The 113,441-nt window shown below is 69.9% G+C and carries 101 protein-coding genes and 10 pseudogenes (2 of these 111 only partly in view); 40 read left to right on the top strand and 71 right to left on the bottom strand.

All coding sequences use genetic code 11. The annotated features are described in order from the left end of the window. The 5 genes from DRB89_RS04495 to DRB89_RS04475 all read right to left on the bottom strand — a co-directional run. A protein-coding gene (locus DRB89_RS04495) for an aldose epimerase family protein (protein WP_112447254.1) crosses the window boundary here: on the bottom strand, positions 1-167 show its 5' portion. It extends 958 nt beyond the left edge of the window; the window shows 167 of its 1,125 coding nt (coding positions 1-167); its start codon is at positions 165-167; its stop codon lies beyond the left edge, outside the window. Between the two features lie 104 nt (positions 168-271). Continuing rightward, positions 272-1,294 carry a galactofuranose ABC transporter, permease protein YjfF gene (gene yjfF / locus DRB89_RS04490; protein ID WP_204357650.1) on the bottom strand — a complete coding sequence of 341 codons (1,023 nt, stop codon included), beginning with the start codon at positions 1,292-1,294 and terminating at the stop codon, positions 272-274. After that, positions 1,291-2,391, bottom strand: coding sequence for an ABC transporter permease (locus tag DRB89_RS04485; protein ID WP_112447256.1), 1,101 nt, complete (start codon positions 2,389-2,391; stop codon positions 1,291-1,293). Before DRB89_RS04485 ends, yjfF begins: the two co-directional genes overlap by 4 nt. Then, the gene (locus DRB89_RS04480) at positions 2,388-3,947 is read right to left on the bottom strand and encodes a sugar ABC transporter ATP-binding protein (protein ID WP_112447257.1); all 1,560 of its coding nucleotides are present in this window, start codon (positions 3,945-3,947) and stop codon (positions 2,388-2,390) included. The genes DRB89_RS04485 and DRB89_RS04480 overlap by 4 nt, the downstream gene beginning before the upstream one ends. Positions 3,948-4,041: 94 nt before the next feature. Further along, positions 4,042-5,040 (bottom strand): ABC transporter substrate-binding protein, encoded by a 999-nt coding sequence (locus DRB89_RS04475; RefSeq protein ID WP_112447263.1) that lies wholly within the window; start codon positions 5,038-5,040, stop codon positions 4,042-4,044. A 494-nt stretch (positions 5,041-5,534) separates the two neighbouring features. Here DRB89_RS04475 and araB point away from each other — a divergent pair, with 494 nt between their 5' ends. From araB to DRB89_RS44220, 3 genes and pseudogenes are all read left to right on the top strand, one after another. Next, on the top strand, positions 5,535-7,229 hold the full coding sequence (araB, locus tag DRB89_RS04470; RefSeq protein WP_112447265.1) for a ribulokinase: 1,695 nt from the start codon (positions 5,535-5,537) through the stop codon (positions 7,227-7,229). An 83-nt stretch (positions 7,230-7,312) separates the two neighbouring features. Further along, positions 7,313-8,824 (top strand): L-arabinose isomerase, encoded by a 1,512-nt coding sequence (gene araA / locus DRB89_RS04465; RefSeq protein ID WP_112447267.1) that lies wholly within the window; start codon positions 7,313-7,315, stop codon positions 8,822-8,824. Between the two features lie 182 nt (positions 8,825-9,006). Then, positions 9,007-9,234 (top strand): annotated as a pseudogene (locus tag DRB89_RS44220) (sugar ABC transporter ATP-binding protein); the annotation flags it as partial. 153 nt (positions 9,235-9,387) lie between these two features. Here DRB89_RS44220 and DRB89_RS04455 read toward each other — a convergent pair. Continuing rightward, the gene (locus DRB89_RS04455) at positions 9,388-10,599 is read right to left on the bottom strand and encodes an ROK family protein (RefSeq protein WP_112447269.1); all 1,212 of its coding nucleotides are present in this window, start codon (positions 10,597-10,599) and stop codon (positions 9,388-9,390) included. A 13-nt stretch (positions 10,600-10,612) separates the two neighbouring features. Continuing rightward, entirely contained in the window at positions 10,613-12,043 is a 1,431-nt protein-coding gene (gene xylB, locus DRB89_RS04450; RefSeq protein ID WP_112447271.1) for a xylulokinase, read from the bottom strand. Positions 12,044-12,136: 93 nt separating this feature from the next. On the opposite strand from xylB, the gene xylA reads away from it, so the two are divergent. Beyond that, a complete protein-coding gene (gene xylA, locus DRB89_RS04445) occupies positions 12,137-13,309 on the top strand; it encodes a xylose isomerase (RefSeq protein WP_112447273.1) in 1,173 nt (390 codons plus the stop codon). Positions 13,310-13,522: 213 nt separating this feature from the next. Here the strand turns inward: xylA and DRB89_RS04440 are convergent, their stop codons facing one another. Then, positions 13,523-14,953, bottom strand: a complete 1,431-nt coding sequence (locus DRB89_RS04440) for a non-reducing end alpha-L-arabinofuranosidase family hydrolase (protein ID WP_112447275.1) — start codon at positions 14,951-14,953, stop codon at positions 13,523-13,525. A gap of 1,190 nt (positions 14,954-16,143) precedes the next feature. On the opposite strand from DRB89_RS04440, the gene chvE reads away from it, so the two are divergent. The 3 genes from chvE (at position 16,144) to mmsB (ending at position 20,127) form a co-directional block, all read left to right on the top strand. Next, the gene (chvE, locus tag DRB89_RS04435; protein ID WP_112447277.1) at positions 16,144-17,238 is read left to right on the top strand and encodes a multiple monosaccharide ABC transporter substrate-binding protein; all 1,095 of its coding nucleotides are present in this window, start codon (positions 16,144-16,146) and stop codon (positions 17,236-17,238) included. Between the two features lie 102 nt (positions 17,239-17,340). Continuing rightward, positions 17,341-18,888, top strand: a complete 1,548-nt coding sequence (gene mmsA / locus DRB89_RS04430; protein ID WP_112447280.1) for a multiple monosaccharide ABC transporter ATP-binding protein — start codon at positions 17,341-17,343, stop codon at positions 18,886-18,888. A 3-nt stretch (positions 18,889-18,891) separates the two neighbouring features. After that, positions 18,892-20,127, top strand: coding sequence for a multiple monosaccharide ABC transporter permease (mmsB, locus tag DRB89_RS04425; RefSeq protein WP_239516015.1), 1,236 nt, complete (start codon positions 18,892-18,894; stop codon positions 20,125-20,127). Between the two features lie 53 nt (positions 20,128-20,180). Here mmsB and DRB89_RS04420 read toward each other — a convergent pair. Continuing rightward, a pseudogene (locus DRB89_RS04420) lies at positions 20,181-20,527 on the bottom strand (hypothetical protein). A gap of 231 nt (positions 20,528-20,758) precedes the next feature. Between DRB89_RS04420 and DRB89_RS04415 the strand changes: the two are divergent. The 3 genes from DRB89_RS04415 (at position 20,759) to DRB89_RS04405 (ending at position 23,113) form a co-directional block, all read left to right on the top strand. Next, the gene (locus DRB89_RS04415) at positions 20,759-21,658 is read left to right on the top strand and encodes an expansin EXLX1 family cellulose-binding protein (protein WP_239516014.1); all 900 of its coding nucleotides are present in this window, start codon (positions 20,759-20,761) and stop codon (positions 21,656-21,658) included. A gap of 124 nt (positions 21,659-21,782) precedes the next feature. Beyond that, positions 21,783-22,316 (top strand): SigE family RNA polymerase sigma factor, encoded by a 534-nt coding sequence (locus DRB89_RS04410; RefSeq protein ID WP_112447285.1) that lies wholly within the window; start codon positions 21,783-21,785, stop codon positions 22,314-22,316. Further along, the gene (locus DRB89_RS04405; RefSeq protein WP_112447287.1) at positions 22,313-23,113 is read left to right on the top strand and encodes a hypothetical protein; all 801 of its coding nucleotides are present in this window, start codon (positions 22,313-22,315) and stop codon (positions 23,111-23,113) included. The genes DRB89_RS04410 and DRB89_RS04405 overlap by 4 nt, the downstream gene beginning before the upstream one ends. 68 nt (positions 23,114-23,181) lie before the next feature. Here DRB89_RS04405 and DRB89_RS04400 read toward each other — a convergent pair whose 3' ends face one another. The 4 genes from DRB89_RS04400 to DRB89_RS04385 all read right to left on the bottom strand — a co-directional run bounded on the left by DRB89_RS04400 (position 23,182) and on the right by DRB89_RS04385 (position 30,386). Next, positions 23,182-25,728: an RICIN domain-containing protein gene (locus DRB89_RS04400; protein ID WP_239516733.1), complete on the bottom strand. Its 2,547-nt coding sequence runs from the start codon at positions 25,726-25,728 to the stop codon at positions 23,182-23,184. A gap of 635 nt (positions 25,729-26,363) precedes the next feature. Then, positions 26,364-28,430: a SpoIIE family protein phosphatase gene (locus DRB89_RS04395; protein WP_112447291.1), complete on the bottom strand. Its 2,067-nt coding sequence runs from the start codon at positions 28,428-28,430 to the stop codon at positions 26,364-26,366. Between the two features lie 106 nt (positions 28,431-28,536). Then, positions 28,537-29,220, bottom strand: a complete 684-nt coding sequence (locus DRB89_RS04390) for a response regulator transcription factor (RefSeq protein ID WP_112463210.1) — start codon at positions 29,218-29,220, stop codon at positions 28,537-28,539. Next, positions 29,217-30,386: a histidine kinase gene (locus DRB89_RS04385; RefSeq protein WP_112451697.1), complete on the bottom strand. Its 1,170-nt coding sequence runs from the start codon at positions 30,384-30,386 to the stop codon at positions 29,217-29,219. The genes DRB89_RS04390 and DRB89_RS04385 overlap by 4 nt, the downstream gene beginning before the upstream one ends. A 132-nt stretch (positions 30,387-30,518) precedes the next feature. Here DRB89_RS04385 and DRB89_RS04380 point away from each other — a divergent pair, with 132 nt between their 5' ends. Beyond that, positions 30,519-31,430 carry an ATP-binding cassette domain-containing protein gene (locus DRB89_RS04380; RefSeq protein WP_239516013.1) on the top strand — a complete coding sequence of 304 codons (912 nt, stop codon included), beginning with the start codon at positions 30,519-30,521 and terminating at the stop codon, positions 31,428-31,430. After that, positions 31,427-32,299 carry an ABC transporter permease gene (locus DRB89_RS04375; RefSeq protein ID WP_112451696.1) on the top strand — a complete coding sequence of 291 codons (873 nt, stop codon included), beginning with the start codon at positions 31,427-31,429 and terminating at the stop codon, positions 32,297-32,299. Before DRB89_RS04380 ends, DRB89_RS04375 begins: the two co-directional genes overlap by 4 nt. Before the next feature lie 59 nt (positions 32,300-32,358). On the opposite strand, the gene DRB89_RS04370 is transcribed toward DRB89_RS04375, so the two are convergent. The 3 genes from DRB89_RS04370 to galT form a co-directional block, all read right to left on the bottom strand. After that, the gene (locus tag DRB89_RS04370; protein ID WP_112451695.1) at positions 32,359-34,269 is read right to left on the bottom strand and encodes a cellulase family glycosylhydrolase; all 1,911 of its coding nucleotides are present in this window, start codon (positions 34,267-34,269) and stop codon (positions 32,359-32,361) included. 351 nt (positions 34,270-34,620) lie between these two features. Next, complete coding sequence (galK, locus tag DRB89_RS04365) at positions 34,621-35,808, bottom strand: galactokinase (protein WP_112463209.1); 1,188 nt, start codon at positions 35,806-35,808, stop codon at positions 34,621-34,623. Then, entirely contained in the window at positions 35,805-36,854 is a 1,050-nt protein-coding gene (galT, locus tag DRB89_RS04360) for a galactose-1-phosphate uridylyltransferase (RefSeq protein ID WP_112451693.1), read from the bottom strand. Before galT ends, galK begins: the two co-directional genes overlap by 4 nt. Before the next feature lie 128 nt (positions 36,855-36,982). Here galT and DRB89_RS04355 point away from each other — a divergent pair, with 128 nt between their 5' ends. Next, positions 36,983-37,792, top strand: coding sequence for a DeoR/GlpR family DNA-binding transcription regulator (locus DRB89_RS04355; protein ID WP_112451692.1), 810 nt, complete (start codon positions 36,983-36,985; stop codon positions 37,790-37,792). Here DRB89_RS04355 and DRB89_RS04350 read toward each other — a convergent pair. The 8 genes and pseudogenes from DRB89_RS04350 to DRB89_RS45870 form a co-directional block, all read right to left on the bottom strand. After that, positions 37,789-38,832 (bottom strand): LacI family DNA-binding transcriptional regulator, encoded by a 1,044-nt coding sequence (locus DRB89_RS04350; protein ID WP_112453978.1) that lies wholly within the window; start codon positions 38,830-38,832, stop codon positions 37,789-37,791. The genes DRB89_RS04355 and DRB89_RS04350 overlap by 4 nt on opposite strands. A gap of 203 nt (positions 38,833-39,035) precedes the next feature. Further along, a pseudogene (locus DRB89_RS04345) lies at positions 39,036-39,194 on the bottom strand (aminotransferase class I/II-fold pyridoxal phosphate-dependent enzyme); the annotation flags it as partial. Positions 39,195-39,234: 40 nt separating this feature from the next. Continuing rightward, positions 39,235-40,203, bottom strand: a complete 969-nt coding sequence (locus tag DRB89_RS04340) for a hypothetical protein (RefSeq protein ID WP_204357625.1) — start codon at positions 40,201-40,203, stop codon at positions 39,235-39,237. 236 nt (positions 40,204-40,439) lie between these two features. Beyond that, positions 40,440-41,015 (bottom strand): methyltransferase, encoded by a 576-nt coding sequence (locus DRB89_RS04335; protein WP_112446676.1) that lies wholly within the window; start codon positions 41,013-41,015, stop codon positions 40,440-40,442. 167 nt (positions 41,016-41,182) lie between these two features. After that, on the bottom strand, positions 41,183-42,049 hold the full coding sequence (locus DRB89_RS04330) for an NmrA family NAD(P)-binding protein (protein WP_162688468.1): 867 nt from the start codon (positions 42,047-42,049) through the stop codon (positions 41,183-41,185). A 104-nt stretch (positions 42,050-42,153) separates the two neighbouring features. Further along, the gene (locus tag DRB89_RS04325) at positions 42,154-42,792 is read right to left on the bottom strand and encodes a DsbA family protein (RefSeq protein ID WP_112446674.1); all 639 of its coding nucleotides are present in this window, start codon (positions 42,790-42,792) and stop codon (positions 42,154-42,156) included. A gap of 24 nt (positions 42,793-42,816) precedes the next feature. Then, positions 42,817-43,062 carry a hypothetical protein gene (locus tag DRB89_RS04320; RefSeq protein WP_112446673.1) on the bottom strand — a complete coding sequence of 82 codons (246 nt, stop codon included), beginning with the start codon at positions 43,060-43,062 and terminating at the stop codon, positions 42,817-42,819. A 9-nt stretch (positions 43,063-43,071) separates the two neighbouring features. Further along, the gene (locus tag DRB89_RS45870; protein WP_275431879.1) at positions 43,072-43,206 is read right to left on the bottom strand and encodes a hypothetical protein; all 135 of its coding nucleotides are present in this window, start codon (positions 43,204-43,206) and stop codon (positions 43,072-43,074) included. Positions 43,207-43,323: 117 nt separating this feature from the next. Between DRB89_RS45870 and DRB89_RS04315 the strand changes: the two genes are divergently transcribed. Then, complete coding sequence (locus DRB89_RS04315; protein ID WP_112446672.1) at positions 43,324-43,839, top strand: MarR family transcriptional regulator; 516 nt, start codon at positions 43,324-43,326, stop codon at positions 43,837-43,839. A 326-nt stretch (positions 43,840-44,165) separates the two neighbouring features. Here DRB89_RS04315 and DRB89_RS04310 read toward each other — a convergent pair whose 3' ends face one another. The 4 genes from DRB89_RS04310 to DRB89_RS04295 all read right to left on the bottom strand — a co-directional run bounded on the left by DRB89_RS04310 (position 44,166) and on the right by DRB89_RS04295 (position 46,318). Further along, a complete protein-coding gene (locus DRB89_RS04310; RefSeq protein WP_112446671.1) occupies positions 44,166-44,378 on the bottom strand; it encodes a hypothetical protein in 213 nt (70 codons plus the stop codon). Between the two features lie 268 nt (positions 44,379-44,646). Then, entirely contained in the window at positions 44,647-44,907 is a 261-nt protein-coding gene (locus DRB89_RS04305; protein ID WP_112446670.1) for a hypothetical protein, read from the bottom strand. 79 nt (positions 44,908-44,986) lie between these two features. Continuing rightward, on the bottom strand, positions 44,987-45,604 hold the full coding sequence (locus DRB89_RS04300) for a malonic semialdehyde reductase (RefSeq protein ID WP_112446669.1): 618 nt from the start codon (positions 45,602-45,604) through the stop codon (positions 44,987-44,989). Between the two features lie 168 nt (positions 45,605-45,772). Further along, positions 45,773-46,318 carry a MarR family transcriptional regulator gene (locus DRB89_RS04295; RefSeq protein ID WP_204357624.1) on the bottom strand — a complete coding sequence of 182 codons (546 nt, stop codon included), beginning with the start codon at positions 46,316-46,318 and terminating at the stop codon, positions 45,773-45,775. A gap of 15 nt (positions 46,319-46,333) precedes the next feature. On the opposite strand from DRB89_RS04295, the gene DRB89_RS42700 reads away from it, so the two are divergent. Together DRB89_RS42700 and DRB89_RS04290 are read left to right on the top strand one after the other, a co-directional pair. Further along, positions 46,334-46,495: a hypothetical protein gene (locus DRB89_RS42700; RefSeq protein ID WP_162688467.1), complete on the top strand. Its 162-nt coding sequence runs from the start codon at positions 46,334-46,336 to the stop codon at positions 46,493-46,495. Between the two features lie 181 nt (positions 46,496-46,676). Continuing rightward, entirely contained in the window at positions 46,677-47,525 is an 849-nt protein-coding gene (locus DRB89_RS04290) for an MBL fold metallo-hydrolase (protein WP_112446668.1), read from the top strand. On the opposite strand, the gene DRB89_RS04285 is transcribed toward DRB89_RS04290, so the two are convergent. Then, a complete protein-coding gene (locus tag DRB89_RS04285; protein WP_239516012.1) occupies positions 47,504-47,791 on the bottom strand; it encodes a MarR family transcriptional regulator in 288 nt (95 codons plus the stop codon). The genes DRB89_RS04290 and DRB89_RS04285 overlap by 22 nt on opposite strands. A 45-nt stretch (positions 47,792-47,836) precedes the next feature. Beyond that, positions 47,837-47,977, bottom strand: a complete 141-nt coding sequence (locus tag DRB89_RS44215) for a hypothetical protein (protein WP_239516011.1) — start codon at positions 47,975-47,977, stop codon at positions 47,837-47,839. 41 nt (positions 47,978-48,018) lie between these two features. On the opposite strand from DRB89_RS44215, the gene ribA reads away from it, so the two are divergent. The 4 genes and pseudogenes from ribA to DRB89_RS44210 form a co-directional block, all read left to right on the top strand. Beyond that, the gene (gene ribA, locus DRB89_RS04280; protein ID WP_112446667.1) at positions 48,019-48,690 is read left to right on the top strand and encodes a GTP cyclohydrolase II; all 672 of its coding nucleotides are present in this window, start codon (positions 48,019-48,021) and stop codon (positions 48,688-48,690) included. A gap of 46 nt (positions 48,691-48,736) precedes the next feature. Continuing rightward, a complete protein-coding gene (locus DRB89_RS04275; RefSeq protein ID WP_112446666.1) occupies positions 48,737-49,519 on the top strand; it encodes a class III extradiol ring-cleavage dioxygenase in 783 nt (260 codons plus the stop codon). Positions 49,520-49,586: 67 nt separating this feature from the next. Beyond that, entirely contained in the window at positions 49,587-49,895 is a 309-nt protein-coding gene (locus DRB89_RS04270; RefSeq protein ID WP_112446665.1) for a DUF2218 domain-containing protein, read from the top strand. A gap of 71 nt (positions 49,896-49,966) precedes the next feature. Beyond that, positions 49,967-50,854 (top strand): annotated as a pseudogene (locus DRB89_RS44210) (dihydrofolate reductase family protein); the annotation flags it as partial. A gap of 950 nt (positions 50,855-51,804) precedes the next feature. On the opposite strand, the gene DRB89_RS04255 reads toward DRB89_RS44210, so the two are convergent. The 3 genes from DRB89_RS04255 to DRB89_RS44205 all read right to left on the bottom strand — a co-directional run bounded on the left by DRB89_RS04255 (position 51,805) and on the right by DRB89_RS44205 (position 53,778). Continuing rightward, on the bottom strand, positions 51,805-52,467 hold the full coding sequence (locus tag DRB89_RS04255) for a response regulator transcription factor (protein ID WP_112446663.1): 663 nt from the start codon (positions 52,465-52,467) through the stop codon (positions 51,805-51,807). 214 nt (positions 52,468-52,681) lie between these two features. Beyond that, positions 52,682-52,849, bottom strand: coding sequence for a hypothetical protein (locus DRB89_RS43620; protein WP_204357623.1), 168 nt, complete (start codon positions 52,847-52,849; stop codon positions 52,682-52,684). Positions 52,850-52,851: 2 nt separating this feature from the next. Then, entirely contained in the window at positions 52,852-53,778 is a 927-nt protein-coding gene (locus tag DRB89_RS44205) for a transposase (protein ID WP_275432064.1), read from the bottom strand. A gap of 344 nt (positions 53,779-54,122) precedes the next feature. On the opposite strand from DRB89_RS44205, the gene DRB89_RS04245 reads away from it, so the two are divergent. Then, positions 54,123-54,323, top strand: a complete 201-nt coding sequence (locus DRB89_RS04245) for a hypothetical protein (protein WP_112446662.1) — start codon at positions 54,123-54,125, stop codon at positions 54,321-54,323. A gap of 588 nt (positions 54,324-54,911) precedes the next feature. Here the strand turns inward: DRB89_RS04245 and DRB89_RS04240 are convergent. After that, positions 54,912-56,036, bottom strand: a complete 1,125-nt coding sequence (locus DRB89_RS04240; RefSeq protein WP_112446661.1) for a DUF3533 domain-containing protein — start codon at positions 56,034-56,036, stop codon at positions 54,912-54,914. A 123-nt stretch (positions 56,037-56,159) separates the two neighbouring features. Then, positions 56,160-58,202, bottom strand: coding sequence for an FUSC family protein (locus tag DRB89_RS04235; protein WP_112446660.1), 2,043 nt, complete (start codon positions 58,200-58,202; stop codon positions 56,160-56,162). Positions 58,203-58,797: 595 nt separating this feature from the next. On the opposite strand from DRB89_RS04235, the gene DRB89_RS04230 reads away from it, so the two are divergent. Then, positions 58,798-59,226 carry an ATP-binding protein gene (locus tag DRB89_RS04230; protein WP_239516009.1) on the top strand — a complete coding sequence of 143 codons (429 nt, stop codon included), beginning with the start codon at positions 58,798-58,800 and terminating at the stop codon, positions 59,224-59,226. Positions 59,227-59,692: 466 nt separating this feature from the next. Here the strand turns inward: DRB89_RS04230 and DRB89_RS44200 are convergent. Together DRB89_RS44200 and DRB89_RS04220 are read right to left on the bottom strand one after the other, a co-directional pair. Next, positions 59,693-60,171: pseudogene (locus tag DRB89_RS44200) on the bottom strand (hypothetical protein); the annotation flags it as partial. A 14-nt stretch (positions 60,172-60,185) separates the two neighbouring features. After that, positions 60,186-60,506 carry a transcriptional regulator gene (locus tag DRB89_RS04220; protein ID WP_112446659.1) on the bottom strand — a complete coding sequence of 107 codons (321 nt, stop codon included), beginning with the start codon at positions 60,504-60,506 and terminating at the stop codon, positions 60,186-60,188. Between the two features lie 238 nt (positions 60,507-60,744). Between DRB89_RS04220 and DRB89_RS04215 the strand changes: the two genes are divergently transcribed. After that, a complete protein-coding gene (locus DRB89_RS04215; RefSeq protein WP_162688466.1) occupies positions 60,745-61,017 on the top strand; it encodes a hypothetical protein in 273 nt (90 codons plus the stop codon). Positions 61,018-61,199: 182 nt separating this feature from the next. Here DRB89_RS04215 and DRB89_RS04210 read toward each other — a convergent pair whose 3' ends face one another. The 18 genes from DRB89_RS04210 to DRB89_RS04125 form a co-directional block, all read right to left on the bottom strand. Beyond that, entirely contained in the window at positions 61,200-62,501 is a 1,302-nt protein-coding gene (locus DRB89_RS04210; protein WP_239516008.1) for an MFS transporter, read from the bottom strand. Positions 62,502-63,272: 771 nt separating this feature from the next. Next, positions 63,273-64,652, bottom strand: a complete 1,380-nt coding sequence (locus tag DRB89_RS04205; protein ID WP_112446656.1) for an ammonium transporter — start codon at positions 64,650-64,652, stop codon at positions 63,273-63,275. Between the two features lie 46 nt (positions 64,653-64,698). Further along, entirely contained in the window at positions 64,699-66,051 is a 1,353-nt protein-coding gene (locus DRB89_RS04200; RefSeq protein ID WP_275431878.1) for an ammonium transporter, read from the bottom strand. A gap of 60 nt (positions 66,052-66,111) precedes the next feature. Continuing rightward, complete coding sequence (locus tag DRB89_RS04195) at positions 66,112-67,086, bottom strand: urease accessory protein UreD (protein ID WP_239516007.1); 975 nt, start codon at positions 67,084-67,086, stop codon at positions 66,112-66,114. Beyond that, positions 67,083-67,706 (bottom strand): urease accessory protein UreG, encoded by a 624-nt coding sequence (gene ureG / locus DRB89_RS04190; RefSeq protein ID WP_112453172.1) that lies wholly within the window; start codon positions 67,704-67,706, stop codon positions 67,083-67,085. Before ureG ends, DRB89_RS04195 begins: the two co-directional genes overlap by 4 nt. Before the next feature lie 95 nt (positions 67,707-67,801). Beyond that, positions 67,802-68,518 carry an urease accessory UreF family protein gene (locus tag DRB89_RS04185; protein ID WP_112446655.1) on the bottom strand — a complete coding sequence of 239 codons (717 nt, stop codon included), beginning with the start codon at positions 68,516-68,518 and terminating at the stop codon, positions 67,802-67,804. Further along, positions 68,515-70,239 carry an urease subunit alpha gene (ureC, locus tag DRB89_RS04180; RefSeq protein WP_112446654.1) on the bottom strand — a complete coding sequence of 575 codons (1,725 nt, stop codon included), beginning with the start codon at positions 70,237-70,239 and terminating at the stop codon, positions 68,515-68,517. Before ureC ends, DRB89_RS04185 begins: the two co-directional genes overlap by 4 nt. A 2-nt stretch (positions 70,240-70,241) precedes the next feature. Continuing rightward, positions 70,242-70,727: an urease subunit beta gene (locus DRB89_RS04175; protein ID WP_112446653.1), complete on the bottom strand. Its 486-nt coding sequence runs from the start codon at positions 70,725-70,727 to the stop codon at positions 70,242-70,244. Between the two features lie 45 nt (positions 70,728-70,772). After that, the gene (locus DRB89_RS04170) at positions 70,773-71,468 is read right to left on the bottom strand and encodes a hypothetical protein (RefSeq protein WP_112446652.1); all 696 of its coding nucleotides are present in this window, start codon (positions 71,466-71,468) and stop codon (positions 70,773-70,775) included. A gap of 152 nt (positions 71,469-71,620) precedes the next feature. Continuing rightward, positions 71,621-71,926 carry an urease subunit gamma gene (locus DRB89_RS04165; protein ID WP_112446651.1) on the bottom strand — a complete coding sequence of 102 codons (306 nt, stop codon included), beginning with the start codon at positions 71,924-71,926 and terminating at the stop codon, positions 71,621-71,623. A 96-nt stretch (positions 71,927-72,022) separates the two neighbouring features. Continuing rightward, positions 72,023-72,940: an urea transporter gene (locus DRB89_RS04160; protein ID WP_112446650.1), complete on the bottom strand. Its 918-nt coding sequence runs from the start codon at positions 72,938-72,940 to the stop codon at positions 72,023-72,025. A gap of 824 nt (positions 72,941-73,764) precedes the next feature. Further along, the gene (locus tag DRB89_RS04155) at positions 73,765-75,132 is read right to left on the bottom strand and encodes a phosphomannomutase/phosphoglucomutase (RefSeq protein WP_204357983.1); all 1,368 of its coding nucleotides are present in this window, start codon (positions 75,130-75,132) and stop codon (positions 73,765-73,767) included. Continuing rightward, positions 75,119-76,729 (bottom strand): glycoside hydrolase family 13 protein, encoded by a 1,611-nt coding sequence (locus DRB89_RS04150; RefSeq protein WP_112446648.1) that lies wholly within the window; start codon positions 76,727-76,729, stop codon positions 75,119-75,121. Before DRB89_RS04150 ends, DRB89_RS04155 begins: the two co-directional genes overlap by 14 nt. A 127-nt stretch (positions 76,730-76,856) precedes the next feature. Next, a complete protein-coding gene (locus tag DRB89_RS04145) occupies positions 76,857-77,930 on the bottom strand; it encodes a glycosidase (protein WP_112446647.1) in 1,074 nt (357 codons plus the stop codon). Between the two features lie 6 nt (positions 77,931-77,936). After that, positions 77,937-78,794: a carbohydrate ABC transporter permease gene (locus DRB89_RS04140; protein ID WP_112446646.1), complete on the bottom strand. Its 858-nt coding sequence runs from the start codon at positions 78,792-78,794 to the stop codon at positions 77,937-77,939. A 4-nt stretch (positions 78,795-78,798) separates the two neighbouring features. Next, positions 78,799-79,698 (bottom strand): sugar ABC transporter permease, encoded by a 900-nt coding sequence (locus DRB89_RS04135; RefSeq protein WP_112446645.1) that lies wholly within the window; start codon positions 79,696-79,698, stop codon positions 78,799-78,801. A gap of 8 nt (positions 79,699-79,706) precedes the next feature. Then, positions 79,707-80,993 (bottom strand): extracellular solute-binding protein, encoded by a 1,287-nt coding sequence (locus DRB89_RS04130; RefSeq protein WP_112446644.1) that lies wholly within the window; start codon positions 80,991-80,993, stop codon positions 79,707-79,709. Positions 80,994-81,081: 88 nt separating this feature from the next. Further along, positions 81,082-82,101, bottom strand: a complete 1,020-nt coding sequence (locus DRB89_RS04125) for a LacI family DNA-binding transcriptional regulator (RefSeq protein ID WP_112446643.1) — start codon at positions 82,099-82,101, stop codon at positions 81,082-81,084. Positions 82,102-82,410: 309 nt separating this feature from the next. On the opposite strand from DRB89_RS04125, the gene ugpC reads away from it, so the two are divergent. Continuing rightward, positions 82,411-83,502 carry a sn-glycerol-3-phosphate ABC transporter ATP-binding protein UgpC gene (ugpC, locus tag DRB89_RS04120; protein ID WP_112446642.1) on the top strand — a complete coding sequence of 364 codons (1,092 nt, stop codon included), beginning with the start codon at positions 82,411-82,413 and terminating at the stop codon, positions 83,500-83,502. A gap of 126 nt (positions 83,503-83,628) precedes the next feature. Then, positions 83,629-83,706: pseudogene (locus tag DRB89_RS04115) on the top strand (IS6 family transposase); the annotation flags it as partial. Positions 83,707-83,740: 34 nt separating this feature from the next. On the opposite strand, the gene DRB89_RS44195 reads toward DRB89_RS04115, so the two are convergent. From DRB89_RS44195 to DRB89_RS04095, 5 genes and pseudogenes are all read right to left on the bottom strand, one after another. After that, positions 83,741-83,899, bottom strand: a complete 159-nt coding sequence (locus DRB89_RS44195; protein ID WP_239516732.1) for a hypothetical protein — start codon at positions 83,897-83,899, stop codon at positions 83,741-83,743. Beyond that, a complete protein-coding gene (locus tag DRB89_RS04110; RefSeq protein WP_239516006.1) occupies positions 83,899-84,450 on the bottom strand; it encodes a hypothetical protein in 552 nt (183 codons plus the stop codon). Before DRB89_RS04110 ends, DRB89_RS44195 begins: the two co-directional genes overlap by 1 nt. A gap of 178 nt (positions 84,451-84,628) precedes the next feature. Further along, on the bottom strand, positions 84,629-85,945 hold the full coding sequence (locus DRB89_RS04105; RefSeq protein ID WP_112446641.1) for a bifunctional class I SAM-dependent methyltransferase/N-acetyltransferase: 1,317 nt from the start codon (positions 85,943-85,945) through the stop codon (positions 84,629-84,631). After that, complete coding sequence (rsgA, locus tag DRB89_RS04100) at positions 85,942-86,991, bottom strand: ribosome small subunit-dependent GTPase A (RefSeq protein WP_204357982.1); 1,050 nt, start codon at positions 86,989-86,991, stop codon at positions 85,942-85,944. The genes DRB89_RS04105 and rsgA overlap by 4 nt, the downstream gene beginning before the upstream one ends. 360 nt (positions 86,992-87,351) lie before the next feature. Next, positions 87,352-87,525: pseudogene (locus DRB89_RS04095) on the bottom strand (low temperature requirement protein A); the annotation flags it as partial. A gap of 564 nt (positions 87,526-88,089) precedes the next feature. Here DRB89_RS04095 and DRB89_RS04085 point away from each other — a divergent pair. Further along, a pseudogene (locus DRB89_RS04085) lies at positions 88,090-89,534 on the top strand (NF041680 family putative transposase). A 29-nt stretch (positions 89,535-89,563) separates the two neighbouring features. On the opposite strand, the gene DRB89_RS04080 reads toward DRB89_RS04085, so the two are convergent. Then, positions 89,564-90,595 (bottom strand): hypothetical protein, encoded by a 1,032-nt coding sequence (locus DRB89_RS04080; RefSeq protein ID WP_204357622.1) that lies wholly within the window; start codon positions 90,593-90,595, stop codon positions 89,564-89,566. Between the two features lie 197 nt (positions 90,596-90,792). On the opposite strand from DRB89_RS04080, the gene DRB89_RS04075 reads away from it, so the two are divergent. From DRB89_RS04075 to DRB89_RS42690, 6 genes are all read left to right on the top strand, one after another. Further along, on the top strand, positions 90,793-91,356 hold the full coding sequence (locus tag DRB89_RS04075; protein ID WP_204357621.1) for a hypothetical protein: 564 nt from the start codon (positions 90,793-90,795) through the stop codon (positions 91,354-91,356). 67 nt (positions 91,357-91,423) lie between these two features. Then, positions 91,424-91,837 carry a transposase gene (locus DRB89_RS04070; RefSeq protein ID WP_162688465.1) on the top strand — a complete coding sequence of 138 codons (414 nt, stop codon included), beginning with the start codon at positions 91,424-91,426 and terminating at the stop codon, positions 91,835-91,837. Between the two features lie 186 nt (positions 91,838-92,023). Then, a complete protein-coding gene (arsB, locus tag DRB89_RS04065) occupies positions 92,024-93,145 on the top strand; it encodes an ACR3 family arsenite efflux transporter (protein ID WP_112446637.1) in 1,122 nt (373 codons plus the stop codon). Between the two features lie 282 nt (positions 93,146-93,427). Further along, positions 93,428-93,784: a metalloregulator ArsR/SmtB family transcription factor gene (locus DRB89_RS04055; protein ID WP_112446635.1), complete on the top strand. Its 357-nt coding sequence runs from the start codon at positions 93,428-93,430 to the stop codon at positions 93,782-93,784. Between the two features lie 127 nt (positions 93,785-93,911). After that, positions 93,912-94,802, top strand: a complete 891-nt coding sequence (locus DRB89_RS04050) for a permease (RefSeq protein WP_112446634.1) — start codon at positions 93,912-93,914, stop codon at positions 94,800-94,802. A 51-nt stretch (positions 94,803-94,853) separates the two neighbouring features. After that, on the top strand, positions 94,854-95,003 hold the full coding sequence (locus DRB89_RS42690; protein ID WP_162688464.1) for a hypothetical protein: 150 nt from the start codon (positions 94,854-94,856) through the stop codon (positions 95,001-95,003). An 84-nt stretch (positions 95,004-95,087) separates the two neighbouring features. Here the strand turns inward: DRB89_RS42690 and DRB89_RS04045 are convergent, their stop codons facing one another. The 3 genes from DRB89_RS04045 to DRB89_RS04035 are packed head-to-tail and all read right to left on the bottom strand — an operon-like array spanning position 95,088 to position 97,286. Beyond that, entirely contained in the window at positions 95,088-96,146 is a 1,059-nt protein-coding gene (locus tag DRB89_RS04045) for an ArsO family NAD(P)H-dependent flavin-containing monooxygenase (protein WP_112446633.1), read from the bottom strand. Next, positions 96,143-96,937 (bottom strand): MIP/aquaporin family protein, encoded by a 795-nt coding sequence (locus DRB89_RS04040; protein ID WP_112446632.1) that lies wholly within the window; start codon positions 96,935-96,937, stop codon positions 96,143-96,145. The genes DRB89_RS04045 and DRB89_RS04040 overlap by 4 nt, the downstream gene beginning before the upstream one ends. A gap of 34 nt (positions 96,938-96,971) precedes the next feature. Then, positions 96,972-97,286, bottom strand: coding sequence for a metalloregulator ArsR/SmtB family transcription factor (locus DRB89_RS04035; protein WP_112446631.1), 315 nt, complete (start codon positions 97,284-97,286; stop codon positions 96,972-96,974). Between the two features lie 76 nt (positions 97,287-97,362). Between DRB89_RS04035 and DRB89_RS46250 the strand changes: the two are divergent. From DRB89_RS46250 to DRB89_RS44180, 4 genes and pseudogenes are all read left to right on the top strand, one after another. Then, positions 97,363-97,494, top strand: a pseudogene (locus tag DRB89_RS46250) (arsenate reductase ArsC); the annotation flags it as partial. A 211-nt stretch (positions 97,495-97,705) separates the two neighbouring features. Then, positions 97,706-97,972 carry an arsenate reductase ArsC gene (locus tag DRB89_RS44185; RefSeq protein WP_343234500.1) on the top strand — a complete coding sequence of 89 codons (267 nt, stop codon included), beginning with the start codon at positions 97,706-97,708 and terminating at the stop codon, positions 97,970-97,972. 49 nt (positions 97,973-98,021) lie between these two features. Next, positions 98,022-98,441, top strand: a complete 420-nt coding sequence (locus DRB89_RS04025) for an arsenate reductase ArsC (protein ID WP_112449157.1) — start codon at positions 98,022-98,024, stop codon at positions 98,439-98,441. Between the two features lie 4 nt (positions 98,442-98,445). Further along, positions 98,446-98,598, top strand: a pseudogene (locus DRB89_RS44180) (thioredoxin-disulfide reductase); the annotation flags it as partial. 241 nt (positions 98,599-98,839) lie between these two features. On the opposite strand, the gene DRB89_RS04015 reads toward DRB89_RS44180, so the two are convergent. Further along, on the bottom strand, positions 98,840-99,241 hold the full coding sequence (locus DRB89_RS04015; RefSeq protein WP_162688463.1) for a hypothetical protein: 402 nt from the start codon (positions 99,239-99,241) through the stop codon (positions 98,840-98,842). A gap of 114 nt (positions 99,242-99,355) precedes the next feature. Between DRB89_RS04015 and DRB89_RS04010 the strand changes: the two genes are divergently transcribed. Continuing rightward, positions 99,356-99,805 carry a winged helix-turn-helix transcriptional regulator gene (locus tag DRB89_RS04010; RefSeq protein WP_239516005.1) on the top strand — a complete coding sequence of 150 codons (450 nt, stop codon included), beginning with the start codon at positions 99,356-99,358 and terminating at the stop codon, positions 99,803-99,805. Here the strand turns inward: DRB89_RS04010 and DRB89_RS04005 are convergent. Together DRB89_RS04005 and DRB89_RS04000 are read right to left on the bottom strand one after the other, a co-directional pair. After that, complete coding sequence (locus tag DRB89_RS04005; protein ID WP_112449155.1) at positions 99,786-101,378, bottom strand: oleate hydratase; 1,593 nt, start codon at positions 101,376-101,378, stop codon at positions 99,786-99,788. The two genes, DRB89_RS04010 and DRB89_RS04005, sit on opposite strands and share 20 nt — an antisense overlap. Before the next feature lie 439 nt (positions 101,379-101,817). Then, positions 101,818-103,890, bottom strand: a complete 2,073-nt coding sequence (locus DRB89_RS04000; protein WP_112449154.1) for a S8 family serine peptidase — start codon at positions 103,888-103,890, stop codon at positions 101,818-101,820. A 397-nt stretch (positions 103,891-104,287) separates the two neighbouring features. Between DRB89_RS04000 and DRB89_RS03995 the strand changes: the two genes are divergently transcribed. Beyond that, positions 104,288-105,598: a helix-turn-helix transcriptional regulator gene (locus DRB89_RS03995; protein ID WP_162688462.1), complete on the top strand. Its 1,311-nt coding sequence runs from the start codon at positions 104,288-104,290 to the stop codon at positions 105,596-105,598. 316 nt (positions 105,599-105,914) lie between these two features. On the opposite strand, the gene DRB89_RS03990 is transcribed toward DRB89_RS03995, so the two are convergent. From DRB89_RS03990 to DRB89_RS44175, 3 genes are all read right to left on the bottom strand, one after another. After that, positions 105,915-106,427 (bottom strand): SMI1/KNR4 family protein, encoded by a 513-nt coding sequence (locus DRB89_RS03990; RefSeq protein ID WP_204358134.1) that lies wholly within the window; start codon positions 106,425-106,427, stop codon positions 105,915-105,917. Positions 106,428-107,382: 955 nt separating this feature from the next. Beyond that, the gene (locus DRB89_RS03985) at positions 107,383-107,952 is read right to left on the bottom strand and encodes a TerD family protein (protein WP_112448545.1); all 570 of its coding nucleotides are present in this window, start codon (positions 107,950-107,952) and stop codon (positions 107,383-107,385) included. A gap of 405 nt (positions 107,953-108,357) precedes the next feature. Next, positions 108,358-108,771 (bottom strand): GNAT family N-acetyltransferase, encoded by a 414-nt coding sequence (locus DRB89_RS44175; protein ID WP_239516004.1) that lies wholly within the window; start codon positions 108,769-108,771, stop codon positions 108,358-108,360. 446 nt (positions 108,772-109,217) lie between these two features. Between DRB89_RS44175 and DRB89_RS03970 the strand changes: the two genes are divergently transcribed. Beyond that, the gene (locus DRB89_RS03970; RefSeq protein WP_112453378.1) at positions 109,218-109,589 is read left to right on the top strand and encodes a low affinity iron permease family protein; all 372 of its coding nucleotides are present in this window, start codon (positions 109,218-109,220) and stop codon (positions 109,587-109,589) included. 123 nt (positions 109,590-109,712) lie between these two features. On the opposite strand, the gene DRB89_RS03965 is transcribed toward DRB89_RS03970, so the two are convergent. Beyond that, positions 109,713-109,916 (bottom strand): DUF1090 family protein, encoded by a 204-nt coding sequence (locus DRB89_RS03965; protein ID WP_112448546.1) that lies wholly within the window; start codon positions 109,914-109,916, stop codon positions 109,713-109,715. A 562-nt stretch (positions 109,917-110,478) separates the two neighbouring features. On the opposite strand from DRB89_RS03965, the gene DRB89_RS03960 reads away from it, so the two are divergent. Next, positions 110,479-113,441 carry the 5' portion of a S8 family serine peptidase gene (locus DRB89_RS03960; RefSeq protein WP_239516003.1) on the top strand. Its footprint extends 487 nt past the window's final position, so the window shows 2,963 of its 3,450 coding nt (coding positions 1-2,963); its start codon is at positions 110,479-110,481; the stop codon falls past the right edge of the window.

The raw sequence follows: 113,441 nt of genomic DNA, 5'->3' as shown, positions 1-113,441 counted from the left end.
CGGGCGCCGCGCGTGTGGACCTCGGCACGGGCCCGGCCGGGGAAGCCGAACCGCCACCTCTCCCCCGTTCCGCCATCGTCCAGACGCAGGGGGCGGGCCGTCCGCGGACAGGCGGCCGTCTGCCCGGGCTCGGCGGCCTGGTCGACAGATTCGTAGGCGTGTTCCATGACGGCATTCCCTGGAAGTCGGTCCACCGGATGCGCGCCGGGACCAAGCTGTGATCGCGGCACGCGAACGCGGTGGCACGGGCGGGTGGGCTGCGGAGCCGGAGTCAGTCGGCGGCGGGGCGGCGGCCGCTCATCAGGCGTTGCAGCACGATGAACACGAGCAGCAGGGCACCGATGACGATCCGGGTCCACCAGGAGCTGAGCGTGCCCTGGAAGTTGACGACCGTCTGGATCATGCCGAGGACGAGCACGCCGAGGGCGGTGCCCAGGACGAAGCCGGAACCGCCGGTCAGCAGCGTGCCGCCGATCACGGTGGCTGCGATCGCGTCGAGTTCCATGCCCATGGCGTGGAGGGCGTAGCCGGAGAGCATGTAAAAGGTCAGCAGCAGGCCGCCGAGTGCGGAGCACAGGCCGCTGACGGCGTATGCGGCGATCTTGGTGGAGCCCGTCGGAAGACCCATCAGCCGAGCGGAGGACTCGTTGCCGCCCAGCGCGTACACGTTGCGGCCGAAGCGCGTGTGGTGCAGGACGACGAAGGCGATCACCAGCACGGCCAGGGCGATGACCACCGGGATCGAGACGAACAGTCCTCCCGGGCCGTACAGCCGGGTCTGCGCGATTCCCGCCGTCGTGGGGTCGCTGATCGTGATGGATTCGGTGCTGATCGTGTAGCAGAGCCCGCGGGCGAGGAACATGCCGGCCAGGGTGACGATGAACGGCTGGATCTCGAAGGTGTGGATGATCCAGCCCATGAGCGTCCCGCTCCCGGCGCCGACGAGCAGGACCAGGGGGATGACGGTGGCCAGGGGCCAGCCGTGCGACTCGACCAGCCAGGCGGTGAGCATGGTCGACAGGGCCACCATGGAGCCGACGGACAGATCGATGCCGCCGGTGAGGATGACGAAGGTCGCCCCGACCGCGACGACCAGGAGGAATCCGTTGTCGATCAGCAGGTTCAGTACGACTTGCGCGGAGAGGAAGCCCTCGTAGCGCACCGATCCGACGCTGAACATGACGGCCAGCAGGACGGCTGTGACGATCAGTGGGATACGGGTGCGGGTGCGCGGGGACACGGTCGCGAAGGGGCGGGTGAGGTGCGCGGCGACGCTCGCGATGCCGGTACTCATGCGCGTACCTCCTGCTGCTGCGGGGCGGCGCCCGCCGGGGTGTGGGATCGGGGAGTGGCCGCCCCGCGGCGGCGCAGGACCTTGGACCGGAAGACCGGGGACTGCACGAGGCAGACGACGATGACGACGAAGGCCTTGAAGACGAGGGTGGTCTCGGGTGGGACGCCGAGGGTGTAGACGGTGGTGGAGAGGGTCTGGATGATCAGGGCGCCCAGGACGGTGCCGCCGAGGGAGAAGCGTCCTCCGGTCAGTGCGGTGCCGCCGACGACGACGGCGAGGATCGCGTCGAGTTCGATCCACAGGCCGGCGTTGTTGCCGTCGGCGCTGGAGACGTTGGAGCTGATCATCAACCCGGCGACGGCCGCGCACAGCGCGCTGAAGACGTAGACCAGGGCGAGGAGACCGCCTGCCCGGATGCCGACCAGGCGGCTCGCGGCGGGGTTGCCGCCGACGGACTCGATCAGCATGCCGAGTGCGCTGCGGCGGGTGACGAGGGCGGTGAGCGCGACGAGGGCTGCCGCAAGGAGGACGGCGAACGGGAAGGTCAGCCAGTAGCCCCCGCCGATCATTTTGTAGGGGGCGCTGGTCACCGTGACGATCTGACCGCCCGTGATCAGCTGGGCGACGCCGCGGCCCGCGACCATGAGGATCAAGGTGGCCACGATGGGCTGCACGCCCAGCCCGGACACCAGGAAGCCGTTGGCCAGGCCCAGTACGAGGGCGACGCCGAGCGCGAGGGCGACGGCCGTGAGCAGGGTGGCGACGCTGCCGGGATGCGCGGCGGTGGAGATGTGCCCGCAGGCGAGGGCGCCGGCGATGGCGACGGTGGAACCCACCGAGAGGTCGATCCCGCGGGTGGCGATGACCAGGGTCATGCCGAGCGCCACCAGGATGAGTGGCGCACCGAACTGGAGGATGTCGATGAGGCTGCCGTAGAGGTGGCCGTCGCGCACGCGGACGGAGAAGAAGTCGTGGTGGAACGCGAGGTTGCCGAGGAGCAGGGCGAGCAGGATGAGCGCGGGCCACAGCAGGCGGTGGCCGGCCAGCCGTCTCCCGATCGCGGCGGCCGCCTCGGACTTGGCGGGCTGGGTGGTCATGAGTCCGTTCCGGTGGCGATGGTCGTGAGGAGGCGTTCGGGCGTGACGGTGTCGTCGTTCGCGAGGGTGGCCACCATGCGGTGGTCGCGGAGCACGGCGATGCGGTGGCTCAGGCGCAGGACCTCTTCGAGTTCCGCCGAGATGAACAGCACGGCGGTGCCTTCGCCCGCCAGGCGGGCCACGAGTTTCTGGATCTCCGCCTTGGCCCCGATGTCGATGCCCCGGGTGGGTTCGTCGAGGATCAGGAGCCGGGGTGCGGTCAGCAGCCAGCGGGCGAGGAGGACCTTCTGCTGGTTGCCTCCGCTGAGGTGGCGCACCTGCGCTTCGGGGTCGGCGGGGCGGATGTCCAGGGCCTCTGTCCAGTGCCGCGCCAGTTCGTCCTGTTTCGCACGGGCCAGCGGCCTGGTCCAGCCGCGGGCGGCCTGCAGGGCGAGGACGATGTTCTCGCGGACCGTGAGCTCGCCCACCAGTCCCTCGGACTTGCGGTTCTCGGAACAGAACGCGATGCCCCGGGCGATGGCGTGGCGGGGGCTGCGCAGGACCACCTTCTCGCCCTCGATGCTCACTTCTCCGGCGTCCGCGCTGTCCGCGCCGAACAGGAGGCGCGCCACCTCGGTGCGGCCCGAGCCCAGGAGGCCGGCCAGTCCGATGACCTCGCCGGGATGGATGTCGAGGTCGTACGGTTCGATCGAGCCCGTACGGGTCAGCTGTCGCGCCTGGAGGAACGGCTCGCCGGCCGCCCGCTCGGCCGCTTCCTCGTGGGCACGGCCGGACAGCTGGTCGAGGGTGGCCAGTTCTCCGCCGATCATGCGCTGTACCAGCGTCACCGGCGTGAGTTCCCCGATCGGGTACTCGCCTTCCAGCCGGCCGTTGCGCAGGATGGTGACGCGGTCGCAGAGATCGAATACCTGGTCGAGGAAGTGCGTGACGAACAGGATGGCCACACCGCGGTCCCGCAGGCGCCGTACCAACGCGAAGAGCTGGGCGACCTCCTCGCGATCCAGGCTGGAGGTGGGTTCGTCCAGCACGAGCACCTTCGCCGAGACGTCCACCGCCCGGACGATGGCGACCAGTTGCTGCACCGCCAGGGAGTGCGAATCGAGCAGACTGGTGACGTCCAGATCGAGGTCGAGTTCCGTCAGCAGCTCTGCCGCCCGCTGCCGCATCGCGGACCAGTGGATGAGACCGAACCGGCGCGGTTCGCGCCCGATGAGGATGTTCTCGGCCACCGAGATGTTCGGGCAGAGGTTGACCTCCTGATAAACGGTGCTGATTCCGGCCTGTTGCGCCTGGAGGGGGTCCGTGAACGCGTGGGGCCGGCCGTCCACGAGGATGGCGCCGCCGTCGGCGGGGTGGACACCGGTGAGCACCTTGATCAAGGTGGACTTCCCGGCGCCGTTCTCGCCCATCAGGGCGTGCACCTCACCGGGGAAGAGCCGCAGGGCGACTCCGTCGAGGGCGAGCACGCCCGGGAACCGCTTGCGGATGTCGTGGGCTTCCAGGACCGGCCGCGGGCCGCCGGCGCCCGTGGCCGGCGGGGTGGACGGATGCGTCATCCGCCCTCCTCTCATGTGTGGGGTGGTGGAGCGGGCTCCGGAGGGTGAAGGAGGCACCGGAGCCGGGCCTCCTCCGGCACCAAAACCTGTCGCGTCAGTAGTTCCGGGACGGCAGGGCGGCCGCGGCCTTGTCCTGCGGGAAGACGCCCTCCTGGGTCTCGACCCGGGTCGGCACGCTCTCCCCCGCCACGACCTTCTTGGCCAGCTCCATCAGCTGGTCGCCGAGCATCGGGTTGCACTCCACCACGACGTTGATCTTGCCCTCGGTCATGGCGACGAAGGCGTCCTTGATTCCGTCCACCGAGATCACCTTGATGTCCGTACCGGGCTTCTTGCCGGACTCCTCGATGGCCTGGATGGCGCCGAGGGCCATGTCGTCGTTGTGGGCGTAGAGGACGTCGATGTCCTTCTGGGACTTCAGGAACGCCTGCATGACCTCCTTGCCCTTGGCGCGGGTGAAGTCGCCCGTCTGCGAAGCGACGATCTTGAACTTGCCGTCGGCACGGATGGCATCGGCGAAGCCGGCCTTGCGGTCGTTGGCGGGTGCTGAGCCCGTGGTGCCCTGGAGCTCGACGATGTTGACCGGGCCCTGTTCGTTCGCGTACGCGCCGGTCAGCCACTCGCCCGCGGACTTGCCCTCCTTGACGAAGTCCGAGCCCAGGAAGGTCTTGTAGAGGGAGGTGTCCTTGGTGTCCACGGCCCGGTCGGTGAGGATGACCGGGATGCCCGCGTCCTTGGCCTCCTTGAGCACCGTGTCCCAGCCGGACTCCACGACCGGCGAGAAGGCGATCACATCGACCTTCTGCTGGATGAAGGTGCGGATCGCCTTGATCTGGTTCTCCTGCTTCTGCTGCGCGTCGGAGAACTTGAGTTCGATCCCGGCCTTCTTCGCCGCCTCCTGGACGGACTTGGTGTTGGCGGTACGCCAACCGCTCTCGGCGCCGACCTGGGCGAAGCCCATGGTGATCGTGCCGCCGGAGCCCGTCTTGGCCCCGGAGGCCGGGGCGGAGGCGGGGCCCTCGGTCGAGCAGGCGGTCAGCGCCGAGGAGGCGAGAAGGGCGACGGTGAGGACGAGGGCTGCTCTGCGAGCCATGACGGGTGTCCTTTCGGGGGCTACGGATGAGGCTCCACACGGCCGGTGCCGGGCTGTGCCCGCGGTCAGGAGCGTGGCGGGGCCGGGGGCGGGGCGACAGGAGCGGGATGCCCTTGAGGGGGCGCCGTCGCATTGTGAGCGCTAACAAGCTGGGTTCTCAACCCCTTTGCACGCGTTACCTGTCCGTTACCGCGTCACGTGCGGCAACAAGGCGGACTCCGTCCGTTCGCGCGACCATCGACCCCGCTACTCGAATCGGAGACCTCAACCCGCCCCGAATCAACCAAACATCAAGGCGAGGCCCCGTATGCGAAGGCCGCCGGGCCAAGGGGGCCTCCCACATGATCCACGCAGACCTCTTGCCTATCGACATTGTTAGCGCTCACACTGCAAGCTCATCGGATCCTCCGCCGACCGCCAGGATGGTCGGGACGGCATCTCCGGCTGCCGGGCCGCGCCGCGTGCCGCCCACGGCTCCTTCGAAAGGCACTCTGTTGACGTCACCCCATCTCCTCGCGCCCACCCCTCCTTCCGAGGAATCGGAGCAGTACACGGTCGGCGTCGACTTCGGCACGCTGTCGGGCCGCGCCGTGGTGGTGCGGGTTCGCGACGGTCAGGAACTGGCCGCGGCGGTCCACGCCTACCGGCACGGCGTCATCGACCGGTACCTGCCGCACGGCGGTGCGCCGCTGCCTCCGGACTGGGCCCTGCAACACCCCCAGGACTGGCGGGACGTACTGCGTCACGCCGTCCCGCAGGCCCTGGCGGCGGCGGGGATCGATCCCGCCGCGGTGATCGGCATCGCCACCGACTTCACCGCCTGCACCGTCCTGCCCACGCTGGCCGACGGGACTCCCCTCGCCGAGACCGAGCTCGCCGGACGGCCGCACGCGTGGCCCAAGCTGTGGAAGCACCACTCCGCCCAGTCCCATGCCGACCGCATCAACGAACTCGCCCACGCCCGTGGGGAGAAGTGGATCGCCCGCTACGGCGGCCGGATCTCCGCCGAGTGGCAGTTCGCGAAGGCGCTCCAGGTCCTGGAGGAGGATCCGCTCGTCTACGAAAGCTGCGCGCGGTGGATCGAAGCCGCCGACTGGATCGTGTGGCAGCTCACCGGAACCGAGTCCCGCAACGCCTGCACCGCCGGATACAAGGGCATCCACCAGGACGGCGCCTACCCGAGCGAGGAGTACCTGGCCGCGCTGAACCCCCGGTTCGCCGACTTCGCACGCACCCGCCTCGAATTCCCCCTCTCCGCTCTGGGCTCACGAGTGGGCTCGCTCAGTACGGTGGCGGCAGCGTGGACAGGGCTGCGCCCCGGCATCGCCGTGGCCGCGGGCAACGTCGACGCCCATGTCACCGCGGCGGCGGCCCAGGCCGTCGAGGACGGACAACTGCTCGCCATCATGGGGACCTCCACCTGCCACGTCGTGAACGCCCCCGTCCTTGCCGACGTCCCCGGCATCTGCGGTGTCGTGGGCGGCGGGATCGTCGAGGGAACCTACGGCTACGAGGCCGGCCAGAGCGCGGTCGGCGACATCTTCGCCTGGGTACTGGACCAAGGCGTCCCGTCGGACTACCTCGCCGAGGCCGCCGACCGCGGCGAGGACCTGCACACCCTGCTGACCCGGAAGGCCGCCGGCCAGCCGGTCGGCGGACACGGACTGGTCGCCCTCGACTGGCTGAACGGCAACCGTTCGGTCCTCGTCGACCACCACCTCTCCGGAGTCATCGTGGGTCTCACCCTCGCGACCCGCCCCGAGGACGTCTACCGCGCACTGCTCGAAGCCACCGCGTTCGGCACCCGCGTCATCGTGGAGACCCTGGAAGCAGGCGGCGTACCGGTCCACGAGTTCATCGTCGCCGGCGGACTGGCCAAGAACGAACTGCTGATGCAGATCTACTCCGACGTGCTGCGCCGCCCCGTCTCCCTCGCGGCGTCCGACCAGGGCCCCGCCCTCGGGTCGGCCATCCACGCCGCCGTAGCCGCCGGCGCGCACAGCGACGTACGGACGGCCACCGCCGCCATGGGGCGCCGACTGCCGGCCGTCTACCTGCCCGACGCCTCCCGGGCCGACGCTTACGACGCCCTCTTCGCCGAATACCGGCTCCTGCACGACCACTTCGCCACTGATGGCCTGCTGCACCGCCTGAGGCACATCCGCGACACGACCCACACCGCGGGCTGACCCCCGCCCCCGTTTTCGTTCCCGAATCCCCACCCGCGCGCCGCCCTCGCCAGCGCTGCGGGACGTCACCTTCAGGAGTCCATGTGCCCAGCCGAACATTCCCCGCCCAGGAGATCTGGTTCCTCACCGGCAGCCAAGGCCTGTACGGGGAGGAGACACTGAAGCAGGTCGCCGAACAGTCGCGGCAGATAGCCACCGCGCTGGCCGACGCCTCCGGCATTCCCGCGCGTGTGGTGTGGAAGCCGGTACTGACCGACGCCGACGCCATCCGCCGGGTGTGCCTCGACGCGAACGCCGACGACCGGTGCATCGGGCTCATCGCCTGGATGCACACCTTCTCGCCGGCCAAGATGTGGATCGCCGGACTGGACGCGCTACGCAAGCCGTTGCTGCACCTCCACACGCAGTCGAACGTGGCCCTGCCCTGGGACACCATCGACATGGACTTCATGAACCTCAACCAAGCCGCCCACGGAGACCGCGAGTTCGGGCACATCCAGACCCGTCTCGGCGTACCCCGCAAGACCGTAGCCGGCCACGTCACCGATCCGATGACGAGCGCACGCGTCGCGGTCTGGGCGCGGGCGGCCGCCGCAAGATCCGAACTGGCCACCCTCAAGGTCGCCCGCTTCGGCGACAACATGCGCGACGTGGCCGTCACCGAGGGCGACAAGGTCGAGGCCCAGCTGCGCTTCGGCGTCTCCGTCAACACCTACGGCGTCAACGACCTGGTGGAGGTCGTCGACGGCGCGGACGAGACCGAGGTGGCTTCCCTCGTCGAGGAGTACGCCGACCTGTACGACCTGGCGCCGGAACTGCGACCGGGCGGCGAACGGCACGACGCGCTGCGTTACGCGGCCCGCATCGAAGCCGGCCTGCGCACCTTCCTCGAAACGGGCGGCTTCGGAGCCTTCACCACCAACTTCGAGGACCTGGGCGGACTGCGCCAGCTGCCCGGCCTCGCCGTGCAGCGGCTCATGGCCCAGGGGTACGGCTTCGGAGGAGAGGGCGACTGGAAGACCGCCGTCCTGCTGCGCGCCCTCAAAGTGGCTGCCGCCGGCCTCCCGGGCGGCACCTCTTTCATGGAGGACTACACCTACGACCTGACACCCGGCAACGAGCTCATCCTCGGTGCGCACATGCTGGAAGTCTGCCCCACCATCGCCGCCGCCAGGCCCAGCTGCGAGATCCACCCCCTCGGCATCGGCGGGCGGGAGGACCCGGTGCGCCTGGTGTTCGACGCGGCCCCCGGCCCGGCCGTGGTGGTCGGGCTCGCCGACCTCGGCGACCGCTTCCGCCTGATCGCCAACGACATCGACGTGGTGGCGCCCCCTCACCCGCTGCCCGCCCTGCCCGTTGCCCGCGCGGTCTGGCGGCCCCGCCCCGACCTGCGGACCTCCACCGAATCCTGGCTGACGGCCGGAGGACCGCACCACACCGTCCTCAGCACCGCCCTGACCTCCGACCACCTCGACGACCTAGCGGAAATGCTCCGCCTGGAACTCGCCCTCATCGACGAGACCACCGCCCCGAGGCAGTTCCGGCGCGATCTCCGCTGGAACCAGGCGTACTACCGGCTGGCACTGGGGCTGTGAACCGCTCGAAGCCCGGGGCCTCCCGCCGTCACCCGTAACGACGCCGCCCGGGGTTCCGGGAGAGCGGGTGACGGATGGACGCGTAGAGGCCGGGCAGGCCCTTGCGGGCTGCCCGGGTTCCACGGTGAGGGAGAAGGGCTCGACGGCGTGGGAGTCCCGGCCCGCAGCTCTTGCTGACGTCGCGCAACGCAATGGAACGACTCATAACGATCCGCCCGGAGCTGGGGTTGGCGGGGATGGGGGACGAGCCGCTTTCGAGTCTGGACTCGAAGCCGCGCGGCCATCTGCGGGCCGTGATCTCCCGGCTGACCGCCGAACTGGGCGTCACCACCGTGCATGTGACGCACGATCAACCCGAGGCCAGGTCTCTCGGCCGCGTGGCGGTCATGCGCGGCGGCGTCCTCCAGCAGCCGTGGTGCGCACCGGACCCCATGTCCGGGTGCGGGCGGGCGCCCAGATTCCACTGCTGGGTCGATCTGGGGCAGCTGTACGTGTTCGATCACGCCCGGCGCCGGGCCGGCCGGGCGTCCTGGCACGGTGAGCCTTTCCGGTCACAGCACAAGTCAGCGGATGGGCAGGCGGGTGGGGTCGGCGATGATCTGTTGGACCGTCGACCATGCCGCACCCAGGACCGGTCCGCGGCGCCCCAGGGCGGAGGGGCGTACCGCCTCCGGGTTCCAGGGCCGGACGGTGACCCTCGCCGCCAGTTCGGCGCGTACCGACGGGAGGAGCCAGTCGGCGAGTTCGGTGTAGGCGCCGCCCAGCACGAGGCCGTCCGGGTCGATCAGGTTCACCGCCGAGGTCAGGGCGAGGCCCAGGGCCCGCCCTGCGCGGTCCAGGGCGCGCAGGGTCGCGGCGTCCCCGGCGGCTGCCCGCTCGGCGAGCAGGGCCACCGGGTCGCCGACGTGTCCCAGCCCGGCCTCGCGCAGTACGGCCGCTTCGCCCGCGTACTGCTCCAGGCAGCCGCGTGCCCCGCAGGCGCAAGGGGCGCCCTCCGGGTGGACGGGCAGGTGCCCGAGTTCGCCCGCGAAGCCGCGGGCGCCCCGGAACAGCTGCCCGCCGATGACCAGTGCGGCGCCGATTCCGGCCTCGGCGGAGACGTGTACGAAGGTCTCGGCGGGGTTGCCCCGGTGCCACTGCTCGGCCAGCGCCCCGAGGTTGGCTTCGTTCTCCGGCTCGGGCGCGGTATCGGGGTCGGGCCAGTGGTCGGCGGGGCGGACGGCTTGCCAGCCGAGGTTGGGAGCGTTCGCGACCAGTCCGCCCGGCTCGTTCGGCACCACCCCCGGCACGGCCAGGACGCGTCCCTCGACGCGCAGGCCGAGGGCCGCGGCCTCGGACTCCGCTTCGGCGCCCAGCGCGGCGGCCTCCGCCAGCACCTCTCCGGCCGGCCGGCCCGCGTTGGCCCGCTCCACGCGACGCCAGACCCGGGGTTCACCGCGCAGGTCCACGACGCACGCGGCGAGATGGGTGACGCCGATCTCCAGGCCGAGGCCCGCGGGACCCCGGTCGTTCAGGGCCAGCGCCCGTCCGGGACGGCCGACCCGTCCGCTGGGCGCGGTCTCCGTCTCGGTCAGCGCTCCCCGGCCAATGAGCTCGTCGACCATGGAGGAGACGGCCGGCCTGGTCAGGCCCGTGTGCCCGGCCACGTCCGCCCGGGAGAGCGGTCCGTGCGCGGCGACCACGCCGATCACCACCGCGAGGTTCCGCCGGCGCATCCCCTGCTGCGAGGCGGGCTCGACTTCCATGCCGCCGCTCGCCCTGCCGGTCCCCGTCATCGACCCGACCCTCCTATCGTTCTCCCGGCGGGACCTCCTGCAGGGCCCGCGCCCGCCGCAGCGTACTGGTGATCCGTTCGAGCGTGTCGTCGTCACGGGGTACGGGCTCCAGTACCCGGCCCTCTGCGGTCCGCCAGCGCCGGGCGACGGCGTCGGCGGGCTCACCGGTGAGCAGTGCGGCGGCCTGGGCGGCGGCCCCGAGCGCGACCAGTTCCCGGGCTTCGGGCACCTGGACCGCTCGTCCGGACAGTCGTAGGACCGTCCTCTGCCAGGCCCTGCCGCGAGCTCCGCCGCCGATCAGCAGCAGTGGTTCGTCGGGGGCGGGGCTCTCGCCTCCGGCACGCAGCACGTCGTCCAGGGCCGCGAGCAGGGCGTGGGCGGCTCCGTCGTAGGCGGCCTGGAGCAGCCGGCCCGGGGTGGTGTCGTGGCGCAGGCCGTGGACCAGGCCGGAAGCGCCCGGGAGGTCGGGGGTGCGCTCGCCGTCCAGGTAGGGAAGCACCACCACCGTGCCGCCGCTCTCGACGTCCTCGCGGTCGCGGCCGACGAGGGCGGCGAAGCGGTCGACGGCGAGGGTGCAGTTGAGCGTGCAGGCGAGCGGCAGCCAGCCGCCGAGGGCATCGGCGAAGCCGGCGACGGTTCCGCTCGGGTCGGCGGGCCGGGTCCGGCCGACGGCATAGACGGTGCCGGAGGTACCGAGGCTCAGCACCGGACGTCCGGGGGGCAGGCCCAGGCCGAGGGCGGCGGCCATGTTGTCGCCGGTCCCGGTCGCCACCAGTGCGCCCTCGCGCAGCGGCATCCCGGCCCGGACGACGCCTGCCCGGGCTCCCGGCGCCAGGACCTGCGGCAGCAGCCCGGGGTCGAGGCCGATCCGGCCGAGGACGTCCTGGTCGTAGCCGTCCGGGCCCCACCAGCCGGTTCCCGACGCGTCCCCGCGGTCCGTCACCGCCTCACCGGTCAGCCGCTCCGTCAGGAAGTCGTGGGGAAGCCGGACGGCTGCGACGCGGTCGGCGGCGGCACGCTCGTTCGTGTGCAGCCAGGCCCACTTGGCGGCCGTGAAGGCGGCCGTGGGGACGCTTCCGGTGCGGCGGGCGAGCTCTGCCGCGCCGAACGCGGCCGCGAGTTCGGCGGCCTGCGGGGCGGAGCGGACGTCGTTCCAGAGCAGTGCCGGGCGCACCGGCCGTCCGGCCGCGTCGAGGGTGACCAGGCCGTGCTGCTGGCCGGCGATCGAGCAGGCGGCGGCGCGATCGGCCCGGCCGGTGCCCGTCATGGCCTCGCCGAGCGCCCGCCACCACTGTTCGGGGTCGCTCTCGCGTCCGGCGCCCGCGCTGACGGCGTGAGCGGCGCGGCCCTCGCCCAGGACGGCGCCGGTGTCCAGGTCGACGGCGAGGGCCTTGGTGGCCTGGGTCGAGCTGTCGACACCGATCACGACACGCTGAGCAGACATGCGTTCCTCCGGTGGGGTTCCTTCTGGCGTGTCCGCATACTAATTTGTTTTTCGCCATTACAAATAGTCCTCGGCCCAGATCCGGAGCGCCTCATGACCAGCGACCCGCTCGTCCCCACCCCCGCGCACAGGTTCACCTTCGGCCTGTGGACCGTCGGCTGGCAGGGCCGGGACCCCTTCGGCGACGCCACCCGACCCGCCCTCGACCCGGTCGAGAGCGTGGAGCGGCTGGCCGGGCTCGGCGCCTACGGCGTCACGTTCCACGACGACGACCTGATCCCCTTCGGCGCCGGCGAGGCCGCCCGCGAGCAGGCGGTCAAGCGTTTTCGCACCGCACTCGACACGGCCGGGCTGAAGGTCCCGATGGCCACCACCAACCTCTTCACCCACCCGGTGTTCAAGGACGGCGCCTTCACCGCGAACGACCGGGACGTACGCCGGTACGCGCTCCGCAAGACGATCCGCAACATCGACCTGGCCGTGGAACTCGGCGCCTCGGTCTACGTCGCCTGGGGCGGCCGCGAAGGCGCGGAGTCGGGCGCGGCCAAGGACGTGCGCTCCGCCCTCGACCGACTGAAGGAGGCCTTCGACCTGCTGGGCGAGTACGTCGAGAACCAGGGATACGACCTGCGCTTCGCGATCGAACCCAAGCCCAACGAGCCGCGCGGCGACATCCTGCTGCCCACCATCGGCCACGCCCTGGCGTTCATCAACGAGCTGGAGCGGCCCGAGCGGGTCGGCCTCAACCCGGAGGTCGGCCACGAGCAGATGGCCGGGCTGAACTTCCCGCACGGCATCGCCCAGGCCCTGTGGCACGACAAGCTGTTCCACATCGACCTCAACGGCCAGACGGGCATCAAGTACGACCAGGACCTGCGCTTCGGTGCGGGCGACCTGCGCCAGGCCTTCTGGCTGGTCGACCTGCTGGAGTCGGCCGGCTACGACGGCCCCCGTCACTTCGACTTCAAGCCGCCGCGCACCGAGGACTCCGCCGGCGTCTGGGCTTCGGCGGCCGGCTGCATGCGCAACTACCTGCTCCTGGCGGAGCGCGCCCGCGCCTTCCGGACCGATCCGGAGGTCCGGGCCGCGCTCGCCGCCTCCCGGCTGCCCGAACTGGCCCTCCCCACCGCCGCGGACGGCCTGGCCGGGCTGCTGGCCGACCCGACCGCCTTCGAAGCATTCGACGTCGACGCCGCCGCCCGCCACGGCATGGCCTTCGAGCACCTGGACCAGCTCGCCCTCGAACACCTCCTCGGTGCCCGCTGAGCCGGTGTACCCAAGAGCCGGGCCGTGGCGTTCCACGGCCCGGCTCCGCTACGCCTTGGCCGCCGGTACAGGATGAGGAACCCCAGCCGATGCGCGGCTGGGGTTCCTCGGTGCGGCGAGCATCGGTCAGCAGGTGGAGTTGCCCACGCCGTAAACCGCTCGTCTACGCGTCGACGGACCGCACCCCATCGCGATCACCGCGGTTCAGGCGGGTCAGCGCTGCAGGGTGAGCAGACCCGGCCGGTACGGCAGCTTCAGGTAGTCGGTGCCCTCCGGTGTGTTGGTGGGGAGGCCCTGGTAGAGGAACTGCAGGTTGCAGGGATCGATGGTCATGGTCTGATCGGGGTTGTTGCGGACCAGGTCACCGTGGCTGACGCCCTTGGCCCAGGTGGAACCGCTGTTGGCCTGACCCGCGAAGGGGCTGCTCTCGCTGCCGGCCTGGACGGTCCACGGACCGTTCAGGCTGGAGGCGGTGAACGAGCGGAAGTAGCGGTTCGAACCCTGCGCCTCAACGATCATGAGGTACTGGTTCCGGCCCTGGACCTTGTAGACCTCCGGCGCCTCGAACAGAAGGTCCGTCGCGTCGCTCATGACCGTCGTGTACGAGGAGCCGAAGTTGCCCGGGAAGTTCCCGATCGGCATGCTCGCCCGGTAGATCTTGCCGTTGTCGGCGGCGAAGAACAGGTACATGTTCTGGTCATCGGCGATCATGGTCGGGTCGATCGGGGCGTCCCTCCGGTCCCCGGGTCCCACGGGCAGGCTGCCGGTGAACAGCGGCTGCGCGGCGGACCAGCCGTTGGGGTTGGTGGGGTCGCTGGACGTGCGGTAGTAGAGCGGCCACTGACTCCACTGGGACACCATCACCCAGACGTTCTTGGGCGCGAAGTAGAACAGTTCGGGCGCCACCGCGGGCTCGTTCATCCCGGTCTGGGTGGCCGCCCCCATGTCCGACCAGTTCGTGAAGGGACTGAACGCCGTCGAGCCCCACGCCGTTCCGCTGGAGGTGGTCGCGTAGACCAGGTGCTTGCCGTTGTACGTGGTGGTGCTGAAGTCTTTCAGCGCGAGCTGCCCGTTCGCCGGCTGCGCCAGCGGAGCCGTCGAGGTCCACCGGTAGGTCGACGGAAGAGCACACGCGTTGCTCGCCCCGGACAGGCCGGTCCACTTCTGGTTGGTGCCAGCGTGGCACGACCAGATCTGCACCCCCGTGCCGTTGGCCGTACCCCAGCCCGAGACCTCCAGGCACAGCCCGGACCGCACGCCGACGATCGTCCCGTCGGGGTTCACCCGCCACTGCTGGTTCTCACTGCCGTCGCACGTCCAGATCTGCACCGGGGTCCCGGACGTGGTGGCGCCGCCCCGGACATCCAGGCACTTGTTGCCGTACACGGTCAGCTGGCTGCTGTCCGTCAACGTCCACTGCTGGTTGATTCCACCGTGGCAGTCCCAGATGTGCACGTTTGCGCCGTCGGACTGACTGAAGCCCGCCACATCGAGACAGCGGCCGGAAGCAACACCGCGCAAGTCGCTGGTGGTGGCCGCCTGAGCCGGGCCGGCGACGAGCAGCGCCGCCAACGCCGCCAGGGCGGCAACCGCGGCGGCGAGCACCGCGGACAGGTGTCTGCGGCTGGAACTCTGTCTGCGCATTGAGATCTCCTTTGTGACCGGATGAGCCGTCACGCGGTTCAGGCAGGGGCGACCTGTCCTCGGCACCTGCGGATCCGGCTGGATCGGGCACGGCGCGTCGGAGCGGCGGCAAGGTGTGGCCCCTGGGGTGGTGGGGGACGCCGGAGCATTGTTAGCGCTAACAATTTGCAGTTCGCACATCGGCGTTGGAGGCAGGAGACCAGGGGCCTGAGCGACTGTCAAGATCTTCTGCAAGAATCCGTCGGATCACTGAAGCAGAATCAGGACGGTCAACCGCAGGGGGATTTGCTGGAGTTGAGGCCCAGCAAGTCGGCCTCAACCCGTAGCGGCACGGCACTGCCCACCTGAAGTCAAGCGACCCTGCCCGCGCACGATTCCCTCCGCCGGCTCGTCGTCACACTGTTCCCGCAGACGACCTCGCCGAGGTTGCCTTACAAGGCGATCGAGTCGCGAATCCCCATGGGCGGTCGAGTCGTCGCGGGGCTCCGGGCGGCCAAGTTGCCTAAGCCATACCAACCGCAACAGGCAACGAGCCATACCCAGAGCCCCTGGGCTCCGGCGGTCCTACGAATGAGCGGTCCGAACCCGCAGTAAAAACGTAAGACCAGGCAACCAACCCCGGGCGCCCAGGTCGCGTACGCCGCGGCGGCCGAGACCGAGCAGCAAGTACCGTGCCTGGTAGCCGCCTCAGGCCCCGGATCTGTTCTCCACCGCAGCCATGGGACCCTCAGCCGGCTGCTGGATCCGACCGCGACGTGCGGCACGGAACCGACATGCCGGGCGGGGCGGGCCCCGCGAAACCCCGTCACACTCCCGTCCTCGAGCAGACGAACGGCCGACGGTAGGCTGGCGGGTGCCCAGAACCAAGATCCGGTCCACTCGTGGATACGCCTCACCCCAGCCGCAGAAGCCGCCGCTTGCGGTCAGCCCGCCCCGGACGTGCTCGATGGGCGGTCGCATCGCGGAGAACGGCGATCCCCCGCAACTTCGTTGCCCCAACGGCGATCCGAACAGACCCTTGACGGCACACTTGTGAGCGTTAACACTCAGGTATCGCCAGGCCGGAGCCGCCGCGAACCCGGACTTCACACAGTGCGAGGAGACGACTCCCGGCCGGCCCCGCTCGACCGCTTCCGGCTTCTCCCAACCGGGTCGCACCGTGCCGGTCGCGGAACATCACTGGAGGAACTGTGCGGAAGCTTTCAGCGGGCCTTGTCACCCTGGGTCTGACGCTGTCGCTGGCAGCCTGCGGCCAGAGCGCCAACGGAGCAGGCGAGGGTGGGGCCGGCGGGGAGGTCAAAGGCGGCCTCGTCGGCATCGCGATGCCGACCAAGTCGTCGGAGCGCTGGATCAACGACGGCAACAACATGGTCAAGGAGTTCCAGGCCAAGGGTTACAAGACCGATCTCCAGTACGGCGACAACGTCGTGGAGAACCAGGTCTCCCAGGTGGAGAACATGATCACCAAGGGCGCCAAGCTGCTGGTGATCGCCGCCATCGACGGTTCCTCGCTCACCAACGTGCTGCAGAAGGCCGCCGACGCCCACATCCCCGTCATCTCCTACGACCGGCTGATCCGCGGCACCGGGAACGTCGACTACTACGCGACCTTCGACAACCACAAGGTCGGCGTCCTCCAGGGCAGTTACATCGTCGACAAGCTCGGCCTCAAGGACGGCAAGGGCCCGTTCAACATCGAGCTGTTCGCCGGCTCGCCGGACGACAACAACGCCACGTTCTTCTTCAACGGTGCGATGAGCGTCCTCAAGCCGTACATCGACGACAAGAAGCTGGTCGTGCAGAGCGGCCAGACCTCCTTCAACCAGATCGCCACGCTGCGCTGGGACGGCGGCCTCGCCCAGTCCCGGATGGACAACCTGCTGAGCAAGTCGTACACCGCCGCCCGCGTCGACGCCGTGCTCTCGCCGTACGACGGCATCTCGATCGGCATCATCTCCTCGCTCAAGGGCGTCGGCTACGGTGCCGGCCAGCCCATTCCCGTCGTCACGGGCCAGGACGGCGAGCTGGCCTCGGTGAAGTCGATCATCGCGGGCGAGCAGACCCAGACCGTCTACAAGGACACCCGCCAACTGGCCAAGTCCGCAGTCCAGATGGGCGACGCGCTGCTGACGGGCGGCAAGCCCGAGGTCAACGACACCGGCCAGTACAACAACGGCGTCAAGACCGTACCGGCGCAGCTGCTCCAGCCGGTCAGCGTCGACAAGGAGAACTACCAGAAGGTCCTGGTGGACAGCGGCCAGTACACCGCGGACCAGCTCAAGTAGCCCACGGAGCCCGACCGACGGGTCCGGCGACGACGAAACGGCGGTGCGACGCCCACGGGACCGCCCGGCGCCGCACCGCCCCGATGATACGGATGCACAACCATGGCCCGACCCGTTCTCGAGATGCGGTCAATCAGCAAGACGTTTCCCGGTGTGAAGGCCCTCTCCGAAGTCAACCTCACCGTCACCGCGGGTGAGGTGCACGCCGTCTGCGGTGAGAACGGCGCCGGCAAGTCCACGCTGATGAAGGTACTCAGCGGGGTCCACCCCCATGGCGGCTACCAGGGCGAGATCTACTTCGAGGGCGAGCCCTGCCGCTTCAAGGACATCCGGGCCAGCGAGCAGCGCGGCATCGTGATCATCCACCAGGAACTCGCGCTGGTGCCCTACCTGTCCATCGCCGAGAACATCTTCCTCGGCAACGAGCACGCCACCCGGGGCGTCATCAGCTGGCACAAGACGCTGACCCACGCCGCCGCACTGATCCGGCAGGTCGGACTCGACGAGAGCCCGCACACCAGGATCGCCGATCTCGGCGTGGGCAAACAGCAGTTGGTCGAGATCGCCAAGGCGCTCGCCAAGAAGGTCAAACTGCTCATCCTGGACGAGCCGACGGCCGCCCTGAACGACGAGGACAGCCGCAAGCTGCTCGACCTGATCCTCGAACTCAAGGCGCAGGGCATCTCCTGCATCCTCATCTCGCACAAGCTGAACGAAATCGCCCGGGTCGCCGATGCCGTCACCATCCTGCGCGACGGGCGGACCATCGAGACGATCGCGATCGGTCCCGAGGGCATCTCCGAGGAGCGGATCATCCGCGGCATGGTCGGCCGCGACCTGGAACACCGCTACCCCGAGCGCGCCTCCGAGATCGGCGAGGTCGCCTTCGAGATCGAGGACTGGAGCGTCCAACACCCGATCGACCACCGGCGCAAGGTGGTCGACGGCGTCTCGCTCAACGTCCGTCGAGGCGAGATCGTCGGCATCGCCGGCCTCATGGGCGCCGGCCGCACCGAACTGGCCATGAGCGTCTTCGGCCGCTCGTACGGGCGATGGACCGGCGGCCGGGTGCGGCTGGACGGCCGGGAGATCCGTACCCGGACGGTGCCGGAGGCGATCGGGCACGGCATCGCATACGTGACCGAGGACCGCAAGCAGCTCGGCCTCAACCTGGGCGACGACATCAGCCGGAACATCTCTCTGAGCGCCCTCGGCAAGGTCGCCCGGCGGGGCTGGGTCGACCGGCACGAGGAGGCGAGGGTCGCCGAATCGTTCCGGCGGACCATGAACATCAAGGCCCCCTCGGTGTTCGCGGAGACCGGCAAACTCAGCGGCGGCAACCAGCAGAAGGTCGTCCTCAGCAAGTGGATCTTCGCCGAGCCGGACGTGCTGATACTCGACGAACCCACCCGGGGCATCGACATCGGCGCCAAGGCGGAGATCTACACCGTCATCGCCGAACTCGCCGCCCAGGGCAAGGCGGTGCTCGTCATCTCCTCCGAACTCCCCGAACTCCTGGGCATGTGCGACCGGATCTACACCATGGCCGCAGGCCGGATCACCGGTGAGGTCAACCGCGCGGACGCCACCCAGGAATCCCTCATGCGGCTCATGACCATGAGCGCGGCATACCCCGACAAGCAGGTGTGAGGCATGGCCCAGACCAAGACCACCCCAGACACCACGCCCCGCACACCGGAGACCGGCCGACGACCGTCGGCCGGTGCCGTACTGGCCCGAGCGCTGCGCGGCAACCTGCGCCAGTACGGGATGCTGCTCGCGCTGGCGCTGATCGTGCTGTTGTTCCAGTTCTGGACGGGCGGCATCCTGCTCCAGCCGCTCAACATCACCAATCTGATCCAGCAGAACGGCTACATCCTCATCCTGGCCATCGGCATGATGATCGTGATCATCGCCGGGCACATCGACCTGTCGGTCGGGTCGCTCGCCGCCTTCGTCGGGGCGGCCGCGGCGGTGATGATGGTCAAACACCACGCGCCGTGGCCCGTGGCGCTGGTGGCCGCGCTGCTGATCGGGGCTCTCGCCGGAGCCTGGCAAGGGTTCTGGATCGCCTATCTCGGGATCCCCTCGTTCATCGTCACGCTGGCCGGCATGCTGCTGTTCCGCGGTGGGACCCAGATCCTCCTTCAGGGCCAGTCGGTGGCGCCGTTCCCCAAGGGCTTCCAGAACATCAGCAGCGGCTTCCTCCCCGTGGTCGGCCCCCACACCAACTACCACAACCTCACCCTGCTACTGGGCTTCGTGGTGCTGGCCGTCGCGATCCTGCAGGAGGTGCGCGGACGGCGGCGGGCCGCCTCGTACGGGCTGGAACCGCTCCCGGCCGGTCTGTTCCTGGTGAAGCTCGGCGCGATCACCGCGGCCGTGGTGGCCTTCACGCTGCTGCTGGCCAGCTACCACGGGGTGCCGATCGTTCTGCTGATCCTCGGCGTCCTGCTGGTCGGCTTCGGATACGTGATGCGCAACTCGATCCTCGGCCGGCACACCTACGCCATCGGCGGAAACGAGGCGGCGGCGAGGCTGTCCGGGGTGAAGAGCAAGCGGGTCGTCTTCCTGGCCTTCGTGAACATGGGCGTCCTCGCGGCCCTGGCCGGGATGGTCTTCGCCGCGCGGCTCAACGCAGGTACGCCGCAGGCCGGCATCAACTTCGAGCTGGAGGCGATCGCCGCCGCCTTCATCGGCGGCGCCTCCGCGAGCGGCGGTGTGGGAACCGTCATCGGCGCGCTCACCGGCGGTCTGGTGCTGGGCGTACTGAACAACGGCATGTCGCTGGTCGGCGTGGGCACGGACTACCAGCAGGTGATCAAGGGCCTGGTACTGCTCGCGGCCGTCGGCTTCGACGTCTACAACAAGCGCAAGGCCGGAGGCTGACCCTGCCCCTCCTCGGCTCGGCGCCGCCGCCCGCAGGAGGAGGGACCACTCGCCTACCGGGAGCCCGCCTCCTGCGGCTCCGCTCGCGCGTCGACGATCCGCTCGAAGAAGAACTCGTGCTTGAGGAAGGAGACGTCGTACTCATGACCCGGGTACGGCGGGATCAGCTGAGCGGCTGGATCAGCCGCCAGCCCGCCCGGAGCGCCGCCACCCCCGACTCGTACGGCGGCTCGTCGCCGTCGCCCGTGGTCGGCGAGGTGCGGCCCGTGCCGTCGTACCGCGACCAGCCCACGACATGGGAGTCCGGCGCCGAGGTGGCCAAGTAGAGGACCAGCACCTGCTGCCGCAGCACCGGCGCGGCGCCTTGCGCCCGCTCGGGGAGAATCGCTCCGGTCGTCATGCCTGTGCCGTCCAGCCCATTTCCCGGACTCCCTCGCTCAGTGAGCGGACCGATACGGGACACCGCTGCCCGACCGCCCTGAACGACCCGCCGCGCGCCCGCTTCCTACCGTCGGCAACCTTTTCGCGTCCTGCGGCGACCAGGCAGTGCACCTCGACTCGGATCTTCGAACGGACGGACATGCAGACTGCACGGCAGGCCGCGCGGCAGCGCAGGCGTAGACACAGGCTGATGCTGGGGACGGCAGTGATACTGACCGTCGCGGGCGTCCTCATCTGCCTGGTGACGGCCATGCTCCCCGGCCCCAAGGCCGGGGCCGGGGCGCCGGCCGACATGGCCGCCCCCGCCGCCACCCTGGCGGGAACCACGCCCTCGGCCCCGACGAGCCCCACGCCCCCGGCGGATAGCTCGCATGCCGCGGCGACCCCGAGCACGGCCGTCGCAGCGACCACCGCGGCGACGCCACCGCCTTCGGCTAAGGAGGCCCCACCGGCGGCGTCCACCCCGGCACCGTCGGCGGGACGCATCCAGCCCGAGACCACCTACAAGGCCGTCGCCACCGCCTACGCCGCCGCCGACGGCAACGGCGCCTGCCTGTTCGGCCCGAGCGACGACCTCATGATCGCGGCGATGAACACCACCGACTACGAGTCGTCCAGGGCCTGTGGCGCGTACGTGCGCGTCCGCGCCGCGAACGGCGCCTCGATCACGGTCCGGATCACCAACGAATGCCCGCTCCCCTGCGCGCCCGGACAACTGGACCTCAGCGAACAGGCCTTCGCGAAACTGGCCGAGCTCAAGGTCGGCCGCATCCCGATCACCTGGAGCCTGGTGAGCCCCCGCACGTCCGACACCCTCTCCCTCCGGTACAAGACCGGGTCCAGCGCCCACTGGTGCGGCATCCAGGTGATCGACCACCGGAATCCGGTCGCACGGCTGGAGGTACGCACCGGCAAGGGCTGGCGGAAGCTGCCCCGTACCGACTACAACTACTTCCTCTCCGCCGACGGCGGTGGGTGCGGCGGCGCGATGAGGATCACCGACATCTACGGAGAGCAGTTGACGGTCGACGGGACCGCGCTGCTGCCGAACGTCGCACAACCGACCAGGGTCCAGTTCGCCGCGCACTGAGACTCACCGCGGCGGGGGGCGGAGCCGGGGCACGCCGCATCGGCGCGCCCCGGCCAACCGGGCACTGGTACGCTGCCGCCCGGATGTTAGCGCACACATTTTGCGGAGGGGACGACCACCGGACATGGTCCTCGATGACGCGTCCGCGGAGTTCCACGACTTCTTCGAACGCCACTACGCCGAACTCGCCCGGTTCGCCCGTCTCCTGACGGGCGAGGCGGACGGCGCCGACGATCTGGCCGCGGACGCCCTGCTCGCGCTGTGGCAGCGCTGGGACCGGCTGCGCCAGGCCGAGTACCCGCTCGCCTACGCCCGTGGCGTGGTCGCCAACCTGGCACGGTCGCGGATCCGCAGCACGGTGCGCGAGCGCCGCCGGATCGCCCTGTTCTGGTCCCGCGGTGCGGAGCCGTTGCACGGTCCGGACGTGGCCGGCGTGGTGGACGTGCGGACCGCTCTCGCCCGGTTGCCGTTCCGGAAGCGGTCGTGCGTGGTCCTGCGGCATGCCTTCGACCTGTCCGAGAAGGACACCGCTCTGGCGCTCGGAATATCGGTCGGTACGGTGAAGAGCCAGACCTCGAAGGGAATGGCCGAGCTGGAACGGATGCTGGGCAGCACAGGAGCAGCCGGGGAACTGTTGGCGGGGAGGAGGAGCCGTTGAACGAGGAACTCACCAGGCGGCTGCGCGCGGCCGCCGAGGCCCACCAGCCCGACCGTGCCCGGATCCTGGCACGCGTGGAACGCGGCATGTCCGGTGCCCCCGTCCGCCACCGCGAGTCTTCGGGCGCGAGGCCCTGGCCCAGGATCGCACTCGCTTCCCTGGCCGCGGCCGGCACTCTGGCGGTCGGCGGCTTCGCCGTCGCCGCCATCGTCCAGTCGCCGCCGGCCCGGCCGGATGTCTCGGCCACCCCCGCCGCGCCCTCCGTGCCGTCCGGGACTCCCCGGCCGACACCATCGGCGCCCGCCACCGGCCGCCCGACCACGCCGGACCGTTCGTCCCCGACGGACCCCAGCCCTTCGGCGTCAGGCGCCGCGGGCTCTGCCCGGCCTGGCAGCGCACACGTCCAGGACGGGCCTCTGTCGTCGGCCGGCTCCTTGGGCGCGAACAGCAACAGCTTCTGGGCGCAGAGCAACATCACCCTCAAGTCCACCCAGCCGCTCACCGCACTCACCGTGGAACTGCGCATCACGCAGACCGGCGCAGTGCAGAGCACCGGCAGCTGGCGGACGCTGCCCGCCGAGGATTTCACCGTCACCGTGCAGAACGAGGGCGGAGCAGTGGTCTACCGCTGGATCCTCAAGCCGGGCCGCACGGTACCGGCCGGACAGCATGTCTTCGCCGGCCAGTACAACCACGCCGCCGGCGCACGCGAGGTCGAGCACGACGGCTACCGCGTCGACGCCGGCGGTCCCCGCGGCGCCCTCTCGGTCTGGGGCGGCTTCACCCCGGCACGATGAGGCCGTGCCGCTTCCCCGGCCCGTGGGTGGCACGGCGCTGAGCGCCGTACGCCCACGGGCCGGGAGGATCAGGACAGGTCGCCGTACACCACGCCACGGCCGTAGCCGCCCAGGTAGACCCGCCCGTACACGTCGGGGTCGCCACTGATGACGCTGATGGCGCTGCCACCGAACTGGTGCTGGTCGTCGTTGATCCGGACCCAGGCCGAGCCGCCGTCGGTTGAACGGAACAGCCCGGTGACGCCCTTCACCTTCCCGCTGAGGTAGAGCGCCTGGTACCGGGCACCCGGGGCCGGCTTGCCGAAGCCGACGCCGCTCGCCTGCTCCACGCCGCCGAGCTTGCCGAAGCTCTTCCCCCCGTTGGTGGAGTGCAGGAGTCCATTGCCCCCGCCGGCGATCCACAGGTCACCTGCGATGCCCGGAACCGCCTTGAGCTGCCCGCTGCCCAGACCGGTGGCCCGGGCGGTGAAGTTCTTTCCGCCGTCGGTGCTGGCGTACAAGGTGCCGCCGCTGAGGGCGTAGAAGGTGTTCGCCGCCGAACGGTCGGCCACCACGGCCGTGTTCTCGGGCAGACCGGAGGCCGCCGTCCAGGCCGAGCCGCGGTTGGTCGAGGAGTACGGAACCTGCCCATCAGGGGCCCACACCACGGCGACGCCGTCCGCCGAGACGGCCACGGAACCGCCGCCCGCGTCGCGCACCGGCGCCGTGGCGAACGGCGCCCAGTCGGCTCCGCCGTCGGCCGAGTAGGCGCCGTGCTGCTCGCCACCGAGACCGACCCGCACCATGAACCGCGGCTTCGACTGGGCGAAGTCGATACCCGTGGTGTTGGTGAACAGCGGCCCGGACAGCGCCTTGGCGGGCACCTTGGTGAGGTCCTCGTGCCGGAAGCCGCTGACATCGCCGAGCGCACTGATCAGGGGAAGACCAGGGGGCTTGATCAGCCCGAGCGTCGCGGTCTCCTCCAACCCCTTCGCCGGGATGGTCCAGTGCGTCGCCCGCCCGCTGTCCGCCGCGGTCACGTCGTGGCTACCCCACATCCCCGATCCCGTGCCGTACAGCACGTGCCCGGAATCGAAGGGGTCGATGGCCAGGGCGCCCATCCAGTGACCGATGCCGGTGCCCACGTACGGCGCTGCGGAGCTGTCCCGGACCGAGGTCGCGCCGAGCGCCTTCCAGGAGGTGCCGCCGTCGGCCGACCGGTAGATCTCGTCCGAGGGCCACCAGCGGTCCAGCGTGGTGACCATCACCGTGGACGGGCGCTGCGGATCGACCGCCAGGCCGGCGAACCCGTAGCCGCCACTGGACGGCGAGATGTTCTTCCAGCCCCCGGTGGACGGCGTGTGCTTCCACACCGAACCGGCCGTCACGCCGTTCGGGCCCGGCGCGTTGGTGTACGTCAGGTACAGCGAGCCGTCGCCGGACAGCACACCGTGCTGCGGCAGCAGCCCCTTCGGCTGGCCGGGCACGGCCTGCCAGGTGCTGCCACCGTCGGTGGAGCGGTACAGCGAGGTGGTCTTGTCGGCCACCCCGACGTAGATCGTCCGGCTGCCGGACGGGCCGAAGGTCACGAAGGAGAGGCCGACGCCGCTGCTCGCACCGTTCTTCACGGGGAAGCTGCCGACCTGGCTCCACGTCACGCCGTAGTCGGTGCTGCGCCAGAGCCCGTTCTTGCGGGTACCCAGGTAGAGCGTGCCGTGATCGGACGGGTCCACCACCAGCCGCTCGCCCATGGACCGGCCGTCCTCGTTGCCGCCCAGTTTGAACGGCAGATCGGTGCGCTGGAACGTCCTGCCCTGGTCCCTGGAGCGCAGGATCGCGCCGTTGCCCGCCCAGTCGTTGGTGTAGGTGCCGCTCGCGAGGTACAGGCGGTTCGGGTCGACCGGGTCGGTCGCCAGACTCTCGATTCCCAGCAGGTTCCAGTCGGCTCCGCCGATCCAGTCGGTCAAGGAGGTCCACCGGGCGGCGGTCGCGTCCCAGCGGTAGGCGCCGCCGATGTCGGTCCGTGCGTACAGCAGGTCCTTGCGGGCGGGGTTGAAGACCAGCCCGGTGACGAACCCGCCACCGACGATCTGCGCGTTGTGCCAGGTGTACCTGCCCGAGCCGCCCGCCTTCACCAGCTTCCACCGCTGGTTGGTGCCCCCATGGTCCGCGTACTGGATGAGCGGCACGCCGTCGCCGCTGGAGCCGCCCCACACGTCCAGCACCATGCCGCTGCTCCGCGAGACGATCTTCACCGCCGCACCGCCGGCCTTCTCGATCTTCCACTGCTGCGCGGCCTCGCCGTGGCCGGACTGCTGCTCGATGGCGGCCGCCGACTGTATGGAGGCACCCCGCACACCGAGGACCTTCTTGCTGCTGCGGTTCTCCAGCTCGTAGTAGCCGTCCCCCGTCGGCCTCAGCCGCCAGTGCTGACTCGCGGCACCGGCCACGCGGCTCTGCTGCCGTGTCCAGGCGCCGTCCGACGTGTCCGCGCCGGGCACGTCCAGCACCTTGTCGCTGCGCACGGACACCACCTCGTAATAGGCGTCGGAATCCAACGTCGCGGCCTTCGAGTCGGCCTGCACGAACAGCAGGTAGGGGCCGAGCACACCGGGCACGCCCAGCGCCAGACCCATCGTCGTCCAGCGCCGGCGGTGGCGTCCACGCGTACGTCGCGCGCCACCGGCCGCGCGCGTGCGCCGACCGCGACCGTGCGCGGTGGGATCCGTCTCGTTCATGGGGGGCTCCTCGCTCCGAGCCTGCCTCGCACACCGGTTCTGGTCAGCGGTGCGCAGCAGCATGCGGCGGTGTGATCGGACGATCCGTGGGTGTGATCGTCTTCGGGTCGCCCGTCAGTCGCCACAGCTCCGCAAAAGGTTGCCGCCCGCCGAACCGACGGCAGGCCAGGGCGATCTTCCGCAGGGCCGGCAGCAGTGGCGTCGGCCTTCAACACGCATCTCAAAGCGGAACGGGTGGGCAGGACAGGGCAGGGGAAGGGACCACCGGACGGTGATCATCTGGATCACCTGCGGGTTCTTCGGTTCATCGGGCAGCCACGAGCAACCGGCGGACCAAGGTCGCGGGCCAGGTACGGGGCTACCGCCAGAAGCCGGGTCGCGGTGTTCGGTGCGGTGCCTCTCCCCCAGCTACCGCCGGGAGGGGCCCCCGGGCGGAGGGCCGCCGCTTGTACTGGACGTACTTCGGTGGTCCGACAACGCGGCGAGGTGCCGTGCCGGGCGCCGCGACCCGGTGAACCTTTCCGGTCACGGCACTAGCCGCCGATGCGGGCTACCAGGAGGGCTACGTCGTCGTCGGCCGCCGCCGGGACGAGGTGGGTGATCAGCGAGTCGCACACGTGGTCCAGGTGCCGCTGGGGATCTCCGAGCAGGCGCGTCAGCTCCGCGAGCCGCTCGTCGAGGTCGCTGCCGCGGGCTTCGATCAGTCCGTCGGTGTAGAGCACGAGGAGGCTGCCGGGGGGTACGTCGAACTCGGCGGGGGTGAAGGCGACGCCCCCGACGCCCAGGGGGACTCCGGGCGGGGTGTCCAGGAGCCGGACCCTGCCGTCGGGCAGGACGAGCGCGGGCGGCGGGTGGCCGGCCCGGGTGACCGTGCAGTGCCCGGTGGCCGGGTCGCAGACCACGTACAGGAACGTGGCCAGCATCGGCTCGGCGAGGTCGCCGAGGACGTCTTCCAGCTGGTGCAGCAGCCGTACGGGAGGCAGGTCGAGGCGTGCGAGGGCCCGTACGGAGGCGGCCAGCCGGCCCATGACCGCGGCCGCGGCGATGCCGTGCCCCATGACGTCGCCGATGAGCAGGGCCGCCTTGCCGCCGGCCAGGGGCAGGACGTCGTACCAGTCGCCGCCGACCTCGTTCACATCGCTCGCGGGGAGGTAGCGGTGACTGACCGCGATGCCGGGCGGCGCGGTGACGTGCTGCGGGAGCATGCTGCGCTGGAGGATGACCGCGGTCTCGTGCTCGCGGTGGTAGAGCCGGGCGTTGTCGATGCTGAGCGCGGCGCGGGCGGCGAGCTCGCCGGCGAGGGTGACGTCCTCGGCTCCGAAGGGCCCGATCGGGCGGGTGCGGTAGAAGGTGGCGACGCCGATCACCGTCTCCCGGGCCACCAGCGGTGCCATGGCGAACGAGTGCACTCCCAGCTCGACCAGTTGGCTGGGTTTGGCCGAGTGCCGGGCGGCGGAGGCGGCGGTCTCCTCGTCGAGGCGGGCGATCAGGAAGGGCTGCCGGGCGGCGAGGACCTGGGTGTAGGGGGCGTTGGCGGGGAAGACGAGCGTCCTGCCGAGGGGGGCGAGGACGTCGGTCACCGCGGATCCGGACAGCGGGGCCTTGCCGAGGCGCCGCAGGGCGGCCCCGCCGGTCAGCCCCATGCCGGGCTCGTCCCCGTTGGCCAGCACGTCCAGGACGTCCACGGTGACGGCGTCGGCGAGGCGCGGTACGGCGAGATCGGCGAGCTCCTGAGCGGTGCGCTCCAGGTCGAGGCTGGAGCCGACGCGCATGCTGGCCTCGCTGAGCAGGGCGAGCCTGCTCCGTCCCGCTTCGGCTTCGACGTGGTCGCGCTGCTGCTCGGTGATGTCGACGAGGGAGGCGATGACGCCGATGGCCATGCGGGCGGGATCCTCCACCCGGACGTAGGAGCATGACCACACCCGGTCGTGGTCCGGTTCGGCCGGTGTGCGTCCGACCCGGCGGCGGTCGAGGACCGGCCGGCCGGTCTCCAGCACCTCCAGCATGGCCTCCTCCATCTCGCGGGCGTTCACCTCCGGGAGGATCTGGGCCAGCCTGCGTCCCACGTGCGCCGATTCCGGCAGCCCGTTCATGGCTTCGAGTGCGGCGTTGACCTGCAGGAACCTCAGCTGTGTGTCGAGGATGGCGATGCCGACCGGGGAGCGGGCGAACAGGCCGTCCCACACCGCCGAGGATCCCCGGATGCGCCGGGCGGCGTGGGCGTCGGCGGCGAAGACCAGGACCGAGGCCGTGCCGTGCCGGCGGTCGGACACCGGGGAGGCCCAGATCTCCACCTCCAGCGGGTGCCCGTCGCGGTGCCAGGCGGTCACGGTGCCCATCACGCCCCGGCCGGTGGCCGCGGCTTCCCACAGGGAGCGGCCCAGGCTGCGGTCGGATCCGGGGTGGAGGAGGTCGGCGATGTTGTGGCCCAGCATCTGCGGCGGGGCGTATCCGAGCAGTTCCTGCGCGACCTGGTTCCAGCGCACGATGGTTCCGTCGGCGCCGGTGGCCATCAGCGCGACCGGCAGGGAGCCCAGCCATCCGCCGGCGGCCTGCGCGGCCCCGCTGATCAGCTCCTCTACCGGGACGTGCCCGTTCATCCGGCACCGTCCCGGAACCGTGTCTCCACGCAACCATCGTCTGCCGGTCCGCGCGGCGCCGCCTCCCCACACCACCGGCGGGGCGCTTCCCCGGGCGGGGCGGGCCTCAGCGCGGGGGTGCGACCAGGCCGGCCTCGTAGGCGAGGATGACCAGCTGGACCCGGTCGCGCGCGTCGAGCTTGGTGAAGAGGCGGGCCAGGTGGGCCTTGGCGGTGGCCACGGATATGGAGAGCCGGGCGGCGATCTCGGCGTTGGACAGGCCGCGGCCGACGAGGGTGAGGACCTCGCGCTCCCGGTCGGTGACGGCGTCGGCCACCGATCGGCGGGCGGAGGAATCCGGGCGGGCTGAGGGTCCGGCGGGTTCCGGGCGGGCGGCGAACTCCTCGATGAGGCGGCGGGTGACGCTCGGCGCGATCAGGGCGTCACCGGCGGCGACGACCCGGACACCGTCGATGATCGTCTCCAGCGGCATGTCCTTGACGAGGAAGCCGCTCGCCCCGGCGCGCAGCGCGCCGTAGACGTACTCGTCGTCGTCGAAGGTGGTGAGGACCAGGACGCGGGTCCGCGACTCCGGATCCGCGTGGATCCGGCGGGTGGCCTCGATGCCGTCCGTACCGGGCATGCGGATGTCCATGATGGCGACGTCCGGGCGCAGCCGCCGGACCAGTTCCACCGCCTCCCCGCCGTCCCCGGCCTCCCCCACCACCTCCAGGCCCGGGGTGTCGGCGATGAGGACGCGCAGGCCCGTACGGATCAGGGGCTGGTCGTCGACCAGGACGACGCGGATCACCGGGCCCCCGCTCCGGGCGCCGGCAGCCGGGCCGCCACCCGGAAGCCGCCTTCCGGGCCCGGTCCGGCGCTGAACTCCCCGCGGAGCAGGCCGACGCGTTCCCGCATGCCGGCGATGCCGTATCCGGAGCCCGCGACGGCGCCGCCGGACCCGAGGTCGACGATGTCGACGGCCAGCGCGTCCTCGCGGTAGTCGAGGGTCACGCTGCACTCCCGGGTGCCGGAATGCCGCACCACGTTGGTGACCGCTTCCTGGACGATGCGGAAGGCCGCCAGGTCGACGTCGGGGGGCAGGTCCCGCCGGTCCCCCCGCCAGCGGACGTCGACCCGGACCCCGGCCGCCCCGGTCCGGCCGACCAGTCGGCCGAGGGCGGCCAGGCCCGGCAGCGGGTCCAGCGGTGCGGGCTCCCGCTCGCCGGCGCGCAGGGTGCCGAGCATCCGGCGCAGCCCGGCGAGGGTCTCGCGGCTGGTGGCCTCGATGGCCTCGAGCGCGTTGCGGGTCTCGGCGGGCTGGGTGTCCATGACCCGGCTGCCCACGCCGGCCTGGATGGCGATGATGCCGATGTTGTGCGCGACCATGTCGTGCAGCTCCCGCGCGATCCGCAGCCGCTCGGCCGTGACCGCCTGCCGCGTGGCCTGGGCGCGCAGGGTGTCCGCGTGCGCCCGGTTCTGATGGATCGTGTTGCCGATCAGCCAGGCGATGACCACGGTCGAGGCCAGGCCGGCGGGCACGGAGGGGTTGAGGACCTGGCCGCGTACGAGCGTCCAGACCGAGTAGCCGGCCAGCACGCCGACCGGGAGCACTCCGGCGAGGACCGAGACCCGCCGCGGGCGGGTCGCCGCGGTGTAGCCCACGGCCGCGTCGGCCAGGAGGAAGAGGACGAACGGCGTCTCGCGCACCTGCATCCCGAGCGAGAACACGGTGCCGGCCAGTGCGATGCCCACGGCCGCCAGGGGCGTGCGGGTCAGCACCAGCGCCCCCAGGGTCGTGACCAGGGCGGTGACCGTGAGCGGCGCGTCCTCGATGTTGCCGTGGTAGTCGACCAGATGCCGCAGCTCGTTCGGCCGTTGGACCATGCGCAGCGCGATGAGGGCCGACCAGAAGGCCGCCACCCACAGGCCCGGCGGCACGCGTCTGAGCAGGGTCGGACGGGAAGTGGCGGTCATCGGCCGATCCTATCGACGCGCTCCCGGCCGGGCATCGGCCCACGGGCTTAATCCCCCGGGCCACAGGCGGAGTTCACAAGTGTGGGCCACGGGCCGATGCCGGCCCCCTGCCCGTCCCCGCAGTGTGGACCCGTGATCGAATCCACCGGACTGACCAAGCGGTACGGCGATGCCGTCGCCGTCGACCATCTGACCTTCACCGTGGAGCCGGGCGAAGTCACCGGCTTCCTCGGCCCGAACGGCGCCGGCAAATCCACCACCCTGCGGATGATCCTGGGCCTGAACGCCCCCACCAGCGGGTCCGTCACCGTGGACGGGGTGCCCTTCTCGCGGCGCCCGCGCGGGCTGCGCCACGTCGGCGCGCTGCTCGACGCCCAGGACGTGCACGGCGGGCGCAGCGCGCGGGCGCACCTGTCCGCCCTGGCCCGCGGCAACCGCATTCCGGCGGCCCGGGTCGGGGAGGTCCTGGCGGAGGTCGGGCTGGCGAAGGCGGCGGGACGCCGGATCGGCGGGTTCTCCCTCGGGATGAAACAGCGGCTCGGCATCGCGGGCGCCCTGCTCGGCGATCCGCCGGTGCTGCTGTTCGACGAACCGCTGAACGGGCTGGACCCCGAGGGCGTGCTGTGGCTGCGCGGGCTGCTGCGCCGGCTGGCGTCCGAGGGGCGCACCGTGCTGGTCTCCAGCCACATGATGGCCGAGATGGAGCACACCGCCGACCGGCTCCTCGTCATCGGGCGGGGCCGGCTGATCGCCCACGAGAGCCTGGCGGACTTCTCGGCCCGCGACGCCGGCCCGGGCGTCAGCATCTCGACGCCCGGCCTCGCGGCCCTGGAGCCCCTGCTGATCGCTGAGGGCGCGTCGGTGCGCCGGGAGGGCGACGGGGCGGCCCGGGTCGGCGGGCTGACCGCGGCCCGGATCGGGGACCTCGCGCACCGGAACGGCATCGTGCTGCACGAACTCGCCACCCACGCCTCGTCCTTGGAGTCGGCGTTCATGGCCCTCACCGCGGACAGCGTCGAATACCTCGCGGGAGGAGCCCGATGAGCACGGTGACGTCTCCCGGTACGGGGCGGGCGGGGCGGCCGGGGCGGGCGGCCGCATCCGCGGCCGGGTTCGGCGACCTCCTCGCCGCCGAGTGGATCAAGATGCGCTCGCTCCGGTCGACGTACTGGGTGCTCGCCCTCAGCGCCGTCGTGGCCGTCGCGGCCAATGTGAACGGCGTGCACTCCGACCTGCCGTACATAGACCGGCCGAGGTCCCCGCTGCCCGGCATGCCCGTGTACGCGTACGATCCGCTGTTCCACGGCCTGGGCTCCATCGCGATCGCCGTGATGGCACTGGCCGCGGCCTCCTTCGGAGCCATCACGGTCTTCGGCGAGTACTCCACCGGAATGATCCGCACCACGTTCGCCGCGGTCCCCGACCGGCGTGCGGTGATCACGGCCAAGGTGGCCCTCGTCGCGGGGGTGTCTCTGGTCCTCGGCGCGGTCGTCTCCGCGGCCTCGTTCTTCACCACCAACGCGATGCTGGCCTCCCGGCACGTCGGCCTCTCGATCCAGGACCCCGGCTGCTTGCGGGCCGTGGCGGCGTACGCGCTGGTCGTCCCGGTCTGCGCGCTCATCGGGATGGCGTTCGGCAGCGTCCTGCGGCACGCCACCGCCTCGATCGTCGCCGTCGTGACCACGCTGTTCATCCTGCCCATGCTCTTCGGCGGCGACCGGTACCGGTTCCTGAAGGAGATCGGGAACCACCTGCCGCTCGCCGCCCAGACCCGGCTGGCGCTGAGGCCCGGCTCCTCGACCACCCTGGGCGCCCACCCGGGCACGATCGCGGGCTCCTGGACCGCGCTGGCCGTCTGGGCGGTCGTCTCGGTGGCCGTCTGCGTGGTCGTCGTGCGGCGCCGCGACGTCTGAGACCGGCCGCCCCCGGCGGGGGGCGGCCGGTCCGTGCCGTCACGGCCGGGCGGCGGCCGTCACAGCTTGCGGCAGAGCAGGGCGTCCGGGGTCTTGCCCTTGGCCCACGCGCCGGTGAAGGCGAGACCCGCGGCGTACTCGTCCGTCGCGCACTGCCCCTTGAAGTTGCCGTACGCGAACTCTCCGCCCGGGCCGGCGGCCGGCCGGGCGTCGCCCCGGTCGAACCAGACGGTGCGGCCGCTCGTCCCGAGGGGCCTTTCGGCCTGGGCGCACAGGACCGCGGAGACCGCCTGTCCCCGCACGCTGTAGCCGGTCATGAACTGGCCCGGCCCGCACTGGTACTTGGTGTAGCCACCGGCCCAGTCGCCCTGCTGTACGTGGCGTTCGTCGCGCACGGCGGTCGGCGCCGGGCCGGCGGCGGCCGGGCCGGCGGCCCCCGCGTCGGTGCACAGCCCGCGCCCGTCGCGGTGGGCCAGGCCGACGAGCCGCTGGCCGTCGGGGCACACCCCCTTGCGGGCTCCCTGGTCCCAGTCGCCGAGGGCCCGTACGCGCGCCGACTGGACCGCGTCGGCGTGGTCAAGGTTGAGCATGTCCCAGGTGTCGGACACCTCGACCGGGCCGCTCTTCTGCGGCGCGGTGACGAGCCGGTTCCAGTGGGCGGCGCGCCAGTCGGCGCCGTCCAGGATGCCGGAACGGCGGCCGCTCTCGTCGAAGTTCAGGATCGACCAGCTGCCGTGTCCGGTCCAGCCGACCAGGGGCCAGTAGGCGAAGTCGGCGTCCGTGGCGATCAGGTGGTCCACGAAGTTGCCGAACCAGGCGCGCGCCCGCGGGTCGGCCTCGTCGCTGCCCGTGCCGAACTCGCTGATCCACAGCGGCGCCGTGAAGTGGCTGCCCGTGTCGGACGTGACGTAGAACGCCTGGCGCCCCAGGGTCGCGAACAGGTCCGCGCGGGACAGGTCCTGGTAGCGGGGGTCGTGGGTCTCGCCCATGCCGGTCGCACCGGTGTGGTTCGGGCCGGTGTAGCCGTAGAAGTGCGCCGCGTACACCAGCTTGTTCGAGGCGACGAGGGTGTGCGAGAGGGTGCGCACCGGTTCGAGCGTGGGACGGCCGTGGGGCAGTCCGTCGGCCGGGATGCCCTGCCAGTTGATGCCTTCGACGACCACCAGGAGGTCGGGGTTGGCCTCGGTGAGGAGGCGGTCGCCGAGGCGCTGGGACGCGGCCCACCAGTCGTGGTCGTTGCCCCAGTTCCAGTTGGCGTCGTCGGTGACGGTGCGGCGGACCTCGTTGTAGAGGTCGGCTCCGACGACGCGCTTGTCGTCCTTGTAGCGGCGGGCGAGGGCGATCCAGTCCTCCTCCCACCGCGCGGTGCTCTGGCTGGTGTTCCAGCGTTCGTTGCCGTCCAGGCCGCAGCAGAAGCGCGAGGTGTTGGTGTGGTTGTTGAGGATCACCGCGAAGCCCTCGGCCGTGGTGGCGGCGATGACGGCGTCGAAGACCTGGAGGGGGGTCTTGCCCCGTAGCTCCGGGTTGGCCGCGACCGAGGCGTCGGAGACGGGCCGCTGGTCGTGCAGCATCTCGTTCGAGAAGGGCAGCCGGACGCTGTTGATGCCCAGGGCGTGGAATCCGGCGAGGATCCGCGGGATCGGAGCGCGGTCCAGGCCGAGCGGCATCTGGTCGGCCTTCTCGCCGTCGTGGTGTGCGGCCGGATCGTTGATGTCACCGGATCCGCTCCACGACCCCTGGGCGCCTTGCCAGTTCGCCGACTTCAACTTGAAGCGGTTGCCGTCGGCGTCGACGACGTAGCGGCCCCGGGTGCTCAGGGGCGGCCGCCAGGAATCGGACAGGGCGGCCGTCGCGGAGCCGGGCGCGGAGCCGGGCACGGAGCCGGGCACGGACGCGGCGGCGGGAGCCGCGCCGAGTGCTCCGAGCAGCAGCGACGCGGCGAGTGCCGCGTGCGGTAAGAGTCTTCTCACAGTGTCCTCCGGAGTGTTGGGGCGGACGTGCGTGCTGAAGCGGTGGTGCGGTCGGATTCCGGCGCGGGCCGCGGTGGCCGGCCGGGCCGTCCCCTTCGGATCTCGCGGGCCCGGCAAGATCCGAAAGGGACGGCCTAACGCCGGGACGGGTCGCCGGGCTTCGGCGCGAGCACTAGTGCTGTGGCCGGAAAGGTTTGCCGGGTCGCGGTGTTCGGTGCGGTGCCTCTCCCCCAGCTACCGCCGGGAGGGGCCCCCGGGCGGAGGGCCGCCGCTCGTACTGGACGTACTTCGGTGGTCCGACAACGCGGCGAGGTGCCGTGCCGGGCGCCGCGACCCGGTGAACCTTTCCGGTCACAGCACTAGCCGGCGGGCGCCCGCGGCGGGGGTGGCTTCGAGGATGTGCGGAGGGCGGTGGCCGGCTGCCGCGAAGGCCTCCGTGACGGACCGGCCCACCGCGTCCTGGCGCCCGGCCTCCACCAGGGCGATCACCGAGCCGCCGAAGCCCCCTCCGGTCATCCGGGCGCCGGGCGCGCCGGCGGCCAGCGCCGCGGTCACCACGAGGTCGGTTTCCGGGCAGGAGACCCGGTAGTCGTCGCGCAGCGAGGCGTGGCCGGCGGTGAGGATCGGGCCCAGGGCCGCCGCGTCGCCCTCCTCCAGCCGGGAGACGGCCTCGCCGACCCGGGCGTTCTCGGTCACCACGTGGCGCACCAGGGGGGCCAGTTCCGCCGGCAGGGCCCGCAGGGCCCGCGGGAGTTCCGCGGCGGGCAGATCGCGCAGGGCGGGCAGCCCTAGCAGCGCGGCGGCCCGTTCGCAGCCCGCGCGCAGGGAGGCGTAGGCCCCGTCCCCGAGGTCGTGGGTGACCCGGGTGTCGATCACCAGCAGCCGCAGCCCCTGGCCCAGCAGGTCGAAGGGCACCTGCCGGTGGCTCTCCGGGCTGCGGGCGTCGAGGTGGAGGGCGGCCTCGGCGGTGCAGCAGACGGAGGCCATCTGGTCCATGATCCCGCAGGGGACGCCGGCGAAGCCGTTCTCCGCGCGCTGCGCGATCCGGGCCAGTTCGGGTCCGGTCAGGGCCAGGCGGTACAGCTCGTCGTAGGCCACGGCGACCGCGCACTCCAGTGCGGCGGAGGAGGAGAGGCCGGCGCCGGTGGGCACGGTGCTGTCGAAGTGGAGGTCGGCGCCGCCGATCCCGTACCCCGCTCCGGCGAGTGCCCACAGGACGCCGGCCGGGTAGGAGGTCCAGCCCGTCACGACTCCCGGGGCCAGATCGGCGACCACCAGGTCGGTGATCCGGCCGTCGCCCTGCGCGCTGTGCAGCCGCAGCCGCCCGTCCGTCCGGGCGCGTGCGGCGAGCAGGGTGGTCTGCGGGAGGGCCATCGGGAGGGCGAAGCCGTCGTTGTAGTCGGTGTGTTCGCCAATGAGGTTGACCCGGCCCGGCGCCGCCCAGACCCCGTCCGGGGAGGCGCCGTAGAGCTGGTGGAAGGCGTCCGCGGCCCGGGCGGCCCGGCTGTGCTCGTCTTCCGGCTGAGCGGTCCGGTTCACGCCAGGGCCTCCCGAAGTCTGCGCGCGGCCGCCTCGGGGGCCACGTCGTTGATGAACGCCTCCGTCCCGGACTCCGTCCCGGCGAGGAACTTGAGCTTGTCGGCGGTCCGGCGGACGGTGAACAGTTCGAGGTGCAGGGCCAGTTCCCCGCCCTGGGTGCGGGGCGCCTGGTGCCATGCGGAGATGTACGGCGTGGGGGTCGGCCCCTGCGGCTGCCCCGGTACGGGGAACAGCCGGTCGAAGCGGCGCAGCAGGTCCAGGTAGACGCCCGGGAACTCGGCGCGCTCGGCCTCGGTGAGGCAGGTCAGGTCGGGGACGCGGCGGTGCGGGTAGAGGTGGACCTCGTACGGCCAGCGGGCGGCGTACGGCACGAAGGCGGTCCAGTGATCCCCGGCGGTCACCACCCGCTCGGTGGCGGCGCGGGCTCCCGTCAGCAGGTCCTCGAAGAGGTTGCGGCCGGTGGTGGCGCGGTGGGCGGCCGCGGCGGCCGTCATCTTGGCGGTGCGCGGCGTGACGAAGGGGAAGGCGTAGATCTGGCCGTGCGGGTGGGCGAGCGTCACGCCGATCTCGGCCCCGCGGTTCTCGAAGCAGTACACCTGCTCGACGCCGGGGAGGGCGGAGAGCTCCGCGGTGCGGTCGGTCCACGCGTCCAGGACCAGGCGGGCGGCGGCGGGGGTGAGGTCGGCGAAGGCGGCCTCGTGGTCCGGGGTGAAGCAGACGACCTCGCAGCGTCCGGCCTCGCCCGCGAGGGAGGGGAAGCGGTTCTCGAAGACGGCGACCTCGTAGTCGGCGGCGGGGATCTCGCCGAGCCGGCCGTCCCGGGAGGGGCACAGCGGGCACTCGCCGGCGGGCGGGTGGTAGGTGCGGGCCTGCCGGTGGGAGGCGATCGTGATCCAGTCGCCGGTCGCCTCGTCGCGCCGCAGTTCCGGGTGACTGCTCACGCGGTCCAGCGGGCGCTGGTCGGGGGCGTCGCGCACGGCGCTCTCGTCGTGGTCGAAGTAGATCAGTTCACGGCCGTCCGCGAGTTTCGCGAGGGTCTTCTTCACACGCCAAGATTAAACAGTTCCGCAAGTAAATCAACAGTCTGGCGTGATCATTCCTTCAGAAACAAACAGCACGCCCATGCTATGTTGTTGCTTTCCGACCGGTTTTCCCCATACCCGGGAGTGATCTCGTGGCCGAGCAGGCTGCGCAGCTGGCCCACCAGCGACGCGCGTTCATCCTCGACGCGGTGCGCCGCGACGGCTCGGTGCGGGTGGCCGACCTGGTCGGACTGCTCGGCGTCTCCGACATGACGGTCCGCCGGGACCTGGACGCGCTCGCCCGCGGCGGCGCCGTGGAGAAGGTGCACGGCGGCGCCGTCGCCACCGTCCAGGCCAGCGGACACGAGCCCGGATTCGACGCCAAGTCCGATCTGGAGGGGGCCGCAAAGGCCGCCATCGCGGCGACGGCCGCGACCCTGGTGGAACCGGGCAGCGTGGTCGCGGTCTCGGGCGGCACCACCGCGTACGCCGTCGCCGCCCGGCTGCTCGGCGTTCCGCGGCTCACCATCGTCACCAACTCCCTGCCCGTCGCCGAGCTGGTGCGGGCCGCCGGCCAGGGCGGCGGGGGCGCGGCCCCCACCCTGCTGCTCACCGGCGGCTCCCCCACCCCCTCGGCCGCGCTGGTCGGCCCGCTCGCCGACCTGGTGATCGGCTCCCTCCACGTGGACCTGCTGGTCCTGGGCGCGCACGGGGTGACCGAAGAGGCCGGGCTGACCACGCCCAACCTCACGGAGGCCCAGACCAACCGGGCCCTGGTCGCCTCGGCACGGCGGATCGCCGTCGTGGCCGACCACAGCAAGTGGGGAGTGGTCGGGCTCAGCGGGTTCGCGGCGCTGGACCGCGCCGACTGGTTCGTCACGGACGCGGGCATGCCGGCCGCGGCCCGCGCCGTCCTCGCGGAGAGCGTGGGCGAACTGATGGTGGCGGGCGCGGAGGCCTAGGCCTCCGGAGCCGGTTGCGCAGGGGCAGGTTGCGCAGGAGCCGGTTGCGCCGGGGCGGGTCCGGTGGTGGCCCGGATGACCAGCTCGGGGTCGAACAGCAGCTCCCCCGTCGGCACGTCCCTGTTGCTGACCAGGGCCAGCACGCTGCGGCCCACCTCCAGCGCGAGCCGGTCGGCGGGCTGGCGCACCGTGGTCAGGGGCGGATCGGTGAACTCGGTGATGGCCGAACCGTCGTAGCCCACGACGGAGACGTCACCGGGCACCGTGCGGCCCTGGCGGCGGACGCCGCGGATCGCGCCGAGGGCCATGTAGTCGCTGGCCGCGACGATCGCGGTGGCGCCGAGCGCCAGCAGCGGGCCGACGGCGGCCTGGCCGCCCTCCACCGTGTAGGACTGGCGGACCACCCAGCGCTCCGGCTCCTCGATGCCGCGCTTGGCCATGGCCTCCAGGAAGCCCCGTACCCGGCGGTCGGCGGGCTGGTTGCCCGCCGGACCCGAGGCCATCCCGATCCGGCGGTGGCCCAGCCGGTGGAGGTGGTCGACGGCCAGTTCCGCCGCGAGCGCGTCGTCCGTGGAGAAGACCGGGGTGGGCACGCCGTCGGCGAACTCCCCGTTGATCCCCACGTAGGGGACCCTGCGCTGGCGCAGCAGTTCGTACGTCTCGGTGTCGGCGCCCTCGACGGTGTTGGACGCGGACAGGAAGACGACCGCGGCGACCCCCTTGTCGACGAGCGCGGAGATGAAGTCCCGCTCCTGCACCCCACCCGGGAAGGCGGGACACAGGACCGTCTTCAGTCCGTGCGGGGCGAGCGCCGACTCGATGCGCTCGGCCACGTCCGCGAAGAACGGGTTCGACACGAACTCGGTGATCACGGCCACCAGTTGGCCCTGCGTCTGCCGTTCGTAGCCGACCTCCGCCATGGCCTGTTCGACCGCGTCGCGGGTCTTCTTCGACACGCCCTGGCGTCGGTTGATCACCCGGCTGACGGTCGCCTCGCTGACCTGGGCTCGAGCTGCGACCTCGGTGATCCCGACCTTCATCGCGGTCCTTCCGTGATCGTGAGCGATGCCAGACCGCCGCGCGGCACCGCCAGCGAGCGAGCTCCCTCCGCCAGGAACGACGGCGGACCGTCCATGATACGGCCGTCCGGCCCGTGGACCACTCCCTCGACCCGGGCCGAGGGCTGCCGCCGGGTCCACCCCGGATGTCCCACCAGCACCCGCACGGGGGTGCCTACCCGCGTGCGCACGCCGGCGGGCGCGTACGCCTCCGGGAAGGTGCGCAGCACCGCCACGTTCGGGCGGTGGCGGGCCAGCGCGATCCCGTCCGGCACGTCGGGATCGTCGACGAACTCCCGGTACGCCTCGTCCAGTACGACCAGGACGCGGGCCGGTAGGCGGTCGGAGATGTGTATAATGGACGGGTGTGCGGGCCGCCTTCGTCTACTTGTTGATCTTGGCGAGCAGGAGGTTGGGGTCCTTCTGGGTTGTGTAGGCGGCGCTGGGCACGTAGGCGGTTCCCTTGCGCACGGCTACGGAAGTGGGGTTCGACAGGCCGTCGGCCTCGGTGAGTACGACCTTGTGCTTGCCGCCGGAGGTCACGAAGGAGACTTCGTTGGCGGGGTTGCGGGCGATGAGGAAGTCGTCGCGGTGCCCGGTGAAGGTGAAGTCGTCAAGGCCGGTGCCGAGCCCGGCTGCTTTGGTCTGGATGGGGCCGGCGGAGCCGTGCCCTCGGAGGGGAATGCGTACGACGGTTCCGCGGTCGTAGTTGCTGACCCAGACGGCGCCGTGGTGGACCTTGATGCCGTTGGCGCCGATGAATCCGGCCGGGTTCAGGTCGGTGCCCTTCGCCCACTCGGCGGGTGTTCCGCCGTGTACCGGGACGCGCCAGATGGTGCCGAGCGCGGAGTCGGCGGAGTAGAGGGTGCCGGTGTGGGGGTCGAGGGCCAGGCCGTTGGGCAGGCCGTCGGCCGGCAGGGCCGCGATCCGTTCGGGTGTGCCTCCGGGGACGAGCCGCCAGATGCCGGTCAGGTCGGCGGTGCCGGTGGCGTAGCTGACGTACAGGGTTCCGTCGTGGTCCCTGACGATGCCGCCGAGCAGCGGGGTCCCGACCGCGGGCGTGGTGGCGCCGGCGGGGCGCTCGGGGAGCGTGGCCAGGATCTGGGTGTGGCCGTCGAGGCCGATCCGGGCGATCTGCCGGCCGCCGGTGAGGGTGACGTCGGCGGAGCCGTCGGGCTCAAGGGTGATGTTCTCCGGCATCTGTCCCTTGGTGATGTCGAGGTGCACCAGGACGCGGGGGTCCGACAAAGGCGGTGCGACGGCTGCGGCCGGGACGGCGGACGCGAATAGGGCCAGGCCGACGGCGGCGGCACTGAGGGCGGCCGCGTGGGCGAGACGGGCTGAGCGGATCAAGGTGTCTCCTGTGTGTGGGTGTTCAGCGGAAGCCGGGCGCCGACCCGGGGCGTTCGGCAGGTTTTCGTCATGACAAGCACGGCCCGCCCGTGGGGTGTCCTGCCAGGAGGTCACCCGGACGGATTCCGCCCGGTCGGCGGACAGCAGCCTGGACCAGTGCCAACGGCGTCTGCGGACGGAAGGACAACCCGGGATGTGCACGGGTGGTTCGCGGCCGTGGGTCTTGATGGGGTACGTCAGAGACGGGTGTATCGGTGCCACATGGAGCGCGGTGAGGTATCGGGCGGGTCTGCCGGGCGCCAGTTGTCTGCGAGGAGTGCGGTCAGGTCGTCGCGGTTGATTCCGGCGGGCACGGCGATGCTCGCGCGCCGGGCGGGTGCGGCGCGTACGAGAAGGGTGGCGCCGGGAGCGGCGAGTGTGTCGACGGTGTGTGCCCAGCCGGGCCGGTCGGCGGCGGCGATTCCGTGCAGGCAGCCGTTGTCGAGGATGAGCCCGACCGTGGCGGCCGTCCGCCGTCCGGAAGTGATCTCCTCGGCCCGTGTGACGTCGGCGACGAGCCAGTCGACGGTGCCGTCGGGATCCAGGCGGCGTGCGGCGGTGATGGCGGCGGGAATGTAGTCGATGGCGGTGACCTGCCAGCCGTGTGCGGCCAGATAGCGGGCCTGTTCGCCGGTACCGCAGCCGAGGTCCACAGTCCGGCCCGCCGGCAAGGCCTCGGGGCCCACTACAAGATCCTGCACAGCGGTGGGAATGTCGGTGTGCTGCCAGGGGAGGGTACCGAGCCGGTACAGCAGCCGGTAGGTGCGCTTCATGACAACCGTCCAATGTTCGGTGGCTCCGTGTCCCTGACCCGCGCCGGGGTGGGCCTGGCCGCCTGCGGGGGGAAACGCCGCGGTGTGGATGAACGGCGAGCCACGGGGGCCTTTCGCGTGGCTCGCCGTCAGGACCGGGGCTGCGGCCCCGGCGGCGGGGTGCGGACTCAGCGGGGCGGCAGCAGCGGGGCGAGGACTTCGCGCGGTGTGGTGGTGCCGTGCTCGATGGCTGCGCCGTCTTCGAACGCCACGTGACCGGAGGCGATGCCGGAGTACATCTCCCCGTAGAGTTCCGCGGCCTGCTGGGGGAATCCCATCCCGATGAATGCGGCGGCCGCGTCTTCGGCCGGGGCGGGGGCAAGGGGTACCGGCTTGCCCAGGAGGTCGGACAGTGCCGAAGCAACGTCCTGGGGTGAGTACCGCTCAGGTCCGCCAACCGACCTGACCCGCAGGCCCTGGGCCGGGTGGAGGAGGGAGTCGGCGACGAAGGCGCCGATGTCGGCGGTGGCGATCGTGTCCATCGCCGTGTCGGGCGCCAGGAACGCGGGCAGCACGCCGTGCTCGAGCGCGACGGGCAGAACCGGGGCCCAGTTCTCCAGGAAGTACGCGGCCCGCACCAGCGTGAGGTTCCGTGCGACCGGCTTCAGCGCCTCCTCGGCCCAGTGGACGGTGACGATCGGGCCGGTCCCGGAGTCGTGCTGCGCGCCCATGGAGGAGAGGAGCACGGTGTGCGCCACTGCGCTGTCCTTGACCGCGGTGGCGAGGGAGGCGATGAGCTCCCGGCTCGCTTGGAGGAAGTCGGGCACGGAGAAGTTCGGCGGGACCATCAAGAACGCCCCGGCCGCGCCGGTGAGCACGTTGGTCAGGGCCGCGGTGTCGGTCAGGTCCAGCACCGCGGCCTCGGCGCCTTGATCGCGCCACTGCTGGGCCTTCTCCTGGGTGCGGACGATGACGGTGACCGGCTTGCCAGCCTTGATCAGGGCGTGAGCGGCGGCTGATCCGACGTTGCCGGTGGCTCCTGCGATGACATACATGGGGTGTTCCTCTTGTCGGTTCTGCATGTGGGGGGGTGGGGGGATGTGTCTCGGTTTGGGTCCCGCAATCCAGACGGTAGGCGGGCACCGTTGCGGCCGCCTGTTCAGTCGAAGCTGGGTGCGGCGGTGCGGGAGCGTTTGAGCTCGTAGAAGCCGGGGGTGGCTGCGACCAGCAGCGTGCCGTCCCAGAGCCTGGCCGCGGCCTCGCCCCGGGGGGCCGGGGTGACGATCGGGCCGAAGAAGGCGATCTGCTCGCCGTCCGCCCCGGGGACCGCGATGACCGGGGTGCCGACGTCCTGGCCGACCTTGTCTATGCCTGCCTTGTGGGAGGCGCGCACCTCGGCGTCGTAGGTGTCCTTGTCCGCGTAATAGATCAGGTCCGCGGGCAAGCCGACGTCGTCGAGCGCGCCCGCGATCGCCTCGATGGTCGCGCCCTCGCCCCGGTTGTGGATACGGGTTCCGAGCGCGGTGTAAAGGTCACCGACGGCCTCGGCGCCGTGCAGCTCCCTGGCCGCGGTCACCACGCGCACCGGGCGCCAGCCTGTGGGGCCGAGCAGCTCTCGGTACTGCTCGGGGAGCTCGTCGAGCTTGTCCTCGTTGAGAACGGCGAGGCTCATCACGTTCCAGCGGACCTCGATGTCGCGCACCTTCTCGACCTCGGACATCCAGCGGGACGTCATCCAAGCCCAGGGGCACAGCGGGTCGAACCAGAAGTCGACGGGGGTCTTTTCGTTCTCGGACATGTCTTTCCTTCAGCGTCGGGGGTATCAGTGCTCGGCGGGCAGCCGGCGCGGGTGGAACCACAGCAGCGCGCCGATGAAGAGCACCGGGGCGAAGGCCGCAGTGGTCACCTGGCTCAAGGTCAGGCTGCCTGCCGCCAGGTAGCCGAGGGTCGCTATCCAGTCGATGGCCTGGATGACGATCATCGTGTTGATCCAGCCGACCCGTTCGCGTGGTGCCCGCGCTGCGTGGAACATGCCGTAGGCGTAGCCGAGGAATCGGGCGGCCATCATCGCGAACAGTCAGTTCGCCCACGACGGCGCCGCCGGGCCCAGGCCCATCAGGTCGGCGGTCATACCGGGTGCCACCAGGAACGATGCCCCCAGCAGCAGCTGGAAGACTCCGGTGATGATCAGGGTGACGCGTAGCGCGCGCATGAGTGGTGTTCCGTTCGTGACGTTGGATGACGATCAGGCGTCAATGAATATACAGATAAATCATTGCCGCTCACAACGATAGTATGACATAACCGTGGGGGCTGCTAACGTTGACACGTGAACAACAAGCAGCCCGACCGGCGCATCGTCAGCACGGCCCTCTTGCTCTCCAAGCTGGGATCCGCGATGGAGCGGCGCTTGGCCGTCGCTCTGGACGCGATGGAGTTGCGTACCAAGCACATGGGCGCACTGACCGTGCTGTGCGCCCACGGCGCGATCTCACAACAGGCCCTCGCCGAGAAGCTCGGAGTCGACGCCAGCGCCGTCGTCGCCATCGTCGATGACCTTGAACGCGACCGGCTGGCTAGCCGGGAACGAGACCCGCAGGACAGGCGTCGCTACGCGGTTCACGTCACGCAGGCCGGCCGGGAGACCCTGGCCCGCGCGTCCGAACTGGTCGTCCAGGTCGACGATGCCGTGTTCGCCGGCCTCAGCAGCCGCGAGCGAGAGCAGTTGCTGGCGCTGCTCCTGCGTGTGGCGGAGTCCGACCCGGACCTCGACCGCCTGATTCGCTCGGGTGCCATGACGGAACCACCGGCCGACCAGCACGCTCACCCGTCGCGACGCAGCTGAACCGACCGGCCGGACCCGTGTTTCGCGGCGCCCACGTGACATGACGGCCGGGCCCTCAGCACACCTGCGACCAACCGCACGACGAAAACGGCCCGCCGATCCAACAGGCCGGGTCGTTTTCGGTAGGGGACCTCTACATCAACGGCAGCGGCGGGGCCTTCGACATCAACACCAAGTCGCGCACCGCCCGCGGGCGCGCCGTTCCCATCCCGGCGAACTTCGCGAGCTTCAACGGGACCGACTTCGCGAGCGACCTGAACCGGGACGGACCTGGGGATGGCGGTGAGAATCGTGGGATTCAGCCGGATGTGGGGTGCCTTGAGGATCTACTGCTCGTAGAGGGCGTCGTACGCACCCCGAGCGGTGTCGGACTGTCGGGTGTCCTGAGCCACGGCCCATTGGCGTGTCGCCCGATCGACGGCGATGGTGGTCCACAACCCGCCGCCGTCCTCGTCGCTGAGGTGGATCAGCAGCGTGTGGGCGTCGTGCTCGACGCGCAGCCGATGCCGCGGATTCGTCTGCTCGTGGAGACCTCGCACGGCACTGCCACCAGTGCTGTCCGCGGCGATGAACGAGGTCCACCGCTGCCGGCCGGAAGGCCGGACGGGTCTGGCGTCACCTGCTGGATGCCGTGCCACGGCCACACCTTTCTGGTAAGGATGCGCCGGATGATGCAACCGAGGTCTGCATCACAGGCTGACCAAGCAGCCAGGATAGGCGCCACGTATGCCTCAAAACTGGTAAATTCCGCTCGGCTGCAGACGGATCATCCCATTTGCGTCACATATCGGAAGGTCATTCGACCTCCTAGACCAACCCCGATGCCGCCCTTCCCCGTGGAGCCCGCCGGGTCGACCGCCCCGACAGCCCGGCTCCGGGCTCGTCCACGGTCACGGTCCGCGGCGGCCGGTGTCCGCGCTCGTTGAGCTGGGCGAGTTCGTGTTCGTAGTCGACGGCGATGGCGCCGTAGTAGGTGACCACCTGGCTGCGGGCCGCGGAGATGTGCGCCAGCACCTCGGCGTCGACCTCGCGGCCGGCGCCGCGCAGTTCGTCCACGGCCAGGTCCACTACTGGGACCCTCCCAGGCGAAGCCGGATGCGACCTGACGAGACAGGTCGCATCCGGTCGGCGCATGCGCTGAGTGTGGTCAGAGGGTGGTGATGACCTGGTCGGCGGTCAGGCGCGGCAGGCGCGGGAACCAGGCGTCCGGGCCGGGGTGGCCGATGTTGACGACGACCAGGGAGTGGTGGCGTCCGTCGGCGAAGAATTCCTTGTCCACGCCGGCCGCATCGAAGCCGGTCATGGGTCCCGCGGCGAGTCCTGCGGCGCGGATGCCGAGGATGACGTAACCGACCTGGATGAGCGCGTTGAACCGGGCGGAGTCGGCGCGCATCTCATCGTCGGCGAACATGTCCTTGGCTCCGGGGAAGTGGGGGAAGAGCGCCGGCAGGTGCTCGTGGAACGCTGTGTCAGCGGCAAGAATCGCGACCATCGGGGCTCCGGCGGTCTTCTTCCGGTTTCCCTCGGCGAGGTGCGGGGCGAGGCGGGCGCGGCTTTCCCGCGTCTCCAGGACGAGCATGCGCAGCGGCTGCTGGTTCATGGCGGTGGGCGCGTATTGCACCAGGTCGTAGACAGCTTCCAGCTGTGCCGCGGTGACTGGCGCGTCCGTGAAGGTGTTGGCCGTACGGGCCTCGCGGAACAGCAGGTCCTGGGCGGCCATGTCGAGGGTGAGCAGCTCGGTGCGGTCGGACGTGGCGGTGGTCATCGATGAGTTCTCCTCGGGAGGCGGCGCCTGGCCGCGCGCTTCGGCGGACAACCGCTGACTGCTCTCGCAGTATCTGCGGTTGCAGATGAATCTAGACCGCCCGGCAGGCCTCCCCGAGGGTCCTCGGACCCTGATCCTGTAGCCGACCGTCCCTTACTCCGCCGGGCCTCAGTCCCGCCCGGCGCTGTTCCACCGGTCGAGGCGGACGAGCGCAGACGTCATCACCCGGCGCTCCTCCTCGGTGAGCGGATCCAGCAGGTATCCGTGCAACCGCGGCGCATGCACGGCAAGCGCCTCCCGCAGTAGCGCCTCGCCCTTCTTGGTGACGGACACCCTCACCGCCCGGCGGTCGTCCGGATCGGGGCCGCGGACCAGCAGGCCGTCACGCTCCATCCGATCGACGAATCGGGTGAACCCCCCCGAGCTGAATGCCATCTCCTCGGCCAGCACCGTCATACGGGCCGCCCCTCCGGGATGCCGCGCCAAGCGCAGCAGCACCTCGAACTGCTCGCGGTTTACCCCTGCCTCGGCAAGGTCCCTCACCGCCCGAGACAGGACGACATGTGTCGCTCGCAGCATCTGCCCGAGCAGGATCACAGCCTCATCGTCGAGCAGCCCATCAAAACGGTCATCCATGCCCACCATGCTCACATGGCGCAAAGCCGGTGCCCGCCCCGGCCGCGTGATCGCCGGAGGGAAGGTGCTTTCGGTCACTATCGCGTTATGGGAATGAAACTCGACAGTGCGATGGGCCTCAATCTGGAGGGCATCCGCGACGGGAACATCCACGAGGCCGTTGTGCGCGGCGAGCCGGCACTTGCCGTCAACGAACTCAGCATCCCGCGGTCTGAGGAACGGGCCACACAGGGCCGTTCGGCTGCCGGCGGGTGACCAAAGACCTCTTCACCGCGGACCGGGCCGATCGTAAATTTTCCTTGCGTCCGCAGATATTGCGAGCGCAGGCATATTGTGAATCTCGGATCGCCTGACGGGCTCTGCTACTTCGGGCCTGCGCCCGCAGCAGACGGGTGCGGACGTTCGGATCACGCACACAACTCCACGGAGGACCCCCATGACGCAGTCCACTCCGTCCACGGCCGGAAAGATCACCACGCAGAACTACGGTGGCACCACCATCCACACCTACACCAGCCCCGAGGACAGCCTGCTGGCCAACACGCAGATCGTGGAGACCTCGGCGGGCCTGGTGATCTTCGACGCCAACCTGTTCACCAAGTACGCCGGCGAGATCGCCGACTACGCCCAGAGTCTGGGCAGTCCGGTCGAGCGCATCGTGCTGTCACACATCCACCCCGACCACTGGTCCGGTCTGGGAGTACTCCACGAACGCTTCCCGGACGCGCCGATCTACGCCTTCCCGGAGGTGACTTCGTACATCGCGGCCAACGGGCAGGCCATCCTGGACTCGCGTAACGAGTTCTTCCACGGGGCCGCCGCCGCGACACCCACCCTTCCGACGCATGAACTCTCCGAAGAAGCCACCGAGATCGGTGGCGTGACCTTCATCTTCGAGAAGGTGCTGGAGGGTGAGGCCGAATGGGGGACAGTCGTCAAGATGCCCGACCAGCACGTGCTGATGGCCTTCGACACGGTGGCCTCGCCGAACACCCACATGTTCACCGTGGACGGCAACTTCGAATCGTGGATCGGCCACCTGATGGACTTCCAGGAGCTGCCCGAGCAGGGCTACACCACCATCCTGGTGGGACACGGACAGACCACGGACTTCGACGTCCTGGACGACAACATCGCCTACCTGCGCAGCGCGAGCGCCACGCACCAGGCGTCGAAGACGCCGGAGGAATTCGCCACCCGGGTCAAGGCCGAATACCCGTCCTACTACACCGGTTCGTGGGTTGACTTCATCTCGCTCATGCTCTATGGAGTCATCAACCCCTGACCGGTTGCGGATGCTCGTGCCGGTCCACACCGGGCTGGCCAAGCCGATCCGGCGAGCTGCTGTGGACTCAGCACGTCGATGAGGGCGGCGTAGGCGCCCCGCGTGTCGCTGGGGCGGGTACGCCGGCGGACCAGGCCGGTCTTCTCCAGCTGCGTGATCTGGTAGGTCAGCCCGCTCTTGGCGGTGTGCAGGGCACCGGCGAGCCCGGTCGTACGTATCTCGCCGCTCTCGGCGTCGGCCAGCCGGACCAGAACCTCGAACGGCACATGACGGCCCCGCCTCGTCCTTGAGCTGCTGCTCGACGCGCCGGTTCACCAGGGCCCCCTGGTGGCCAGGAAGCTCTTCCAGGCCCGCATCTCGTCCTCATTCAGCCACGCCGCCGCAACCATGACATCCACCGTACCAACCAGTTGTTCAAATTTGAACCATCCACGCCAGTGAATGTCGTTCAAATTCGAACTAAATGCCTGGCTGACCAGAGCGGAGCCGCCCCATGAACGGGATTCCCACCACCGACCTCCCCCGCGCGGAGATACGCACGCGGGTCACCGTGCCGCTGCGCTTCGGCGACGGGTACGCGGTCGAGGCCGAGATGATGACCTTCCGCGGTCTGGTCGACGGCCGGGAGCACCTCGCCCTCGCCCTTGGCGCCCCCGCGCCCGGCAGCGCGCCGCTGGTGCGGCTGCACTCCGAGTGCCTGACCGGGGATGTCTTCGGCTCCGCCCGCTGTGACTGCGGCCCCCAGCTGCGCGAAGCCGTCGAGCGCATCGCCGCCACCGGCGGATACCTGCTCTACCTCCGCCAGGAGGGCCGCGGCATCGGCCTGTACAACAAGCTCGACGCCTACGCCCTGCAGGACCAGGGCCTGGACACCTACGAGGCGAACACCGCCCTGGGCCTGCCCGAGGACGCCCGCGACTACACCGCCGCCGCCCAGATCCTCACCGCCCTCGGCGCGCAGTCACTGGACCTGCTCTCCAACAATCCCGACAAGGCCGCCCAGCTGACCGCCCTCGGCATCCGGGTGCGAGACCGCGTGCGCACCGGTGTCCACGTCACCGGCGACAACCTGCGCTACCTGCACGCCAAGGCCGACCACACCCACCACACCATCGACCTGGACCGCCTGCCCGCACAGGTGGCTCAGGCACGCTGTGGCGCCTGAACCCGGCAGCGTCGACCGCCGCTCGCCCCGTACGAGGAGGACGCACATGACCACGCAGGCCTCCGGTCGCATGCCGAGTCTCTACCTGAGCCACGGCGGCCCCAACCTGCTGGAGGATGCCCACTGGCCCGGTCAGCTGGCAGCCTGGTCCGACCAGATGCCGCGGCCCAAGGCCATCCTCATGGTGTCCGCGCACTGGGAGGAGGCCCCGCTCGCCCTCGGCGCCACCACCACCGTCCCGCTGATCTACGACTTCTGGGGCTTCCCCGAGCACTACTACCGGCTGCGCTACCCCGCCCCCGGAGCCCCCGAGCTGGCCGACACCGTCCGCAAGCTCCTGCGCGCCCCGGGCATGCCCGTGGCGGACCTGCCTGAGCGCGGCCTGGACCACGGCGCGTACATCCCGCTGATGCACATGCACCCCGAGGCGGACGTCCCGGTACTGCAGATATCCCTGCCGAGCCTGGACACCACCAAGCTGATGGACATCGGACGCAGGCTCGCCCCGCTGCGCGACGAGGGCTACCTGATCATCAACAGCGGATCCTTCACCCACAACCTGCGCGCCCTGAACCCCGGAAACAAGGCCCCGGCCGTGATGGCCGAGTTCGACGACTGGGGCAGACGCGCCATCGACGCCGGCGACGTGGACGCCCTCCTCGACTTCCAGCACAAGGCCCCCGGCGCCACATTCACCCACCCGCGCGTAGAGCACTTCGTACCGCTCGCCGTCACGCTCGGCACCGCAGAGGACCAACTGGACTCCCGCCGTCAGGTCATCGATGGCACCTGGCTGGGCCTGTCCAAGCGGTCCGTCCAGTACGGCTGACCCCCCGCCCCGCACCGCGCGATACCACGGCCCACACCTTGCACGCCTCACAACACAGGAGTCTGCGATGCCCTCATCCATCGCCCATGTCGCAACTGACGCCGCCGCACGTTACGCCAAGCAACTGGCCTCCCACCTCGGCCGGAAGATACCGGCCGAGACACTCCCGGACGGCGCGATCAAGCTCAACTTCCCCTTCGGTCACGGCGTCCTCACCCCGCAGCCCACCGAGCTCGTCCTGCTCGCCACCGCGGACGACACCCACGCCCTGGAGCAGGTACAGGACGTACTGGGCCGTCACCTCGAACGCTTCGGGCAGCGCAACGAGCTCACCGTCACCTGGCAGAGCGAGAGCACGCCCGGGCAGGCCGGTTGACCACCAGCCCGGCGAAAGCGCCGAACGGGGGCTGCCACAGTGCGGCGCTCGCCACGACAAGGAAGACGGCCATGCCCCGCCCCCACGTTCTGCTGAGTGTCGCCACTTCACTCGACGGATACATCGACGACACGCAACCCGAGCGCCTCCTGCTGAGCAACAGGGAAGACTTCGACCGTGTCGACCAGGTCCGCGCCGAGTCCGACGCGATCCTCATCGGCGCCGGCACCATCCGAAATGACAACCCCCGCCTGCTGGTCAACAGCGAGCAGCGCCGGAAAGAACGCATCGCCCGGGGCCGCCCCGAGCACCCCCTGAAGGTCACGGTCTCCGGCAGCGGTGACCTGGACCCGCAGGCACGGTTCTGGCACCACGGCGGAGCGAAGATCGCCTACACGACCGACGAGGGAGCGGGAAGGGTGCGGGCCCGGCTCGGCGGGCTTGGCGAAGTCGTCTCCCTCGGCCCCACCGTCGACTTCGCCGCACTCCTGGACGACCTGGGGGAACGCGGCGTCGACCGGCTCATGGCCGAAGGCGGCAGCCGCATCCACGCCACCCTCCTCTCCCAGGGTCTGGCCGACGAGATCCAACTCGCCATCGCACCCCTCCTGGTCGGCGATCCGCAAGCACCGCGCTTCCTCGGCCCAGCCAGCCACCCCCACGGACAAGGCCACCGCATGACGCTCGCAGAGACCAGGACCGTCGGCGACATGGTGCTGCTGCGCTACCTGCCCCAACAGGAAGACCCCCGTTGAACCCCAATCTCCCCTGGACAGACATCGACTACCAGTGGATGCATCAGAGCCATCGAACTCTCCCACCACTGCCCGCCGTCGAAGGGAGCCTTCAGTGTCGGCGCGGTCATCGTCGATGAGGGCGGGCAGGAAATCGCCCACGGCTTCTCCCGCCAAGGCGGCGACCCGCTCGTACACGCGGAGGAAGCCGCGCCGGCACGCGTCTCAATTACCGCAACGAAAGCATCGGCGAGGACGGGAGCGGCGGTCAAGGCCCGGGATCCGCAAAGTGGGCTCCAGGCTGACCTTCCGCCATCCCGGAGCCGTCCCGGTGTCGCCGACCGGTCGGCACCTACACCGCATCTCCGCCTCCCCGGCCGGACCGCTGCCGGGGCCACCGTCGGGGCTGCCGTCCGGATCGCCGCCGGGCACCCGGGCGGGAAAGAGCATCCTCGCCACCGAGCGGTAGTGGCGGATATGACGCAGGGACACCACGACCGCGGCTTTCCAGCGGCTCAAGCGTGGCGGGGAGGAGCACGGAGAGGTGCGGAAGAGGCCGGCCGGACCCTGACTGACCGTTGGGATGAGTGGGCATTCAAGCTCGGGCTGTGGGCGACTCCCGCTGTCATGGGCATCTATGGCTTCACCTGGTATCCCACGGCGAAAGACGAACAAGGACACCAGATCCGGGTCGGGGAAAAACTGGCCCATCCTCGTCGACCCGGACACCCGGGCATGCCCGGTCGTGTAGGGGCCGAGATGGCCGCACACAGAGGCACGTCAGGCGTTCGCTGACCCTCCCCTCGTAGCGTAGAGACCATGACCGGAGGGGAGGTCAGTCCGGCGCAGCCGGAAGGGTTCGGGGTTCTTCGGGCGCTCAAGGAGGAGGACCTTGTCCTCGCGATTCCCTGCGGGCGTGTATCGGAGGGTGCGGGCGCTCCTGTCGCCGTACGCCGCGCTTCGCCCGCCTCGGTCCGCGGCTACCTCGGCGTACACGCCGAAGAGCAAGGGTGCGAGCGAGGACGACTCCACCCGCAGTCGCCCCCTGCTGAGTCTCGGGCCGCCCGCGTCCGGGGCGCCGATCGCGACGCGGCCATCCCAGCTTGCTGGTCACCCGACGCGTCCCCGACCACACTTCGGAACCGGAGTACCCAAGGCCACAACCGGCCTGGTGCTCAGGTTCGCTTCTCCGCCTGGATTCGTGCCACGTAGGCGGCGGCCTGGGAGCGACGCTCCATGCGCAGCTTGGAGAGCAGGCTGGAGACGTAGTTCTTGATGGTCTTCTCCGCCAGGTGGAGCCGCTCGCCGATCATGCGGTTCGTCAGCCCCTCGCCGATCAGGTCGAGGATCTTCCGCTCCTGCTCGGTGAGGTTGGACAGGCGGTCGTCGCCTTTGCCGCTCTTGCCTCCGCGCAGCCGCTCCAGCACCCGCGCGGTGGCCACGGGATCAAGCAGCGACTTGCCGGCCGCCACGTCCCGTACGGCCTTGAGCAGCTCATTGCCGCGGATCGCCTTCAGTACGTAACCCGAGGCGCCCGCCATGATCGCGTCGAACAGCGCCTCGTCGTCGGCGAACGAGGTCAGCATCAGACACTTGATGTCCTCGTTCTGGGAGCGCACCTCGCGGCACACCTCCACGCCGCTGCCGTCCGGCAGGCGCACGTCCAGCACCGCCACATCGGGCCGCGTCGCCGGGATCCGCACGAGCGCGTCAGCAGCCGTAGCCGCCTCACCCACGACCTCGATGTCGTCTTCACTGGTGAGCAGCTCATAGACACCTCGCCGGACCACTTCATGGTCATCCAGGAGGAATACGGAGATTTTTCCAGCTGTGCCCACAGATAAAGCTTCGCACACTCATCCTCTGCTTGAATGCCCACCGGCCATGGCGCTGCCGGCGAGGGGCCTCGGCACTGGACGAGGAGGTAGGCGTCGAACGTGCGTGCGCCAAGGACCCTACGGGTGTGCGCGAGGGTCTTGAGTATTGCTCTCGGCTTTTACGAGGCGAGGCGGCACGCACCCCGCGGGGGAGCCTCATCCTCGGTGGGCACGTTCAGGCGAGTTCGTAGAGGCTGGTCCAGTCAAGCGCTTCGACTGCCTCGCGTTGCACCCCGTCTGCGGCCGCCTGCGCGGCCGTCACCGCATCTCCTAGCGTCAGCACGAGATGGTCGTAGATCGGGTGATCGTATGAAGTGCTGGTGGTGTGGGCTGGGCTGCTCATAGCTACACGCCCCTTTGCAGTAGTAATGTCAGTCGCTGTCGGGTTCTGGACTGACGCATGCGTTGCGCTGCTCCGGTTCCGCACTGTAAGCCGGTGATCGAGGCCAATGTCAAGCGAGACAGGGATGCGGGAAGCGTCTTGGTGACATAAGCCAAGGTTGAGTTGAATCCTTCATGTGGAGGCCCAAACCTCGGCATGGCGTTTGTCACTGCAATGGTCGATGCTATCGGCGCCGATTGAACCGTGGCCAGTTTGTTGCGCTGCCCGCGCCGGGGCCGGATGCTGACCCACCCCCAGAGTGAGCTCGCCGGGCGGCTGGCCGAGCAGGCGGCGTTGCCTTCGCGCAGCCACATCGCCAGACACTCCGACGTGGTCGCGCACCACGCCGCGAGCGGATGGAACCCGAACGTCTTCTTGAACGTGGCCGATGCCCGCTCCTTCTTCGACGCGGCGGTGATGATCGTGGCGTCGAGGTCGATGACCACCCAGTTGTGCAGCCGCTTCCCGGCGATGGTCAGCCAGGGGAAACCACTCAGCCGCAGATGCAGCAGTGACCACACGTGGCGGCGCACCCGCGCCCGCACCTTGGCGATCTTCGCCAGCGCCTCGGCGTCCACCGCGGCCAGCGCGCGGTACATCGTGGAGTCGGACACCGCCGACCCGAACAGCCCCCGGTGGTGGTCCTGGACCGCCTCCGCGTCGGACAGGTTCACCGCCCCGAGCGCGATCGCGACGGCCAGCTGGACCACGGTCACCGCACGGTCACGCCAGTCGGCACCGCTGCCCACGGGCAGCACCTCAGCAAGTCCGGCGGTCAGCCCCACCCGGTCAGCGAGCCGGCGTAACAACACCGCCCCGGCGTGCCCGATCAGCCCCCGGCCGTCCGCGGCCACGGTCAGCCGACGGTCCCACCCAGTAGTCTCTCTCACCAGAAAGGTGCCCCCTGATCCCTGCAGTGATGCGAACTCGAGACTCACATCGTTGCAGCTCAGGAGGCACCTTTCGCTGTTGATCAGTCAGATCGACCTACTCCGCTGAATACCCAGGGTTAACGAGCGGCGAACCAGGTGCCGAGTAACTCGCGAGTAGGCGGTCCGGCAAGAAGCGGGCTACCGATCGCGGCGTGCGGGCACTTCACCTGTCCGGCTGACCGGCCTGGTCCCGCGCCCGTAGGCTCCGCAGGCATGACCGTAACCGTCACCGCTCTGCCTACGGAGCAGCAACTACGCGCGCTCGCCGCATTCGCCGCTGAGCGGATGGAGGAGATCACAGCGTGTTGAAGCAGCGGGTCCCGGAGCTCGCGGACGAGTCCAGGATCGCTGATGCCGAGCTGATCCTGCGTGTTCCCGAGGTTCTGATCACCGCCGTCGACTGCTTCGCTCGCGTGTTGTTGGAGATGCTGGAGGGCCCGTTCTCCGATCGGGGGGCAGTTGGAAGGGCCTGGCGGAGCCTGCTGAACACCTGCTCCATCTAGCGTGAGCATGCCGCGCTGCCCGTCGGCCTCCGCGGCGTTTTCGCCACCGCTGAGCCTGCGACGGTCTGAACGGCGTGTGGTGCCGGTTCAGATGTGCCGCTCGATTCATGCGGCCTGGGTGGTGCCCGCATAGGTCTGGCCCCGGAGAGGTACGTCGCCGGGGCCCACGCCGAGACACGTTGATCGGACTGCGTATCGAGCCGAGCGGGATCCTGGCCGTCGGGCGGGGGGATGTACCGCCGGCCAGGCCCCCTGGCCCCTCCCCGTAACGTGCCCCCCGAATTACGCGGAATGCGGGTTCTCGGGTGGGTCGGGACCTGTCTGTGGCAGGCACGATGCGGCCATCCGGTGATCTTGAAGGAATCGCCCAGTTCGGTGGTGCCTTCGATGGTGGCGCCGAGCGCGCCGGAGGCTCCCGAGTTTCACCATTCGGCTCGATTGACAGGACCGCCCGGTGGTGATGACGGTGACCACGATGAAGCCGGTGAGGCCGAGTGCGCCGAGCGGGGCCTGGGCGTTGAGCTCTATCCGCTTGCAGGAGGCGGCCTGTTCGGCCGGGTCCCTGACGGTTGAGCAGGGCAGGGGTGTTCATCGGGCGTCCGGCCCCTCGTCGTTGCCCGCGAAGCGAGCTACGGGGGGCGAGTCGTCGGGGAGCCCGCTGCCGATGGCGGCCCCGGGCTTTCCCCTGCGGAAGACCGCGCAGGCCAGCGTGACCGCCGAGCCGGCCACTGCCCAGGCGGCGAGCACCAGCATGGGTCCGGCCGCGTCGTTGCCCTTGAAGTAGGCGATGGAGCGCGCGGCGTACGTGCCCGCGCCCGGGGGCAGGGCCGGGCCGATGGCCTTCCAGAACGGTGGGAGCAGGGGGTACGGGTAGGCGCCGCCTGCGCTCGGGTTGCCGAAGACGACGACGAGCAGGATCGTCAGGCCGATGCCGATCACGCCCGCGAGGCCCTGGAAGGCCAGGGTGATCGCGCCGACGGCGAAGACGATCAGGGTGCCGAGGCCCCACAGGCCCAGGATGCTGCCGGGCAGCGCGTCCAGGATCGGGTCGGCGATGACCGCGCCGAGCAGTCCGGCGGCAATCGCGTACGCGAGCAGCGTGCCGAGCCGGATGATGGCGCGGTGGGTGTTGGCGGGGCGTGCGCCGGCGCTGATCGCGAGGATCGCGGCGCACAGGTAGCCGCCGACGCACCAGCCGACGACTAGGTAGAAGGAGCTCAGTCCGCGTCCGTCGCCGGCGGCGGCCGGGGCCACGTCGGTGACCTGGACGGTGCGTCCCTGGCTCTTCTCGACCAGGCCGACGACCTCTTCGAGGGCCTGCGACAGGGAGGCTCCGGCGCCGCTCGCGATGAGCAGTTGGTCGGTTTTGCCGGCCGGGTCGATGACCAGCGCGCCGTCCACGTCCCGGTTCTGGATCTGCTGGATCGCCGTCGCCTCGTCCTTGACGGTGCGGGGATCGAGCGGTTTGCCGGGCAGCGCGGCGAGCTGTTTCGCGGACTGCTCGGCGAGGGGTGCGAGGGGGGCGGTCACGGCGATCGGGATCTCGCTGGGTTTGGGGTGGTGGAAGGCCCCGATGTAGGAGGTGATGAAGGCGAGCTGGAGGGCCAGCACCCCCAGGACCAGCAGGGCTGCCCGGGTGGTCACGGCGTCCTTGATCTCGGAGAGGAAACCGGCTGATGGGCGGGCTGTGGGCTGTGGGGTGTGCTCTGTCATACCCTCACACTCGGCGTGTCTGGGGCGGGTCGCAGTAGGGGCGGGCCGAATGGCTGACGGGAATCCGCTCCGGTCATACCGGTGGTAGGAATAGGTCTGCTTAGACCCCGGGAAGGGATGTCTTTAGGGGCGCACTGCGTTCGACAGGTCGTCCAGGGCGTCTGCGAGGAGTGTCACGCGGCTGAAGAGGACCGCGGAGTCGGGGGTGTCACAGGGTGGGAGGGCGGCCCGTACCGGCGTCCAGTCCGGTACCTTCCGCTCGCGGATCTGCCTCGCCGCCTGCTCGGTCGCGGTGCGCAGTACGGCCGCCAGGTTGCCCGCGCCGGGGACGGGGGCCTGGCCACGCTCCGGCAAGTACGCCTCCAATAGCATCGCGTTGCGGCCCAGCAGGGCCAGAGCTTGGCCCGCGTCGTCGGCCGCGGCCCGGGACAGGCCGCGGTGGCGTACCGGTTCGCCTGAGGCCCGCTCCACCGCGTCATGCCAGGCGATGCGAGCCTCCCGTACGGCCAGCAGCGCCTCGCGCACGTCGGCTCGGCGGGCGCCCGGGGGATCTGCGTACTGGCTGAGAACGACGGCTGCGTAGCGCCCGTTCGCCGCCAGCCAGTCGGCGAGGCGAGGACGGAGCCGTGGGGTCTCCCAGGCCGGGTAGAGCGCGTACGCGGCCATGGCCAGGAGTCCGCCGATGAGGGTCAGCGCGACCCGGTCGGTCACGGTCTGGTCCCAGCGCCCTCCGGCCATGCCGAGGAGGAAGACGACGTACGCGGAGACGAAGACCTGCGAGACGGCGTAGCCGGTGCGCATCAGGACGTACACCAGGCCTGCACTGATCACCGCGAGGAACCCGGAGAGGTATGTGCCAGGCTGGGCGAGCTGCACGATGCCGGTGGCGAGGGCGACCCCGACGAGGGTGCCGCCGAAGCGGCCGACGGCGCGTGAATAGGTTTGAGTGAAGTCGGGGCGCATGACCATCACGGACGCCATGGGAGCCCAGTACGTGTGGCCGAAGGGCAGCGCGTGGCCGATGAGATAGCCGGCCGGGACGACCGCCGAGACCCGCATGGCGTGCCGGAAGACCGGTGAGGCGGGGCGCAGTTCGGCGCGGACTGCCTTCAGTGCGAGCGGGATCAGCCGGGGCAGCGTGGGCCGCAGCATCGCTTCTTCGGGAGGCGCGCTCCCTGTTCCAGGGGCGGCGGTTTCCAGCACATCGTCGAGCAGGGCGGCCAGGCGCCCGGCGGCCCGGTGCGCGGCCCCGGTCAGCAGGTCCCCGGTGTCGGACGACTTGAGCACGGCGAGGGCCGGCCCGGGGACTCCTACCGGCTGCCCGTGCCGGATCGCGTGGGCGGACGTGTCGAGCACCGTGGCGGCAGCCGCGAGGAGGTCACGCACCCGGTCGCGGGCCGGACCTTCTTCGGGGGCGCCTGCGGCGGGGTCGGCGAGCAGCGCCAACACCAGCCGGATATGTTCGGCGAGCCCGCGGGCGCCGTGCAGTTCGCCGGGGCGGCGGCGGGCCTGGCTGCGGGTGACTGCGGCCGCGGCGCGGGCGGTCATCAGCGGCTGCGGGTCGAAAGGGGCGACCGGGTCGTGGCGCAGCCGGCGGGCGTAGTCGGCCTCTGCGGCCAGGGCGTCCGCGAGGGCGTCGCGCTGCGCGCCCCATCGGCGGACCGGCAGCAGGACGATGAGGGCGGCCTGTACCACACCGCCCGCGGCGATCAGCGCGGCATGCCCGGCGGCCTGCGCGACGGAGGTCGGCAGGGTGACAGTGACCAGCAGGATCGCCACGTTGCTGGAGGCGATGATCCCAGTGGTCGGTCCGGCCACCCAGGCCATTGCGGCGGCGAAGGTCCACACCGTGAGCAGTGCGAGGACGGCCGCGGTGTGCGAGGAGCCGACGAGATAGCCGATGAACGTGCTGGCCGCGAGGGTCAGTCCGGAAGCGAGGGCAAGCACCGGGCGCGGGCGCCAGCTCTGCTGGAAGGTGGCGATGGCGGCCATGAAGGCGCCGAAGGCCGAGCTGGCGGCGGCGCCCGGGCCGAGCAGGGCCAGGCTGACACCGATGACGATCGCGAGCCCGGCGGCGCCGCGAAGTGCGATCAGCGGTTCCAGGCGGGTCCGCTCGACCTTCAATCCGGACCGGGCGGTCTCCTTCAGCGCCCTGAGCCAGCTCATATCCAGAGAGTAGTTGTGTTCAGGGATTTCTTCAGATTCCTACGGTTCGTCCGGATGGCGATTCCATGCGGTGATCAGCGCCCGCCCGCCCCCGCCTCAACGCAGAAGTGGCTCCTCGCCTCCTTCGTCGTGACCCCGACCACACTGACGCCGGGAGGTGGTGATTCACGAGTATGTACGGGGGAAGTCCGTGTCCGGCGCTCGAGCGGGAGGCACCTGGGCAGGATCCGCCTTTAGGACAGCAAGGCCGCCTTCACTGTCGAGCACGTCGAGCTGGAGTAAGTGGACACCCTGCGCCAGCGACAACGTAGCCCGCCCTCAGCCCGTACGGATTCCACGCTGCCACGGGCACTCACCACTCGCTCGGCTGGTCCTGTCTCCGCGTGGCCGCTCTCACACCGCCATTCCCGGGTGCACCACACGTGTCCGCGTCGCGTATCAGCCGAAAGGCGGAGGGTCGTCCCGAGATAAGGGGACTTTCGCATGGACTCCCATGCCGGGCCGGGGGGCAGGATCGGAGCGGGGGAGGGGCACCCTCTGAGGGCGCCCCTGCCGCGGCTGCGGCTGGCTCCTCCTCCACATCAAGGAATAGCTCATGCACCAGGGGACACCTATCCCTGCGCTGTCGCAGTCCTTTGCCGCACGCGCCCGTGACGACGTCGCCGACCTGATTCATCGGCAGGCTCCGCGCACGTCCGGTCGCGTAATCGACGATGCGCTCCTCGTCGTCTCGGAATTGGTCACCAACGCGGTTCGCCACGGGGGCGGGATCGCTGCCTTCGCTCCCATCATCCGGGGCAACCGGCTCGTGCTCCACGTAGCCGACCACAGCGAACAGCAGCCTGTCAGCCCGGATCGGACGCCGGAATGGCCAGCAGAGGGTGGGTACGGCTGGTCGATCGTCCGGAATCTCGCCGATTCGGTGAATGTCAGCCGTAGACCACAGGGCGGCAAGGACATCTGCGTCGCTCTCTCACTCCTTGGCCATGGAGGCACCAAGGCCGCAGAGATGAGCGGGCTCTGACGTGCAGTGAGCCGCCGGCGTGAGAAGGGTCGTTTGGCCGACGGCTGGAGGGCTGCGAACGGGCGCTCCGCACCCCAGGTCCTGGGCTGGAACGCTGGTCGGCGGTCCGGCGCAGCCCGAAGGGGTCGGGGTTCTTCGGGCGCTCAAGGAGGAGGACCTTGTCCTCGCGATTCCCTGGCGGCGTGTATCGGAGGGTGCGGGCGCTCCTGTCGCCGTACGCCCTCGCTTCGCCCGTCTCGGTCCGCGGCTATCTCAGGGGACACGCCGAAGAGGAAAAGCGCGAGGCCGTTTCCGCCCGCGGTCGACACCTCCTGCTGCATCTCAGGCTGCCCGCGTCCGGGGCGCTGGTCGTGACGCGGCCGGCCCAGCTTGCTGGTCACCCGACGCGTCCCCGACCAGTTCCGGAACCGGGAGTGCCCAAGGCCACAACCGGCCGGGCGCTCACGTTCCCTTCTCCGCCTGGATCCCGTGCCACGTAGGCTGCGGCCTGGGAGCGGCGCTCCATGCCCAGCTTGGAGAGCAGGCTCGAGACGTAGTTCTCACGGGCCGCGCCCCGGTCGGCCAGGGCCCGAAAACCTTGGTACCGATGACGTCCTCTTCGCCGAGGACGGGACCGTAGGCAGTGTGGGCGACCGGCCGCCAGAACACTTCCTTGAGAACATCGACTTCGCACGCGCCGCCGGTAAGTGGATCAGTTACCTGGAAACGGGCCGGCAGCGGGGCGATCTCGACCACGGCCACCTGCCAGCCCCGTCTCATGAGTCCGTCACACACGGTCGGGGTGATCTCCTCCATCGGGGTAGCGGACTCGGTGGCGACGTCCAGGTGGCTGACCCGCTCCAGGAGCTGGTGGGTCTGCACGGCGTAGCCGCCGGTAAGGACGAGAGGGAAGGGCGAGCCGAACGCGAGCACGTCGGCGAGCAGCCGGGCGTGCAGATCCGACATCTTCACGCCGCGGCCTACTCCCGCAGCTGGGGAAAGGCGTCCTCCCACACCTCCCGCACGGTGGGGCCGGTAAGGGTGCGCAGCACCGGCCACAGGCTGGAGAGCAGGTCGGCGTTCAGGAATCGGCACAGGTCCTCGTGGGTGCCCTCGGCGAGGACCGTCCGGTACAGGCCCATGCGCTGCCGCGGCTGGTCCAGGTCGAAGGCGCACAGCCCGGACCACACCACGTGCAGCGGGAGCTCGACGACCCCGTGCACGGGCCCGGTCAGCTCAGCCAGACGGGTCGGCAACCGCTGGGCGAACTTCACCCTGTACAGAGCCGCATCGTCACGCATCGGGGACAGACATGGCACCGAGCATCCCCCGACCTGACACCAAACTGCATCCCTCACCCGCAGAGATCAAGGTGTCACTACACAGCGCAGCCAGAGCGGACCGTACGTCACAAGGCTCTGTTGGTTGAGCATCGGGCCCGGCGGAGTCCGTCACCAGGGGTCGGCCTCGCTGTTGAAATACTCGTGGGCGAGGTAGCCCGGGTTGCCGGACTCGCTGAGTGCCAGCACCAGGTCCTCCTTGCTGCGGAAAATGGTGCAGCAGGCCGCCCTGGGTGATCTGGTAGTCGTCGTCGCGGCGCGCGCGGCCCGCGCCCTGGACGCCGGCTGCGACCAGTTCGCCGGCGAGCAGTGCGCGGAGGACGTGAACGAGACCCTCGCGGCCCCGTACGGCGAGGTCGTCGCCGACCCGGCCGAGGCGGACCTTAACGGTGCTGCGCCTGCGCACCCCGTACGAACCGCACGGACACGTCCTCGAGTCCTTTCTCTACTCGGGCTCGCTGGCCTTCCCTGAGCCGGAGCTCGCAGGTCCTGGTCCGGGCCTCCTGGACCGGGTCCCGACCCTGGTCTGCATCAACCTGGAGCCACTTGGTGATTCAGCGTGGGTGCGTCAAGGGCGTCAGGCGGCCGACGTGGAGGTGCTGCTCGTGCTCGACGACGTCGCGGAGGACGAAGCGACAGGAACAGCGGCAATGGTCAACATCGTGGGGCTGGCGAGATCGAGGCCGGCTCCGAGGCGCTGGGGGCCGCCGGCGAGGACGAGATCACGGTCCGGCTCGGGGACTTCGGCGCCAGCTTCGAACGCAGTGCCAGCAGGGTGACCAGGGCGAGCGCGGTGGCCGCCATGGGCACCAGGAAGCCGTACGAGGATCCGTTGGCGTCCGCCAGGCGGCCGGCCACGGTCACGGCGCCGGCCTGCCCGAAGGCGACCGCTCCGGTGAGCCAGGTGAAGGCCTCGGTCCGGGAGGCGGCCGGGACCAGTCGCTCGATCATCGTGTAGCCCGCGATCAGCGCGGGGGCGATGCACAAGCCCACCACCAGGCCGAGCGCGCCCAGCAGGATCGGGGAGTCCACGGCCCACAGCACGGACGCGGCGGCGGTGAGGCCGACGTAGCCCAGGAGCAGGCGGCGGCGCGGGCCGACCTTCCAGGCGATAGTGCCGCAGACTATGCCCGCGATCATGATGCCGCCCGCGAAGACGCCGTACAGCAGGCCGTTCGCGCCGGGGTTGCCGATCTCGTTGGAGAACGCGGCGAGCGAGATCAGCATGCCGCCGAAGACAGCGCCGATGCCGACGAAGGCCACGATCAGGACGCGCAGGCCGGGGAAGGACAGCGCGGAGGCATGCTTCTCACCGCCCGCGAGGCGGGGGACGGGCTTGGGCTGGGTGGAGCGCTGCGCGGCGAACAGCAGACCGCCGGCGAGCGTCAGGGCCGCCTCGGTGATCAGACCGGCCGAGGGATGGACCGAGGTGGACAGGAACGTCGTGAGGACCGGGCCGACGACGAAGGTGAGCTCGTCGGTGACGGACTCGAAGGCGGTGGCCGTGGGCAGCAGCGGGGAGCCCTCCAGCTTGGCGGCCCAGCGGGACCGGACCATGGGCCCGACCTGCGGGACCGAGGCACCGGCGGGAATCGCGGCCAGCGCGAGCGCCCACAGCGGCGCGCCGGCCAGGGCCAGCCAGGTCAGGGCGCTGACGGCGGCGGCGTGCGCGAAGACGACCGGGACCAGAACAGCGCTCTGGCCGCGCCGGTCGGCGAGCTTGCCGATCTGCGGGGCGCACAGGGCCATGGAGACACCGGTGACGGTGGCGACGATTCCGGCGTCACCGTACGAGCCGGTGGTGTGCTGGACGAGAAGGACGATGCCGATGGTCAGCATCGCGAAGGGCTGCCGGGCGGCGAACCCGGGGAGCAGGAAGCTGAGGGCGCCGGGCGTGCGAAGGAGCTGGCGGTAGCCGGGGCGGGCGTTCCCGTCGGTCGTGGCCGCGGTTGTCACGGGCTGGCCTTTCCGCTGCCTGGGAAAGCTCCCCGCCTGCCGGACAGTGCGCAGCCTTGTGAGCGAGTCGCACCCGTCCATGCGGGAGCCCCGAGAGCTGTCCTCTTGCGCAGAACCGAGTGCCGCCTGGGCGCCCACGTACTGGAGGGTGCCACGGCCGCTTTGCGGTCGCGCCAGCTCCGCGTCAGGCAGAGTTGGTTCGATGTGGCGTACCTTCATAATACAGGTAAATCCTTCAAGGTGTCTTGTGATTACACCCACAAACTGCACCTGCACCTGCGATTAGCTCGATTTTCACCTTCCAGGGGCCCAGAAGCAGGCCACCGGTCAACGCATAACTAGAAGTGGCTGAATATGAGCATCGATCTCAGGCGAAGCCCGTCAGGACAACCCTCCAGAAGCCCCTCCGACTTGTGATGGCCATGGTCAATCCCCGGGATTTCTGTGGAGATCTGACCGGGGTGGGTGCTTCCTTACACCAGGTGGTGGTGGCTGTTCGACGGCCGCAGACACCGTGACCCTGGTACCTGACCCCACCCCCTGGGCGGGGCCATTCCGCGTTACCGGATTCCGGGGGCGGGAGAGTGGGGCGCATACAGTCGGCACGCCCTGAGGGCAGCAGGGTCAATGTGTTCTCGACGTCGTCGACGTCGTCGACAGCGTCAGGCTGTCGGAGGCGGACGGTCCTGATGGCTGGGAAGTCCAGACCAGTGCATCCCCGTGATATCACCAGCCGGTGATCGCGCCCCCAGCCACTGATCCGACCGGGGCCTACCGTTCGCGACGGTCCGTCGGCCCTTCTTCCTGCGTCGACGTCGGCTCGTGGTGTTCGCGTTGAGTGAGGAGGTCCTGGAGCTGGGTGATGATCTGGGCGGCGCGGTCCTTGCCGGTGGGGATGTCGGAGCCGCGGAGGGCGTCGGTGACGCTTTGGAGCTGGGCCGTGACGTCTCTCTCGTAGGCCTGTTCGTCTTCGATGATGCCTCCGGGTTGGCGTAGGCCGACGGTCTTGTCGATGACTTTGCCGATGGCGGCGGTCATGACGAAGGAGAAGAGTCCGAGGACGACGACGGCGATGAGCTGTCGGCCCAGGAGGTCCCAGGATCCTCCGTAGAAGAGGCCTTTCTTGCCGGTGACGGCGCCGGTGGCGGCGAGGCCGGCCATCACCATGCCGAACAGGCCGCCCCAGCCGTGGATGCCGACGACGTCGAGGGTGTCGTCGACGCCGAGGCGGTACTTCCAGCTGATGGCGAAGGCACAGGTCAGACCGGCGAGGAAGCCGGTGATCGTGGCCCAGACGGGGGTGATGCCTGCGGCCAGCGGGGTCATGGAGACCATGCCGGTTACAGCGCCCATGCACATGTCGAGGAGGGTGACATGCCGGGTGCGCCAGAAGCTGGTGACCGCCCAGCCCGCCATCGCGGCTCCGGCGGCGAACTGGGTGTTGAGGAGCGCCATGGCAGTGGAGCCGGGCCCGGTGAGGTAGGAGCCGGCGTTGAAGCCAAACCAGCCAAACCACAGCAGGGCCAAGCCGATCACGACGAGCGGCAGGTTGTGCGGTCGGATGGTCTGGCGCTCGAAGTCCTTGCGTTTTCCGGCGACGATGGCGAGGGCGAGGCCGGCGGCGCCGGAGCTGAGTTCGACGACGGTGCCGCCGGAGAAGTCGACGGCGCCGACCTGGCGGGCGACCCAGCCTGCGGGGTCGAAGACCCAGTGCGCCATGGGGATGTAGACGAGCAGGGTCCAGACGATGACGAAGACGATCCAGCCGCCCATCTTTGCGCGCCCCGCGACCGAGCCGCTGATCAGGGCGACGGTGACGATGGCGAAACACATGTGGAACATGGAGTAGATGACAGTTGGCACGTCGCCGGTCTTGCTGGTCAGGCCGATGCCGTGCATGAAGGCGTGATCGAGGGTGCCGATGACGCCGAGGCCTCCCGCATCGGGGCCGAAGGCGAGGGTGTAGCCGACGGCCCACCAGATGAGGGTGACGAAGGCGACGCACACGAAGCACATCTTGAGCATGGCGATGATCTGACCGGTCTTGACCATGCCGCCATAGAAGAAGGCCAGTCCCGGGGCCATGAGGAGGACCATGGCACTGGCCATCATCAGCCAGGCGGTGTTGCCGGAGTCGAAGAGGGTGTTCATGACTGGACCTCACATGGGAGGGGCACGGCGGGCCGTCGGCGGGTGATCACTTCTCGCGCTCCCGTCGCTCCAGGACGTGGAGGACGTCGCTGAGGAGTCCGGTTTCGTCCCGGCGGTCCGCGACCGCGACGGTGGCGGTTGCGTGTGGAGCGTCGAGGCGGGCCTGGATCTCATCCAGCGTCGCGTTGTCGTAGGCGATCTCCTCCTCCCTCCCGGGGACGTCCTCGTACTCCTCCCGGGTACGGAAGCCGACCGTGCCGTCGATGGCCTTGGCGATGAGCCAGGTAACGACGAAGGAGTAGGTGCCGCAGGCCAGTACGGCGACGGCCTGGCGCCAGAGCAGGTCGAGGCCGCCGCCGTAGAAGAGGCCCTTCTTTCCACTCATCGCGGCCGTGGCGAAGAAGCCGATGGACAGTACGCCGACGATGCCGCCCCAGCCGTGGACGCCGACCACATCGAGGGTGTCGTCGACACCGATGCGGTACTTGAGGTTGATGGCGAAGGCGCAGACGACGCCTGCGGTGAAGCCGATACAGACGGCGCCCAGAGAGGAGACCTCACCGCAGGCCGGGGTGATGGCGACCATTCCGGCGACGGCGGCCGAGGCCACGCCCAGCATTTCGACTTTGCCGTGCTGGAACCGTTCGACGATGGGCCAGCCGATCATCGCCGCGCAGGCGGCGAGCTGGGTGTTGAGGAAGGCGGTGGGCGCTCCGCCCGCGTCCTGGAGGGCGGAGCCGGCGTTGAAGCCGAACCAGCCGAACCACAGGAGCGCCAGGCCGATCACGACGAGCGGCAGGTTGTGCGGGCGGATCGGCTGTCGCTCGAAGTCTCTTCGTTTGCGCAGGGCGATGGCCACGGCCAGGCCGGCGGCGCCGGAGTTGAGCTCGACGGGCAGGCCGCCGGCGAAGTCGAGAGCGCCCAGGTCGGCCTGGATCCAGCCGTCGGGGGCGAACACCCAATGTGCCATGGGCACGTACACGAGCAGCGCCCAGACGACGACGAAGACGAGCCAGCCCCGCATGGTGGCCCGGCCGGCGATGGAGCCACTGATCAGCGCGACGGTGATGATCGCGAAGGACATCTGGAAGCAGGCGAAGACGGTGGCCGGGATGGTGTTGTGCAGCTCGTTCATCCCGACACCGCGGAAGAAGACGTGGTCGAGGTTGCCAAGCAAGCCGGCGCCGATGTCGGGGCCGAAAGCCAGCGAGTAGCCGACCGCGAGCCACAGGAGTGTGACCAGCGCAAGGCAGGCGAAGCTCATCTTGAGCATCACCAGGACGTGCTGGGTGCGGACCATCCCGCCGTAGAAGAAGGCGAGGCCGGGGGTCATCAGCAGCACCATCGCGGTGCTGGTCATGAGCCAGGCACTGTCGCCGGTGTCGAGGGAAGCGGCCAAGAGCAAGGGGGTACTCCCGTGGAGTGCGGCGGCCCCCGGCCGCCGGCCGGGGCGGGTCGGTCAGGTCTTTCGCATGGCGGGTGCGGGCACGCCGATCAGCAGCCGCCGCACCGCGTCCCAGACCGCCGTCAGCGCCCGGGTCACCGCCTCGGTGCGGTCACCCAGGACACGGACCCAGGCTCCGCACTCCTGCGGCAGCACGCTGACGCCGTAGGCGAGTTCCGTCCCGGCCAGGGTGCCGTGGAGCAGGTTGGCCAGCTCGCGGGCGGGCGCGAGCGGGCTCACGGCGAAGAAGCAGGCCATCACGGAGTGGCCAGCCAGCACGGCGGGTCCGTCGACAGCGCAGTCGCCGGGCCCGCCGGGCTCCAGTCGCACGGTGTCCAGAGCCACCAACTCGCCGCCGGGCCTGCGCAGTTCGAGGTCGGAGGCGAAAACCTGGTAGGCGTTGCGCTCTCCGTGCGCCAGTCGGCCGGTCAGGACGGTCTCGCTCGCCAGCACGGTGGCGGTGGGGTCGGCGGTGATCACCGTGCGCTGGTAGAAGCGCGAGTCGACGTAGGGGATGACCGGGTCCGGGAGGTACTCCACGTACGCGTCCGGTCCGGCGGTCAGGAAGGTCTGCGCGACGGCGTAGTCGTGCTCCATCCGGTAGACCTTGGTGGCCGCCTGAGTGGTCACGTGCCCCGAGGTGCCCGGGCCGAAGGTCAGGTCGGTGCGCAGCCGGTCGGCCTGCACGACGCCGCCGCCGGTCGACATCAGGAAGGTGATCGGGAGATCGGGGCGGTACGGGTCGAAGTACAGCGGCCGCATGATCTGCAGCGGGGACTTCTGGTAGTGCCGCACCAGCTCGGTCCGCCCGCCGACCCGCTCGAAGCCCAGCTCCAGCAGGCCGACCTTGCCCGGTCGCCCGACGCCCAGGGTGTCCGGCGCGGAGGCGTGCCGGAGCACCTCGAGGGGGACGCGCGGGGGCTCGTAGTGGGCCCCGTCCAGCCGCGCGGGCGGGATGAGGGTGTGGGGCGGGTCGGCCACGACGCTCACGCCGGTACCCGGCGGAAGGACTCGATGAAGGTCGCGATCTCCTCCAGTCCCTGCCCGGTGAGGCAGTTGGTCAGGACGACGGGGCGCCCCTCGCGCACGTGGTGGGCGTCGCGCTCCATCACTCCGAGGTCGCAGCGCACGTACTGGGCAATGTCGATCTTGTTGATGACCAGCAGGTCGGACTCGGTGATGCCGGGGCCGCGCTTGCGGGGCATCTTCTCGCCCTCGGCGGTGTCCAGGACGAAGAGGAAGAGGTCGACCAGGACCGGGCTGAAGGTGAGGGTGAGGTTGTCGCCGCCCGACTCGTAGAGCAGGGTGTCGACATCGGGGAACCGCTCCAGCATCTCGGCGCCCGCGGCCAGGTTCATCGTCGGGTCGTCGCGCACGGCGGTGTGCGGGCACGCGCCGGTCTCCACGCCCACGACGCGCTCGGGGTCGAGCACCCCGGCCAGGGTGCGGCGTACGTGATGGGCGTCCTCCTGGGTGTAGATGTCGTTCGTGATCACGGCGGGCCGGTGGCCGCGCGCGATGAGCACCGGCACCAGGGCCTCGATCAGCGCCGTCTTGCCGGAGCCGACGGGGCCGCCGACGCCGACGCGCAGGACGTTGTCCTCGTTCATCACAAGTCACATGCCTTCTGGATTTCGGATTTCGGATTCCGGATAACAAGGGTCGAGCGGGTTGGAGTACCTGCCGGTTGGCGATCCGGCGCATCTCAGGTGGCGAACAGCCGTGCCTCTGCCCGCTCGTGACGGCCCGACATCACATCTGCCATCGGAACGCACCCGCCGAGATCTGCGAGTTCGCGGCGCAGGGCGGCCTCCGCCACCTCCTCGATGACGGGTGCGATCCCGCGCAGCACCACCTGTGCCTTGCGGTGGTCCGTGAGCCGCAGCCGCAGCGCGGCGCCGGTGAAGCTGGCCGAGTACGCGAACAGATCGCTCACGACAGCCTGTTCGGCCGGGACCCCGGCGGCCGCGTACGCGACCCCGGCGGCCACGGCCTGCGAGCCGGGAGCCCGCTTGGCGGCCACGAGCTCCGCGTACCGTTCGAGGGGCTCCCCGCCGACGCACTCACGGGCGATGTCCAGCAACTGGCGGCCGGTACGGGTGGCGGCGCGGCGCAGCCCCTCGTTCAGCTTGGCCGCGTTCAGCCGCTGGTCGGTCTCGGCCAGCGCCTCCCAGTCCCCGGCCAGCGCGGCCCGGTGGGCCAGCGCCAGCGCGGTGGCGTCGGAAGGCCCCACCGAATGCCGCAGCAGGTCGGCCAGCAGCCCCGGTACGCCCTCGGGGGTCACGGCCTTGGCCTGGGCGTAGCCCTCCAGGCCGTGGGAGAGCGTGTAGAAGCCGCTGGGAAAGGCCGAGTCGGTGAGCTGGAGGCTGACCAGCAGGGCCTGTACCGAAGCCACGGCCAGGGGTTTCACGGCATTGCTCATACCAGGTAGAACAGGTGGTTCAGGGGAAGTTCCCGAGCCGGTTCGATGGTGGCCGGCACCCCGTCGAGGGCGACCTTGTAGGTCTCCGGGTCGACAGTGATCTCCGGGAGGGCGTCGTTGCGGACCATGTGCTGCTTGCCGACCGTGCGGCAGTGCCTGACCGGCAGGACCCTGCTGTCCAGGCCGAGCTTCTGCGGAACGCCGAGGTCGATGGCGGCCTGTGACATGAAGGAGACCCGGGTGGCCTGCTTGGCCTTGCCGTACGCGCCGAACATCGGCCGGTAGTAGACCGGTTGCGGGGTCGGGAGCGAGGCGTTCGGGTCACCCATCAGCGCCCAGTTGATCAGTCCGCCCTTGATGACCATCTTCGGCTTGGCGGCGAAGGAGCCGATCGGCCACAGCACGACGTCGGCGAGCTTGCCCGCCTCCAGGGAGCCGATGTGGTCGGCCGTGCCCGAGGCGATCGCCGGGTTGATCGTGATCTTGGCGAGGTAGCGCAGTACGCGGAAGTTGTCGTTGCGCTCGGTGTCGCCGTCGAGCTTCCCGCGCTGGTCCTTGCAGTGGTGCGCGGTCTGGAAGGCCCTGGTCCAGGACTCGCCGATCCGCCCCATGGCCTGGGAGTCGGAGGAGAAGATCGAGATGACCCCCTCGTCGTGCAGCACGGTCTCGGCGGCGATCGTCTCGGCGCGCACCCGGGAGTCCGCGAAGGAGACGTCCTCCGGGATGTCGTGCGAGAGGTGGTGGCAGACCATCACCATGTCGAGCAGCTCGTCGACGGAGTTCACCGTGTACGGCAGCGTCGGGTTGGTCGAGGACGGCAGGACGTTGGGTTCGCCCGCGACCCGCATGATGTCGGGAGCGTGACCGCCGCCCGCGCCCTCGGTGTGGAAGGTGTGGATGGTGCGCCCGTCGATGGCCGAGCGGGTGTCCTCGAAGAAGCCGGACTCGTTCAGGGTGTCGGTGTGCACCGCGACCTGGACGTCGTAGGCGTCGGCCACGTCCAGGGCCTTGCTCAGGGCCGCGGGGGTGGTGCCCCAGTCCTCGTGCACCTTCAGGCCGCAGACGCCCGCCTCGACCTGCTCGATCAGCGCTTCCGGCAGCGAGCCGTTGCCCTTGCCCAGCAGGCCGACATTGACCGGCATGTCCTCGACGGCCTGGTACATCCGGCCGATGTTCCACGGTCCCGGCGTGCACGTGGTGCCGTTGGTGCCGTCGGAGGGGCCGGTGCCGCCGCCGATGAGCGTGGTGATGCCGTTGGACAGACCGTGCTCGGCCTGCTGCGGGGCGATGAAGTGGATGTGGGTGTCGATGCCGCCGGCCGTGGCGATCAGGTGCTCGCCGGAGATGACCTCGGTGCCGGGCCCGATGACCAGCTTGGGGTGGACCCCGGACTGGGTGTGCGGGTTGCCGGACTTGCCGAGACCCGCGATGAACCCGTCCTTGATGCCGAGGTCGCCCTTGACCACACCCAGGATCGCGTCCATGACCACCACGTTGGTGATGACCAGGTCGAGGGCCCCCTGCAGGTTCGTGGCCTGCGGGTCCTGGGCCATGCCGTCGCGGATGCCCTTGCCGCCGCCGTAGACGGCCTCGTCGCCGTAGTGGCCCTCGTTGTGGTCCTTCTCGACCTCGACGACCAGATTGGTGTCCGCCAGGTGGAAGCGGTCGCCGACGGTCGGACCGAACAGGTCGGTGTACTGCTTGCGGCTCAGGACAGCCATCTCTACTTGTCGCCCTTCTTGTGGGACTTGCTCTTCTTGCCGTCCTCGGCCTTGGCGTCGTGGCTGTCCCCGGCGCCGGCCGCGCGGGGCTCGGTCTCGGCGTGGACGTCCTCGATGCGGGCGCCCTTGAAGCCGAGTTCGACCGCCCGGCGCAGCGCGCGGATGCGGGTGTCGGCGGAGCCGAGACCGCCGTCGACGAGGGAGCTGAAGCCGATGAGGCGGCCGTGGCCGCTGTAGGCGGTGAGTTCGACCTCGCGGGTGTCGCCCGGCTCGAAGCGGACGCCGGTGCCGGCGGGGAGGTCGAGGTGCATGCCGTAGGCGGCGTTGCGGTCGAAATCGAGTGCTCGGTTGACCTCGAAGAAGTGGTAGTGCGAGCCGACCTGGACGGCGCGGTCACCGGTGTTGGAAACGGTGACCTTGGCCTTGCGGCGGCCGGCGTTGATCTCTACGGAGCCTTCGCCGTAAAGGTATGTGGCGCCACCTGACATGGTGGTACTTCCCTTCCGGAGGGGGACTGGGGGGTGCGTGCCGTCTCAGACGTGCGAGTGATCGTGCCCGTGCTCGGGGGTGGCTGTGGGCCCGTGGGTGTGGTGGCCGCCGGGGCCGTGGGTGTGGGCGAAGCCGTGCCCGTGTTCGGCGTCCAGGCCTGCCGCGATGCCGTCGTCGCCATGGGCCAGTCGATGGAGGGCGTCGGCGCAGCGGGCGCTGAGGATCCCGTCGACCGCTGCCCGGCTCAGCAGCGGGCCGAGGTCCGTGGTGTCCGGTGTGTCGGTGACGGCCCCGGGCGGGGGCGGCCCGAATGCCGCGCGCACGGTGGCGATACGGTCGGCGCCCAGGAGACGGCAGCGATCGATGCCTTCCGCGACGTCGGGGTCACCGCAGTCGAAGGCGACTTCCACCCATCGGTGGTGGCCGTACTGGCGCACCAGGCGGGCGACACGGAACAGGTCCGCGTCCTCGAACGGACCGGCCGCCGGCGCGGTGACCAGGACGGCCGTAGCGGCGGTGCGCGGTGCGCCGCCCGCTGCGGCCCGTAGCCAGCCCACCAGGTGGTCCATGCTGCCGAACGGATCGGACAGGACGATCCGGCCCCGGTTCGCCTCCCCGTCCTGGGCGATCCACTGGAGGGAGCGAGCAGTGTCGGCAACCAGCCTGGGGTCGCGGCCGAGGGTCATCGGCACCACACACACCCGGTCCTGGCCACTGTCGGCCAGGACGCGCCGCACCATTTCAGTGAGGGGGCGTCCGGCACCGGTCACTTCACGCCCCCCGGGAGCAGCCCACGCCGCCAGGTCCGCTCCCCCGCGGCTTTCGTGTCCGCCGACCAGGACCACGTGCCCTGTCCGGCTCGGTACCGGTGTCCAGGCGGGGAGGGTGGTCGTCACGCGCCGACCGGATCGTGGCAGGAGACCAGCTTGGTGCCGTCGACGAACGCGGCCTCGACCTGCAGCAGCGGCAGCATGCCGCGGACGCCGTTCATGACGTCCGCGCCGCTGACCACCTGCTTGCCCAGTTCCATGCACTCGGCCACGGTCTTGCCGTCTCGCGCGCCCTCCAGGATGGCCTCGCTGATCAACGCGCAGGCTTCGCTGAAGTTGAGCTTGACGCCCCGGTCCCGCCGCTTACGCGCCAGGTCGGCCACGACGTAGATCCAGAGCTTGTCCATCTCACGGGGAGCGAGATTCATCGGCCACACTCACTTTCAGGCACGTTTCGGACACTTCAGGGGCCTCCGGGCTCTGGGGAGGCCGGATCAGGAACACAGGTGCGGTTCAGAGGTGGTTCACGTGCGGCGCAGCCGGGGGATAGCCGGGACCGCAGCGAGGAAGACGATGGACGTCAGGACGAACGGCCAGGTGAAGGTGTGACCGCCGAAGGGCCCGAAGAAGGAGTTCATCGCCGAGGTCAGCGCGGTCGCCGCGCCGGCGCCCGCGACCGCGTAGGCGAAGCTGACGGCGCTGGGAGCGACGAACACCCCGCACAGCGCCATGGCAACCAGCACCGCGTTGTAGCCCATCAGTCCCTGGGCGACGCCCGCGGCCGGGGCGCCAAGCATCCAGGAGACGAGCAGACCAGTCGCACTGCCGACGCAGGCCATCGCCCCGGCCAGCCGGTTCGCCACGAAAATCCCGGCCAGGAAGAGCAGCCCGACGTACCACTGCGGCATGAAGAAGATCTGGCCGACATTCGCCAGAAAACCGTGCCAGATGTCGCTCCAGCTGAGCGAGCTGGTTCCGCTGGCGGCTTCAGGAAGGGCCGCGAGGTCTTGGCCCGCGTGCCACACATTCGCGAAGCCGGGTGCCGCGACGGTCATGACGGACGCCACCAGGCAGAAGGGCAGAGTAAAGGTGGGAAGGTTCCACGAGCTCATGAACGTCGCCACCGCTGATGTCACCACGACCACCAGACTCGAACCGGCCACGGCGAGAAGAAAGGTGGAGAGATGGCCGGCACCGAGAAAGACAGCGAAGGCCGTGGCGACCAGACAGCCGTTGAAGCCGCGCAGACCCGCGGCGACCAACTTGCGGTCGATGCCGAGCAGATAGGCGGTCGCGGTTCCCACCGCGGCGCCGAGCAGCCCGTACAGGCCGAACTGCCAACCCGACGCGAACAACGCCGCGACGAAGAACAACCCGCACAGGGCGCTCGGCATGAAGTCCACCTGGGCAACACCCCGCAGGACCTCCAGCACGAACTTCATCGGCTGCCGATCAGCCAGACCGGAGGCGGAGGGACCGGACCCCTGCGGGTCCGTCACAGCATCAGGTGTTACAGCCACCGTACGCACCCCTGGTGAATCGTTCGCCGGGCCGCCACGAACACGGCGCGCCTGGACACCAAAGCCGTCCCGGAGCGTCACAAAGTGAGGCGGCGAATCAAGACGCTAACACCACACGCAGAATATCCAAGTCCGGCATGCCGCCATTCGGCCGATCCGAAAAGGAATCAATAATTACGACTATTACCGCCCCCACTATTGCGAGACATTCGCAATACTGGGGGCATTCCAGGAAAGGTGAGTCATCGACTCGGCGGCAGGCGTTCGCCTTGTACTACAGCCGGAGATATTGAGGGCTGGCGATCGGCGAGATGGGCCGGGACCCCGGTGCCGGCCGAGCTGGTCGAAGCCGGCGGCGTGACGGGTGTCGGTGTGGGTGTCGGCCCCACCAAAGACGTACGGGCGCTGATCGGTCATGGCGGCAGTGCCGGCCCTTCCTCGCGGATTGCCCAGGGGAGCGCGCACCAGTCGAGCAGGAGGACAGAGCAGTGACGAGGGCATGGCGCCCAGGCTCCTGACTTGCTCTCAAGCGCCCGACCGGTTGTGCGCTGTGATGCCCCGGGCCGGGTCGACAAATCTCCGGAATGACAGCCTGAAAGAGCGTCAGCTTCGATGCGGGTCAGATCCGGAGCGGCACTGAGCCATACTCGGCTTCGGCGGTCAGCGACCCCACTTACCAGGCCGTCAACCCGTGAGACCCACACTCACGGATCCGACAGGAACGCCAAGAACGCAGGCCCTCGCACTCACCCTCGGATGATCTCTAGTGCCTCGTCGCGGACCTTGGCCATGGTGGCCGCGTCACGTGCTTCTGCGTTCAGCCGCAGCAGGGGCTCGGTGTTGGAGGGCCTGACGTTGAACCACCAGTCGGCGGCTGTCACGGTCAGCCCGTCGAGTTCGTCGAGGGTGATTCCCTCACGGCCCGCGTAGGCGGCCTTCAGGGCGGCCAGCCGGCCGTTCTGGTTGTCGACCGTGGAGTTGATCTCACCCGAGTCGGCGTAGCGGTCGTAGGAGGCAACCATCGCGGACAGCGGCCCGTCCTGGCTGCCCAGCGCCGCCAGCACGTGCAGCGCGGCGAGCATGCCGGTGTCGGCGTTCCAGAAGTCACGGAAGTAGTAGTGCGCGGAGTGTTCGCCGCCGAAGATCGCTCCGGCCTGGGCCATCTCCCGTTTGATGAAGGAGTGCCCCACCCTGGTGCGGAGTGGGGTGCCGCCGTGCTCACGGATCACCTCTGGCACGGACCAGGAGGTAATCAGGTTGTGGATGATGACGCCGGAGCCGCCGTTGCGGGCCAGCTCCCGGGCCGCCACGAGCGCGGTGATCGCCGAGGGTGACACCGGGTCGCCGTGTTCGTCGACCACGAAGCAGCGGTCCGCGTCCCCGTCGAAAGCGATGCCCAGGTCGGCGCTCTCTTCCCAGACCCGATTCTGCAGATCCACGATGTTGGCCGGGTCGAGCGGATTGGCCTCATGGTTGGGGAAGGTGCCGTCCAGCTCGAAATACATCGGCACCAGGTCCAGCGGCAGGCCCGCGAACACGGTCGGCACGGTGTGCCCGCCCATCCCGTTGCCCGCGTCCACGACCACCTTCAGCGGGCGGATTGACGTCAGATCCACCAGAGAGCGCAGGTAGGCGGCGTAGCCGTCGAGGGTGTCGCCCGTGATGACCGTGCCCGTCACCACGGCCGGCGTCGGGGCGCCCGATTCCTGCCAGGCCTCCACCAGTGCACGGATCTGCGAGAGGCCGGTGTCCTGGCCCACCGGGGCGGCGCCCGCCCGGCACATCTTGATCCCATTGTAGCGGGCCGGGTTGTGGGAGGCGGTGAACATCGCTCCCGGCAGATCCAGCACCCCCGACGCGTAGTACAGCTGATCCGTCGAGCACAGTCCGATCAGTGTCACGTCCGCACCCTGGCATGCCGCTCCCTGCGCGAACGCCGCCGACAGACCGGGCGAAGAGGGCCGCATGTCATGTCCGATCACGATTGCATCGGTGCCCACGACCTGTACGAACGCCGCCCCGAACAGTTCGGCCAGCGACTCGTCCCACTGATCGGGTACCACCCCCCGCACGTCGTAGGCCTTCACCAGCTGCGACAGATCAGTCACGGGAATCACCGCATTCTTGAGTGGTGCTGAGCCAGACGGCGGCGTCCGGCGGGAGGGTGCGCCCGCGCAGAGGGGCGCTGCTTATTGCAGGGCGGCCCGGCAGGCCTAGGGTGTCGAGGGGCAGCGGGTCCGGGCCGAGGTTCACCGCGCACGCCAAGTCGCCGCGTTGGAAGGCGAGAAAGGAGTCGGCGGGAGCGGAGTGCCAGCGCAGGGCGGCGCTGTGGGTGTCGGCTGGGTGGTCGCGGCGCAGGCGCAGTGCGCTGCGGTAGAGGGAGAGCGTGGAGTGCGGGTCGGCCCGCTGGGCCTCGACCGTGTGGGTGTCCCACTCTTGCGGCTGGGGCAGCCAGCAGTCGTCCGGGGAGGCCGTGGTGAAGCCGTAGGGCGGCCGGCTACCGGACCAGGGGATCGGGGCGCGAGCTCCGTCGCGCCCTCGGTCGGTGTGTCCGGAGCGTTCCCAGAGCGGGTCGCGGATGCGGTCGTCGGGGACAGAGGCCTGGGGCAGGCCGAGTTCTTCGCCCTGGTAGAGGCAGACGGCTCCGGGAAGGGCCAGCATGAGCAGGGCCGCGGAGCGGGCCCGCAGCTCGGATCCGTAGCGGGTGACGGGGCGTACCGCGTCATGGCTGGAGAGGACCCAGGCGACGGGTGCGCCGACCGAGGCGGTGGCCGCGAGGGAGTCGTCGATGACTCGGCGCAGTGCCTGTGCCTGCCAGGGGGCTTCCAGGAAGGCGAAGTTGAAGGCCTGCTGCATTTCGTCCGGGCGTACGTACCGGGCGAGGCGGTCCGGTGCGAAGACGGCGGACTCGGCCACCATGACGCGGTCCTTGGGGTCCACGGCGCCCGGCGGCGCAGGGTGGGTGTCGAGGAGGGTGCGCCACTCGCGGTAGAGGGGGTGCAGTTCCTCCTGGTCGTAGTAGGGCATGAGGTGGTTACGCAGGGGGTCCCGGTGCTGGCCGGGGCCGGCGTCCGGCAGCCCCTGAGCCTTGAATAGGGCGTGCGCCACATCGACGCGGAAGCCGTCTACGCCCCGGTCCAGCCAGAAGCGCAGCACATCGGTGAAGTCAGAACGTACCTGGGGATTGCGCCAGTTGAGGTCGGGCTGCTCGGGTGCGTGCAGATGGAGGTACCAGTGGTCCTCGGCGTCGATACGGGTCCAGGCTGGGCCGCCGAAAGCCGACTGCCAGTCGTTGGGAGGCAGGGAGCCGCCTGGTCCTTTGCCGGGTCGCAAGAGGTAGCGGTCGCGGGCCGCGGAGCCCGGCTTTGTCGCCAGTGCGTCGCGGAACCACGGGTGGGAGTCGGAGGTGTGGTTGGGGACCAGGTCGACGATGACCTTCAAGCCGAGGTCGTGGGCGCGCTCGGTGAGCGTGTCGAAGTCGTCGAGAGTGCCGAGGTCCGGGCTGATGCCGGTGTAGTCGGCGATGTCGTAGCCGCCGTCGGCGAGCGGGGACGGGTAGCAGGGGGTGATCCACACGGCGTCTGCGCCCAGGTCGCTGAGGTGGTCGAGGTGTTCGGTCACGCCCGGCAGGTCGCCGGTCCCGTCGCCGTCTGAGTCGGCGAAGGACCGGGGATAGACCTCGTAGCAGACGGAGTGCCGCCACCAGGTCATGGTGCGCCCGTTGACCGGAGGTTGGCGACCCCCGCGACTCGCAGGCCGGGCAGGCCGGCCGCGGCGTCCAGGGCATACGCCCCGCACGGTCCGCAGCCGACCGGTCCGAGGCCGAGGGCCGGCGTCGTCATGCGGTGCGCTCCAGGAGAGCGACTCCGATGTGGGCGTCGGCCATGCCGTAGAAGACATACAGCTTGCCGTCGACCTCCTCGATGGCAGTGGGGAAGACCACGTTCGGGACGGTGCCGGAACGCTCCTGCTCCGTCTCGGGTGCCATCAGCGGCCGGTCGGAGCGGGCGATCACCTGGGACGGGTCGGCCGGGTCGAGGATCATCGCGCCGGCGGCGTAGGACACCTTCTGGTTCTGCTCGAAGGGGTCGGCGATGGAGCCGGAGACGCCGTGGTGGATGAGCAGCCAGCCCTCCTCGACACGGATCGGGGCCGGACCGCTGCCGATCTTCAGGGCCTCCCAGGGGTACTCGGAGAGAGCCACCAGGCGGTGCTGGCGGGGGCGGGTGAGGGCGCTGATGTCCTGCTCGACCTCGGCGACCGGGACGTAGGAGATCCAGATGCCAGGGCGCTCGTCGGTGAGGCCTGCGGGGAGGTGGACGCCCTCGCCGGGGCGGAACCATCCGAGGTCCCACATGGGGCGGTGCAGCATCGCGTACGCCATGTCGCCGTCGGGGCCGGGTACCGGCTCGGGGAAGTGGACGACGTCCTTGTTGGGGAAGAGGTTGAGGTCGGTGTCGAGGTCCGGCTGGTAGGCGAACTGGATGGGGCCGAGCCGGGTCCAGTCCGTGAGGTTCTCGGAGACGGCGAGGGCCGGCTTGGGGCCGAGCGGGCCGTAGGCGACGTACGACATGACGTGCCGGCCGAGGGACGGAATCCATGTGATGCGGGGGTCCTCGACGCCGGCGTTGTTCTTGCCGCGCTCCCAGCCCTCGTCGGGGGCGAGGACCACGCCGCGTCGCTCCACGCCGGAGGGGACGCCGTCGGTGAAGGTGACCTCGGCGAGGCCGACGCGGGAGACATTGCCGTCGGAGACCAGGCGCGGCAGCAGGTGCAGTTTGCCGTCGGGGGTGCGTCCCGAGGCGGGGTTGAGGACGCCCTCGGCCTCATTGGCCTCGCCCGGCAGCGGCGACATGATGACGCCCTTGCGGACCAGACGGAAGGGAATGTGCGTGGGGGTGGGGGTGCTCATGCGGGTTTAGCCCTTTACTCCGGAGTCGATGTCGGTCGAGGTGAAGTGGCGCTGGAAGAGAACGAACAGTGCCACGGCGGGGGCGGCCAACGCGCAGGCGCCGGCCATCAGTGCGCCGGTCGGATTGGCGACCGTGCCCTGAAGGTTGTTGAGGAAGCTGGCCAGCGACACTGCCAGCGGCTGCATTTCCGCGTTCTTGGTGACCAGGAAGGGCCAGAGGAATTCGTTCCAGGGGCCGATGAAGGTCAGCAGCACGCCGGTGAGCAGCGCGGGCCGGGCCATCGGGATCGCGATCCGGGTGAGAATCCGCAGCTCGCCCGCCCCGTCGATGCGGGCCGCTTCGAAGAGTGAGGCGGGCATCTGGAGGAAGAACTGGCGGAAGAGGAAGACCGCCGTCGAGTTGATCGCGAACGGCAATATCATGCCGAGGTAGGTGTCGCCGAGGCCGTAGTCGCGGACCACCAGGACGTACAGCGGGAGCATCAGCAGCTGGAACGGAACCATCTGGACCAGCAGAAGCGTGGCGAAGAGGGTGCCGCGCCCGCGGAAGTGCAGCTGGGCCAGGGCGTATCCGGCGAGCAGTCCGAAGACCAGGGTGCACAGGACTACGCCGAAGGTCATGATCCCTGAGTTGAGAAGCGAACGTCCCAGCGAGATGGCGCTGTTGATCGCTGCATAATTGGCCCCGGTGAAGTCGCCGGGGACCGTGGAGGAGAGGTCGCTTGTGGTGGTCTTCCGCAGCGACCCGACCACCATGTAGTAGAAGGGGAAGAGGAAGGCGACGGCGCCGGTCAGGAGGATCAGGAGCTGGACGGCGCGGCCCAGCCGACCGCGGCGCCGCGGGGACCTGGTGGTGGTGCTCACGGTGTCAGTTGCCCCTCTCGGTGAGCTTGCGGGAGACCAGGGAAACGATGAGGACGAACGTCACCAGGACGACGCCGAGCGCGGCCGCGAAGTCGGGATGCCCCTGCTCCATGCCCTTCTGGTACATGAGCAGTACCGGGGAGACGGAGGCGTGGTCGGGACCGCCGCCTCCGGTGAGCAGGTAGGGCTCGCTGAAGAGGTTGGCGCCGGTGATGATCGCGAGGATGGCGACCAGGGTGGTGGCGTGGCGGACGCCGGGCACCGTGATGGAGAAGAACTGGCGGATGCGGCCCGCTCCGTCGACGGACGAGGCCTCGTAGAGCTCCTTGCCCACGTTCTGCAACGCGGCGAGATAGAGCATCACGAAGAAGCCGAGCTGTTTCCAGGTGACGAAGAAGGCGATCATCGGCATCGCGAGATGCGAGTTGACCAGCCAGGAAGGGTCGGGGGCGTGATCGCCGAGCAGATTGTTGATCAGCCCGTCGGTGCCGAAGAGGAACTGCCAGACCGCGACCAGGGCCACACTCGCCGTGATGTACGGCAGGTAGTAGGCGGCCCGGAAGAAGGACCGGAACGGCAGCTTGGCGTTGAGCGCCGAGGCGAGGACCATCGAGAGCCCCACGGTCAGCGGCACATTGATGACCAGGAAGATCAGGATGTTGAGGAAGGCGCGGGCGACCACCGGATCGGTGAAGACGGCCTGGTAGTTGGCGAGCCCCACCCAGGGGGTGTCGACGCCGGCGCCGGGGGCGGTGAAGTAGAAGCGGTGGAAGGAGATCCACACCGTGTAGCCGAGAGGGACCGCGAAGACTGCGAGGATGAACAGCGCGTACGGAGTGACGAACAGCGCGCCGATCCGGGAAGTACCGTGCCGTGCCGTCGCCTTGGCATGCTTTGGGTTCATAACGGGCCTCAGTTCTCCGCGAGGATCTTGGAGATCTGGTCGGCGGCATCGTGCAGGGCGGAATCGATGGGCTCACGTCCGAAGACCACCGAGCGGGTCCAGGAGTTGCGGAACGCCTGCCACACTTCGGTTGATCCGGGCACATTGGGGACCTCGACGACGCGCTCGGCCTGGTCGGCGAAGGCCTTGTACGAGGGGTTCTTCTCGAGCCAGTCGGAATAGGTGGAGGCAAGGTTCGTGCGCAGCGGCATCTGTCCGGTGGCGGCGAGGAACTTGCCGTCTTGTTCCTTCGATGTGGCGAACTTCAGTACATCCCAGGCGGTGGCCCGGTTCTCGCAGGAGCTGTACATTCCGACGGACTTCTCGTCGCTGAAGGTGTGCACCTGGTCCGCGGGCCGGCCGTCGGAGGTCGGCACCGGGACAACGCCCCAGTCCACACTGTCCTTGTAAGCGGCCACGGCCCAGGGACCGACGGTGGACATCGCGGTCCTGTGCTCGCCGAAGGCGTCGCCCGGGTAGGACTCCTGCGGGGCGAGATTCTCCGCGTACATCTGCCGCCAGAAGTCGGCGACCTTGCGGCCTGCCGCCGAGTCGAACTGCGGCTTGCCGTCCTCGACGAGCGGCTTGCCGCCGCTCTCTGCGATGAAGGCCGGATAGAAGTCGTACCAGGACTGGAAGAACTCACTGCTCGGGGCGGGCCAGATGGCGGCCTTGGCGGCGCCGCTCTTGACTATCTTCCGGGAGCTCTCCAGGAAGTCGTCGTAGGTGGCGAGCTTGGGGTGCTCCGGATCGAGGCCGGCCGTCTTGAAGATCTCCTTGTTGTAGAGGATCATCCCGGGGTTGCTCTTCCACGGCAGCTGGTAGTAGTCGCCGTCCGCTGAGCGGTACTGGTCGGCGAGCGAGCCGCTGCGCTCCTCGATGTACTCCTTGCCATCGGGGAACGTGCTCAGGGGGACCAGTCCCGCCTGTTTCTCGAACTGTGGCACGACCGACGGCGCGGTGTTGAACACCAGGCAGGCGCTGGTACCCGCGATGATCGAGGCACTGAGCGCCTCTTCCGAGGTCTTGCCCGCCGGAATGTTCTGCGCTGTGATCCGCTGATCGGGGTGCAGCTCATTCCACTCGGCGATCATCTCGTTGCCCCACTTCACCTCGTGGGCGTTGTTCGACAGCCAGACGGTGATCGGGCCACGCGATGTGGCCGCCTTGGCCGCGTCAGGCCCCGACCGGCCGCAGGCCGTAACCGTGCCCGCCAGGGCGAGCACGAGCAGCGTGTACGCCGTTCTCTTCAGCATGGTTTCTCCGAACTGTGCGCGTCCGACATCGTTGCCGGACGGATCCCCCGATCGCCCCCAGTCCCCGTTGTCACGACCCGCTCCACGCCTACACGTGGGGAGCGGGGCCGAGCGAACCGCGCGGAACAAAGCCGGCCGGCGGCAGTCGCACATCGGCGGCGCCTCCGTCGGCGATCACCGTTTCCAGTGCGCGGGCGGCCGCCGCCCCCCAGCCCTGGGCGTCCGAACGGGCGGAGGCCAGGGGCGGGTTGGTGTACTGGGCGAGCGGCGTGTCGTCGTAACCGACGACGGACAGCCGCTCGGGCACCGCGACACTGAGTTCCTGGGCGACGGCCAGGCCCGCGGTGGCGGCCAGGTCATTGCCGTAGACGATCGCCGTGGGTGGTTCGTCCAGTGCCAGCAGCTCACGGGTGGCACCGGCACCGCCCTCAGCGGTGAAGCCACCGGGGCGCAACGGCCCCTCGGGCAGGCCAAGTTCGTGAAGGGTGTGCGCCCAGGCGGCACGGCGGCTCTGCGCGTGCCGGAACTCCTGGGGGCCCTCAACGTGGGCGATCCTGCGGTGGCCCAGTGCGGCCAGTCGGCGAACCGCGGCGACGAAGGCCGGCCGGTCGTCGAGTTCTACCGCGCACAGCCCTTCGGCCCACTCAGGGCGGCCCACCACGACTGCGGGCAGACCGAGTTCGGCCACCAGAGCCGGACGCGGATCATCTTGGCGGAGGTCGGTCAGCAGGACACCGTCGACACGACGGCCCGCGGCGAGACCCTCGTACACACCCCGCTCCTCTTCGGCCGTGGTGAGGCGCAGCACCAGAGCGTCGCCGCGCTCGGCGAGGACCGACCCCACTCCGGCGATGAAGGCCGGGAAGAAAGGGTCCGCGCCGATGTGTCCGGGCTCTCGTGTCAGCACCAGGCCGAGGGCGCCCGCCTTGCCGAGGGACAGCGCCCGCGCCGCTCTGCTCGGCGTCCAGCCCAGCTCGTCGGCGGCAGCCAGGATCCGCGCCTTGGTCTCCACGGCCAGACCCGGCCGGCCATTGAACGCGAAGGACACCGAGCTGCGGGAGACACCGGCACGCCGCGCCACATCAGCGATGGTGGGCCTTCGTCCCATGATGCCTCCCAGAGAGTTCCAACCGGCGGAGAAGACTCCATTTAAACCGGTTCAAACGATCCGGCAGATGCGACTAAATCGGTTTGTATGGGTGAAGTCAAGGCCGGGACGGCACCGGTCCGATGCTCGGGACGAACTGCGAAACAAAGAGGGACACTCGCCCCCACATCTCGGGACCAAGGCCCGCAGACGCGGCCCCACCGCCCGGGAAACCTGGACACAGCACTGCGAAATACCCGTTCAGGGGCTTCCGCCTCGCCTTTACCTGGATCGCCCGGCACGTACCGCCGGTGAAGGGAAACCGCCGCCATGGCCGGCATCACTTTCGACAATGTCTCGCTCACCTACCCGGGAGCAGACTCCCCCACGGTCAAGAACCTCGATCTGGAAATCGGGGACGGCGAGTTCCTCGTTCTGGTCGGCCCGTCCGGCTGCGGAAAGTCCACCACCCTGCGGATGCTCGCGGGGCTTGAGGATGTCACCGAGGGCGCCATTCGCATCGGTGAGCGCGATGTGACGCACCTGCCGCCTAAAGACCGCGACATCTCGATGGTCTTCCAGAACTACGCGCTCTACCCCCACATGACGGTCGCGCAGAACATGGGCTTCGCCCTCAAGATCGCCAAGATGGACAAGGCAGAGATCGACAAGCGGGTCAACGAGGCCGCGAGGGTCCTCGACCTGGAGGAGTACCTGGCCCGAAAGCCCAAAGCGCTCTCCGGCGGCCAGCGGCAGCGCGTCGCCATGGGGCGGGCCATCGTCCGCGAACCGCAGGTCTTCCTGATGGACGAGCCACTTTCCAACCTCGACGCCAAACTGCGCGTGCAGACCCGCGCCGAGATCGCCTCGCTGCAGCGCCGCCTCGGAACCACCACGGTGTACGTCACCCACGACCAGGTCGAGGCCATGACGATGGCTGACCGCGTGGCGGTCCTCAAGGACGGAATCCTGCAGCAATGCGACGTGCCGCGCGTGATGTACGACCGGCCCGCCAATAAGTTCGTAGCCGGCTTCATCGGCTCCCCAGCCATGAACCTGATCTCGCTGCCGCTCAGCAATGAGGGCATCCACTTCGGCGGCAGCCTCATCGCGCTCAGCCCGCAGGCGCGCGCCGCCGCGGGCGGGAACACGGTGACCCTGGGCATACGGCCCGAGCACCTGGACTTCCACGCCAAACACAGCGACAAGGGCCTGCCGGTGACCTTCTTTACCGTGGAGGAACTGGGCTCCGAGGGCTTCGCCTACGGACATCTGGACCTCGGCCGCGGGCGGCAGGAACCGATGACCGTGCGCACATTCGGTCGCGAGGCGGGCCTACGCGACCAGACGGTGCGCGTTATTCCGCGGGCCAACGAGCTCCACCTCTTCTCCGATGTGACCGGGCAACGCCTCCCTAGCTGACGTCGGTCATAGCGCCCGTCCCCACCTCCTATGAAGGTGTTGACAGCCACTCAAGATGGCACTGTCAACTTGTGCCAGCGCCCGTCGGCCCTGGCCAGGATCAGGCGCGCCGACGTTGTCAACTTGGTAGAGCACCGCTCCCACAAGAGGCTGAACAACCGGGCGGAGAACTCCCACCAACCCACCCGGCAACGCGAAGAGATCGGTGCTTGGACCTTGCGGCAACTGGTGCGGGGCGTCACCGCGAACTGCCTGCCACACTCAAGCAACGGCATTGCGTGCCGGGCGGGAAGCGGGCGACGGTGATGGTTAGCCCTAACTCGTCGCAGAAGGCGGCGAGATCCATCTTGAACAGGTGGGAGTCGGCGGCGTTCGCTCCGCCGGCGTCAGCGGTGATCAGCAGTCGGCCAGCACCCGGGTAGTCGGTCCGTCCCTGGTCGTTCCATCAGCGGCGCAGGCTGCGGTGTTACGGTCGGGCACTTGGCTGCCGGCCTGGGTCTTGGCCGTGCCCTGCAGGCTGAATCCCATCTTCCGCAGCAGCCTGCCGACCATCGGAGTGCTGATGGGGTGCCCGGCGCTGGTCAGCTCCCGGGCCAGGTCCCGCAGCGAGGCGGTGGTCCACCGCAGTGGCGAGACCGGGTCGCCGACCTTTCGCGGCCCGATCGGCGATTCGAGGACTTTGACCAGACCGGGATCAGATTCGGCAGCAAATTTACGGCCGCCGCCGGGCCGGCGTACCTGCCCCAGCGGCGCCGTCCCGCGAGCGAGTTCGGCACGTCCCTGCGAGATGGTTGACACGGATACCTCCGCCAGCCTGGCCACAGCTATGGTCCCGCCGTGCCCCAGCGCCTCGGCCTCGGAGGCCAGATATAAACGGCGCTGCCCCTCATCCAAGTGCGGCAGCAGCGCTGCGAACTTCATGTCCAGGACTGCCAAGGTCTCGTTCAATATCCCCATAACAGCCCAGATGTCGTGTGATACACCGTATTGAGATCGAAATCGTCAGTAGTTTCCTACGGCTCCCTACCGAGTGGACGGCCTTGCGGCCATGCCGACGCAGTCGACATAAGAGTGCCCGGCTCCCGGGCGCGGTGCCCTGGAGCCGGGTGGACGGGATCAGGGGCCGTCAGATACCGAAGGCGGCGGGGTACTGGATGGTGCCGGTCGGGGCCGAGCGGGTGTCATCCAGGGCCATGGCCATCATTGCCTCGTCGGGCACCTCGAAGGGTGCGCGGATGCCGAAGCGGGAGGCCGGGGTGAAGCCGAACCTGGGATAGTAGTCGACGTGCCCGAGGACGAGTACGAGGTTTTCGCCCATCGTCCGGGCGGCATCGAGTGCGGCGCGGATGGCGGCGGAGCCGGCGCCCGTGCGCTGGGCCGAGGGCAGCACCGCGCACGGGGCCAGTGCGAGGGCGGGCTCCCCGTCGACGTGGCAGCGGGTGAGCAGCGCGTGGCCGACCAGGGTGCCGTCGGACGCCTCGGTGACCATGGACAGTCCCTCGATCCATGCCTTGGGGTCAGCGCGCAGGGCGTCAACGAGATCGGCTTCCCCGGCGGAGGGGAAGGCGGCGAGGTTGATCTCGCGGACCGCGGCGATGTCGGTGGTGGTCTCGGGGCGTGTGGTCCAGGGGGTCATGGTGGTTCCGTTCTCGGGTCGGTGAGGGGTGTTGTCGTGGGGGTGGAGGATGTAGCCGGCGTAGTTGTAGTCGCTGCCGTGCTCGCGGCGCAGAGCGATCTCTTCGCGCAGGGCCGTAAGGGCCTCGGTCATGCCGGGCCGGTCTGGGGCGGCCCGGTAGATCCGCTCTGTGAGCGGGGTGTAGTACTCGTTCCACCAGTCGCTTTCGGGCAGAGGCCAGTGGGCGCCGACCCGGTAGTCACAAGCTTGGGCGGCATCAGTGTTCGCGGCGCTGGTGCGCAGCGGGTAGGCCGCGTTCCAGTAGGTGCGGGCCTGTGCGGAGGGGTTGGGGGTGGTCCATTCGATTTCGGTGACGACGAGGGTGCCGCCGGGGGCGAGGAGCCGGTGCCAGGCTCGCAAGGCGGTGTCGAAGCCGATGTTGTAGACCGCACCTTCGGCCCAGATCACATCGAAGCTGTGGTCGGGGAAGCGCAGTTGGTCCATCGAGCAGTTGACCGTTGTGATCCGTTCGCCGATGCCCCGGCGTGTGGCTTCGGCGGCGAGTGCGTCCAGGACCGGCTGGTGCAGGTCGACCGCGGTGACGTGCGCGTCGGCCTCGTCAGCCAGCAGCAGGGCGGAGCGGCCGGGGCCGCAGCCTGCGTCCAGGATCCGTGGGTGCGCGGGCAGTGGTCCGGCCAGCTCCAGAAGTCGCCGGGTGGTGGCGTCCGAGCCGGGGCCATGCCGGGGCAGCTGGTCAAGAAGGGTGAGGAACGCCTCCGTCAGCGGATCCTGGCCGGTGTCGTGTGAGGGAAGGTCGGCGAGGTTCATACCTGGCGCTCCCGGAACTGGTAGGTGGCGCGCAGACTCTGCGCGATGGACTTCTTGGTGCCCTCCCGGCCCGCACGCAGGCGGGCATCCGTACGGGAGGCGGCATACGCGTTCTCCCGCAGCAGCCGCTGGTAGCTGTCCAGGCGGCGCTGGGGCAGCTCTCCGGCACTGACGGCGGCCAGAACCGCACAACCCGGCTCGCTTTCGTGAGCGCAGCCGGTGAACCGGCATCCCTGGGCGAGCTGTTCGATCTCCGCGAAGGTCTGCTCCAGCCCGTCCTGGGCGTCGTGTAGGCCGATGGCGCGTAGGCCGGGGGTGTCGAGCAGGACCCCGCCGGTGGGCAGGGGGAGCATCTCGCGCCATGCGGTGGTGTGCCGGCCCTTGCCGTCCGTGGCACGGACGGCGCCGGTGGCCAGCCGGTCCTCACCCAGCAACCGGTTGCCGAGCGTGGACTTGCCTGCGCCCGAGGGACCCAGCAGCACAATGGTGCCGTGGATGACGGCTGCCATGGTGTCCATGCCCTCACCGGACAGGGCGCTGGTGACCAGCACGTCGACACCGGGTGCCAGCTCGGACACCTCGCCTGCGGCCGCTGGTGCGTCGGCGCATGCGTCGGCCTTGGTGAGCACCACGATCGGCTGGGCGCCGCTGTCCCAGGCCAGGGCGAGCATGCGTTCGGTCCGTCCGTGCTTGAGCGGGGCGGTCAGCGACACCGTCACGACGACCGTATCGACGTTGGCGGCCAGGACCTGGCCGTGGGAGGTACGCGAAGCCGAGGAGCGGACCAGGGCGGTACGCCGTTCCAGTACCGCGTCCACCACTGGAGCATGGCCCGGCGCGGCGGGGCGCAGGGCGGCCCAGTCGCCCGTGCACGGCACCGACAGCGGATCAGCGGAGAGCGGGATTTCCGCACGGACCGGACCTGCGTCGGTGACGGCCTCGCACAGGCCGCGCTCGGCCCGTACAATCCGCGCCGGCATCAGCCCGGCAGCCCGGTAGGAGGTGAAGGCGTGCGCGCACGCCGCATCCCAGCCGAAGTCCACCAGGGAATGCGGCTGTGGAATGAGAAGGAAAGAAGGTTGAGACAACGTAGAGACCCTTGAACAAGGACCCCGAACATACGTGAATCGCTAGCCTCCCGTCGCGAGCTCACCGGCTCGGGCAGGGGCGTAAACGTCAGGTCAGACCGGGGCCCGGGACGTGAGGATGGTCCGGCGGGCACTGCATTCAGCAGCGGCCTCTACGACAGTCATCAACTCACCTCCCACTTCTGGTCCCGCAGTCGACCCGTTGTCTCTGCTCAGACAACGCTAGCACGCCTCCGCACCCCCCTTTACCGATGGGCGGTACTCACCGGACGGGCTCCCCAGCGGCGACCCGTCTGCTGTCCCCAGGAGCCGGCTCTAGATCCCGGAGAACACCGTGAGGTAACTGGCGATCCCCGCCACCATTTTTCCTTCCGTGAGGGCGTGCACGAGTTCGGCTCCGGCCTGGGCGACCGCGACGACGAAGCGCAGGTCGAAGAAGAGTTCCAGGCTGGTGGCGGTGCGGTGGGGCTCATCGCTGGGCCGTGCGGTCATCCTGCACCAACGCGAACGGTCTGGGAGCAGGCTCGGTGCTCATCGCGGGGATGGTTCTCCTGGCAGGGGTGCGAGTGGCGGGTTCAGGAGGTGGAACGGTGTCTCGCACGAGGAACGGGCCGCGCGACGGCGGATCATCGGTACGGTGCGGGCTTCCGGCCGGCTGGGCGGAGGCGGCCTGGGGATGTGGCGTGAGCGCGACGGCGGGGAGTGGAAGGCCACGGCCGGCGAGATCGCGGAGGATCTGGTGTTGCCGGAGGTGCCGCACCAGGTGGCAGCCGCCTTTCGCCCGCCCCTGGCCAAGTCCGGGAGCCAGCGTCCTCGCCGCGTCGAGGAGGTCCGCATCGTCACCGGCGATGATCGGACCACCGCCCCGGCTCTCCTTCCACGCCAACACTCCTGTCATGTACGGCTCAGAAACAGTCCGTAACTTGTTCCTTAACGTCGGGCTTGATCATCAGCGTCCGTCAGGTCGCTCGTTCGGGTGATCGCCGGACATGGGTACGGCCTTCTCGTGATCCTGAACTCAGCGACGAGATCAGAGTGTTCACGAAGAAGGCCGTGGTGGTGAGTGTGCTGGAACGGGTCGGCGAGCGGGACGCATTCGAGGAACTGTCACACTTCCGAACCGACTTTTACGGGTGCTTGTCAGCGCGTGCGGACGCCTTCTTCGAGCTCACCGACGCGCTTCTGTGCTCGGACGGGCCGGTGAAGACGCCGGTGGAGCTGTCGCTGACTGTTGAGCACCGCCGCAGCTACGGCTCCTTGTACGCGGCGCTCAACGACGGTCGCCTCGATGTCGAGCGGCTGCGTGACCTGCTGGTCTCGGTGCCGCTGCCACGCTTCGAGGGGCGGATCGTGCTGTCCGTGGACGTCTCGCCGTGGCTCCGATCGGATGCGGCGTGCTCACCGGAGCGGCTGTTTTGCCACGTTCACGGCCGGTCCCGCAGTACCGCTCAGATCATCCCGGGCTGGCCGTACTCCCTGGTCGCAGCCCTGTCCCCGGGCCCATCGTCGTGGACCGCGGTCCTGGACGCGGTCCGCCTGGGCCCCGAGGACGACGCCACCGCTGTCACCGCCGCCCAGCTGCGCGCGGTGGTCGAGCGCCTGGTCCGTGCCGGCCAGTGGCGGACTGGCGACCGGGACATGCTGGTCGTGATGGACGCCGGCTACGACGTGACCCGCCTGGCGTGGGTGCTGCGGGATCTGCCCGTCGAACTGGTCGGCCGGCTGCGCTCCGACCGGGTGCTGAGGGTTCCGCCACGGCCGCTGTCCTTCACCTACCAGCCCCTGGGACGCCCACGGAAGCACGGCCTGGAACTGCGGCTGGCCAAGCCGAGACCTGGCCCGAGCCCGCATTGGTGACGGTCAACGACACCGACCGCTACGGCAAGGCCCGCACCCAGTCCTGGGACCGGGTCCACCCCCGGCTGACCCACCGCTCCTCGTGGATCGACCACGACGGCGATCTCCCCCTGGTCGAGGGCACCCTGATCCGCCTCAAAGTCCAGCGCCTGCCCGGCGATCGCGACGCACCGCCGTTGTGGCTGTGGTCCTCGAAAACCGGCGCCACCACCACCGACGTGGACCAGGCCTGGGCCTGCTACCTACGCCGCTTCGATCTTGAACACACTTTTCGCTACTTCAAACAGGACCTCGGCTGGACCCGCCCGCGCCTGCGCAGCCCACAGGCGGCTGACCGCTGGACCTGGCTCGTGATCGTCGCCCACACGCAACTCCGCCTCGCCGCCCCAGCCACCGCTGACCACCGCAAGCCCTGGGAGAAGACCACCCACGCCGGCACCGCCAGGACCCCGACGCGCGTTCGTCGAGCATTCCGGAACATCCGACCCCATCTCGCCAACCCGGCCAGAGTTCCGAAATCCACCCGACCCGGACCTGGACGGCCCCCCGGGTCCAAGAACCGCCGCCCTGCCACCCGCTACGACGTGGGAAAAACCATCAAGCGCCCGGAGTCACTGATCGAACGCGATCAAGCCCGACGTTAAGGAACAAGCGTAACGGGCGTGGTACTCGGTCATGAAGTTCGAGGACCAGGAACCGAACTTCTTCGAGTCCGACGCGCACGCGGTGCCCTGGCGCGGATGCCCATGTTTGTGCCCAGGGCGAAAAGCGCGAGAAGCAGGCGCCGTTGGAGAGTGGCGCGGTCGATGCGCTCGCAGGTGGCGACCGAGGTGCCCTTGTCGTCGACGACGGCCTCGCGCCAGTCCTTGCGTAGGACGCCGTCCATCAGCACCACATCGCCGACGTCGTAGAAGCGGGTCTTGCCGTCGACGTCGGCGTACTTGGTCAGCAGAGCAAGCGCGTCCATCACCGGCCGGTAGGTGGTGTTGTTGCACTTGAAGCCCAGAGTGTTCAGCAGCGGCGGCAGCATCTGCCGGTAGTACGAGCTGTACGACGAGCGCAGCGTGGTGCGGACCTTGGCCTTGAACGCCCTCTCGTTCGCCTTGGCCTCCGCGACCAGGTCGCGCAGCGTCTTCTCACCTACCACCGGGTACAGCACCGTGCGCACGGTCCCCTCCGGCTGGCCCACCGCCGCATCAGCGAGGCGGAAGAGGATGCCCTCCTTGCCCCTCACCTTCTTCAGCTCCGCCGTCAGCTGCCGCTCCACCCGTCGCTCGGCACGGGCATTGATCTTGTGGACCAGAGCAACGAGCAGTTCCACCAGAGCGTCGGTGATCTCCGCCTGACGAGACGTGCACAGCGCGGCCAGTAGCGTGGTCCGCACGTCCTCGCCCGCGTCGCGGAAGTCCGAGGGGTACATCTTGATCGCCCGCGCCCGCCATGCGGCCACCAGCTTCTCCGAGCAGTCCGAGAACATCCCCTCCGGCAAGCCAAGCTGGCGTACGGCGGTCAACTTGGTGATCTCCGTCAGGAGCGAATCCAGGCCCACGGCGCCCGGGTCCCGCTCCAGCGAGGCCAGCAGTGCGGTGCCGTCCTCGTTGCCCTCCGCCACCAGGTCCAGCAGGCGGCGGGCGCACGCCTCGCCCAGGCGTGCGACGGTCTGCGTACAGAAGACGCGGTCAGCCCGCGCCCGTGCCGCGGCCACGATCCGCTCGATACGCCCGGGGGCTCGATGCGGTCGCTGCGGCACTGCACGAGCAGGGCCTCGCGCAGCCGGTCCTCCACCAAGAAGCCGATCCGGGTGGAGCGTTCCGAGGGCCACAGGGCCCGCCGGAGGTGGCGACCCGCCGCGTCGTCCAAGCGTTCCTGCGCTGGTGCGTCGAACACCAGGCAATGCCCCGCTTGAGGATCCCCACCATCCGCACCGACAACCCGGCTCCGATCAGCCAGCACCGCCGCATCGCCCTGATCGGCAAGGTCATGACCAGCGACGATCTCCCGCTCATGGAACGGATCGCCGCCGCGCTGATCCTTCTCTATGCCCAACCGGTCCGACGTCTGGTCCGGCTCACCGTCCACGACGTCCAGCACGACACCGGCCAGGTCGCACTCCGCCTCGGCGATCCGCCCACACCAGTCCCCGAGCCCTTCGCCGGCATGCTCCTCGACTACGTACTCAACGGACGACCGAACAGGCCCAACGGCACCCTCCCCGGCAGCGGCTGGCTCTTCCCCGGACGCCGGGCCGGACAGCCCATGGACCCCGCCACCCTCGGCAAACGACTCACCGCCGCAGGTATCCCCACCCTCCACGGCCGGACCGCCACCCTGCGACAGCTCGTCCTCCAAGCACCGCCGTCGGTCGTTGCGGGGATGCTCGGCTACCACGCCGTCCACACCGAGGCCGTCGCCGCCCAAGCTGGAGGAATCTGGAAGAAGTACGCCCCCGGTGACCACACACGGTGACCTCACAGGCCGTCAGCTACAAGAACATCGACCACCCGATCACAGACTCCTACCGATAGCACACTTCGTGCACCTCCGGGGCGGCACGGACCGTGAACTCTTGCCCCGCCGCCTGCGCGAGCTCCAGGCCAGCAACCGCGCCGATCAGCAGGATCCACACTGGCAGCGGCTCTACGCCTCACGCTCCGGCATCGAGGGCACCATGAACGAGCTCGTCAACGGCCATCAGATGCGCCGCTGCCGCCACCACGGCGTGTCCAAGGCCCACGTCCAGCACGTCCTGATCGCGATCGCCGTCAACATCGAACGCCTCAGCACCCAGGAACCGGCAGTCTCCACCTACCGCCCCCGCTCACCGACGGCGTTCCAGCAGTACCTCGACGAGAACGAATTGCCCCGGCCCCGCTGGTGGCGCCAAGGGCAATGGTCAAGAAATCTCGAGATCCCCGACAGAGTCCCTCATTGGGTCATTCGGCCCTAATGTCAGCCACGAATGCATCAGGGGTGACTGATGTGAGAGCATCAGTACAGGCTGACATCAGTAAATACTGATATGACGGCCCCGCTCCGCACGCCTTTGGGGGGTGCCCCCGTCGACTACAGCTCCCCCGATGGCCCATCACGTGGCGGCGCACGTCACCTCTCCACACCGAAAGCGAGTCCCCTCATGACCACGACCGAACCCGGCCCGGCCGTACAGCCGCCGGGCGCCGAGAATCCGTCGATCGTGGGCGAGCTGTCCACTCTGGACCGCTTCCTGGCCGTGTGGATCCTGCTGGCCATGGGCGTCGGCCTGGGGCTCGGCCGGCTCGTCCCCGGCCTGAACGACGCGCTGGCGAAGGTCGAGGTCGGCGGCATCTCCCTGCCCATCGGGATCGGCCTGCTGGTCATGATGTACCCGGTGCTGGCCAAGGTCCGCTACGACAAGCTCGACGCGGTCACCGGCGACCGCAAGCTGATGGCGTCCTCGCTGGCCATCAACTGGATCGTCGGTCCGGCACTCATGTTCGCGCTGGCGTGGATCTTCCTGCCGGACCTGCCCGAGTACCGGACCGGGCTGATCATCGTGGGCCTGGCCCGGTGTATCGCCGTGGTCATCATCTGGAACGACCTCGCCTGCGGTGACCGCGAGGCCGCCGCCGTCCTGGTCGCTCTGAACTCGGTCTTCCAGGTCATCGCCTTCGGCGCGCTGGGATGGTTCTACCTCGACCTGCTGCCCCGCTGGCTCGGGCTCGGTGACGGTCAGGGCCTGGACGTTCCGGTCTGGCACATCGCGCTCAACGTGATCGTGTTCCTGGGCATCCCGCTCCTCGCGGGCTTCCTCACCCGCCGCATCGGCGAGAAGAAGCTCGGACGCACCGCCTACGAGGCGGAGTTCCTGCCGAAGATCGGGCCCTGGGCCCTGTACGGCCTGCTCTTCACGATCGTCATCCTCTTCGCCCTGCAGGGCAGGACCATCACCTCGCAGCCCCTGGACGTGGCCCGTATCGCGCTGCCGCTCCTCGTCTACTTCGCCGTGATGTGGTTCGGCACCTTCGCCCTCGGCAAGGCCATCGGCCTCGCCTACGACCGCACCGCCACCCTCGCCTTCACCGCCGCCGGCAACAACTTCGAGCTGGCCATCGCCGTCGCCATCGCCACCTTCGGCGTCACCTCCGGCCAGGCCCTCTCCGGCGTCGTCGGCCCCCTCATCGAGGTCCCGGTCCTGATCGGCCTGGTCTACGTATCCCTGGCCTGGCGCAAGAGGTTTGCGGCGGGCCGGGTGGCGACCCGGGGAGAGTCCCGCTGATGCACTGCCTCGACTGCCACACGCAAGGGACCGCAACCCCGTCAGTCGGCATCTGCCGCAGCTGCGGCGCCGCCGTGTGCGCCAACCACGCACGGGTCGTCGCTTACGAGATCCGCAGGCGCCCCCTCCTCGCGCCGCCCAGCGAGACTCCGGCCCGGAGCGTGCGCTGCTTCCCGTGCGCAGGGGCCGACAGGCGCTGACCAGCCCAAACAACCGCCATCACCCACCTATCAACAGCAAATACTGTTGATAGGTGCGGGTGGTGGTGTTAGGGTCGGGGGTATGACAACGACTCTTCCGGTCGCGGTGACGACCCCGGCGGCCCTGCTCTCCGAGGGCGATCGGGCCCGTCTCCTGGCCCCGAAGCTGCGAGCCCTGGGGGACGAGACCCGCCTGACACTGATGCTGCTGATCGCCGAGCGTCCGCGCACGGTCAAGGAGCTCCAGGAGGCCACCGGGCTGAGCCAGACCCTGGTCAGCCACCACCTGGCACCCCTGCGCGAGCAGGAGCTGATCAGCTCCAAGCCCCGCGGGCGGAGCAACGTCTACTCCCTGTGCTGCGCCGAGCTGGGTGGCCCCGTCCAGCTGCTCGCCAGCCTCGCGGCCCAGGCCCCCGAGGGCGCTGCGTCCTGTCAGTGAAGTGACCTGAGCCGGGCGACCGCCCGGCCCCCGTACAGCCCCAAGACTGAACTCCCCCTCCCCACCGGCAGCGTCCGCGCCGGTGGGACGGCACAGCGATGTCTGCAAGCCCTGAGGTGCACCACCCGTGAACCACGTCCTCGAAGTACTCCAGACGTTCGCCGTCATCACCGGGGAACTCGTCGCGCTCTTCGTCGCGATCGCCTTCCTCGTCACCCTGCTGATGCGCAGAGCGGGCCCGGAGAAGCTGGCCCAGTGGCTGGGCGGCAGCCACCTGAAGGGCATGGTCAAGGGCACAGCCTTCGGCGCGCTCACCCCCTTCTGCTCCTGTTCGACGATCCCGGTCCTGGCCGGAATCCTGCGCGCGGGAGTGCCCTTCTCCACCGCCGTGGCCTTCCTGATCGCCTCGCCGATCATGGACCCGTTCGTGTTCGTGGCCATCGGCGCCCTGTTCGGCTGGAAGATGGCCGTCAGCTTCACCGCGGTCGCCGCGGTCGGCACCCTGCTCATCGCGCACGGCATGCACCGCGCCGGCTTCGCCGGACAGGTCAAGCGCGTAAGGGTCACCGGTAGCCAGGAGAAGGCATACGTGCCCTGGCGCGGCCTGCGCGCCGAACTCCCCGGCGCCTGGCGCGAGGCCGTGATCGAGCTGAAGCCCATGGTCAAGCCGATGCTGATCGGCGTATCGATCGGCGCGCTGATCTACGGGGCCGTGCCCACCGACCTCATGGCCGCCGTCGCCGGTGACGGCAAGTGGTACGCCATCCCGCTCGCCGCACTGATCGCCATCCCCCTCTACATGCGGGCCGAGACCGCCCTGCCCATCGGCTTCGCCCTGATGGAACGCGGCATGAACCTCGGAGCCGTCTTCGCCTTCGTCATCGCAGCGGCCGCCATCAGCCCGCCCGAACTGACCCTGCTCACGAAGCTGTTCAAGCCCAAGCTGCTGACCACCTTCGCCACCTCGGTCTTCGCCCTCGCGCTGGCCGGCGGATTCCTCGTCCCCCTCGTCGCCTGACCAAGCCCGCAGACCCTGCTTCCCTTCAACCCCGTCCAGGAGACAGACCTCATGAGCACCAAGACCGGCCTCTTCGTCAAGCTCTTCGGCAAGTCCGACAACAAGCCCGCCTCCGACTGCTGCGACGTCCAGATCATCGAAGAGGACGAGACCGTCCCCCAGCAGCAGCGCGCCGAATCCCGCTCCGACTCCGACAGCTGATCCGCGTACCGGCCGCCTCCACGGCAGATGGCAGGGAACCCCACCAACGATCCGGTGGGGTTCCCTGCCATCTGCCGTGTCGGTTCAGCGGCCCAGCAGCTCGGCGACCTCGCGGGGGGAGTCGCGGGCGGGGCGCCCGACACCGATGAGGGTGGCGGAGGCGGGGCCGGTCCAGTCTCCGTAGCCGAGCAAGTGCAGGCGCGGCTCATCGACGGCGCGGGTGCCGGCGGTGGAGATGTGGCCGCGGGTGCCCCGCAGGCGCAGAGAGGCGAAGTGCGCGAGAGCGGGGCGGAAGCCGGTGCACCAGATGACCGCGTCGGCTACGGCCCTGGCGCCGTCGACCCATTCCACACCGGTGGCGGTGAGGCGGGTGAACATCGGCTTCGCTGCCAGGAGTCCGGCGTCGCGGGCGGCGCGGACCGGGGGCACGGCCACGATGTCGCCGAGGGAGGCGACACCGCCGGTGTCGGTGCGGCCCGCGTCGAGTGCCTGGCGGCGGGCGGTGGCGGCATCGAAGAGCGCCCGGCCGTCGATGTCGTCGGCGAGGTAGCGGGGCGGGCGCTGGGTGACCCAGGTCAGCGCGGTGGTGGGCGCGAGGTCGGCGGCGATCTGGGCTCCGGAGTTCCCGCCGCCCACCACGATCACACGCTGACCGGCGAACTCGGCCGGGCTGCGGTACTGCACGGTGTGAAGCTGGCGTCCCTCGAACTCGCGCCGGCCCGCAACAGCGGGCAGGAACGGACGGGTCCAGGTTCCGGTGGCGCTGATGACCGCGCGGGCCCGCCAGTCACCGCAGTCGGTCTCCACACGCAGGAAGTCGCCATCGCGGTGGACGGCATCGACCCACACACCCCGCTGGACGGGAAGCTCGTACCGCTTCTCGTAGTCCGCGAGGTACGAGACCACGTGCGCGGCGTCAGGGTAGAACTCACCCTCCTGCGCGGGCATGAAGCGGCCCGGCAGGGAGGAGTAGGCGGCCGGGGAGAACAGGTGCAGGGATTCCCAGGTGTGCTGCCAGGCCCCGCCGGGCGCCGTCTGGGCGTCGAGGATGACGAACTCGATGCCCAGACGACGCAGGTGGTAGCCGGCGGCGAGCCCTGCTTGGCCGCCGCCGATCACCACCACATCCGCGTGCCGCGTCATGCCGCGGGCACTCCGGTGTCCGTCGTGCCTCGCATGAAGATGAGCGCCACCAGGGCCAGGCCCACCACCGCGCCCACGAGCTGCACGCCGACGAACGCCGGAACCGAGGCGGGAGCGATGCCCGCGAAGGTATCCGTGAAGGCGCGGCCAATCGTGACGGCCGGGTTGGCGAAGGAGGTGGAGGAGGTGAACCAGTACGCGGCGCCGATGTACGAGGCGACCGCGACGGGTGCGAAGCGCAGCCGGTCGGTGCGGGCCAGGCCGAAGATCAGCACGACCAGACCGGCGGTAGCGACAACCTCGCCGAGCAGCAGGTTCCCGGCCGAGCGGTCGTGGGTCGCCCACTTCACCAGGGGCTCGCTGAACATCGCGTCGGCCAGGATCGCCCCCGCGATGGCGCCGGTGATCTGGGCGGGCACGTAGGCGGCCAGCTCGCGGGCGGTGACTCCGCCGCCGGTGCGGCGGGTGGTCCACCACTCGGCGAGGCTGACCGCCGGGTTGAAGTGGGCTCCAGAGACCGGGCCGAGGAGGGCGATCAGGACGCCGAGGCCGAAGACCGTGGCGGTGGAGTTGGCCAGCAGCTGCAGCGCGACGTCCTGGGTGAGCTTCGTTGCCTGGATGCCGGACCCGACGGCGATCGCGACCAGCGCGGCCGTTCCGACGAGTTCGGCTGCCGCGCGGGCCACCAGCGGAATGGCGGGCGGGCTCGCGCCGGGTGCGGGCTGGGGCGCGTCGGCGGGTATCGCGGTTACCGCTGCGGGCGCGTCGGCGACGGGCTCGGTGACGGACAACGGTTCTCCTCGGGCAGGTGAGGGGCAAAGCGGACTATGGGCAGGACCGCTTGATGTTCGCTTCGGAAGTGGCACGCGCGGCCTGCGCGAGCCCGGCGAACTGACCGGCGAGGGCCTCGATGACTTCCGGGCGGAGCTTGTAGTAGATGAATCGGCCGCACGGTTCGGTCTCCACGACCCCGGCCTCTCTGAGCACCTTCAGGTGGTTGGAGAGGTTGGTCTGCTTGGCGCCGGTCTCTTCCACGAGGTGCGTGGTGCACAGCGTCTCGCGGGAGAGCAGGGTCACGATCTGAAGCCTGAGGGGGTCTGCCAGGACTCGGATCAGTTCAGTGTCGACTGACGTCATCATGTGCTGATACTGTCACATCAGCTGGGGCTGACACCAGCGTGAGCTGACTTTATTGGCTCCTTTGAACAGGATCGCCATGCCCACGCCCTCCTCACCCCTCCTGCCGGACGAACGCCTGGCCGCGGGGGCTGCCCGCCTCGCCACCCGGTACGCCGGCCGCTTCGCGCCGGAAACCGTGCTGGGCCTGCTCGCCGAGCACGCCCGGATCCGTACGCACGTGGTCGTGCTGGCGGAACGGCTGACCGCCGAGCGCCTGGACGCCCTCGCCCACACCCAAGGGCTGACGAGCGGCCCGACGCGAGTCCTGTTCGTGTGCAGCCACAACGCGGGCCGCTCCCAGATGGCCGCCGCCCTCCTCGCACCACCGAGCGGGCGAACGCGTCACCGTCTCCTCAGCGGGCACCCACCCCGCCGACGAGGTGGAGCCGCGCATCGCCCAGGCCCTCACCGAGGCGGGCGCGGACCTTCTCGACGCCTACCCCAAGCCTTTGACCTCGGAAGTCGTCGAGGCCGCCGACATCGTGATCACGATGGGCTGCGGCGACGCCTGCCCCGTCGTGCCCGGCCGCCGCTACCTCGACTGGCCCGTCGCCGACCCCGACGGCGCACCGATCGCCGTCGTACGAAACATCCGCGACGCCATCGACGCCCACATCAGCGAGCTCCTCACCCAGCTCGCCCCCTGAAGCCCCCGCACACCCCCACCGCAGTCGCCTCACCCCAAGGAAGAAACAGATGTCCTCCGCTCCTGCCGCCTCCGTCCTGTTCGTCTGCATCCACAACGCGGGCCGCTCCCAGATGGCCGCCGGGTTCCTGCGCCACCTCGCCGGCGACCGCGTCGAGGTCCGCTCCGCCGGCTCGGTCCCCGGAGAGCAGATCAACCCCTCGGCCGTCGCCGCCATGGCCGAGCTGGGCATCGACATCTCCGACCAGAAGCCGAAGGTCCTCACTCCGGAGGCCGCCCAGGCGTCCGACTACATCATCACGATGGGCTGCGGCGACGCCTGCCCGTACTTCCCCGGCAAGACGTACCTCGACTGGCAGCTGGAGGACCCGGCAGGCCAGGGCGTCGAGGCCGTCCGCCCCATCCGCGACGAGATCAAGGGCCTCATCGAGGGCCTGATCGCGGAGATCGACGCCAAGAAGCAGGCCTGACCCCGTGACCGACGTGACGACCACCGCCGCCGACGGCATACGCAACGTCATCATCATCGGCTCCGACCCCGCCGGATACACCGCCGCCCTCCACACCGCCCGCGCACAGCTGAAGCCCTTGCTGTTCGGCAGCTCGATCTTCGTCGGCGGCTCGCTTCCGGCTCGGGTTCGGAGCAGTCGCGGGCTCTCCCATCCCGGCCTGTCCCGCAGACTGTGCACGGCTGTGCCCCCGAGGGCCTTGGGTGCTCTCGGGGGCACAGTCTTTTCCGTTTTCTACCACCAGCAGGGCCAGCAGTGGCAGCACCACGTGCTGACGTGCACGTACACGCTCACGACGACATCCATCCTGATCACCTCCTCCCTCCCCCGGAATCCCCCCGAGTGGGCCGTCGCCTGGGTCAGGTTGTGGCGATGGCCAGATCTGAGGTGGCGTGCGCGATGTCGGTGTGGACGCCCGCGGTGACCTTGTAGGAGCAGCGGGCCACCAGCAGGTCCCCGTCGTTGGCCGTATTGGCCGCCAGGCTCGGGAAGTCCGCGCGAAGCTGCTCGCGGCGGACATCGTGGGTGGGGGTAAGGGGGATGGCCAGGGTCTGGGTGCCGATGACCTGGTTGGTGGTGAGGTTGGTGACGGTCACGATCAGGCGGTGGGCGTTGGCGAAACCGTTCAGCTCGGCGCCGATCTCGATGTCCGCGATGACGTCGTACGGGCCGCCGGTGGTGATGGTGTCGGCGGTGAACAGGGTGCCGTCGTCCGCGAAGCACAACTGCTTCACGCTGGCGTCCCAGGTACCAGTAGGCATGTCGCTCGTGTCCCCTTCCCTTGCGAGGGCCCCTGGCAGGGGCTCCCGTTCCCCCGTTGTCCCACCACACCCACGGGAGCGGTAACGGCTCACGGCAGGGGAGCGCGGAAGCCCGTGGGCGGCGAGAAGGTGAACGGGCGCCGGTACACGCTCCGGGCGGAGGTTGAGCATGGTGGGGTCGTCGTTGATGGCCGGGGTCTGGCGGATCGCGTCGAGGACGGGCTGGATGAGCTTCATGCCCTCGCGGGCGCGGCGGTCCAGAGCTATTCACCCTCATGCTCGCGTCGGGCACCCACCGGTTCTCCGCCCTGTGCGACGCGGTTGCGGGCATCACCCCCCAAGGCCCTGACCGTCAACCTCCGCGAGACCGAACGGGACGGCCTGGTCGACCGCAAGGTGTACGCCGAGGTGCCGCCGCGTACCGAGACAGCCCTCACGTCGTTGCGCGACGGCGCGATCGGCCCCTTCGCCGCGATCCGGAACTGGGCCGAGAGCCAGGCGGCCGAGTTCCACCGTGTGATCGGTGCGACGGAGCGCGGGCGGGTCAGGCGAAGGCCGTCTTGAGGGCGGTCCAGGCGACCTTCGGGTCGGAGAGGCCGTGGTAGATCGGCGGGATCTCCCGGTCGATGCCGAAATGGTGGTAGACGGCCATCATGGCGCTGCGCACCGAGTACTCGACGGTGAAGACGACACCCTCGGGGATCTCGACGAACTGCCCGAGGAAGGCGAAGTTCTCGGCGCCGTCGGGGATCACCAGCGGGCGGTCCTCGACGACCCTGCGCTGGAACTGCGCGTCGATGTAGGGCATCTGGACCGTGGTGACCTTCGTCGTCCGGTGGACCTCGTCGGCGATGTCGTCGAATCCGAGATGGCCGAGCAGCTCGTCCAGGATTTCGGCGCCGGTGCAGTCGTCCATCTTCTTGGGCACGTGGTCGCCGGGTACATCTCCGAACAGCGAGTAGCCCCAGAGCGTGTAGGTGTTCTCCTTCTGGTGCGCGAAGTGCGGCTGCGCGGGGACCACGATCGACAGCAGCCACCGTGAGTCCTTCCACGTCATCAGCGCGCCCTCGCCCGGCACGTTGTCCGTGTAGGCCTGGATGCGGTCCAGCAGCGTGCGGCTGCTCATCGTGAGCGTGAACGACTGCCACTTGGTCTCGTCGATGTTTCCGCAGAATGCCGTGGGGCGCCCGAAGTCGTCGGCCTTCTTGGCGATCGTCTCCCAGAGCTGCCAGGAGCCGTCGCGTTTGTCCCGGATGAGCGGCGCCACCGTGTTGCTGTCGCCGTAGGTGGTGTCGGAGGTCATCGAGCCGTTGGTGATGAACACGTAGTCGTCGGGGCCGAGGTCGATGATCTCGGTGTTCCCCTCGCCGCGGTCGAGGTGGATCCGCGATGCCCGCCTGGCCCGCGCCCCCGCGAACTCGATGTCGGTGACGGTCACTCCGAAGTCGGGATGCACCCCTTGGCTCTCCACCCACGACTGGATGGGCCGGATCACCGAGTCGTACTGGTTGTACTTGCTCCGCCGCACGGGAGACAGGGTGTGGAGTTGATCGAACATGTGGGCGAAACGCAGGAAGTAGCGTTTGAGCTCGATGGCGGAGTGCCAGTTCTGGAACGCGAACGTGGTGCGCCACATGCACCAGAAGTTGGACTCGAAGAAGTGCGGCTGGAAGAAGTCGTCGATGCGGCGCGCACCGATGACGCGCTCGGGCAGGGCCAGCAGCCGCGTCAGGTCGGCCCGGTCGCGGGCGTCGAGGCCGAGCTTGGAGGCGTCCGGGATGGACCGGTCCTTCAGGATGATCCGAGCCTTGGCGTTGGTCGGGTGTGCCGTGTTGAACGCGTGGAACTCATCGAGGACCGAGACGGTGGGATTCTCCAGTGAGGGGACCGTCGCCAGGAGGTCCCACAGGCAGACGTAGTACATGGTCTCGAACATCCGGCCGCCGCGTGTGACGTAGCCGCCTTCGGGTGTCGGCGCGGGCGCGCCGTCCATCGAGCCCCCGGCGATCCGGATCTGCTCCAGTACGTGGATGTTCTCCCCGCGCACACCCGCGTCGCGGATCAGGAACGCGGCCGCGGCCAGACTCCCGACCCCGCCCCCGACGAGATAGACCTGCGAGTTCGCCGAAGCCGCCATGATGAACCTTCCAGATGCCACAGATGTTGCCAATCATCGGAAATCGGAGCCTAGGTCGCGCCGGCACCGGTTGCCCTGTGACGCTCAGAGCACCAGCCCCGAATGGGGGGTTCTTCGGCCGGACGGCCCCGACCAGAGGCGCCCGTGGGGTGTCCGCCCACGGCGTCACCGCGCAGCGGTACAGGGTGGTGGAGGCTCCCGCCACCTCGGACCTGCGTGCCGTCGAGGCGTCCAACTATGCCTCTGCCACGACCGCACGGCGGGGCCAGAGGTTGGCGCGTTCCATTCCGGAAGCAAAGCGGCGTCGACCAACCTGTTCTCCTGTTCGAGATCAGTGAACTGGGCGGGTAGTAGCTGACTTTCGCTTCGCGTAAGCGCGTCAGCCCTCTCGACCGGTTCCGGTCGAGAGGGCTGACGCACCTGGGTGTTCAGGCGGGCGTCAGAACTTGAGGCTCCAGGCATCGAGGTAGCCGGAGTCGCCGCTGTACCAGTCGGTGACCTTCAGCTTCCAGGTGCCGTTGGCGGTCTCGGAGGAGGCGTTGACGGTGTAGGTGGCGAGGATGTTGTCGGCGCTGTCCCAGCCGTCGATGTTCTTGAGGCGGTAGCTGGTGCCGTCGGGGGCGATGAGGTCGATGATGACGTCACCGCGGTAGGTGTGCTTGATGTCGACGGCGACCTTGAGTGTGGTGGGGGCGTTGCCGCTGAGGCCGGTGACGGGGATGGAGCTGGTCACGTTGCCGGGGTCGGGGATGTTGAGGTTGGTGGTGTTCTCGAAGTAGCTTCCGCCGCCGGCGTTGTTGACGGTCCAGGTGAAGCTCTCGCTGTCGGAGGGGCCGGTGCTGTCGGTGGCGGTGATGGTGACCGTGCTGGTTGCGGCGGTGGTCGGGGTTCCGGAGATGAGTCCGGTCGAGGTGTTGAGGGTCAGGCCGGCGGGGAGGCCGGTGGCGCTGTAGGTGAGGGTGCCGCCGGCGGTGGTGGTGGCCTGGATCTGGAGACTGGCGGCGGTGTTGACGGTGCTGGTCTGGTTGCCGGGGTTGGTGACGGTCACTCCGCTGACAGGGGTGCCGGCCACGGCGCGGGCGGTCTTGTCGGCGTCGGCGAGGCCCGCTCCGCAGCCTCCGGAGCAGGTGCCCGGCATGGGCCGGGTGTTGGCCTTCATGGTCGATTCGACCTGGGCCGGGGTCATGGCCTTCTCGCCGAGCATGAGAGCGGCGAGGCCGGCGACGTGCGGGGAGGCCATGCTGGTGCCGCGGTAGAAGGCGTAGGACTCGGCGGCCGGGCCCTGTGCGCCGCTGTTGAGCGTGGACAGGATGCGGCCCGGGTCGTCGGCAGCGCTGCCGTCGCCGCCGGGGGCGGCGAGGTCGATCTTGGCTCCGAAGTTGGAGTAAGAGGCGCGGTTGCCGGCCCGGTCCGAGGCGGCGACCGAGATCACGTTGTTGCAGCTGGCCGGGGTGAAGCCGGAGACGTCCTTGTTGGAGTTGCCCGCCGCGACGACCACGGAGGTGCCGCGGGAGACGGCGCTGCTGATGGCGTTCTGGGTGGTGGAGTCGCAGGCCGCCTCGCCGCCGAGGCTCATGTTGATGACCTTGGCGGGGGTGGAGTTGGCGGGCACCCCGCTGACGGTGCCGCCCGAGGCCCAGATGATGGCATCGGCAATGTCGGCGGAGGTGGCTCCGCAGCGGCCGAGGACGCGGACGGGCTGGATCTTGGCGTTGTACGCGATACCGGCCACGCCCTTGCCGTTACCCGTGACAGCGGCGATCGTGCCGGCTACGTGGGTGCCGTGCCAGGAGGAGTTGCGGGCCTGCCCGAAGGTGCAGTCGCCGGCCTTGGACCCGTCGCCGGGGTCGGCGGAGTCGGCGTCGCGGCCATCGCCATCGTTGGCGTTGTTGGCGTCGGAGATGAAGTCGTAGCCGGGGATGACGTTGGCGGCCAGGTCCGAGTGGGCGACGTAGCCGGTGTCGATCACGGCGACGGTGACGCCAGATCCTCGCTTGGTCGCGACGTCCCAGGCGGTGTCCACCTTCATCCCGGCAGCGGCCTCGTGGAAGTCCCACTGCTCGTTGTATCGGGTGTCATTCGGGGTGGAGAACGCCTGCAGGACGGTGTTCGGTTCGACGAAGGCGACATCGTCGCGCGCCGCGAACCGCTCCATCAGGCGCCCGGCCTGCTCCGGGCTCAGCGTTCCCGGAGTCTTCACCAGCACCCCGCCGGTGGCCAGCCGCCGCTCGAGCCCGGCCTGCCGCTTGTCGGCCTTCGCGACCGCCGCGACTGCCTTCGTGGCCTCCGCGTCGGAGCCGGCGGCTGCGGTGCCCTGGCGGAAGCCGACGATGAACCCGTCGTAGGTGCCGGCGGCGGGTAGGACGGGGATCTTCAGGGCCTGCGCCGGTGCCTGGCCGGGGCTGGCGGCAGCCGGTACGGCCTGGGCGCCGAGCAGCGCGGCGGTGGCGACGACACCGGTGGTGATCGCGATGGATATCCGGCCGCGCTTGCGGCCGAGAGCGGATCGCATGTGGCTCCTCATGGGTACGGGAAGACCCGGTCCGCACGCGTCGTCACCACCTCGGCGCATCTCAGCCTTCGGTGGTTCGGACCGCGCTTTGAAAACGGGGCCGCCGATCTGGAAGTGCACAGGGGCGAGGCAACGGCGACCCTCCGCCCGGAGAGGGCTGCGGATGGGCGCGGGGCCGGACACACACCCCCCACGGGCGTACCGGACCTCATCACGGATTCTCGCGCCCATGCTGTAAACAGCAGTTACGATCGCCGTTACCTCGCTTGGTGGCGAGTCTGCTGTCGGCCCTCGAAGAACGTCAAGAGGATGAACGCAAGCTGCTCCAACCGGAGTTGGAGCAGCCCGGCGCCAGGTGCCGCAATCCGGAATTTGGGGAGGGCCTAATATGACGGGCATGTCCGACGATGCGTTCCCCCTGGGCGCCGATGTGGCCGGGATCGGCTCCCGGATCCTGCGTCTGCGCACCCTGCGCCAAGCGACCCAGGCTCACTTGGCCGGGGATGCCTTCACCCGTGCCTACGTGTCGTCGATTGAAGGGGGCAAGCGCACCCCGTCCCCCCGCGCTACCTCCCATTTCGCCGAGCGGCTCGGCGTCACCATGGAAGACCTTTGCTACCCGTACGAGCCCGGCCAACGGCGGGATCTGCGGAACTCGCTCGCCGAAGCCCGGCTCACTCTTTCCCGGGGCGAAGTGGCGCAGGCGTCCGAGGCGTACCAGGAGGTGGTCTGCGCCGCAGGCCTGCACGACGACCCGGAGCTCGACGCCGCGGGCCACTGCGGGCTGGGACTGGCCGCCCGGCACCAGGGGGACCCTGACCGGGCCCTAATGCTGTTCACCAAGGCCGAAGAACTGCTGGCCGGGCAGCCCCTGAACGTCCGACTGCCCGCCGTGATGGGCCGGATGGGAGCTCTGTTCGCCCGCGGCGCGATCACCGACGCGCTCGCGCTGGCGGAGGACCAGCTGCGCACAGCACAGCAGACCGGACAGATCGCGGCGCAGTTCGCACTGCGCGCCGCGACCGTCCTGCCACTGGTTGAGCGAGGCGACATCGACCAGGCCGCTGCCGCTGCCGCCGCCGCACTGGCGATCGCCCCGCAGGTGAAGGATCCCGACGTCCTGGCACAGGGCTACTACCACGTCAATCGCGTACTGGCCGCTCAGGCTCGGTACGAGGAAGCCGAACAAGTGCTCACCCGGGCGGTAGCCCTGTACGGGCACCTGCGGCTGCGCACCGAGGTCGGCATGTGCCACTTCGCCCAGGGCTACCTCTCCGCCCGCCGGGGAGACCTCCATCAAGCCGAGGAGCGCCTGCGCCACGCGGCAGCCGTCTTCGCGGAAACCAAGGCCCTGCCCCGCCAGGTCAATGCCACCGCGGAACTCGCCGAAGTCCTGCGCCGGATGGGCGATACCGAGAAGGCCGGCGCCCTGGTGGAGGAGTGCCGCGCTCTGTCGCACGACTACCACGACCCGGAACAGGCCGCGGAGCTGGACCGCATCGGCGCGCACATCGCCGTGGACCGCGCCGACGACGCCGGCGCCGAGGCACTCTTCCACGGGGCGATCGACCGCTACCAGGCCATAGGAGCCACGCTTGAAGTCGCCACGACCTGCCGGATCCTCGGAGACCAAATGATCCAGTGGGGGCGCACCGGCGAAGCCGCGGTCGTCTACCGGCGCGGGCTGATGGCTCTGGAGAGTACATAGCCACCCCAAAGCCCTCCGGTCTTTCTCAATCGGGTCATACCAGTACTGATCATGCCGCAGGTCCAACCCGTCTGAAGTGCAGGTCTCTTGACGCGCCGCCAGACGGACGGCAGACTTCCACCCGGCGGGGTAACAGTCACCGATAGTCCTGTTGACAGATGCGGCGCGCCTGCCGGGTTCTCCACACCGATGCCGTCCCAAAGGTGAGACTCGGACCTGCGGGCGTCACGGCCTTCGGGGGGCAACAGGCATCGTTCGGGCCGCTGTTACCCCGCCCGCCCCACCCGGCACTACACATGTTAGGTGGTCGGCAGCGTCAGATGGTTATAAGAGACAGGTCGTACTCCATGCCGAAGAACGGGTTGGGTTCACCTGTATAGGGGTCGATTCCGGACTCCCGGCGTCGTTGTTCCTCGCGCCAGTGGACGAAGTGCGGAGCGGGCTCGCCCCACAGCGACCCATCGCTGAGCGGGCACTTGTCGAAGGCTTCGGCGAACAGACGGTGGAGGAACTCCACCATTCCGCAGTCGTAGATCTTCCAGTGGGGCCGGCCGTGCCGTTCCCACACGATCACCGGCCACTTGTCGGGGTCCTCGTCAACGGCGACCCAGCAGAGGATGTCGGCTCCGCAGCTGACACCCCAAGCGATGACGGAATCAGGGCCGGCGGTGACTCCGTCGGAACCTCCTTCGGTCGCCCAGATGTGTCGCATGCCGGCGGTCTCGCCCGCCATGCTCCCGATTCCCGGGCCCTCTGGTGGCTGCGGGGTCGCTTCGGGAGTGAGAACGCCGAACGCGTCGTCGATGCCTCCGGCGCCGTATGCGGCCATGAAGGCCCTGTAGTCGGACGGAAACCCGACTCGCCAAGCTCGTCGCAGCTCGTCCCAGTCCACCTGCTCATCCGCACCATCATGGGCCGACATGACGGACAGGAGCGCGGTGAGATGTATTTCCTCAGATGGCATGGCCCCTCCAGCACTGCGCTTCTTTTGGCGCAACCTTTCTGGCGTCACCGACATCGGGTTCCCGGGGGCGTGAGAACGAGGCAGGGCAGCTGCCGCTTCGGGCGAGCACTTGCGACAGTCGGGGCTCCAGTGCTGCGAGGCCCGGGTCTCGGCTGCATGTTGTGCGAGGAGGGCTGCCTATGTGCTGCGCGAGAAGACTGCGGCAGCGCAGGAGCGACTGGCCCGCCTGACGATCACACGCGGGACGCAGCCTTCCCTCACGGGCGAACGAAGGCCACGCTGACGACGACCACACAGAGCCTCCACCGCAGGAGCAGAGCCCGTCAGAGAGCCAGAACCCCTCGAATGGCCCGCGAGCGGATGCCGGTGCTGATGACCGGGGCAGGGCAGGAGTTGAAAGACCAGGACATCGCCGACCCGCAATAGGCCCATAGGTGCTCGGGGTGCCGCATCGTCCAGTCGGTGATCCGGCGGATTCCTGGGGCGACGGGCGGACGCCGGCGATGGCCTCGTCGAAGGGTCTTGCGGTTCAGCGGGGCGATCCGGATCTGCGTCACAGGCGCCAGCGCGTGCTGACGGTGGAGGTGAGGCTCGCACGGCGTTGCGCCGACTGCCGGGAACTCCCGCTCCCCCAGCCGCCGCGACTCGTCTCGATCGCTCCGGTGCCTTCGATCCCGGTTCGCCGGTTCCGGAGTTCTTGCGCCGCCTCGGAGGCTGACGCTTGGCCGGCCCCGCGCGCGGGGGGCCGGCCAAGCCACCCATGCGGGTGCCGGCGCGATCGGCGGGCCGGACCTCCGGCCCGCCCGGACTCACCTGCCTGTCAGACGCCGAAGTCGGCGACGATCCCGGTCAGGCCGGAGGCGTACCCCTGGCCCACGGCGCGGAACTTCCATTCGGCGCCGTTGCGGTAGAGCTCGCCGAAGATCATCGCGGTCTCGGTTGCGGCGTCCTCGGAGAGGTCGTAGCGGGCGAGTTCGGCGCCGCCGGCCTGGTTGACGACGCGGATGAAGGCGTTGCGGACCTGGCCGAAGCTGTGGCCGCGGGCCTCCGCGTCGTGGATGGAGACCGGGAAAACGATCTTCTGGATGTCCGCCGGGACGGCGGCGAGGTCGACCTTGACCACCTCGTCGTCGCCCTCGCCCTCACCGGTGAGGTTGTCGCCGGTGTGCTCGACGGAGCCGTCGGGGCTCTTCAGGTTGTTGTAGAAGACGAAGTGCCCGCTGGAGGGCACCTTGCCGGACTCCCCCACCAGCAGGGCGCTGGCGTCGAGGTCGTAGTCGGTGCCGGTGGTCGTACGGACGTCCCAGCCCAGGCCGACCAGTACCGCGGTCAGGCCCGGCGCCTCCTTGCTCAGCGAGACATTGCCGCCCTTGGACAGGCTCACACCCATGTCGTATCCCTCTCGCGGCCGAAGCCGGTAGCCGAGTAGCCGAAACAGAAAACCACACTAATGTAGAAGTTTGGCCTGGTCGCGTGGGCGCGGCCGTGCACTCCCGCAGAGGTCCATCAGTACGGTGATCCGCGCCGCGGAGGCAGACGGGGGTTGGGGCTAGCTGGAGGCGCAGGCGCAGGTGCCGGCCGCGCCGCGCCGCTCCGGGCTCCGGGCTCCGGGCTCCGGGCTCCGGGCTCCGGGCTCCGGGCTCCGGGCTCCGGGCTCCGGGCTCCGGGCTCCGGGCTCCGGGCTCCGGGCTCCGGGCTCCGGGCTCCGGGCTCCGGGGCCGACGTGCGCGGGCACCCTGGGGTGGGTCAAATCAGCCGGTGGGGATGACGTCGGCGCGGGCGAAGCGGGTGCCGATCACGGCTTCGTGGAGGTGTGACCGGCGATGGCGCGGTCGCCTTCGGTGCCCGGACACCCCCCATTGACCAAGAGGGCGTAGACCTGATGGTCAGTCCTGCCCGAGTGCGTATGCCGGATATGGCAAGAGCGATCCGTTGTGGTCCCGCTGATCTCTGGTGCCGATGGGGCGAAGCCGGTCTTGGCCAGGACGCGGCCGGAGGCGGGGTTGTCGGGATGGTGCATGGCCTCCATGGTCGGGGAGCGGCGCCGTACGGAGATGAGGCCGACCACGTCGTCCCCCGCGAGGATGGCCCAGCTCCACTGCGCACGGGGGTTCTGGGCGGCTCGGGCGAGTGCGGCCCGGATCTTCTCGCGCGCCTCGTCCGGGGTGAGGGGCTCGCCGACGGTCTCGTTCGTCGGGCATCGACGCAAGGCGAACGTACGGGCCGGGGTGCTCCTTTGGGTACGCAGGCGGCCCCCGGCGCTGGGCGCGGACCCCGGTTCGGTGCAGCGGATGGAAGCGACGATGGACGCGGCGGATCGTCGCGGTCGGCTTCGGCAACCGCGTGGACGGGCCGTAACCGGTGTCCCGGTTGGGTGCACTCCCGGGACACCGGACAGGTGCTCGTCTGGGCGCTGGGCTTCCCTCCGCAGGGGCCTGATGCGGACGCGGTCTTCACCGCGGTGTTCGACGGCGGCATTCAGGCATTCAGGACGGGTCTGCGGGAGATTCGAGGTCCTTCGGGCTCACCCCCATGACGGGGCCCAGGTGTGCGGCACCGAACTGTGGCGCTTCCACCGGGTGCTCGGGAGGTTCCGCGACAAGCCGTCCGTGTTCAGCGGGCGCGACAGCCGCGCCGACCGGGATGATGCTCGGCATGACATTCGAGCATCCCGCTGAGAAGAACGAGGACGGCCACGTCGGTCCGTTCGAGAGGCTGGCCGAGCTGGCCTCCAACTTCACGAGTTCGGCCGCCTTCTTCGTGGTGTGCGTGGCCCTGGTGGTCAACGTCGTGGTCGTGCACGTCCTGCATCTGTCCCAGAGCTGGCAGCACCTGGCGGGCGATGCCGTGGCCTCCGTCGCCCTGCTCCTGCTGGCCCTGCTGAAGAACTCCGAACGGCGGGCCGAGCACGCCATCCAGCGCAAGCTGGACGCCATCGCCGCCGCGCTGCTGGAACAGCACTCGGGCAAGCCCGGCACGGCGCACGAGGAACTGGCGAAGGCGATCGGGATCGAGCAGCGTCAGTAGGACCGACCGACGTGGAAAAGACGCGGGGGCCTCGCGTCGGCCGAAGGAGGCGGGGAGGTTCCGAGATGTGAGCCGGTGTCCGGTGCTGTTGCAGGTGCGGCGGGGCCGCCGTGCCTGCGACGCCTATCGCTCCAGAGCCCCACGGGCATTGCGGAGTCCTCTCCGGGCCTCGCCCAGCCTCTCCCTGAACCGGGTGATCGCCTCGGGATCGTCACCCCGCAACGCATCCTTGAGGTCGTTCTCCCGCCCGAGCACCTCGTGCTCCGCCTTGAGGAGCCGCTGCTCGGATTCCTTGCGCTGTTGCGCGGCCTCGTCGCCCATCGTCATCTCTACCTCAGGTCGAGTTACCCCAGCCACACAGCTCGCTCGCCACAGACGCAAACTCCGTAAGCCCGGCACACAGCAGACACCATGCCCCCAAGATCTACCAGCTTCCCCACTGGTCAGAGGCATGACCCGGCTCAGGAAGACGGACAGCCACCGCCAGCGGCCTACCGCCCGTCGCGCACGCGGGGCCCCGGCGAGTACGACCGAGGCGAAGCATCGCCGCGAAACGGACCGACCCGGAGTCGCCGTGCGGGTCGAGCCGCGGCCTTGGGGGGACTGCCGGGGGAAGGGGAAAGAGGTCCCGCATCCCCTCGCGGCGGGCGGCGATGTGCGCTGTGTGCGTGGGGTGTGCGCACGGGATGCGCGGCGAATGAGCGTTCAGTAACAGCCAGTTGAGGGGTCGTTACATTCGGGGATCGCTTCGCGATTCTGGAGGTGAGGGCTGCGGGAGGACAGCGGCGCTCACCTAAATCCAGGGGGAAACGACGTGCGACGCACACCTCAGATCAGGCGGAACGGAGCGAGAGCGGGGTCCGCGGCCGTTCTTGCCGCCTTCGCTCTCGTGGCCGGGCTCACCACCCCGCTCATCACACCTGCCGCGGCTGCCGGTGCCGCTTCCCCGGCCGGGGAAGCGGGGGGCGCCGGAGCCGACGGGCTCACCCGGCTCACCCTCGTCACCGGCGACCGGGTCACCGTGGACGGCGCCGGGCGTCCCGTCGCGTTCCAGCCCGCGCCAGGGCGCGAGAAGATCGCCGTCTCCGTGGAGCGGGACAACGGGTGCACCAGCCTCGTCCCCGCCGACGTGCGGGGGCTCGTCCTGGCGGGGCGGCTCGACGCCCGGCTGTTCGACATCACCGAGCTCAGCCGGGCCGAGTACCGCCGGGCTCGGGGCAGCGGTGACCGGGTGCGGCTGATCGTCAGCTACGAGAAGGGGTTCGCGCCCGCCGGGCGGTCGGCCGTGCGAGGTGGCGGCGGGCTCCAGGTGGACCGTACGTACGCGTTCCTCGGCGCCGACGCGGTCAGCGCGAGCTCCGCGGGGGCGGCCGCCGCCTGGCAGGCGCTGACCGGCACGCGGGCCCTGACCGGCACGCAGGCGCCCGGCCTGGCCCGTGGCGGGGATCCCGGTCTGGCTCCCGGGATCGCGAAGGTCTGGCTGGACTCCGTACGGTCCGCGACCCTCGACAAGACCACCCGGCAGATCGGGGCCGACCGGGCCTGGGAGGCCGGGTACAACGGCGCCGGCGTGAAGATCGCCGTGCTGGACACCGGAGTCGACTCCACCCACTCCGACCTCGTCGGGAAGGTCGTGGCGGAGCAGAACTTCACCGTTTCCGAGGACCCGAAGGACCGGCACGGGCACGGCACCCACGTGGCCTCGATCGCGGCGGGCACGGGCGCCAAGTCGGGCGGGAAGTTCAAGGGGGTGGCCCCCGGTGCCTCGATCATCAACGGCAAGGTCCTCGACGACCAGGGCTACGGCGACGACTCCGAGATCATCGCCGGCATGGAATGGGCCGTCGCCCAGGGCGCGCAGGTCGTCAACCTGAGCCTCGCCGGCGCCGACTACCCCGGCGTCGACCCCCTCGAAGAGGCCGTGAACAAGCTGAGCGCCGAGCACGGCGTGCTGTTCGCCATCGCGGCCGGCAACAGGGGCGAGTACGGATCCGCCACCGTGGACTCCCCCGGCAGCGCGGACGCCGCGCTGACCGTGGGCGCGGTCGACGACTCCGACGTCCTGGCCCCCTTCTCCGGCACCGGCCCGCGCCTCGGCGACGGGGCGATCAAGCCGGACGTCACCGCGCCGGGCGTCGACGTCACGGCGGCGGCCCTGTCCGGTGGCGGCGAGGGCGGTGATCCGGACGGCTACGTCTCGATGTCCGGCACCTCGATGGCCACCCCGCACGCCGCAGGCGCGGCAGCGCTGCTCAAGCAGCAGCACCCCGGGTGGACCGGCTCCGACCTCAAGAGCGTCCTGACCGGGTCCACGAAGCCGGGGGCCTACGGCGCGTTCCAGCAGGGCAGCGGCCGGATCTCCGTCGCCAACGCGCTGCGCCAGCCGCTCGCCGCCGCACCCCAGTCGCTGTCCTACGCCGCCCAGGCGTGGCCGCACCACGACGACACTCCGGAGAAGAAGCAGCTGACCTACCGGAACCTGGGCACCGACCCGGTCGTTCTCGACCTGTCGGGGGACGCCACCGGCCCGGACGGCAGTACGGCACCGGCCGGCTTCCTCGCGTTCGACGCGCCCCGGGTGACCGTCCCGGCGGGCGGCAGCGCCTCGGTGGGCATCACGGTCGACTCCCGGCTCGGCGGTCTGCCGCCCGGCACCTACACGGGGTACGTGGTCGCGAGCGGCCCGGGCGGGCAGAGCGTCCGTACCGGGATGGCCATCGAGATCGAGGCGGAAGCGTACGACCTGACCGTCAAGCACATCGGGCGCGACGGCAAGGAGCCCACGGCCTACCGGGCCGCGCTCAAGGGGATGACGGGTGGGGGCGCCGACCGGGAGTTCTGGTGGGTCGGCGGGACCGTGAGCGGCGAGGAGGGGAGCGGCGAGAAGGGGAGCGACACGCACACGCTGCGGGTGCCCCCCGGCTCGTACATGCTGGACTCGAACTTCTACGTGGACGTGAACGACGCTTCCAAGGGCATCGACTGGCTGGCGCAGCCGCGCCTGGACATCACCGGTGACACCACCCTGAACGTCGACGCGCGCACCGCCAAGCCCGTGGACATCACCGTGCCCTCGAGGTCCGCCACCCTCTCGTCCGCCTCGCTCGGCTACGACCTGCGGCTGCCCACGGCCTCCCGGGGCTTCGGGATGTGGGTCATGGACCTCACCGGGCTGCGCACCGCGCACTTGGGCCCGGACGTGACCTCCGGCGCCGCCCCCGTGGACGAGCGGCGGGAACAGAACATGACGGGACGGAGCACGGCGGGACAGAGCATGGATCCGGTCCCGGTCACCACCCTGGTCCAGCAGTGGGACGCGCACTGGACGGACGGCGCGGCGGAGGAGTACCACCTCGTCTCGGGCGGCCCGGTACAGCGGCTGGCCACCGGCTACGTGAAGCACGTGGGGCGGAGCGAGCTCGCGACGGTCGCGGTCGAGCAGGGCTCCTCGGCGGCCGGCAAGCAGGGCGAGGTCGTCGCACGGGGCGTGCTGCCCGGCGGCGTCGGGGAGAGTGCCGCCTACGTCGCGCGGCCGCTGCCGGGCTCGGTGAAGCTCCATCTGTCGGCGAGGGAGGGGGTGTTGTGGCACCTGGCCACGGTGCAGTGGGGGACGGACGCGGACGGCTTCCCCGTCCAGGAGAACGAGTACGCGGGCGGACCGGTCGCCTACCAGGCGGGGCGGACCTACCGGGAGCGGTTCGCCGCCGGGGTGTTCGGCCCGCGCATGGCGCCCGAACAGGGACACGCGCTGTTCCGCAGGGGCGACGACCTGTTCGGCGGGCCGCCGCTGCTGTCGGACGGGGCCGGCCACACCGGCCGCGACTTCGTCGGCCAGGGCGAGACCGTCCTGTA

Source organism: Streptomyces sp. ICC4, from assembly GCF_003287915.1.
Taxonomy (GTDB): domain Bacteria; phylum Actinomycetota; class Actinomycetes; order Streptomycetales; family Streptomycetaceae; genus Streptomyces; species Streptomyces tritrimontium.
The sequence above is the reverse complement of the archived record's forward strand: the minus strand, read 5'-3'. Positions and strand labels throughout refer to the sequence as shown.

What these genes read in the sequence shown, in the direction of transcription:
- yjfF (WP_204357650.1), bottom strand. Translation starts at nt 1,294, where the DNA reads ATGAGTACCGGCATCGCGAGCGTCGCCGCGCACCTCACCCGCCCCTTC.
- DRB89_RS04485 (WP_112447256.1), bottom strand. Translation starts at nt 2,391, where the DNA reads ATGACCACCCAGCCCGCCAAGTCCGAGGCGGCCGCCGCGATCGGGAGA.
- DRB89_RS04480 (WP_112447257.1), bottom strand. Translation starts at nt 3,947, where the DNA reads ATGACGCATCCGTCCACCCCGCCGGCCACGGGCGCCGGCGGCCCGCGG.
- DRB89_RS04475 (WP_112447263.1), bottom strand. Translation starts at nt 5,040, where the DNA reads ATGGCTCGCAGAGCAGCCCTCGTCCTCACCGTCGCCCTTCTCGCCTCC.
- DRB89_RS04455 (WP_112447269.1), bottom strand. Translation starts at nt 10,599, where the DNA reads ATGACGGGGACCGGCAGGGCGAGCGGCGGCATGGAAGTCGAGCCCGCC.
- xylB (WP_112447271.1), bottom strand. Translation starts at nt 12,043, where the DNA reads ATGTCTGCTCAGCGTGTCGTGATCGGTGTCGACAGCTCGACCCAGGCC.
- xylA (WP_112447273.1), top strand. Translation starts at nt 12,137, where the DNA reads ATGACCAGCGACCCGCTCGTCCCCACCCCCGCGCACAGGTTCACCTTC.
- DRB89_RS04440 (WP_112447275.1), bottom strand. Translation starts at nt 14,953, where the DNA reads ATGCGCAGACAGAGTTCCAGCCGCAGACACCTGTCCGCGGTGCTCGCC.
- mmsA (WP_112447280.1), top strand. Translation starts at nt 17,341, where the DNA reads ATGGCCCGACCCGTTCTCGAGATGCGGTCAATCAGCAAGACGTTTCCC.
- mmsB (WP_239516015.1), top strand. Translation starts at nt 18,892, where the DNA reads ATGGCCCAGACCAAGACCACCCCAGACACCACGCCCCGCACACCGGAG.
- DRB89_RS04415 (WP_239516014.1), top strand. Translation starts at nt 20,759, where the DNA reads ATGCTGGGGACGGCAGTGATACTGACCGTCGCGGGCGTCCTCATCTGC.
- DRB89_RS04410 (WP_112447285.1), top strand. Translation starts at nt 21,783, where the DNA reads ATGGTCCTCGATGACGCGTCCGCGGAGTTCCACGACTTCTTCGAACGC.
- DRB89_RS04400 (WP_239516733.1), bottom strand. Translation starts at nt 25,728, where the DNA reads ATGGGTCTGGCGCTGGGCGTGCCCGGTGTGCTCGGCCCCTACCTGCTG.
- DRB89_RS04395 (WP_112447291.1), bottom strand. Translation starts at nt 28,430, where the DNA reads ATGAACGGGCACGTCCCGGTAGAGGAGCTGATCAGCGGGGCCGCGCAG.
- DRB89_RS04385 (WP_112451697.1), bottom strand. Translation starts at nt 30,386, where the DNA reads ATGACCGCCACTTCCCGTCCGACCCTGCTCAGACGCGTGCCGCCGGGC.
- DRB89_RS04375 (WP_112451696.1), top strand. Translation starts at nt 31,427, where the DNA reads ATGAGCACGGTGACGTCTCCCGGTACGGGGCGGGCGGGGCGGCCGGGG.
- DRB89_RS04350 (WP_112453978.1), bottom strand. Translation starts at nt 38,832, where the DNA reads ATGAAGGTCGGGATCACCGAGGTCGCAGCTCGAGCCCAGGTCAGCGAG.
- DRB89_RS04335 (WP_112446676.1), bottom strand. Translation starts at nt 41,015, where the DNA reads ATGAAGCGCACCTACCGGCTGCTGTACCGGCTCGGTACCCTCCCCTGG.
- DRB89_RS04330 (WP_162688468.1), bottom strand. Translation starts at nt 42,049, where the DNA reads ATGTATGTCATCGCAGGAGCCACCGGCAACGTCGGATCAGCCGCCGCT.
- DRB89_RS04325 (WP_112446674.1), bottom strand. Translation starts at nt 42,792, where the DNA reads ATGTCCGAGAACGAAAAGACCCCCGTCGACTTCTGGTTCGACCCGCTG.
- DRB89_RS04320 (WP_112446673.1), bottom strand. Translation starts at nt 43,062, where the DNA reads ATGATGGCCGCCCGATTCCTCGGCTACGCCTACGGCATGTTCCACGCA.
- DRB89_RS45870 (WP_275431879.1), bottom strand. Translation starts at nt 43,206, where the DNA reads ATGCGCGCGCTACGCGTCACCCTGATCATCACCGGAGTCTTCCAGCTG.
- DRB89_RS04300 (WP_112446669.1), bottom strand. Translation starts at nt 45,604, where the DNA reads ATGACCACCGCCACGTCCGACCGCACCGAGCTGCTCACCCTCGACATG.
- DRB89_RS42700 (WP_162688467.1), top strand. Translation starts at nt 46,334, where the DNA reads ATGAAACTCGACAGTGCGATGGGCCTCAATCTGGAGGGCATCCGCGAC.
- DRB89_RS04290 (WP_112446668.1), top strand. Translation starts at nt 46,677, where the DNA reads ATGACGCAGTCCACTCCGTCCACGGCCGGAAAGATCACCACGCAGAAC.
- ribA (WP_112446667.1), top strand. Translation starts at nt 48,019, where the DNA reads ATGAACGGGATTCCCACCACCGACCTCCCCCGCGCGGAGATACGCACG.
- DRB89_RS04275 (WP_112446666.1), top strand. Translation starts at nt 48,737, where the DNA reads ATGACCACGCAGGCCTCCGGTCGCATGCCGAGTCTCTACCTGAGCCAC.
- DRB89_RS04270 (WP_112446665.1), top strand. Translation starts at nt 49,587, where the DNA reads ATGCCCTCATCCATCGCCCATGTCGCAACTGACGCCGCCGCACGTTAC.
- DRB89_RS43620 (WP_204357623.1), bottom strand. Translation starts at nt 52,849, where the DNA reads ATGAGCAGCCCAGCCCACACCACCAGCACTTCATACGATCACCCGATC.
- DRB89_RS04240 (WP_112446661.1), bottom strand. Translation starts at nt 56,036, where the DNA reads ATGACAGAGCACACCCCACAGCCCACAGCCCGCCCATCAGCCGGTTTC.
- DRB89_RS04235 (WP_112446660.1), bottom strand. Translation starts at nt 58,202, where the DNA reads ATGAGCTGGCTCAGGGCGCTGAAGGAGACCGCCCGGTCCGGATTGAAG.
- DRB89_RS04230 (WP_239516009.1), top strand. Translation starts at nt 58,798, where the DNA reads ATGCACCAGGGGACACCTATCCCTGCGCTGTCGCAGTCCTTTGCCGCA.
- DRB89_RS04220 (WP_112446659.1), bottom strand. Translation starts at nt 60,506, where the DNA reads ATGCGTGACGATGCGGCTCTGTACAGGGTGAAGTTCGCCCAGCGGTTG.
- DRB89_RS04205 (WP_112446656.1), bottom strand. Translation starts at nt 64,652, where the DNA reads ATGAACACCCTCTTCGACTCCGGCAACACCGCCTGGCTGATGATGGCC.
- ureG (WP_112453172.1), bottom strand. Translation starts at nt 67,706, where the DNA reads ATGAACGAGGACAACGTCCTGCGCGTCGGCGTCGGCGGCCCCGTCGGC.
- DRB89_RS04185 (WP_112446655.1), bottom strand. Translation starts at nt 68,518, where the DNA reads ATGAGCAATGCCGTGAAACCCCTGGCCGTGGCTTCGGTACAGGCCCTG.
- ureC (WP_112446654.1), bottom strand. Translation starts at nt 70,239, where the DNA reads ATGGCTGTCCTGAGCCGCAAGCAGTACACCGACCTGTTCGGTCCGACC.
- DRB89_RS04175 (WP_112446653.1), bottom strand. Translation starts at nt 70,727, where the DNA reads ATGTCAGGTGGCGCCACATACCTTTACGGCGAAGGCTCCGTAGAGATC.
- DRB89_RS04170 (WP_112446652.1), bottom strand. Translation starts at nt 71,468, where the DNA reads ATGGTGCGGCGCGTCCTGGCCGACAGTGGCCAGGACCGGGTGTGTGTG.
- DRB89_RS04165 (WP_112446651.1), bottom strand. Translation starts at nt 71,926, where the DNA reads ATGAATCTCGCTCCCCGTGAGATGGACAAGCTCTGGATCTACGTCGTG.
- DRB89_RS04160 (WP_112446650.1), bottom strand. Translation starts at nt 72,940, where the DNA reads ATGAAGTTCGTGCTGGAGGTCCTGCGGGGTGTTGCCCAGGTGGACTTC.
- DRB89_RS04150 (WP_112446648.1), bottom strand. Translation starts at nt 76,729, where the DNA reads ATGACCTGGTGGCGGCACTCCGTCTGCTACGAGGTCTATCCCCGGTCC.
- DRB89_RS04145 (WP_112446647.1), bottom strand. Translation starts at nt 77,930, where the DNA reads ATGAGCACCCCCACCCCCACGCACATTCCCTTCCGTCTGGTCCGCAAG.
- DRB89_RS04135 (WP_112446645.1), bottom strand. Translation starts at nt 79,698, where the DNA reads ATGAACCCAAAGCATGCCAAGGCGACGGCACGGCACGGTACTTCCCGG.
- DRB89_RS04130 (WP_112446644.1), bottom strand. Translation starts at nt 80,993, where the DNA reads ATGCTGAAGAGAACGGCGTACACGCTGCTCGTGCTCGCCCTGGCGGGC.
- DRB89_RS04125 (WP_112446643.1), bottom strand. Translation starts at nt 82,101, where the DNA reads ATGGGACGAAGGCCCACCATCGCTGATGTGGCGCGGCGTGCCGGTGTC.
- ugpC (WP_112446642.1), top strand. Translation starts at nt 82,411, where the DNA reads ATGGCCGGCATCACTTTCGACAATGTCTCGCTCACCTACCCGGGAGCA.
- DRB89_RS04105 (WP_112446641.1), bottom strand. Translation starts at nt 85,945, where the DNA reads ATGAACCTCGCCGACCTTCCCTCACACGACACCGGCCAGGATCCGCTG.
- arsB (WP_112446637.1), top strand. Translation starts at nt 92,024, where the DNA reads ATGACCACGACCGAACCCGGCCCGGCCGTACAGCCGCCGGGCGCCGAG.
- DRB89_RS04055 (WP_112446635.1), top strand. Translation starts at nt 93,428, where the DNA reads ATGACAACGACTCTTCCGGTCGCGGTGACGACCCCGGCGGCCCTGCTC.
- DRB89_RS42690 (WP_162688464.1), top strand. Translation starts at nt 94,854, where the DNA reads ATGAGCACCAAGACCGGCCTCTTCGTCAAGCTCTTCGGCAAGTCCGAC.
- DRB89_RS04045 (WP_112446633.1), bottom strand. Translation starts at nt 96,146, where the DNA reads ATGACGCGGCACGCGGATGTGGTGGTGATCGGCGGCGGCCAAGCAGGG.
- DRB89_RS04035 (WP_112446631.1), bottom strand. Translation starts at nt 97,286, where the DNA reads ATGATGACGTCAGTCGACACTGAACTGATCCGAGTCCTGGCAGACCCC.
- DRB89_RS04025 (WP_112449157.1), top strand. Translation starts at nt 98,022, where the DNA reads ATGTCCTCCGCTCCTGCCGCCTCCGTCCTGTTCGTCTGCATCCACAAC.
- DRB89_RS04015 (WP_162688463.1), bottom strand. Translation starts at nt 99,241, where the DNA reads ATGCCTACTGGTACCTGGGACGCCAGCGTGAAGCAGTTGTGCTTCGCG.
- DRB89_RS04005 (WP_112449155.1), bottom strand. Translation starts at nt 101,378, where the DNA reads ATGGCGGCTTCGGCGAACTCGCAGGTCTATCTCGTCGGGGGCGGGGTC.
- DRB89_RS04000 (WP_112449154.1), bottom strand. Translation starts at nt 103,890, where the DNA reads ATGCGATCCGCTCTCGGCCGCAAGCGCGGCCGGATATCCATCGCGATC.
- DRB89_RS03995 (WP_162688462.1), top strand. Translation starts at nt 104,288, where the DNA reads ATGTCCGACGATGCGTTCCCCCTGGGCGCCGATGTGGCCGGGATCGGC.
- DRB89_RS03990 (WP_204358134.1), bottom strand. Translation starts at nt 106,427, where the DNA reads ATGGCCGCATACGGCGCCGGAGGCATCGACGACGCGTTCGGCGTTCTC.
- DRB89_RS03985 (WP_112448545.1), bottom strand. Translation starts at nt 107,952, where the DNA reads ATGGGTGTGAGCCTGTCCAAGGGCGGCAATGTCTCGCTGAGCAAGGAG.
- DRB89_RS03970 (WP_112453378.1), top strand. Translation starts at nt 109,218, where the DNA reads ATGACATTCGAGCATCCCGCTGAGAAGAACGAGGACGGCCACGTCGGT.
- DRB89_RS03965 (WP_112448546.1), bottom strand. Translation starts at nt 109,916, where the DNA reads ATGACGATGGGCGACGAGGCCGCGCAACAGCGCAAGGAATCCGAGCAG.